Origin of the sequence: Kitasatospora sp. NBC_01287, from assembly GCF_026340565.1 — a bacterium.
Classification (GTDB): domain Bacteria; phylum Actinomycetota; class Actinomycetes; order Streptomycetales; family Streptomycetaceae; genus Kitasatospora.
This window is the reverse complement of sequence record NZ_JAPEPB010000001.1, coordinates 2,396,672-2,512,014: the sequence shown is the minus strand read 5'-3', so window position 1 is coordinate 2,512,014 and position 115,343 is coordinate 2,396,672. Positions and strand designations below refer to the sequence as shown.

Here is a 115,343-nt window from a genome sequence, read left to right as displayed (position 1 = left end):
CGGTGCGAGGGTCGGCTTCTTGATGGTGAGCCATTCGCGAAGGTAGCGGGCCACGGTCGTGCGGCGGTTCTCGTGGACGCCGCGCAGCTCGCCGTCCAGGACGGCGGCCATCTCGCGGGATGCTGCGGCGTGGCCGGCGTGGCCGGCGAAGCCGCTCCTGCGGCGGACGCGGCGCCGGCCGTCCTCGCGGGCGAGGTCGACGGCGTGTGTCCAGGTGCCGACAACCACGGCGAGGCGGGCACGCTGACGATCCACTGCCCGAAGCAGGGCCCGCGGAAGCCCCGAGAACTTGACCGGATCCGGAACAAACCGATCGCCCGTGCGGCGATGCGCCCGTAAGGTGCGCGGGTCGGCGTGGCGGAGAGGCGGTTGGGAACGTGGCACCCAGGGCAGTGACGCGGGAGCGGTTGGCGGGTGCGGCGCGGGCCGCGCTGGGCGGCGGGCGGCGGTTGGCGGCGGTCGAGCGGATCGCGGGCGGCAGCAAGAAGGGCGTGTACCGCCTGGTGATGGACGATGCGACGACGGCGATCGCCTACCTGTGGGACGACGCCGAGAACTACTGGCCGGCGGCCGAGGGCGACGACGACCTCACCGACCCGTTTTCGCCCGGCCTCGGGCTCGGTCTTTTCGAGGCCGCGCACGCGCGGTTGGACGCACTCGGCGTCCGCGTTCCGACGATCCGTCTCGTCGATCGCGACGGCGCCCACTGCCCGGCCGACCTCGCGATCGTCGAGGACCTCCCGGGCGAGAGCCTGGAGGAGTTGCTCGCGCGCGACCGGCGCGCGGCCGCTGCGGTCATGGCCCGGCTCGCGCAGTCGCTGGAGGCGATGCGGGGCCACCGGGCACCCGCGTACGGCAAGGTGGCCGTGGTCGACGGAGGAGGGGCGTCGCGCGGTACGTCGTGCGAGGGGGTGGTCCTCGACCGTGCGCTGCGGGACCTCGCCGAGGCGGCCTCGCGCGATCCGCGGATCGCGGGCGCCCGCGACCGGCTGGAGGAGCGGCTGCTGGTCCTGGCGGCGGCGGTGCGGCCGCGCGCGGAGTACGCGGTCGTGCACGGCGAACTGGGGCCCGACCACGTGCTGGTGGACGCGGACGGGAACCCCGTGGCGATCGACCTTGAGGGCTTGATGTACTTCGACGTCGAATGGGAGCACGTCTTTCTGCGGATCCGCCTGCACGACGCCTACCAGCCGCTGAGGGTGGCCGGGTTGGACGAGGACCGGCTCGCGCTCTACCTGCTGGCACAGCGACTCTCGCTGACGGCGGGGCCGCTGCGGCTGCTCGACGGGGACTTCCCCGACCGGGCCTTCATGGCGGGCATCGCCGAGTACAACCTGAAGCGGGCGCTGGAACTGGTCCGCGCCTGAATGCCCGGATGTCTCAAATGGTCTTGCGGATCGGGGTTTCGTTTGGCGTGTTCCTGGCGAAGTACTTCAACCATGGGCTTGTCGCCGGTTGCCGGTCATCCTGCTGTCGCTGTCTTCCGTGAACCCCGAGGCGGTCGGCCCGTCCCGGTGCTGGGCCCTCGGGTCGATGCCGAGGCGAAGCGGACCGCGCGGGTGCTGGCCGGGCTGGCGAGCCACGCCAGACCTGTCGAGCGGAGCGTCGCGCTGCGGCAGGCCGCCGCGGCGGCTGGTGAGTTGGTGGTCGCGCTGTCGGCTCTGGCGCCGGCCGTGGCGGGTGAGGAAGTGCCGGCGGAGTCGACCAGCCAGTCGTACTTCCGGGTCCGTGAGGTGGAGCTGTCGGATCAGCAGGCCGCCCTGCATGGTGCCCTGGTCATCCACCGCGGGCTGGACGATCTCGGTGATGCTCCGCTGTCAGGTGCCGATCTCGCGCTGGAGGTGGCCGGGATGCGCCAGTCGGTACTCGACCTCACCGGTGCGGCGCCCGGCGCCGACGCTGGCCCCGTGCCTGACCCGGTCCCCGTTCCTGACCCCGTGCCTGACCCGGTCCCGCTGGTGGCCGTCCCCGAGCCTGGCGCGGCGTTGTCGTTGGAGGCCGCGTGGAGCGCTCGGTGGCTGATCGGGCACCAGGTCCACGTCCTGTTCAACGTCTGCGCCGCGGTCGCCGTGGCCGACGCCACCCGCCTGCTGCGGGACGGCGACCGTGACGCCGCGCTGCTGCGGCTGGCGGACGCGACGGTCTACGTGCGTGGTTTCCCGGCGGCCATGACCCACGCCAGCACGATCCCGGCCGACTACTACATGGCGTCGATCCGCCAGACCATGGCGCCTCCGTCGGTGGACGTCCCGTTGAGCGGGCGCCAGCACCGCGGGTACAAGCTGTTCCGGGCGGCGATGAAGGACCTGCTGTCGGTGGTTCCCGACTCCTACGAGCACCTGGCGGCCCGCGCACCGGAGTTGGCCGAGGCACGGGGCGCGCTGCTGGAAGCCGACATCGTGGACGGCGAACGGCACGTCACCCTCGCGTACTCGATGGTGCACTTGCGTCGTTCAATCGCCCAGAAGCCCGAGGGCCCCGACAACGCCGTCGCCGAACTGCGGCTCATGCGCCATCGCCGCGCGGCCCAGTACGCCTCCCTGATCCGATTCGGGGACCACTACATCGCCGACGCCGTGGCCGGCCTGCGCCACGCATGAGTCCGCGCGTTGGTCCGCGCGTCCGCCGCCGCCCGCACCCCGGCAGGAGACCCTGATGCCCGAGACGACGCCCGCCACGACGTCAGCCACCACTCCGAGCACCGGTGCCGCCGCTGACTGGAGGCTGGCCCCGGCCGATGCCGACGCGTGCGCGCGGCTGGCCCGCATCCTGTGCGCCGGCGGGCACGACCAGGTCGACAGCCCCGACTGGGTGGCCCGCGCCCGGGACGCCTGGGAGGACCTTCCGCTACCGCTGCGCCGCGCGGTGCGCCGGTTCCGGAGGCACTCCGGAGCGCGGGGCACCCTGGTGATCGGCGGCCTGCCCGTCGATCAGGTGGCCCTGCCCGCGACACCGGCGGTCCCCGGCTCGGTGCAGCGCCGGGCCACCGTCCCGGCCGCGCTGCTCACCATGGTAGCGTGCGGGCTCGGCGAGCCGCTCGCCTACCTGGCCGAGAAATCCGGCGCCCTCGTGCAGGACGTCGTGCCCGTGCCCGGGCAGGAGACCTTCCACGGCAACGCCGGATCGGCGCCGCTCTCCTTCCACACCGAGAACGGCTTCCACCCCCACCCACCCGACTACGTGGTCTTCCTGTGCCTGCGCGCCGACCACGACCGGACCGCCGGCCTGCGCACCGCCGGCATCCGCCAGGCCCTGCCGCTCCTCACCCCGGCCGGCCGCCAGGCCCTGTTCGCACCGGAGTTCATCACCACACCACCACCCTCCTTCGGCCCCGACACCACCACGGACGGGCCCGGGGTCGAGCCCCGACCGGTGCTGTCGGGAGCGGCCGAGGATCCCGACATCCGGATGGCCCAACTCGTCACCACCCCGCTCACCCCGCGGGCCACCGCGGCGCTGGCCGAATTCGGCCGCGCCTGCGAGGCGACTGCCCGCACCCTGCGGCTGACTCCCGGCGACCTGGTCGTCATCGACAACCGCGTCACCGTCCACGGCCGCACCGCCTTCCACCCCCGCTACGACGGTGCGGACCGCTGGCTGCAACGCACCTACGTCACCACCGACCTGCGCCGCTCCCGCGACCACCGCCCCCACGACGGGCACGTACTCGCCCGCTGACCAGCCCGAAGAGCAGTCCGCTGCACACGACCGGCTTCCTCGCCGGCCGCGTCCCCACCGACAACGGACATTCGACGGGACCTTCGATGACTCGGCGGTGCGGGCGCGGTCAGACCTTGATGACCGTGAGCCGGCTGCCGCATCCGTCGGACATGGCTCGGACTGGTAAAGTTCGCCGCGTCCTCGGCCGGTGGCATGGCATGAAGCACCCGAGCCGGCCTGGCGGCCGACCTTGCGGTGCTTCGGTAATTTCCAGGTTCGGGGCAGCGGCGTGGGTGGCTTCTCGTAACCTCGGTGCCATGGACCGCGCTGTTCCTCACCGTGCGAACTACCCCGCAGACCCGCCGTCACCCACTGATGACGGCCCCTGGCGGCGCCTTGCCGTGTACTCCTATCTGAGTGCTCCCGAGCGCCTTGAGTATCTGGCCGTGATGCGGGTCTTCTGCTCGACCCTGCTCGCGGACCTGGCCGTGCCGGACGTGCTGGCCAAGATCGCTCGGGACGGGGCGTGGCGGGGGCAGCTCGACGCGGACGTCCTCATGGCGCGGCTGGAGCAGTTGGTGAAGTGGGGGAACCTGCTGCGCAGCAGTCACACCGTGAAAGCCGCGAGCATCGCCGAGTACCAGCGCTCGCGTGCCCGCTACCAGGTCTCGAAGCCCGGTGAGCAGGTGCAGCGCGACGCGGAGCAGGTGCTGGCGAGCGCGGACGCGGCGCGCGAGGTCAGCAGCGAGCTGCTGGCGCTGGTGGACCGTGGCCTGCGGGAGATCGTCGCGGCCCTCGGCGCCCCGGGCGGTGTCGATCCGCAGGAGGCGCTGGAGAAGACCAGCACGCTGTTCGTGCAGTTCGCCGAGTTCGCCGAGTCGGTGCGGGACTTCTACGCCTACCTCGGTCAGGTCCTGGCGCGGTACGACCTCGATGGTGCCGAGTACCAGGGCTTCAAGGAACTGCTGCTCGACTACGTGGAGGCGATCACCGAGGAGGTCGCGTTCCGGTCGCCGAGGATCGCGGCCACCTTGGCCCGGCTCTGGCCCGAGCTGCCGGAGTTCCTGGAACTGATCGGTGCTCATGCGACCGGGCTGGGCGCGCCGGCCGGCGGACTGCCCGAGACGCGGGTGCAGCGCAGCCGTGGGCGCGAGTTGGCGGACTGGGAGGGCCTGCGCGGCTGGTTCGTGGACACGGACGGGCGGGGAAGCCAGGTGGACCAGCTGCGGGACGCGACCCTTCGCGCCCTGCAGTCGCTGCTGGCCAACGCCAAGCGGATGCTGCGGTCCGCGGCGGGGGAGATGTCCCGCCGCCGCGATCTGCTGCGGCTGGCGGCGTGGTTCGACGCGGCCGGCCCCGAGGACGCGCACGATCTGGCGGTGGCCGCGTTCGGGCTCTACAGCGCGCGGCACCTGGGCGTCGCACCGGACCCCGACGGCACCGTGCCCGCGTACGTCAGCTGGTGGAGCGGTCCGGCCGTCGAGGTGCCAGTGGCGCTGCGCGAGCGCGGCAGCCGCGCACAGCGGGGCCGCACCGCCGCCGTCGAGGACCACTCCGAGCAGAAGGCCCGCCTGCTCGCGCAGGCCCGTGGGCAAGCCCTCGCCCGCCAGGCGGCCGCCGACGAACTCCGCAGCGCGTCAGGGCGGTTCGGCCAGTTGCGGTTGAGTTCCGCCGCCATGGGCCTGCTGCTGGAACTGCTCACCTCGGCGCTCGGCAACTCCAGGCTGCGGTGGGCGGGCCCGAGCGCGGCGCCCGCGTTCGGCCTGGAGGACGCGCAGGCCGTCGATGCCGAACTGGACCTGCGCCTGACGCTGAGCCGGGTGGTGGGCACGGCCACCGTGCTGCGCTCGGTGGATGGGGAACTGACGGTGGAAGACCTGGAGATCGCGATCGCCGCGTTCGGGAGCGCGGCCGACGAGGAGGTGAGCGCGTAGTGGCGCTGCTGCCCTCCGCCCACGACGTCGCGCTCGCAGCCGAGCGGCGCAGCGCCGCCCGGCTGCTGCTGCGCCACCCGCTGGTCACCGCCGACGGGCCGCACGCCGACGCCTTCCCGCTGGTGCGCCGTCACGCCGACTGGCTGGTGCAGCGGTTCCAGCAGGTGCTCGGGTACCGGCTCCTCGTTGAGGCCTCCTACGCGCGGCTCTTCAAGGCCGGCCTCGGGCCGGGGTCCGGTCACCGACTGGAGCGGTCGACCGGCACGCCGTTCACCCCGCGGACCTATGCCTACCTGGCGCTGGCCCTCTCCGTCCTGGTGACCGCGGCGGAGCAGGTGCTGCTGTCCCAACTGGTCGCCGATGTCCGTGCGGCCGCCGCCGATGCCGGCCTCGCCGTCGAGGATTCCGGTCGGCTGGTGGAGAAGCGGACCCTGGCGGCCGCGCTGCGGCAACTCGTCGAGTGGGGAGCGCTGACCGAGACCGAGGGCAGCGTCGGCGCTGTCGCCGCGGAGGCGGGCGGTGAGGCCCTGCTGACCGTCAACCGGGAGATCGCCCGCGCGATCGTGGCCGGGCCGCTGACGCAGAGCAGCGACGGCGCTGACCTCGTGCTCCGGTCGGCCGATCCCGGATTCGGCGGACCGCGCACCTACGTGCGTCGCCGGCTGGTCGAAACCCCCGTCGTCCATCTCGACGACCTCACCGAGGCGGAGCGCGACTGGCTGCGGACCCGGCAGCGGCGTGAGGCCGAGGCGTTCTTCGAACTGCTCGGGCTGGAAGCCGAGATCCGGGCCGAAGGGGTCGCCATGATCGACCCGGACGACGAGCTGACCGATCTCCGGCTCCCGGGCACGGGGACGGTCGCCCAGGCCGCACTGCTGCTCGCCGACCGGCTCGTGAGGCGGCTGCGGCCGCGGGAGGCGGGGCATCCGGCGGTCGGCGGTCGACTGACGATCGGCGTGCCGATACCGCCAGGGCTGGTCGGCGAGATCCTCGACGAACTGGTCGAGCAGTACGGGCAGCGTGCCAACTGGCAGCGCGGCTACCTGGAAAGCCCGGCCCTGCTGCGCGCCGACGTCCTCGAACTCCTCAGCCGGATGCGGCTGGTGGCACCGGCGGGGCCGCTGCGCGCCGACGGCCACGGCGTGCCACCGCACTACGGGACCGCTGCCACCGACGGACGGGCGGTCACCGACGTCTCCGCGGCCCGTGCGGCCGTGCCGGGTGAGTGGGTGCTGCTCGCCGCGGCCGGCCGCTACGCCACGACCGTTTCGCTCAAGCACGTCGACAAGCACGCCGACAAGCACCTCGACAAGCACGTCGACACGTATGCCGAACAGCGGGCACCGCAGCCCGACCGACAGGGAGAGCCTTCCTCGTGAACCGCCGTCCGGCCCAGCCCGTGCCGCAGCACTCCGCCCCGCACCGCTTCCGGCTGGGCCGTGCCGGGATCCTCAACGTCTGGCAGTACGACCAGCAGGAGTTCGAGTTCGGCGAGGGCCGCCTGCTGCTTCGCGGCAAGAACGGCGCCGGCAAGTCCAAGGCCCTGGAGATGCTGCTGCCCTACCTGCTCGACGGTGATGCCCGCGCCCTCGACGCGACGGGGACCGGCCGCACCACCCTGGCCTGGCTCATGCTCGACGGCTTCGAGCAGACCAACCGCCTGGGCTATCTGTGGGTCGAGTTCCGCCGGACCGACGAGGACGGGGCCGAGCGGTACCTGACGGTCGGCGCGGCCGTGCGCGCGTCGAAGTCCACGAACGTGGCCACACCCTTCTTCTTCACGACCACGATGCGGGTCGGCGAGGACCTCCAACTGGTCGAGTCGGGCCAGCCGCTGGCGCTCGACCGGCTGCGGGCCGCCGTCGGCGCGGGCAACGTGCTGGACAGCGCCCGCGACCACCGGACCAGGGTGGCGCGCGAGTTGTTCGGGCTGAGCGACGCCTCGCGGTACCGCAACCTGGTCCATCTCCTGCACCGGCTGCGCCGCCCGACGATCGGCGACCGCATCGAGTCCGGTGGACTGGTGACCGTGCTCGGCGAGACCCTCCCGGCGCTGGACGACGACGTGATCGACAGCGTCGCCCGGAACCTCGACGATCTCGACAGTGTCCGCAAGGACCTCGGGCGCCTGGAACGGACCGATGAGGCGCTCCGCCGGTTCCTGGGCAACTACCGCGGCTACCTCCACGGTGCCCTGCGCCGGCGCTCGGACGAGGTCGTCGCGGAACTCCACAAGCTCACCGAGCGGCGACTGGCGGCCGGCGAGATCGGCCGGCGAGCGGCCGAGTTGCGCGGTGAGGCGAGCGAAGCCAGGGGCCGCCACGAGCAGTTGGTGGAGGAGCAGGACGCGGCCGAGGCGGAGCTGGCCACCCTCCGGGCGAGCAGCGGCTACCGGAGCCTGTCCGAACTCGGCGAGCGGCGGCGCACGGTCGAGGCGGTCCATGCGACGGCCGGGGCCAGCTTCGCGGCACTGCGACTGGCGCACGACGCGCGGTCGGCGGTCGGCGCCGCGCTCACCGCGGGCGCGGGCCGCACGGCCGGTGAGCTCCGCGAGCTGGGCACGGCCCACCGTGAGCTCCGCGAGCTGGCCGAGCGCTCCGGGCTGGCACCCGCACACCTCGGCGATCCGGTCACGGGCTCCCTCTCGGTTCTCGCCGTCGCGGCCGAGGACGAGTGCACCGATCCGGACGGTGGCACCGAACTCCTGCGCGGCGAGCGCGTGGCGGCCTTCGACACCGCCGCGGTGGCCGCCGCCCTGCGCTCCTGGAACGCTCAACTCGCCGCCGCCGAGCCGGTGATCAAGAGCCGGCTCCGCGCGGTCGCGGAACTCGGCTCGCTGCTGGACGCGCTGCGCGGGGCGGAGCAGCGGGCCCGGGAGGCCGACACCGCGTACGAGCGGCTGGCGGAGCAGGCCCAGGCCGAGGCCGAGCGCGTGACGGAGCGTCAGAGCACGGTCGTCACGCGGGGGGAGGAGTACGCGGGCGCGGTCCACGAGTGGGCGGCCCTGCTGACGGCCCGGTCCGGTGTCCCGCTCGGCCCGGTGACCGAGGTGGTTCGCCGCGACCTTTCCGCGGAGACCCCTTTCGAGGAGCGGACGCTGCCCGCCTCGATCGGGGACGAGGTGGCCTCAGCCGCCTACGGAGCCCTTGAGGTCCATCGGCAAGCGCTGGCCGAGCAGCGCGACCAGGCGGCCCTGGTGGCCGGCGGCCTCGCCCGCACGCTCGATGCCCTGCGGGCGGAGAAGGCCGACTGGGGGCGGCACAGTGACCCGGTGCCCCCGAAGCCGCCGCTGCGGGACGCCCCGCGGCTGCCGGACAGCGGCGCCCCGCTGTACCGCCTGGTGGACTTCTCGCCGGACCTGACCGAGGCCCAGCAGGCCGGAGTCGAGGCGGCGCTGGAGGCGGCCGGGCTGCTCGACGCCTGGGTCTGCGCGGACGGTGTCCTGCTCGATCCGCACACCCGGGACACCGTGCTCACCCCCACCGCGCCGGTCGACGGCTGGTCGCTCGCCCACGCCCTGCGCCCGGTTCCCGCGGCCGGCCACGGCGTCACGGCCGCTCAGGTGGCCCGCCTCCTGTCGGCGGTCGCGCTCGCGCCGGGAGGTTCCCCGCTCAGGGCGGCGGCAGGCGGTGCGGTGAGCACCGACGGCCGGTGGCGGCTCGGCACCGCGGGCGGTGCCCACACCAAGCCGGTGGCCGAGTTCGTGGGCGCCGAGGTGCGAGCCGGGACCCGGCGCCGGCGCATCGCCGAACTCACCTCCCGCATCAGCGAAGTCGAGTCCGAGGCGGAGGTGGCCCGGTCCCACGCGCAGGAGTTGACGGAACGCCGGGACGCCCTCGACGACCTGCTGCGACGCGCGCCCACGAGTGCGCCCCTGGCCGGGGCCTGGGCGCGGCTGGAGGAGGCCGAGCGGATCGCCGCCGATCTGCGCCAGGCCGCCACGGTGGCGGGCCGCGCCGCCCAGGACGCCCGGGCCGGCTCCGTCGACGCCCGCCGTCACGCCGAGGCCGCCGCCACCGCGCACGCCCTGCCGGCCGACCAGGGCGCGCTGCTCATGGCACGCGCCGCGCTGGACGGCCTGGCCGACGGCACCAGGCGCCTGCGCCGCCGGGTGGCGGACACCGCCGAGGGCACGGCCGCCCACGAGCAGGAGCGCCGGCGCTACGACCGGGCTCGCAGCGCCCTGGAGGCGGCCGGACTCGAGTACGGCCGGAGGGCGGCGGAGCTGGCGGCGGCCCGCCGGGAGATCCGCACGCTGGAGGGCGCCGTCGGGGCCACCGAGCAGGAGATCCTCGACGAGGAGCAGACCGCCGTGCGGCGCCTCGACGCGATCGGCAAGGAACTGCCCACGGCACGGCGCAAGGCCGAGCAACTGCACGACGACCTGGTCCGCGCCGAGCAGGACGAGGGGACCAGGCGCGCCGAACTCGCCACCCAGGAGGAGGCGGTGATCCGTCGCGGGCGCGCTCTGCGCACGGCGCTGGCCACGCCGGACATCGCGCGTGGAGCGGAGCTGGGCGGCCACCTGGGCGAGTTGTCGATCCCCGATCCCGCGCACGAGGACGCCAGGGCCAGACTGAAAGCCCTGCAGCGGCTGGTCGAGGCGGTGGACCGCAGCCTCGACGCGCAGCGGCGCGACGTCTCCGACACCGCGCTGCTCAACCGGTTCAGCGAGCTGCGGGACCAACTCGCGGGCGGCTACGACGCCACCCTGGAGGAGCCCGACGGCATCAAGGTCTGCCGCCTCGTCGACGACAGCGGCCCGCACGACGTGGCGCTGGTCGGCGAACGCATCGCCACCCAGGCCGCCGACGCGCGAGCCCGGTTGACCGACCGCGAGCGGGAGGTCTTCCAGCGGTTCCTCACCGGCGAGTTGGGCGACCACCTCTCCTCGCAGATGCTGGCCGCCGGGGCGCTGGTCGACGCACTCAACGCCACCCTGCACTCCGTGCGCACCTCGCACGGGCTCGGCGTCGAGCTCGACTGGCGGCTGGCCGACACCGTCGACGCGGACGTTCGGGCCGCCGTCGACCTCCTGCGCAGCCCGTCCGGCCTGCGGACCCGCGAGCAGTCGGAGCAGCTGCGCGAGATCCTGCAGCGCCGCATCGAGGACGCGCGCCGCGCGGACCCGGCGGTCGGCTACGCCGCCCATCTGCGGACCGCGCTCGACTACCGGTCGTGGTTCACCTTCCAGCCGTGGGTGCTGGACGAGTCCTCCGCCGCCCGGCGCAGGAAGTTCACCGGGCGCACCGGGCTCAGCCAGGGCGAGCAGCGGGTCCTCTCCTACCTCGCGCTCTTCGCCGCGGCCGCCGCGCAGTTCACCACGCTGGCCGAGAGCGCCCCGCACGCACCTCGGCTGATCCTGCTGGACGACGCCTTCGCCAAGGTGGACGAGCCCACCCACGCCCGGCTCGGCCGCATCCTCGTCGATCTCGACCTCGACTTCGTCCTCACCAGCGAGCGCCTGATGGGCAATTGGCCCGATGTGCCCGCGCTCCAGATCTACGAGTGCCTGCGCGACCCGCAGGTCCGCGGCGTCGCGACCCTGCACTACGTCTGGAACGGACGCAACCGCCGGCTGGTGAGCGTGTGACCCTGCCCGCGCAGGCCATGGGCTTCCTGGCGCAACCGGCCCTCGGCCGGATCTGGACGAAGGTCCGCGACCGGCTGGAACGCAACGGACTCCAGCCGGCCGGCAGCGTGCGGCTGGAGAGCCTCACCGCGGCGGAGCGTGAGGCGCTGTCGCTGCTGCTCGGCCGCGGGATCACCGGTGCCACCGCCGTGATCCGGCTCGCGGACCTGGACGCCCGACTGCGGTCCACGGCCGCGGGCTGCGGTCTGGTCACGGCCGTGGAGGAACTCGGACCGCCACTGACCGACCGGCGCGCCGAGCGGGACACCGGTCGGCAGGCGCGCGCCTCGCTCCGGGCGGCGGCCGAGGCGGCCGTCGCCGGCTCACCGCTCGCCGGCCAGGAATGGGTGAGCGGTTGGCTGGACGACCTCCGCCGCGGCGGTGCCCTGGGCAGGCTGCTCCCGGAGGAGGCGGCGGGCCTGCTCCGTCAGGCGGTCCAGGTGCTCGGCCTCCTCCGCCCGGGCCGGGACGAGGAGGTGACGCCGTACGGCCGCGGGGAGCTCGCGACCCGGGTGACCGGCACCGCACACGGGTTGGACGACGACACGGCCCTGTCCCGGTTGGTCCTCCGGGGCCTCGCGCGGTCCGTGGGCGGCGAGCCGCCGGAGCACGCGCCCGGTCGCCGCGCCCTGTGGCGCTCCGCCTCCGTGATCCCTGACGAGGTGTCGAGCACCGTGCTGACCTACGGGCTGCGGCCGGCGGGCCAGGGGTGGCGCCGGCGGGCTCTTCGGGAACGGGCGGACCATCACGCCGAGACCCACCTGACGCTCCGGGAACTGCGTGCCCTGGAAATCGTCCTGCCCTCGGAGACCCCGGTGTACATCTGCGAGAACCCCCGGGTGGTCGAGGCCGCGGCCGAGGCCCGCTGCGCGGCCACCGTGGTCTGCACCTCGGGCAGCGCCTCCACCGTCGTCCTCGAACTGATCGACACCCTGGCGGCAGCGGGCCTGCCGCTGCTCTACCACGGAGACTTCGACTGGCCGGGCATCGCCCTCGCCAACCGCCTCATCCGGCGCTGCGCGGCCCGACCGTGGCGGATGGCGGCTCATGACTACGAGCGACTCGCCGCCCACGTCCGGTCGCAGGGGACCCCGCCGCTGCCACTTGCCGGCGCTCCCGTGGAGGCGAGCTGGGACGCGGATCTCGCCGCCGCCATGTCGGGGCTCGACGCGGCCCTGCACGAGGAGTCGGCGCTCGACTGGCTCGTGGCCGACCTGGCGCCGGAGGACTGACGGCAGCGAGGCCGGCCGTTGAGGACGAGGACGAGGACGAGGACGAGGACGAGGACGGGGGCGAGAGCGAGGGCGGGTTGAGGATCGGCCGCCGTGCCTGAAGGCGGCCGGCCGGGTGGGTCAGGTGTCGGCGGCTTCCTGGGAGGGCTGGGAGCGGCGGAGGTGTTCGTTGATGCGCAGCGCTTCTTCGAGTTGGTCTTCGAGGATGATGATGCGGCAGGCGGCGTCGATGGCGGTGCCCTGGTCGACGAGGTCGCGGGCGCGCATGGCGATGCGTAGCTGGTAGCGGGAGTAGCGGCGGTGGCCGCCCTCGGAGCGTAGGGGGGTGATGAGGCCCTGTTCGCCGAGGGAGCGCAGGAAGCCGGCGGTGGTGCCGGTCATCTCGGCGGCGCGGCCCATGGTGTAGGCGGGGTAGTCGTCGTCGTCGAGGGAGTCGGGGGTGTGCGGTCGAATGGTTGCCGTGGTCACTGCACCTCTTCTTGTTGTGTCGGGGACGCGTCGAGGGGCCCCGGGGCCATTGCGGCACCGGGGCCCCGAAGGGGTTAACACCATCTACCAGCCTGTGGCCGGCTTTCTTGTATCCGCACGGCCCCGGGGGAGGGGGCATGCGGGGATCGCGTATGCGTGACCGGAAACCACCGTCCTTGCCTTGGGGTCTTCGGAGTCCGCCCGGGTGAATTCCTCACGGGCCGGGCGATCCTGATGGCGCTCTGTCCCTCCGTTCATCCTCTGTACTGACCGGGTACTGCGATGTCGCCGGCACTGAGAACCAGCCGGTTACTGCTGTGGCGGTCCTGATGGTCCGCCCGGTCCGGCAGCCAGCCCCGTTGCCCGTCCTGCTCACCTGCTCGGCTTGGAACCCCACTGCCCGGACTCCCGGCACGCGCGCCCGCAGCCTTGGCGCCTTTACCGGGATACCTCGTCATGCGACTGCTGGTACTGCCCAACTCAACTTCACTTGCTGGTACTTCACCTGCTGAACTGCTGTTGAACTGCGCTTGCTGAACTGCGCCCATTCCGGGCGGCGGCCCCTGATGCCTGCGGGCCGCCCGGCCCGGCCGCCGATCCTGTCGCCTTGCTGCACCATCGCTGGCTTCAGGATCCCGCAACCGTGCCGACCTGCGCACTTCTGTACTGACGCCCGCCAGTTCGTGTCTGGCGGGTACCGCTTGACTGCGACTACGAGAGAAACACTAATCAAGCAGCCGGGCAATGTCTACTACAGCGAGCACAGATTTTGCGGTGTCCGCCAGGAAGGTAGTCTGCGCCCCGCGTGGGAGCGGGCGGGCGGTGGGCGGGGGCCGCGCTGGTGAGGCCAGGCGGGTCCGGCCCTGCGGCCGCGCCCCGGGGCTGAACGGATTCGTGGACCCCACTTTGACGCAATTGATTCGCGTTAGGATGGGTGACATGAGTCCCCGAGCCGGAGCGCGCCCCGGCGGGCGCAGTGCGCGCGTTCAGCAGTCCGTGCACCGGGCTGCGCGGGAGCTGGAGGCCGAGGTCGGCCGCGCCGCGCTCACGGTGCCGTTGATCGCCGCTCGGGCGGGGGTGACCCCCTCGACGGTGTACCGGCGCTGGGGGGATCTGCAGGAGCTGCTCTCCGATGTCGCGGTGGAGCGGCTGCGCCCGGACGCGCCGCCGGCCGATCTCGGCAGTCTGCGGGCCGATCTGGCGGCCTGGGCCGAGCGGTTCGTCGAGGAGATGGCCGCGCCGGCCGGGCGCACCTATGTCCGGGACGCGGTGGCCGGCGACCCGGCGGGCGGCGCCGCCGCCCGCTGCTCCGACTACGCCGCCGAGCAGTTGAAGACCATCGGCGCCCGTGCCGCCGGGCGCGGCGAGGCGGTGCCCGGTGTGGAGGCGCTGCTGGACGGCGTGGTGGCGCCGATCCTGTACCGGATCCTCTTCCGCCCCGAGGGCCTGACGGCTGCCTACGCCCGCAGGCTGGTGGAGGCGGCGCTCACCAGGGCCTGACGAAAAGCTAAGCGATTGCGTTAGTGGTTCGCCCCGTGCGAGCATGACTAAGGCCAAGTATGTGCCTTAAGCGCCTCGGAGGACCCATCATGACCGCCACCACCCCGCCGCAGGAGACCGCGACCTCGACCTCGACCGTGACCGCCACCTCCGAGGCCTGGGACCTCGGCGAGGTCGTGATCCACCGCATCGACGAGATGGCGCTGCCGCCGCAGACGGGCCCCTGGCTGCTCCCCGGCGCCACCGCGGAGGTCCTCGACGAAGCGCCCTGGCTGCGCCCCGACTTCGCCGACGCCGACGGACCGCGACTGGCCAGCCACACCTTCGCCGTGCTGATCGGCGGCCTGCGCGTCCTCGTGGACACCGGCATCGGCAACGGCAAGGTCCGGGCCAACCCGGCCTGGAACGACCTGCGCACCGACTACCTGGAGCGCCTCGCGGCGGCCGGGTTCCCGGCCGAGTCGGTGGACCTGGTGATCAACACCCACCTGCACACCGACCACGTCGGCTGGAACACCGAGCTCAGGGACGGCAGCTGGGTGCCGACCTTCCCGCGCGCCCGCTACCTGACCAGCCGGGCCGAATGGGACTACTGGGCCGCCGCCGAGATGGACGAGCACCGCGGCCAGATGTTCCGCGACTCCGTCCACCCCGTCCGCGACAGCGGGCAGTTCGACCTCGCCGACGTCCCCGAGCAGGGGCACGAGGTGGTCGACGGCCTGCGGCTGATCCCCGCTCCCGGCCACACCCCGGGCCAGGTCGCCGTGGAGCTGCGCGGCACCGGCCGGCCGGCGCTGATCACCGGCGACAGCATCCACCACCCCGTACAGCTCTCCCACCCCCACCTGACCAGCTGCGTCGACATCGACCCCGAGCAGGCGGTGCGGACCCGCGGCCGGCTGCTCGCGGGGCTGGCCGACAGCGACGCGCTGCTGCTCGGCACCCACTTCCCGCACCCCACCGCGGGCCTGGTCCGCAGCCACCACGGCCGCTACCGCCTGCTGCCCGCGCCGAGCACCCCCGGGCGGGCGTGACGAGCGCCACCAGCGCGTCGATGCCAAGCGGTGCGTCGAGGTCGAGCGGTGCGTCGAGGTCGAGCGGTGCGTTGACGTCAGGTGGTGCGGGCCGGGGAGCCGGGGGTGGCGGGCTCCGGCCGGGGCCCGTAGGTCGCGCGGAGCTGTTCGGCGAAGGCCGCGGCCGCGGCGGAGAGCTTCCGGGCGCGCGGTAGGACCAGCGAGACGGTGAAAGTGGCGTGCGGCAGCACCGGCACGAGCCGGTGCCGCTGGTCGGCCGGCGCGGACGAGGGAGCCAGCAGTGCCAGACCCAGGCCCGCCCGGACGAGTTCGCACACGGTGGCGACGTCCGCCACCTCGACCACGATCCTGCGCGTCAGGCCGTGCGCCGCGAAGAGCGAATCGACGCTCATCCGACTGCCCCAGCCGTCCGGGACGTCGAGGAAGGGCTGGTCCACCAGGTCGGCCAGCGGCACCGGTCGCCGGTCGGCCAGCGGGTGGCCGGGCGGGCAGGCGAGCAGGATCGGTTCGTGGTGAAGCGCGATGGCCTCGACCTCGGCCGGATGCGGACCGTGCAGTGCCGCCAGCGCGAGGTCGAGCCGGTTGTCGGCGACCGCCTGGACCAGCCCCCGGGATCCCTCGGGATGGGTCTGCGGCTCGATCCGGATCGAGGGCCGCTCCGCGTGGAAGCGGGCCAGCGGGGCCGCCACGTCGATTCCCGGCAGTGAGTGCATGATGCCCAGGCGGATCGTGCCGCGGGTGCCGTCGTTGACCGCGGCGACGGCCTCACGTGCCGCGCGGGCCGCCGCCAGGGTGCTGCGCGCCTCGCCCACCAGCACGGCCCCCGCCTCGGTCAACTCCACCCTGCGCGTGGACCGGTGGAAGAGCTGCGCCCCCAGATCCGCCTCCAGCGACCGCACCGAGACCGACAGGGCCGACTGCACCACGTGGACCCGCGCCGCGGCCCGGGTGAAGCTCCCCGTCTCGGCGACGGCCAGGAAGTGCTCCAGGTGCCGCAGTTCCATGCCCCACCCTCCGGCCCCGCCGCCGGATCGACGCCCAGCACCAATACCAAGCATCAATGCACAGCGGAGATCAATCCGATCGGAATTCTTCGTTGGCCAGCATAAGCGGGTCGGCCCCAGGCTGGATCCGCGGGCGTGACCGCCCGCGCCGCCAGGCCCCAACGTCCTTGAGAGGCTCCCCGCATGAGCACCGTTCAGATCGATCCTTCGGGCCGAGCGGTCCACTACGTCCGCAGCGGTCCGCGCGGGGGAGTCCCCGTCGTCCTGCTCCACGCGGCCGGTCTGGACCGGGGCTACTGGGACCGGCAGCTGGTGGCCCTGCACGACGCCTACGACGTGGTCGTACCCGATCTGCCGGGCCACGGCGCCACTCCGGGCGAGCCGCGGGACTGGACCCTGGAGCAGCTCACCGCGACCCTCTCCGGCTTCCTGCACGCCCTCGACATCCGGGTTGCCCACCTGGCCGGAGTCTCGCTGGGGGGCATGCTCGGGCAGTCCCTCGCCGCGACCGAGCCCGATCTGGTCCGCTCGCTCACCCTCATCGGCACCACGGCCTCGTTCTCGGCCGACGGGCGTGCGGCCATGCTGGAGCGCGCCCGCACGGCGCGCTCCGGGGGGATGGCGGCACTGCTCCCGGCGACGATCGCCCGCTGGTTCACCCCGGAGACGGTGGCCCGGCGGCCCGATCTGATCGACCGCGTCACCACCACCCTGCTGGCCGACGACCCGCTGGTGCACGCCGCCGTCTGGGAGATGATCGCCGGCCTGGACCTGGCACCCGGACTCGGGCGGATCGGCTGCCCCACCCTGGTCCTGGTCGGAACGGAGGACCGGAGCACCCCGGTGGCCGCCGCCCAGGAGCTGCGGGACGGCATCGCCGGCGCCCGGCTGGAGATCATCCCCGACACCTCGCACCTCGCTCCGCTGGAACACCCCGGGCTGACCAACACTCACCTGCGCTCGTTCCTCCAGGGGCAGCCCTGAGCGGTCCCGGGCAGCCGGAGCCGCGACCGGTACGCGAGGGCCGGGACCGAACCCGCGGAACCTGGGTGGAACCTGATGGGCGTTCGGTTCGTCCATGGACTGACCGCAGCATCGTCGGAAGGAGTTCACGTGGCCAGGTGGATACGCAAACGCGTGCTGTTCCAGGCGGCCGGGGCGTTCGTCGCCCTCGCTGCCGCGGCGGCACCGTCCGCGCCCCTGACCCTCGCCGCACCGGTGGCGTTCGGCGCGCCCGTGCCCGCCACGGGTGGGGCGGCGCCGAGCGGGCAGCCGCCGCTGGACGGCGGTGGCCCCCGGGCCCTGCCGCAGCCGCCGGGCACGGGGGCCGGCTCACCGTTCGCGGCAACGACCGTGCTGCCGGGCGGGACAACGGCCGACACCTCGACCGGCGCCTCGAACGGGGCGTCGGCCGGGACGTCGACCGCGCTGCCGGGCGGGACGCCGGGCACCGCGCCGGTGTCGTCCGCGGTGTCGCTCTCCGTGGGCGGAGCCCGGCTGCCGGCCACGGTGTTCGCCGCCTACCGCGGCGCCGAGGCATCCCTCGCCGGCAGTGACCCCGGCTGCCACTTGCCGTGGCAACTGCTGGCCGGCATCGGCCAGGTGGAGTCCGGTCAGGCCGACGGCGGCCGGGTCGACGCCGCCGGCACGACGTACACGCCGATCCTCGGTCCGGCACTGGACGGGACCAGCGGGTTCGCCGCGATCCCGAACACCGACGGCGGCGCCTACGACGGCAGCGGCTCCTGGGCCCGCGCGGTGGGTCCGATGCAGTTCCTCCCCTCCACCTGGGCCGAATGGGGCGCCGACGGCAACGGCGACGGCAAGGCCGACCCCGAGAACGTCTGGGACGCGGCCCTGGCGGCCGGCCGCTACCTCTGCGCGAACGGTCGCGACCTGTCGGTGCCGGCCCAGCTCGACCGGGCGGTCCTCGGCTACAACAACTCCACCGACTACCTCAACACGGTGAAGAGTTGGATGGCCTACTACCGGACGGGCGCCTCGGCCGTGCCGGACCTCTCGGCGGTGCCCGGCCCGGTGGCCGCCCTGTCGAGCGGCTCCGGGTCGTTCGGTACGTCCGGGTCGTCCCTGGTGTCCGTCCCGGTCGCGGTGCCCGCCGCCGCGTCGTCGCCCGCGGCCGCCGCCCCGGCCTCCCCGTCGCCGACCGCGCCCGCGTCGTCGGCCTCGCCGTCCGCATCGCCCACCGCATCGCCCACCGCGTCGCCGACGCCGACCGCCTCGCCCTCGCCGCAGCCGTCCGCGACGCCGACGCCCACCGCGTCGGCCACCCCCACGGCTTCGCCCTCGCCGAGCGCGAAGCCGTCGCCCACGGCCAGCGCGTCGCCCTCGCCGAGCGCCTCGCCCACCGCGAAGCCGTCGCCCACCCCCACGGCCTCGCCGACCGGCACCCCGAGCCCGAGCCCGACGCCGACCGCCTGCCCGTCCCCGACGGCCGGCGCGTCCGCCTCCCCGAGCCCGGCGGCCTCGGCCTCGCCGTCGCCGACCGCGACGCCCTCGGCGTCCGCCACCCCGGGCTCCCCGAGCCCGGCGCCCTCCGGCACTCCCGCGCCGAGCTGCGAGTCCCCGTCGCCCGCCCCCACCGCCGCGTCGACGGGCTCCCCGAGCCCGTCGCCCTCCGCGACCGCCAGGTGAGCGAAGCGCCGGGCGCCGCGAGCAACCGCTCGCGAACGCCCGGCGCCCGGCGTCCGCCGCGCCCCGCACGGCCGCCTGAGCCGGGGCGGCCGTCACCGGGTTCCGGCGTGCCTAGGCGTGCTCGGCCCGCCCGGCCCGCCCGGCCCGCCCGGCCCGCTCGGCGTGGTCGGCGGCGGCCGCGGCCAGGCCCGTGATCAGGGGGTGGGCCCGGGTGCCGTCGCCGTCCAGCTCGGGCTGGAAGAGGGTGGCCAGGAAGAAGGGGTGGTCGGGCAGTTCGGCGATCCGGATCTCGCCGGCCTCGTCGGTGCCCGTGAAGGCCAGGCCGTGTTCGCGCAGGACCTCCAGGTGGTGCGGGTTGGGCCCGTAGGCGCAGTGGTAGCGCGCCCGCAGGCGGTCCGTGCCGAGCAGCCGGGCGGCGCGGGAGCCGGGGTCGACCTTGACGGCGCCCTCGTGGCCGACCAGTGAGCAGGCGAGCGGGACGATCACCGCGTCCTGGTCGACGGTGGCCGGGTCGTTCTCGGCGTGGCCGGCCCGGTGCAGGCCGCAGACGTTGCGGGCGAACTCCAGCAGCGCGTGCTGGAAGCCGCCGCAGGTGCCCAGGAACGGAATGCCGCCCTCGCGCGCCGTGCGGATCGCCGCCAGGACCCCCTCCTCGCTGCGGTAGGGGCTGCCGGGCAGCACCCAGACCGCGTCGAAGCCGTCGAGGCCCTGCCCGGCCTCCTCGCTGGGGATCCAGTAGGCGTCCAGCTCCAGCCCGTCCCGGACGCGCAGTGCTTCGAGCAGACCGGGGACGCGGGCGTGGGAGCGGATGGCGTCGGAGCGGTCCCCGACCAGGGCGATACGTGCGGTGCGGTTCATGGCAGCCATCCTGCTGACCATCGCGCATCAGGTCCAATGATGATTCCTGCATCCGTCATCAGTGATACTGATGCGCGTGAATCCGCATCTGCTGCGCACCTTCGTCGCGGTCCTCGACCACCGCTCCTTCTCCGTCGCGGCCGAGGTGCTCGGCTTCACCCAGTCCGCCGTCTCCCAGCAGATCGCCGCGCTGGAGTCCGATCTGGGCACCCGGCTGATCGAACGCCGGCCGGTGGCTCCCACACCGGCCGGCACCCGGCTGATGGAGCACGCCCCCGCCCTGCTGCTGCTCCTGGACGCCGCCCGCGCCGACGTCGCGCGCCCGCACCACGCCCGCCCCACCCGGCTGGTGCTCGCCCACACGCCGGCCGCCCTGGGCCCCGCCGTCGCGCGGGCCCTGGCCCGGCTGCGCACCGCCACCCAGCCGCTGGACCTTGAGGTGCGGGTCCTGGGCCGAGACGCGGTGATCGAGAACGTGCTCACCGGGAGCGCCGACGTCGGCCTCGTCGACGGAGCCGCCGCGCCCAGCGATCCGCTCCCGCTGCCGAACCTCGGCCCCACCACCACGCTCGCCGCGGCCGAGGAGGCCCTGGCCGTGCTCTTCCCCCGCGGTCATCCGCTGGCCGGGCGCGGCTCGGTGCGGCTCACCGACCTCACCGAGGCCCACTGGATCGACGCCCCTGACACCGCGATCCCGCTCGACCGGCTGCGCGCCGTCTGCCGCGCCGACGGCTTCCACCCCCGGATCCGCCACCGCGGGACCGATCTGCACGGCCTGGCCGCCCTGGCCGCCGCCGGCCACGGCCTCGTCGCGCTCCCGCTGCCGCTGGCCGCCGCGTTGCCCGGCGTCGCGGCCGTCCCGGTCGCGGAGCCCCGGCTGGTGCACCGGACCGAGCTCCTCCACCCCGCCGAACCCACGGCCGCGGCACGGCGGTTGGCGGACCTGCTCACCGGCCGACCCTGACGGCGCGCGGCCGCCGCACCCGCGCCGATGAGCCGCCGGGGGAGCGTCACCCGGCGGCGAGCAGGCCGTCCACCAGGGCCCGCAGGCCGTCCGGGTAGGTGTTCTCGGCGGTCAGCGCGGCCCAGCGGTCCGCGACCTGCGCCAGGCGGGGGAGTTCGTCCGGGTCGAGCTCGGCGAACACCCGCTCCCGGTACGTGGCGCGGTCGTCGTCCGTCCGCCGTCGGGCCGCCGCCGCCCTGACCAACATCTCGCCGGCCGTGTAGTACCAGATCGCGCGGTACCCGCGCACGGCCCGCTCCGGCGTCAGCCCGCACTCGGTCAGCCCGTCGACGATCTGCTCGACGAACCAGAGTGCGGACGCGGACATCAGGTCGTCGGCGGTCAGCACCTCCACGATCCAGGGGCAGTCGGCCAGCGCCCGGTGGATCGCGGTGGTGCAGACGAGGACCCGTTCGCGCGGGTCGGCGGGCAGGTCGGGCCGGTGCAGCTCCCGCGCCACGTAGTCGTCCAGCAGCAGGACGAGCAACTCCTCCCTGCCGCGCACGTGGTGGTACAGCGCCATCGGCGTACTGCCGACCTCGGTGGCCAGTCGCCGCATGGTCAGCCGGTCCACGCCCTCCTCGGCCACGATCCGGCGGGCCGTCACGACGACCTGGTCGAGCGAGATGCGGGGCGGTCGGCCCGGGGTTCTGCGGGGTGCGGACGGCTGCGGCATACGCCCCATCATCCCTGAGGGGTCGACAGCGGCAGCGCGCCGGGCTAGTTTTCTTACATGTATATAAATATGAAGCGCAGGGATCCGGCGCGCCCTGGCACGGTGCTGGCGGCGGTGGCCGTCATCCAGTTCGTCCTGGCCCTGGACACCTCGGTCGTCAACGTCGCGCTGCCCGCCATCCGCGCCGGGCTGGGGTTCGCGTCGCTCGACCTGTCGTGGGTCGTGCACGTCTACGCGCTCACGTTCGGCGGCTTCCTGCTGCTGGGCGGCCGTGCCTGCGACCTGTTCGGCCGGCGCCGGCTGATCGTGCCGGGGCTGCTCCTCTTCGGGTTCTGCTCGCTGGCGGGCGGTCTCGCCCAGGCGCCCTGGCAGTTGGTGGCCGCCCGGGCCGGGCAGGGGCTGGGCGCCGCCGCGGCCGCCCCGGCCGCGCTGTCGCTGCTCACCACCACCTTCGGCGAGGGCCCTGGACGGGTGCGCGCGCTCGGGGTGTGGAGCACGGTGAACGCGGCGGGCGGAGCGCTGGGCGTGCTGGCCGGTGGAGTGCTGACCCAGTACGCGGGTTGGCGCTGGGTGATGCTGGTCAACCTGCCCGTCGTGGCGCTCGCGCTCGCGCTGGTGACCGCGAGCGTGCCCGCCGGTGAGCGGGTCGCCCGGCGCGAGCGGCTGGACGTGCCGGGCGCCGTGCTGGCGACCGGCGGCGTCGGGCTGCTGGTGTTCGGCGTGGTCCGCACCGACGCGCTCGGCTGGGGCTCCGCCACGACGCTGGGGACCCTGGCCGCGGCGGCCGCGCTGCTGGCCGCCTTCGTCCTCGTCGAGTCGAAGGCCACCGCACCGCTGCTCAGGCTCGGCCTGCTGCGCAGCCGCTGGGTGGCCGGGGCGAACGTCCTGGTCCTCCTGGCCGGCGCCGGGCAGTTCGCCGCGTTCTACTTCGTCTCCCTGTACCTGCAGCAGGTCCTGGGCATGGGCGCCGCGGCGACCGGCACCGCCTTCCTGCCCTTCTCCGCGGGCGTGGTGGCGGGCGCCGCGGTGGCCACCCGAATCACCACGAGCCGTGGCCCCCGTGCCTCGCTGGTCCCCGGCGCCCTGCTGGCCACCGCGGGGCTTCTCTGGTTCGCCTTCATCAGCCCCGACGGCGGCTTCCTCACCGATGTGCTCGGCCCGTCCGCCGTCACCAGTGTCGGGCTCGGCCTGCTGCTGGCCCCGGTCACCGCCGCCGCGACCACCGGAGTCGCCCCGGGGGAGGCCGGCATGGCCTCCGGTCTGCTCAACAGCTCCCGCCAACTGGGCGGCTGCGTCGGCCTGGCCACGCTGGCCACCATCGCCGCGGACCGCAGCGGCGCGGTCGTCGACGCCGCCTCCCTCGACAGCGGCTACGCACTGGGCCTGGCCGTCACGGCCGGCCTCTTCCTGCTCGCGGCCGTCGTGGCGGCCTGCGTGCTGCCGCGCGGCCGGGCCGCCGCCACGACCACGCGGGTATCGGCGCCCGCATCCGCCTCCGCCTCCGCCTCCGCATCCACCGCATCCGCCTCCGCCTCCGCCTCCGCATCCACCGCGACCGCGACCGCATCCGCCGCGTCCGCGACCTCCACCCCGACCCCGAACCGACTGGAAGGAACACCCTCATGACACCCACCACCACCGTCGACCTGTTCGCCTCGGCCCTGCACTTCCACGCCGACGGCGAGGTCCGGGCGGGCGAACGACAGATGACCGGCGGCCCGGCGGGCGCCTGGCAGATCGGGGCCTTCCACGTGGCGACCGACGCCGATGTGCACGCCGACCAGTGGGAGATGCATCCGCGGGCCGACGAGGCGGTGTGCTGCCTGACCGGCGGCGTACGCCTCTACCTGCGGGCCCCGGAGGCCGGCGGCGCCGAGGAACTGGTGCGGCTCCCGGCGGGCACCGCGGTCATCGTGCCGCGCGGCCGCTGGCACCGCCTGGAGCTGGACGGACCCAGCGACCTGATGTCGGTCACCCTGCGCCAGGGCACTCGGCTGGAGAGTCGCTGACCAGGCTCGCGCGGCGCTGACCAGGCTCGCGCGGAGAGTCGCTGACCGCGCCCCGCCCGGCCCCGGCCGCTGAATCCGGATACGCTGAGCGAGGGGTTCCGGGGCCGTCAGGGGCGGGGAGAGGTCAGCCACTCCGCTGCGGAGGTGCGAGGTGCCTGGAGAAACGAAGCCCTCTGGAGAAACGAAGCCCTGGTGGCGCGGCGGCGCCCGCTCTGCGGCGGCCGCGGCCGTTCGGCGCTTCCCCTTCACGCTCGCCACCTGCGCGGTGCTGCTGGTGGTGGGACTGGCCGTCGGCGGGTTGTGGCACGCGGTCTCCGACCGGTCCTGGTACCCGCAAGTCGCCTACGGCCTCCCGTCGTTCGAGGCGGGGCACTGGTGGACGCTGCTCACCGGCCCGCTGCTGTGCGCGACCCCGCTCGACTACCTCCCCATCCTCCTCGGGGTCCTGCTCCTGGTCGGCCTGGCCGAGGCGCGGATCGGGCTCCGCCGCACCGCCGTGGCGGTGGCCGCGGGCCAGTTCGGCGCCGTCCTGCTGGCGGCCCTGCTGCTCTACCTGCTGCGCGACACGGGCTGGTCCTGGGCCCGTGACCTGGCCCGCACGAGGGACGTCGGCATCTCGGCGGGCGTGCTGTGCGCGGGCGCCGTGGCCTCGGCGACACTGCCCTCACCCTGGCGGCAGCGGCTGCGCCTGGGCCTGGTCGCCTACATCGGCGTGTCGCTGCTCTACGTCGGCAAGCTGGACGACCTGGAGCACGCGCTCGCGGTCGCCGGCGGCCTGGCGGCGACCCACTGGTTGCGCGTGCCGGGCGCCGCCCAGAGTTCCGGCCGGCTCAGCCGCCGGGAGTGGCGGCTGCTGGCGGTGGCCGGACTGCTCCTGATCGCGGCGATCATGGTGGTGGTCCGGCTGGCGCCGAGCCGCGGCCCGCTCGGGGACACCAGCGGGCTGGGCGGCTCGGGTTGGGAGCTGTTGGTCTCCGTGCTGCTGATCGCGCTGCTGGTCAACGGGCTGCGCGGCGGGCGCCGCGCGGCCTGGCGGTGGACCGTGCTGCTCTGCCTGCTCAACGCGCTGCTGGGTCTGGTCGTCGCGGTGGTCTACGTGGTCGGCAAGGCACTCGACCAGGAGGTGACGGTCACCGGCGCCGCCGTCTTCGTGCCCACCGCCGTGCTGTGGACCGCCGAACTCGTCGTGCTGCTCGCCGGCCGGGAGGCGTTCCGAGCCAGGCGACCGCGGCACCGGGCGCCGCGCGGGACCCGGCGCGCGGCCTCGGCATCGGCATCGGCCTCGGCACCGGCACCGGCCCCGGCATCGGAGGCGGCCCCGCAGGAGCGGGCGGCGGAGCTGCTGGTGCGCCGCGGTGGCGGCAACCTCTCCTGGATGACCACCTGGCCGGAGAACTCCTACTTCTTCCCCGACGGCGACGGTGAGAGCTACCTCGCCTACCGGGCCCACGCCGGCGTCGCGGTGGCACTGGGCGACCCGGTCGGCGCGGCGGATCACCGGGCCGGCACGGTCACCCGCTTCGCGGAGATGTGCGACCGCTCGGGGCTCATCCCCTGCCTCTTCTCGGCCACCGCCGAGGCCGCCGGGACCACCGACCACCTGGGCTGGCGGTCGGTCCAGGTCGCCGAGGACACCGTGATCGACCTGCCGGACCTGGAGTTCCGCGGCAAGGCGTGGCAGGACGTGCGCACCGCGCTGAACCGGGCCAAGAAGGACGGTGTCGAGTACCGGCTGACCGCCCTGGCCGAGCAGCCCCGCCAGATCCAGTCCCAGGTCCGGGGCATCTCCGAGGAGTGGGTCGGCGACATGGGCCTGCCGGAGATGGGCTTCACGCTCGGTGGCGTGGAGGAGGCGCTCGACCCCCGGATGCGGGTCGGTCTGGCGATGGACGGCGAGGGCCGCGTGCACGGCGTGACGTCCTGGATGCCGGTGTACGGCGCGGGCGAATCGCCGGACGGCTGGACGCTGGACATGATGCGCCGGCGCCGGGACGGTTTCCGGCCGGTGGTCGAGTTCATGATCGCCTCCAGCTGCCTGGCCCTGCGCGAGGACGGCGCCCGCTTCCTCTCGCTCTCCGGCGCCCCGCTGGCGCGCGCCGACACGGCCGAGGCGCCCACCGTGCTGGACCGGATCCTCGACCAGTTGGGCGGCGCGATGGAGCCCTACTACGGGTTCCGCTCGCTGCACGCCTTCAAGACGAAGTTCCAGCCGCGCTACGAGCCGATGTACCTGCTCTACCGCGACGAGGCCGACCTGCCGCGGATCGGCCTCTCCCTGCTCCGCTGCTACATGCCCTCCGCCACGCTGGGCGACCTGCTCCGCGCACCCGCGCACCGGGCGGCCTGAACGCCCGGCCGGAGGGACGGAGGATGACCGTGCGCCAGGACGCCGTCGAGGTCAACGTGGTCGTCACCGCGCCGAACCACGGGATCGGGCTGTGGATGCTCGGCGCGTTCGTGGTCACCTTCGTGGTCACCCGGGTGGTCACCCGGCTGATCCGGGCGGGCCGCGGCCCGTTCCGCAACGTCGAGGTGGGCGGCACCCACGTGCACCACCAGGTGTACGGCATCATGGCGATGGTGGTGGCCGGCGCCGTCGAGTTCTCCTACCGGCCCGGCACCCCCGGGGCGCAGATCCTGGCCGTGCTGTTCGGCGCGGGTGCCGCGCTCACCCTGGACGAGTTCGCCCTGTGGCTGCACCTCAAGGACGTCTACTGGGCGAGCGAGGGCCGCAAGTCGGTCGACGCGGCGTTCCTGGCGGCCGCGGTCGGCCTGCTGCTGGTCGCCGGGTTCAACCCGTTCGCCGACACCGGCGGGGGTACCGCCGACCATCTCGCCTTCGCCATCGGGCTGCTGATCAACCTGGCGCTGTGCCTCGGGGCGATCCTCAAGGGCAAGACGGCCCTCGGGGTGATCGGGCTGCTGGTCCCCTTCGTCGCGCTGACCGCCTGCCTGCGGCTGGCCAAACCGGGCTCCCCGTGGGCCCGTTGGCGCTACCCGCCGGACGGTCGCAAGGCCGAGCGCGCGCTACGCCGCTTCCCGCCAGGCCGCCGGACCAGGCTCGACGCCCTCAAGGACCTCGTCGGCGGGACGCCCCAGCGCTGAAGCCGCCGGTGCGGCCCGGTGTGAAGTCGCCGGTCCCGGGCAGGCGCGGGTCCGGGTCCGGATCCGGCGAAGGAGTGATTTCCGGGGCGCGGCGGCCGCCGCGCCCCGGCGCCGGTTCGGGAACAGCCTTGGATCAGATGGACCGTCGCGACGACGTGCAGCAGGCGTCCGGCGCGGCGGTCCTCGCTGTCCGGTGTCTACCACGGAGGTTCGCTGATGACCGCCACCACTCCCGGGGACGACTCGCACGGGTCGCACAGCTCGCACCTCTCGGCTGCCGCGCGTGCCTCGCAGGCGTCGCAGGGGCGACCACGACCACGATCCCGGCCGAACGCCGCCGACCCGGCCACCCCGGAGGGCCAGGGCGGCCGGAACGCCGGGGTCCACGGGACGGACGTGCCGGCCAGACTGGACCGGCTGCCGTGGTCACGCTGGCACTGGCGGATCGTGATCGGCCTCGGCACGGTCTGGATCCTCGACGGCCTCGAAGTGACCATCGTCGGCAACATCGCCGGCCGGCTGGCCCAGTCCGGCAGCGGCATCGGCATCAGCACCGCCCAGGTGACCACGGTGGCGGCGGCCATCTACGTGGCCGGCGCGTGCACCGGCGCCCTGTTCTTCGGCTGGCTCACCGACCGGCTGGGCCGCAAGAAGCTCTTCATGCTCACCCTCGCGGTCTACCTGGCCGCCACCGCGCTCACCGCGTTCTCCTGGACCGCGTGGTTCTTCTTCCTCTGCCGCTTCTTCACCGGCTTCGGGATCGGCGGCGAGTACGCGGCGATCAACTCGGCCATCGACGAGCTGATCCCGGCCCGGGTCCGGGGCCGCGTCGACCTGATCATCAACGGCAGCTTCTGGGTCGGCGCCGCGGTGGGCGCGTTCGCCTCGATCGCGCTGCTCAACACCGCGCTGTTCGCCACCGACGTGGGCTGGCGGCTGGCGTTCGGCATCGGGGTGGTGCTCGGCCTGGTGATCCTGCTGGTCCGCCGCCACGTGCCGGAGAGCCCGCGCTGGCTCTTCACCCACGGCCGCGCGAGCGAAGCCGAGGCCGTGGTCGCCGAGGCGGAGCGGATCGTGACCGAGGAGACCGGCCGGCCGCTGCCGGCGGCCGAGGGCACCATCCTGATCAAGCAGCGCGACCCGCTCGGCTTCCTGACCATCGCACGTACGGTCGTGCGCAGTTACCCCAAGCGGACCGTCCTGGGCCTGGCCCTCTTCGTCGGGCAGGCGTTCCTCTACAACTCGGTCACCTTCGGCTACGCGGTCATCCTCACCACCTTCTTCCACGTCCCCGACGGCAACACGGGCTACTACTTCGCGGTGATCGCGGTCGGCAACTTCCTCGGTCCGCTGCTGCTCGGCCACCTCTTCGACTCGGTCGGCCGCAAGGCGATGATCTCCGGCACCTACCTCGGCTCCGGCCTGCTGCTCTTCGGCACCGCCTTCCTCTTCGACCAGGGCGTGCTCAACGCCGTCACCATGACGGCCTGCTGGACCGGCGTGCTCTTCCTGGCCTCGGCCGGCGCGAGCGCCGCCTACCTGACGGTCAGCGAGATCTTCCCGCTGGAGACCCGCGCCCTGTGCATCGCCTTCTTCTACGCGGTCGGCACCGCGCTCGGCGGCATCACCGGCCCGCTGCTCTTCAACGGCCTGGTCAGCAGCGGCAAGGTCGGGGACACCACCCTCGCCTTCTGCATCGGCGCGGCCCTGATGGCGATCGCCGGCCTGGTGGAAGCCGCCATCGGCGTACGGGCGGAGGGCCGCAGTCTGGAGGACCTGGCGGCGCCGCTCAGCGCGGTCACGGACGGGGAGGCGGCGACGGCTTCGGCCTCGCGATAGCTGATCCAGCGTCAGTTCAGTTCAGGTGCGGGCTGGTTGTGGAGAAGGTCGGCGCGAGCACGCGCGAGGCGCTGACCACGTCCGTGATGATCTGGACGCGGCCCACGGCCCGCGACAACTCGGGGACCGGCGGCGCGGCGGGCAGCGCCAGCTCCGCCCAGACCCGCTTGCCGCTGGTGGTCCGCTGGGCGCCCCACCGCTGGCTGAGGGCGGCGACCATCAGCAGGCCGCGGCCGCTCTCGGCGTGGGCGTTGGCGAAGGCGGCCGTGCCGATGGCGGGCACCCGGTGGTCGGGGTCGTGGACCTCGACCACCAGGCGGTGTCCGTCCGGCGACAGGCGCAGCGCGGCCTGGAGCCAGCCGGGCGGCGCGTGCCGCACGGCGTTGACCACCAGCTCGTGGACGACGGTCAGGATGTCGAGCCGGACCGCGCGCGGGGCGATGCCCCAGTCCTCCAGGACGGTGCCCAGCGCGCGCTTGACGGGCCCGACGCGCTCCAGGCGCTCCGCGAGGTCCGGCGAGGTGGCGTTGACGATGATCCGGTGGACCGGGCCGCGTTGGGCGTTCACGCGGTCACTCCGTTCTTCTGCTCGGTGCTCTTGTGCGCGGCCGGCACCGCCATCGTGGTCAGGGCGGTCCCGGCGTCCGCGAGTTGCTCGGCGAGGTCGGCCCACTCGCGCGGGTCGGCGGCGATCATCCGCCGGTTCACCGTGATCACCATGGCTGTCCCGCCGCAGGCAGCCAGGGCCATCACGCGGCCCCAACCGGGCCGTTCGGCCGGCGGGGTGAGCGAGTCCGGGTCGGTGATGACCTCGGTGACGATCAGGCCCTCGGCTTCGGCCCGCTGCGCGCACCAGGCGGTGAACAGGGGCGCGGACAGCTCGTCGCCGTCCATGACCACGTAGCTGATGGCGGATCGGGATTGAGTGGTCGGCGGCATGAGTGCACTCTCCTGGGGGGCGACACGACGGAGGCCTGTGCTCGGTCTCGACGGGGCGCGGCCGGGTGCCCGGCGTGCCTCCAGGGTTCCGAACGGGGTGTCGGAGTTCCTCGCGCCGGGCAGTCTGGGGATGCCGCCCCGAAAGCCCCGGGCCCCACACGTTTGGGGCCTTTCCATCGAAGCAGCGTGATCATTGACCCACTGTCAGCTACCGTCTTCCAGAGCAAAGTCGGAGCGTTTCCCAGGCGTTCTCCGTGCACTGACTGGCCTGACCTGGGGTTTCGCGTCTTCCAGGACCGGGGGCGGCATGGCTGCCAGACGTAATCGGCTGGCCGAGCGGCGCATCGCGCTTGGTTACAGTCAGGAAGGACTCGCCGAAGCAGTCGGCGTGGCCACATCCACGATCGTGCGCTGGGAGGCCGGCAGGGCGACTCCGCAGCCGTACATGCGTCCCAAGATCGCGCGACTTCTCAAGGCGACCCCGGAGGAGCTCGATTCGCTCCTTGTATCCTCGCCGGAGCCCATCGTCCAGCCCCCTGTCCTTCTCGCAGATGGTGACCCTGACGACATGCTCCGACGCGATGTCCTGGCCCTGATCGCCGCCACCGGCGCATTGATCGCCCTGCCGGGTACGGCGGCGGCCGCCGAGCCGGTGGGCGGGGCGCGTCCACGGTCGGCTGACGCGGCAACAGTTCTGTGGCAGGCATATCGACTGGCGGACCACAAGCGTGACGTGGAGCCGCTGGTGCGTCAGCAGATCGCCCGGCTGGCTGAGTCCCTTGCCCGCCCGCTCAGCGGCAGTGAGCGCCTCCGCCTGTGCTCCCAGGGCGCAGACCTGTACCAACTGGCCGGAGAGATCGCCTTCGACGCGAACAGGTATGAGGTTGCCGCGCAGTGCTACACGCTGGCAGCGTCGGCCGCAAAGGAAGCCGGCGCCATGGACATGTGGGCGTGCGCACTCACCCGGCACGCGTTCACCTACCTGTACGACCGGCGGCCGGCCGGAGCAGTGCCCCTGCTGGAGGCCGCTCTCCGTATCGCTGAGCAGGGGGACCCGCAGCTGTCCACCCGGTACTGGGTGGCCTCGGTGCAGGCCGAGGCGTACGCAGGAGTCGGAGACGCGGACGAATGCTTGCGGGCGCTCGACCAGGCGGACCAGGTCGGCAATCTCTCCGGTGAGTTCCAGAACGGCGGCTGGTTGCGTTTCGACGGCTCACGGCTGTACGAGCAGCGCGGCGTCTGCCACCTCGCGCTCGGCCACGCGGATGCCGCCGAGCGGTATCTGTCGGTGGCCGTCCATCAAGGGCTGTCCGCCAGGCGCCAGGGAGCAGTACTCGCGGGCCTCGCCGAACTCGGGGCCCGGCATCGCGATGTTGACCGGGTGGTGCACTACAGCGGGGCCGCGCTCGATCTCGCCGACCGTACCGGCTCGGGTTACATCGTCCGCAAGCTGGACAGCCTCCGCGGCCCCCTTGCGCCGCTCATGGCCGACCCGCGAGTCTCGAACCTGACGGACCAGATCACCTACCGAGGAGCGGCATCGTGACCGATACCACCGCGCTGGAGCCCGGCGAGTTCTTCCACGAGGTGTGGGTCGAGGGGGTGCGCAAGTACTTCCCCGGCGAGCCCAAAGCGTCCTACGTCGCGCCGTGGGACGAGTCGCCGCAGTGGGAGCGGCAGTCCGCGGCGGCCGTCCACGAGCAGGTGGAGCTGTTCGTGCGTCTGTCGGCCGGCGCCAGTGCGAAGCTGTCGCGGGAGCAGAAGGGCCGGTTCGTCGCCCTGTGCTGGATCGCCCAGATCCACCGGCACTTCGACAACCCGAAGCCCGGTCACGTCGCGGACTGGGACGATCTGCCGCAGTGGCACCGCGAGACGGACTGCGACATCTTCGAGCGCATCGAGCAGACCGTCCGACCCTGACCGGGGGTGGTGCGGAAGGGTCCCGTTCCGGTGGGACGGCTCCACCGGAACGAGCGTGTCCTTCGCGCCACGGCAACCCGGGCCGGGCCCGGCCGGTTGGCCGCGGTCGTTGTCACGGGCCCGACCTGGTCGCTGTGGTTGCTGAGCCGGGCCACGACAGGTGGAACCTGGCCAGGCGTGTTGGAACTGCTTGTTGGGACTGCGTGTTGGAACTACTGGAGACGTGTTGCAGTCCGGACAAAGTCGGCGACGGCTCTGGACCGGCTGTGCGGGGGCCAGGCGATGACAGTGGTGACTGCTGGCGCGTCCAGCACGGGCACGGCGGCGAGGTCACCGTGCAGTTGGGCTCGGCACGACTCCGGTGAGACCGCGCAGGCCCGCCCGAGCGCGACGAGCTGCAGCAACTGCGCGTGGTCGCGGACCTGCGGGCCGGGGCCGGGCGGGTAGGTGCCGTCGGGGTCGGGCCAGCGTGGCAGAGGCAGGCCCGGCAGGCCGGTGATGTCGGCCATGCGCACATGGGCGCGGTCGGTGAGCGGATGCCCGGCCGGCAGGACCACCACCTGGCTCTCCGTGCCGAGTTCTTCGGTGTGGAACCCGGCTGTCGAGTCGAACGGCCGGTGCAGCAGCGCCACGTCGGCCCGGCCTTCGCGCAGGAGTCGTGCCTGCTCGGCCGGGCCGCACAGGATGACCTCGACGGGGACCGCGCCGGGTTCGGCGGCGTACGCGTCGAGCAGTTTCGCCAGCAGCTCGCTGGACGCGCTGGCTTTGGTGACCAGGACCAGGCCGGGACGGCCGGTCGCGGGCAGGGCGGCGCGGCGGGTCCGCCGCTCGGCGGCGTCGACCGCGTCGAGGGCCGCCCGGCCCTCGGCCAACAGCACCGAGCCGGCCTCGGTCAGCGTGACGGTGCGGCTGGTCCGATCAAGCAGTGCCGCCCCGAGTCGGCGTTCGAGCTGCTGGATGGCCCGTGACAAGGGCGGCTGCGCGATCCCGAGTCGCTGCGCTGCGCGCCCGAAGTGCAGCTCTTCAGCGACGGCGACGAAATACCGCAGTTCCCGGGTCTCCACGCAGCCACGCTACCCCGGATCAATACCCGGACGGTATCGTTGACCACCCGATCGGTCTTGGACCCCCGGCGGGGCCCGAGGGCAGCATGGTCCCTATGAGCGAAGAGACGATTGCGCTGGTCACCGGCGCGAACAAGGGAATCGGCTACGAGATCGCCGCGGGCCTGGGCGCCCTCGGCTGGAGCGTCGGCGTCGGCGCCCGCGACGAACAGCGCCGCAACGCCGCGGTGGACAGACTGCGCGCGGCCGGCGTCGACGCGTTCGGCGTACCCCTGGACGTGACCGACGACGCGAGCGCGACCGCCGCCGCGCGGCTGATCGAGGAACGGGCCGGGCGCCTCGACGTGCTCGTCAACAACGCCGCCATCACCGGCGGCATGCCGCAGGAGCCCACCCGGGTCGATCCCGCCACCATCCGCGCGGTCGTGGAGACCAACGTGATCGGCGTCATCCGCGTCACCAACGCGATGCTGCCTCTGCTGCGCCGCTCCGCCTCGCCGCGGATCGTGAACATGTCCAGCAGCGTCGGCTCCCTCGCCCGGCAGTCGGGAGCCGCCGCTGAGCAGACGGCAGGTCCGGTGGCTGCGGCGTACGCGCCGTCGAAGACCTTCCTGAACGCCGTCACCCTCCAGTACGCCCGGGAGTTGAGCGGCTCGAACATCCTGATCAACGTCGGCTGCCCCGGCTACGTCGCGACCGACCTCAACGGCTTCCGTGGCGTGCGCACCCCCGAACAGGGCGCGGCGATCGCCATCAAACTCGCCACCCTGCCCGACGACGGCCCGACCGGTCAGTTCTTCGACGACGCCGGCGTAGTTCCCTGGTGATGTGCGGGACCGTCATCGCCCCGCGCGGCTCCGACGGTCCCATGGTGATCTTCGAGGGGAAGGTGACCGATTCCGGCCTCACCTGGCCGACCTCGGGTGGGACGCGCGGGCGATCGAGGAGGCCGAGTACCTGGCCCATGCCGCGCCGGACGCCTGCCGGCAGCTCGCCGGCAGCTCGCCGGCAGCTCGCCGGCAGCTCGCCGGCAGCTCGCCGGACGCGAGTTGGCGCTGCTGGACGTGGCGTGGAGCGGGCCTTCGAAGGTCGGGGTGGGGCGCCGGACGCCGTCGGCCGGGCCAGCTGACCGCGGCTCAGATCCCGGCGGCCCGGTGTGTCGGCCGTCCGTCCACCGCCGTGAGCAGCACGGGGAGTTCGGCCAGCTCGGTGTCCGCGACGGTGAGCGGGTTCTCGGCGAGCGCGGTGAGGTCGGCGCGGTAGCCGACGGCGAGGCGGCCGGCCACCGCCTCCTCGCCCGCCGCCCAGGCCGGGTTGACGGTGACGCCCCGCAGCGCCTGCAACGGGGTCAGCGCCTGCTCGATCCCGTGCGGGGGCTCGGCCAGGTCGCGGCTCGGGCGGCGGTGCCGGGCGCCGGCCATGACGGTGAGCGGCGGGTACGGGGCGATCGGCCAGTCGGAGCCGAGCACCACCCGGGCGCCCGCCTCCCACAGGTCGCGGCAGCGCCAGGCGCGGGCGGCCCGCTCCTCGCCGAGGCGGCGGGACCAGTTGTCGGTGTGGTCGGCCCTGGTGTAGTCGCAGCAGTGGGTGGGCTGCATGGAGGCGGTGACGCCGAGCGCGGCGAAGCGGTGCACGGTGTCGTCGGGGACGGTCTCGATGTGCTCGACCCGGTGGCGCACCGGTCCGGCCCCGCCCGCCCCGCCCGCCCTGCCGCCCTGCGCCCGCTCGATGGCGTCGAGCACGTGCCGCACGGCGGCGTCGCCGATGGCGTGGGTGGCGGTGGGCACGCCCGCGCGGTGGAGCTGCCCGATCACCCGGGTGTAGACCTGAGGGTCGGGCCAGAAGGCGTGGGTGGACTGGCCATGGCAGTCGGGCGCTTCGAGCCAGGCGGTGCCGTTGTCGATGGTGCCGTCCATGAAGAGCTTCACGCCGTCCACCCGCCAGCGCGCACCGCCGGTGCCCTGCAGGCGGATCAGCTCGGTGACCGCGTCGGCGTCGTTGGCGGTGCCGGGCTGGCACCAGGGCGCCACGCGCAGCCGCAGCGGGAGGGCGCCGTCCGCCTCCAGCGCGGCGTAGCCGGCCAGGCTGTCGCCGTTCGCGTCCATCGCGTGGCCGCCGGTCAGGCCCGAGGCGGCCATCGCGCGCAGCACGGCCGCCGCCCGCTCGTGCAACTCGGCGGCGGTGGGCTTGGGAGCGGCAGCCTCCAGCAGCTCGCAGGCGGCGTCCTCCAGGAGCAGGCCGGTGGGGCGTCCGTCGGCGTCGCAGACGATCTCGGCGGCCTGCTCGAAGTGGCGCGGCCCGTCGATGCCCGCCAGCTCCAGCGCGCGCGGGCTGGCCAGCATCGAGTGCGCGTCGAAGAGGTCGAGGGCCGCGGGGACGCCGTCGAGCACCGGCCCGAGGGCGGCGGTGGCCACGGGCCGGTCGCCGAAGACGTTGGGGTCGAGCCCCCAGCCGCGCAGCCAGGCACCGGGCGCCAGGGCGGCGGCCTCCCGGGCCAGCGCCGCGCGCACGGCGGGCAGGTCGGCGCAGCCGGAGAGGTCGACGCCCATGGTGCGCTCGACGCCGGAGAGCGGGTGCAGGTGTCCGTCGACCAGGCCCGGGGTGACCACCGCGCCCTTGAGGTCGACCACGGTGGTGGCCGGGCCGGCCAGGGCCCGCAGTTCGCGGTCGTCGCCGAGGTGGGTGATCCGGCCGTCGGCGGCGGCCAGTGCGGTGTGCGGCAGGAGCCGCCCCGTGGCCGGGTCGAGCAGCCGGGCGGAGAGCAGGACGAGGTCGGTGGGCACGAGCGGCTCCTTCAGGTGCTGGTGGGGCAGGTGCTGGTCGAGCAGCTGGTGCTCGGTCGGGCGCCGGTCGGGCGCCGGTCGGGCGGGCGCTGGTCAGTCGGTGGCCGGTGGCGCCGGCCGAAGGTTCTCGGGTCTGGTGCGCAGGGCGCCGGCCGGCAGGCGCAGTTCGCGCTCGGCCGTGCTGACGGCCAGGTTCGCCACCGCCGCGGACCGCTCGCTCGGGTCGCCCCGGTCGGTGTTGGCGTGGGCGCTGAGGCCGTCCAGCACGACGAGCAGGTGGATCGCGGTGAACGCGGGATCCTCGGTCCGGAACTCCCCGGCGGCCACTCCGGCGCTGATCACCCCGGTCAGGCGGTCGCGCCAGCGGGCCTCCTGGTGGCCGACCCGCTCGCGCAGCCCGTCCCGGAACCGGCTGAGGTGCCTGGCGTTGAGCCAGAGTCTGCTCATGCCGTCGTAGCGCTCCCCGGCCGTCAGCGAGAAGAACCGGGCCAGCCGCTCGACCGGGCGCCCCGCCGCCGGGTCGGCCGGGAGCAGCTCCTCCAACTCGGCGGTGGCCGCGCTGCCGAACGCCTCGGCGACCAACTCCTCCGCCACCGGGAAGTAGTGGCTGATCAGTCCGGGGCGCACGGCCAGCTCATCGGCCATCCGCCGCATGGTGATGCACTCCAGGCCCTCGGTGAGGGCGACGGCGGCCGCCGCGGCCACGATCTCGGCCCGGCGGGCCTCCGGGGTCTTGCGGACCCGTTTCGGCTGAACGCTTGACGACATGCCCCGCACGCTATTGGATGTGCGACCAATAGACAAGACGGGCTCTCAGGACCGCCCACCAGGTGCCGGCCGGTCCGAGTTCGACAGTTCGGAGGACTCCATGGAATCCACGATTCCAGACCCCCGCACGGAGGTCCCCCACCCCCTGCCGCCGCCCGACCGGGCCGGACGGGTGGAAGCGCACGGCATCGACTTCATCCCCGAGGACGAGCGGCACGGCAGCGCGCGGCAGCTCTTCGCCGTCTGGGCGGCGCCCAACGTCAGCTACCTCAACCTGGTGGTCGGCGGCGCGCTGATCCTGCTGGGCCTCGACCTGTGGCAGTCGCTGGCCGTGATCGCGGTCGGCAACCTCTGCTGGGCGCTGGTCGGGCTGCTCGCCGTCAGCGGGCCGGCCGCCGGGGCACCGAGCGAGGTGATCATGCGGGCGATGTTCGGCGTCCGGGGGAACCGCGCGAACATCGCCGTGACCGGCTGGTTCGTCTCGGTCTGCTACCTCGCGCTGAACTGGTCCGCCGGCTCACTGGCCGCCTTCAGCCTCGCGGCCGAGGTCGGCATCCGGCCCGGGACGGCCGTCAAGGTCGTGATCATCGTCCTCGTCGCCGCGGCCACGCTGGTCATCAGCGTCTACGGGCACGCCGCCATCGTGAAGCTCTACCTGCCGATCACCCTGGTGCTGACCGCGGTCTTCACCGTGCTCGGCGGCTACGTGCTGGGCCACGCGCGCTGGGACTACCGGCCCGAGCAGCCCCTGCACGGCAGCGCGCTCTGGGCGGCGCTGGCCGGCGGGGTGGCGCTGATCGCCTCCGGGCCGCTCTCCTACAACAACAGCGCCGACTTCTCCCGCTACCTGCCCCGCCGTACCTCACCGAGGGCGGTCGCCGGGTGGACGGCGCTCGGCGCCTTCCTGCCCAGCATGCTGTTCACCGCGCTCGGCTCGCTGGCCGGCACCGCGCTCGACATGTCCGACCCGCAGAGCGCGCTGCTGACGATCGTGCCGTCCTGGTTCAAGCCGGCCTTCCTGCTCGCGGTGGTCCTCGGCGTGATCGCCAACAACGCGATGACCGCCTACAGTTCGGGCCTGGCCCTGCAGGCGGTCGGGCTGCGGATCCGGCGCTCGCGCAGCGTCGCGCTGGACGGCAGCCTCGGTGTGGCGCTGACCCTGTACGCGCTGCTGGTCTCCAACTTCCTGGACACCGTCGACAGCGTGCTCCAGCTGATGGTCGCGCTGCTCGGCCCCAGCATGGCCGTCTACGCCACCGACATCCTGCTGCGCCGCAACCGCTACGACGGCCCGGGGCTGGTGGACGAGGCCCCGGGCAGCCCGTTCTGGTACTCCTCCGGGGTCAACTGGGCCGGCGTGACCGCCTTGGTCGCGGGCGCCGCCGTCGCCTTCCAGTGCGTCGACTCCCCGCTCTACACCGGCCCGATAGCCCGGGCGGCGGGCGGCACCGACCTCTCGCTGCCGACCGGCCTGCTGGTCTCCACGGCCGTCTACCTCGCGATGACCCGCACCCCGCGGGGAGCCGGGGTGCGCGCGGAGGGGTGACGGGCGGGGGTGACGGGTGGGGGTGACGGGTGGGGCGGCACGTCGGCCGGGGCGCCCCGAGTGCCGGCGGGCCGAACGCCGCTGCCCCGCTGGGCGGTGCTCGGCCGAGCAGTTCGCCGGCGCTCCCGGGGGTGCCGGCCGCCCGCTGTGCGACGGCGTCGTTCGTCGCTACGGGACGGTGACGACGACCTTGCCCCGGATGTGCTTGTTCGAGAAGTCGGACACCGCCTGCGGGGCGTCGGCGAACGGGTAGGTGGCGCCGATCTCCACCCGCAGCCGCCCGTCGGCCGCGCGGGCGGCCAGGTCCTCCAGGTCGCCGGGCTCGGCGGTGAAGCTGCCGATGTAGACGCCGGTGACTCCCCGGCCCAGGTCCTGCGGCCCGAAGAGGGGGGAGACCAGTCGGCCCCCGTCGCGGACCGCGCGGGCCGTGGTGGAGAGCGCGTCACCGCGATTGATCAGGTCGACCACCACGTCCACCCCGCCCGGGACCTGGCGCAGCGTCTGCTCCGCGACGTCACCCGCCTTGTAGTCGACGGTGCCCTGCGCGCCGAGCCCACGCACGTAGTCCGCGTCCTCGGAGGTCGCGGTGGCGATCACCTTGGCGCCGAGCGAGGCGGCCAGCTGGAGCGCGTACAGGCCGATACCTCCCGTCGCACCGACCACCAGCACGCTTTCCCCCGCTGCGAGGCCGACCGCGCGCAGCAGGCAGGTGGCCGTCATCCCCGACTCGGGGATGGCCGCGGCATGCGGTGCGGCGAGGCCGGCAGGCCGCTTGGCGAGGTGCGGGCCCACTGCGACCACGGTGTACTCCGCGACGGCCCCGGCCTGACCGGTGAAGGCGAGTACCGGGTCACCCGGTGCGTAGGCCGTCACCCCCTGACCAGCTTCGGCGACGGTGCCTGCGGCGTCCATGCCCACGACGAGGGGGTGCTCGACGGGGAACAGGTCCTTCATCGCGCCCGTGACCAGCGCGAGGTCCAGCGGATTGAGGGCTGCGGCTTCAACCTTGAGCAGCACCTCACCGGGACCTGCGACGGGTTTCGGGAGATCGGTGACAATGACCCCGTCGAGCGTCGTGTACTCGCGGGCTACGAGAGCCTTCATTCGGGAACTCCAGTCGGGATGTCGGGATGTCGGGTTGTCGGGGCGTCAGCGCGGAACAGGCCGCGTTCCCTTCTACACCCTGGCACCCCTGAACCCAGGTGAGCGGCGTCGGCGGCGCGGCGGCGTTACGTGACGGCTCGCCTGTCGAACCGTCACCGCGGCGTTGAACCTGTTCCGCAGGTCGAAGTCACAAGCCCGGGTCTCTGGAGAACCCGCGGCGGTTCATCCGGACGGCCCGGGCAGTCAGCTGCTGCCGGACGCGGCGGATATCGTGCGGCGCGCCGATGCGCTCGTGCGGTGTGCTGGGCAGGCAGCCCGCGGAGACGTCGGCCACCTGAACGGCGGATTCGGACTGTCCGGACGGGACGCGGGCCAAGGCCGTCCATCGAGGTCCCCGGCGGGGTGCGCCGGGGACGGCGTCGAAGGCGTGATCATGCGTGGCGGCGGGTCCGGTGGCCACGTGGGTGGGAATCTGGTGACGTGGCCGGTGTCGATTCCGGCAGGGGCCGTTCGTCTGGAGGGTGAGTCGGATCGTGGCAGAGCGGTCCGCGGACGCGAGGAACAGATCATGCGGTCGATCACGGCGACGATGTCGGTCACCCTCGATGGAGTCGTCCAGGGCCCTGGCCGCCCGGACGAGGACACCCGAGGCGGCTTCACCCACGGGGGCTGGGGCGGGCAGTACAACGACCAGGTCATGGGCCAGGAGATGGGCAGGAGCATGTCCAAGCCCGGCGACATGCTCTTCGGCCACCGGACCTGGCAGGACTTCATCGGCGCGTGGGCGGGCGCGACCGACGGCAACCCGTTCACCGAGCGGATGAACGCGGCCACGAAGTACGTCGTGTCCAGGACCCTCGATGACGCCGACGCCTGGCAGAACTCGATCCTGCTGAGCGGGGAGGCCGTCGAGACGGTGGCCGACCTCAAGGCCCGGCCCGGCAAGGACCTGTCGATCATCGGCAGTGCCTCGCTGGTCCGTGCCCTGCACGCCGCCGGCCTGGTCGACCACTACCAACTGCTGATCCACCCGCTGACCCTGGGCGGCGGTACGCGCCTGTTCGAGGGCCCCGCGCCGCTGACCGAGTTCGAGCTCACCGACTCCGTCCCCACCACCAAGGGCGTGATCATCGCCCGCTACACCCGCCGATGAGGGAGGAACCATGCCGCAGTACCTGCTCTCGATCTACCAGCCGGACGGCCCGCCGCCCGACGCCGAGACCATGGCCCGGATCACCGCCGACCTGCACCGGCTGAACGAGGAGTTGCGCGAGAGCGGCTCGTGGGTGTTCACCGGCGGCCTGCACGCGCCCGCCACCGCCACGGTGGTACGGGCCGACGGCATGATCACCGATGGTCCGTACGTCGAGGGCAAGGAGTGCGTCGGCGGCATCTGGGTGATCACCGCGCCCGATCTGGACGCGGCGCTCGCCTGGGGCCGCAAGGCGGCAGCCGCCACGACGCTGCCGATCGAGGTCCGCCCGTTCCAGGACGTCGAACCCTTTTGAGTCCCGTCCGGATGACACCGCAGGAGATCGCGGCCGTCTTCCGCGCCGAGTACGGCAGAGCCGTCTCCGTACTCGTGCGCGGGCTCGGCGACATCGACCTGGCCGAGGACGCGGTCGCCGACGCCTTCGCGACCGCGCTGGTCAAGTGGCCGGTCGACGGCGCCCCGCGCAGCCCGGCCGGCTGGATCATCACCACCGCCCGCAACCGGGCCGTCGACCACCTGCGCCGCGAAACCGTCCGCGCGCACAAGCACGCCGAGGCCGCACTCGTCAGCGCCCCGGCGGCCGAACCCGTCGAGGAGGGCGCCGTGCCGGACGACCGGTTGCGGCTCGTGTTCACCTGCTGCCACCCGGCCCTGGCCCGCCCCGCGCAGGTGGCGCTCACCCTGCGCCTGCTCGGCGGGCTCACCACGGCCGAAACCGCCCGCGCCTTCCTCGTGTCCGAGGCCACGATGGCGCAGCGGCTCGTGCGGGCGAAGGCGAAGATCCGCGACGCGCACATCCCCTACCGGGTGCCGTACGAGGCCGACCTGCCCGAACGCCTCGACGCGGTGCTCGCGGTGCTCTACCTGATCTTCAACGAGGGCTACGTCGCCACCTCCGGCGCCGAACTCGCCCGCGGCGAACTGTGCGTCGAAGCGATCCGACTCGCCCGTCTGCTGGTCGAGCTGATGCCGGACGAGCCGGAGGCGGCGGGACTGCTCGGGCTGATGCTGCTGACCGAGGCGCGCCGCCCCGCGCGCACCGACGCCGACGGCGCTCTGGTGCGGCTCGCCGACCAGGACCGCTCCCGGTGGGACGCCGAGTCGATCGCCCAGGGCAGGGCGATCGTCCGCGGCTGCCTGCGCCGGAACCAGCCCGGCCGCTACCAGTTGCTCGCCGCGATAAACGCGGTGCACACCGACCCGGTCACCGACTGGACGCAGATCCTCGCGCTCTACGACCAACTCGTACGACTCGACCCCGGTCCGCTGGTCGCGCTCAACCGCGCGGTCGCCGTCGCCGAGATCGAGGGCCCCGCGGCGGCACTTCGGCTGGTGGACGACCTGGACCTCGGCGCCTTCCACCTGTTCCACGCGATCCGCGGCGACCTCCTCGCCGGCCTCGGGCGGACCGACGAGGCCCGGCAGGCCTTCGACGCCGCGGCCCGGCTCACCGACAACCAGGCGGAACGCGCCTACCTGATCGCCCGGCGCGACCAGTTCGGCGAAGCACCCCGGTAGCCGCGCGGTAAGCGTTCAGCAGCCGTCCAGCCGTCCAGCCGTCCAGCCGTCCAGCCGTCCAGCCGTCGCCCGGAGCGGCGGCGACGCCCGGATCCCAGCACCGAGGTCTCAGGCGGCGAAGTCGTCGACCGCCTTGGCGATGTCGTCCCCGGTCAGGGGCTGCTGCAGGTCGCCGAGCAGTCGCGCCAGGGCGGGCAGCGCGGTCTCCTGGTTGGCGAGGGCCACGCTCACGTAGTCGTGGTCCGGGACCAGGACCATGGCGGCTCGGTAGCCGGGCAGCCGTCCGTTGAGGTACATCTGGCCCGACCGCCCCAGGGCCCACCCGAGCCCGTAGGCCATGGGGTCGTCGGACCGGGTGCGCGGACGACTGATCTCCTCCAGCAGAGCCCGGTCGGCGAGCAGGCCCTCGCCGACCGCCAGGAGCTCCGACACCGACGACCACAAGCCCCCGCTGGGCCGACGGGTGCGGGGATAGCCGAGCAGCGGGAGTTCGGCCGTCCCGTTCCACCCGGTGACGGATGCCCCCGGGGTCGCGAAACCCGTCCGTGCGAGACCCCAGGGGTCGAGGAGGTTGCCCTTCAACGCGCCCTCGAACGTCGTGCCGCTCAAGGCCGCGAGGACCGAGCCGGCCAGGAAGTAGTTGCCGTTGTAGTAGGACCAACGCTCGCCGGGCTCCCGCTCGTTGCCGGCGCGGACCACGAGCCGGGCTGCTTCCAGGAGCGCGCCGTCCCCATCGCCCAGAGCCGTCACGGTTGCTGCGTCCACCGACTCGCGCAGGCCGGAGACCTGACCCAGGATCTGCTCGATGGTGAGGCTCTCGTCGGCCCGCCAGTCCGGCGCGAGGCCGGGCAGCAGCTCGACGACGGGTGTGCTCAACGGGACGCCCTCGTCCCGCAGCGTGCGGACCAGCGCCGTGGAGGTGAAGACCTTCGTCAGCGACGCGATACGGAAACACGACTCCGCCGTCACCGCGAGTGGCCCGTGGGTGGCTGTCGTGCGTGCGCCCGCCAACGACAGGCCTGCCGCCACCGCCGGGACATCGCGAAGGCTCGTCTGTTCTTCCATCAGCTCCTGAAGATTCACGGTGGCCATGGTAGTTACGGCGTTCCGGGCCGGCGGGCGCGGTGGCACCGGCCGGGGGCAGCGCGCCGGTAGGACAGGTGCCGAGTGCCGGCTCCCAGGGGGCTCGCGGGAAGTTCTCATCTGGGCTCAGAAGGTCCGGCCGGGCAGTGGTCCGGCCGATCCTGGCGCGGGCGCGGTTGCGGATGGTGACCGCTGCGGGGTTCCGGATCACGGAGGTGAGCTGGGGGCCTTCGCCGGTCGGCCTCCGGCGGGCCCGGCCCGGCCACCAAGGGTGATCGGGGGTGCTCGCCGCCCGCTCCGGTCCGGGTGCCCGGGTGCCGCGCCGCGAGCGGTCGAGGCCGTGTCGGACACCTTGTCCGTTCGTGATCGGCTCCGCTACCTTCGGGCCTCCGGGGGCGGCGGACGACGGCGCCCCCGAAGCCAATGCACTGTCATGGCCATGGCTCCCCGAGGTCGCGCGGCCGTCACCACGCTCTGATGACGTCCCGTCATGCCGACTTCGTCATGGCCGTGTTCTGCACGTGCGCGAGATGTCCGTTCCCTGGCCGGCACACCTCGCCGGGCTGCGATCCATGCCATCCATGCCATCCATGCCATCCATGCGGTCCATGCGGTCCATGAGATCCAGCCGGGCCTGTGCTGCCGCCGTTCCCCACATCCCTTGGGAGGGCTTTCCGTTGCATACCCCTACTCGTAGCAGCGCGACGCTGCGGCGTGGCCTCGGCAGGGCCTCGGCAGCCGCCGTCTCGGTCACCGCCCTGATCGCGGCGGGCCTGAGCCTGGCAGCCGCGCCCGCGGGTGCCAGCGTCCCCGCGCTGTCCGCGCAGACCCCGACCCACCAGGTCTGCGCCACCCCGCACGCCGGTCAGATGGGCTGTCTGGCCCTCAAGCGCACCGACATCTCGCCGGAGCTCGCCACGCCGAACGCGACCGTCTCCGGCTACGGCCCCAGCCAGTTGCAGTCGGCCTACAACCTGGCCTCGGCCGCCGCCTCCAGTGGCACCGGCCAGACGGTGGCCGTCGTCGACGCCTTCGACGACCCGAACGCGGCCAGCGACCTCAACGCCTACCGCAGCCAGTTCGGCCTGCCGGCCTGCTCCAGCGGCTGCTTCACCAAGGTCAACCAGAGCGGCCAGACCAGCCCGCTGCCCTCGCCCGCCCCGGCCAGCGACGACTGGACCGGTGAGGAGGCGCTGGACGTCGACATGGTCTCGGCGATCTGCCCGAACTGCCACATCATCCTGGTCGAGGCCAGCTCGGAGAGCAACGACGACCTCGGCACGGCCGTCAACGCCGCCGTCAACCTGGGCGCCAAGTACGTCTCCAACAGCTACGGCGGCGGCGAGGCGTCCAACGACTCCACGTACGACAGCGAGTACTACGACCACCCGGGTGTGGCCGTCACCGCCTCCTCCGGTGACAGCGGCTACGGCGTCGAGTACCCGGCCGCCTCGCAGTACGTCACCGCGGTCGGCGGCACCGCGCTGTCCACCGCCTCCAACTCCCGCGGCTGGACCGAGTCGGTCTGGAACACCTCCAGCAGCGAGGGTGCCGGCTCCGGCTGCTCGGCCGATGACGCCAAGCCCAGCTGGCAGAAGGACACCGGCTGCGCCAAGCGCACCGTCGCCGACGTCTCCGCGGTGGCCGACCCGGCCACCGGTGTCGCGGTCTACGACACCTACAACAACAACGGCGGCTGGAACGTCTACGGTGGCACCTCGGTGGCCTCCCCGCTGATCGCCGCCGTCTACGCGCTGGCCGGGACCCCGGCGGCGGGCTCCACTCCCGCCTCCTACCCCTACGCGCACACCACCGCGCTCAACGACGTCACCTCCGGAAGCACCGCCAGCTGCTCCCCGGCCTACCTGTGCACCGCCGAGGTGGGCTACGACGGCCCGACCGGCCTGGGCACCCCCAACGGCACCACCGCCTTCGCCTCCGGCACCTCCACCGGCAACACGGTGACGGTGACCAACCCGGGTAGCCAGAGCGGCAAGGCCGGCACCGCGGTCAGCCTGCAGCTCTCCGGCACCGACTCCGCCTCGGGCCAGAGCCTGAGCTACACCGCGACCGGTCTGCCGGCCGGCCTGTCGATCAGCTCCTCGGGCCTGATCTCGGGCACCCCGACCACCGCGGGCACCTCCTCGGTCACGGTCACCGCCAAGGACTCCACCGGCGCCACCGGCTCGACCACCTTCTCCTGGACCGTCTCCTCGGCCACCGGCAACACCGTGACCGTGACCAGCCCCGGCAACCAGTCCGGCACCGTCGGCACCGCGGTCAGCCTGCAGGTCTCCGGCACCGACTCCGCCTCGGGCCAGAGCCTGAGCTACTCGGCCACCGGCCTGCCGGCCGGCCTGTCGATCAGCTCCTCGGGCCTGATCTCGGGCACCCCGACCACCGCAGGCACCTCCTCGGTGACCGTCACCGCCACGGACTCCACCGGCGCCACCGGCTCGGCGACCTTCTCCTGGACCGTCGCGGCCGGCACCGGCTGCACCGGCGGCGGCCAGCTGCTCGGCAACGCCGGCTTCGAGACCGGCACCGCCTCGCCCTGGACCGCCAGCGCCGGCGTGATCGACAACTCCTCCTCCGAGCCCGCCCACTCGGGCAGCTGGAAGGCCTGGCTGGACGGCTACGGCACCACCCACACCGACACCCTCTCGCAGACCGTCACCATCCCGGCCGGCTGCAAGGCGACCTTCAGCTTCTGGCTGCACATCGACACCGCCGAAACCGGCACCACGGCCTACGACAAGCTCGCCGTGACCGCCAACGGCACCAACCTCGCCACCTACTCCAACGTGAACAAGAACACCGGCTACGTGCAGAAGTCCTTCGACCTCTCCTCCTACGCCGGCAAGTCCGTCACCCTGAAGTTCACCGGCACCGAGGACTCCTCGCTGCAGACCAGCTTCGTGATCGACGACACCGCGCTCAACGCCAGCTGATACCAGTCTTTCTGACGATCAGTCACGGGCCGCTGATCGCTGATCGCTGATCACAGCGACGGGTTCAAGGATGACGGGACGCCGCACCGCGGCGTCCCGTCATCGGCGTTGCGGCGGCGAGAGGGGCGCGCCAGGACCGGGACCGGGACCGGGACTGGGACTGGGACCCTGCTCCTGGTCCCGGCACGCCCCCGTCCCCTGGTCCCGGTGGTGTTCTCGTCCTGTGCCCGGACGAGGACGGGCGTAGCGGGTGATGGTCTGGAGATGAGCCGGGAACCCCCGGCAACTGCCCCACTGCCGGGAGACATCGTGATCCGCGCCCTGACCGGGTTCTCCACCAGGAACCCGTGGAAGGTCATCGCCGCCTGGGTTGTTCTGGGAATAGCCCTGTCCATCCTGGGCCAGGCGCTGATGTTCCGGGTGACCCAGACCCAGACCGCCGACTTCCTGCCCAAGAGCTACGACTCGGCCGCCGCCATGCAGATCGCGCAGGACCGGTTCGGGGCGAAGGCCGACGCCAACCCGGTGAGCGTGCTGGTCGCCAGGGCGGACGGCCGGGCGCTGACCGCCGCCGACCAGCAGCGGATCGAGGCCGGGGCGCAGCGGCTGGGCCGGCAGCGGGTCGCCATGCCCAGGACCAAGGACGCGATGCCGCTGCAGCGGGACTACTCGCAGGTTCCCCAGGTCGTCCCGGCCATGGTGGCACCGGACCGGAGCTTCGAGCTGCTCTCGGCCGCGCTGACCGGGAACTCCGCCGATCCGGGCCTGCAGGACACCTTCCGGGCGTTCCGGGACAGCACCAGGGCCGAGTTCGCCGGCGAGGGCCTGCGCACCGGCTTCACCGGCGGCCTGGCCGACCAGATCGACTCCACCGACGCGAGCAAGAACCTCACGGCGATCGCCTCGGCCTGCATGGTCGGGCTGATCCTGCTGCTCCACGTGCTGGTGTTCCGCAGCGTCATGGCGGCCCTGATCCCGCTGCTCTCGGTGGTCCTGATCGGCGGGGCGGCGAGCGGCGCCGTGGTGGGCACCGCGCTGCTCACCGGCATCAAGCTCAGCACGTCGGTGCCGAGCCTGATCAGCGTGGTGCTGCTCGGGATCGGCGTCGACTACTTCCTCTTCCTGCTGTTCCGCTTCCGCGAGCAGCTGCGGGCCGACCCCGGGCAGCACCACCGTGTCACCGCCGCCGAGGTCAGCGCGCGGGTGGGCACCGCGGTCACGTCGGCCGCGCTGACCATCGTCGCCGCCTTCGCCACGCTCGGGCTCGCCAGCTTCGGACAGTTCCGGGTGCTGGGTCCGGCCGTCGCGGTCTCGGTCCTGGTCATGCTGCTGGCCAGCCTCACCTTCATGCCCGCCGTGCTGGCCGCCGCCGGGCGCAAGCTCTACTGGCCCTCGCGGGCCCTGCGGCGCGAGCCGCGCGAGGGCGCGGCCGCCCGCTTCGGCGCCCTGGTGGCCCGCCGCCCGCTGGCCCTGGTCCTGGCCTCGGTCGCCCTGCTGGGCGCGCTGGCCACCGGGCTGGCCGGCATCACCATGGACTACGGCCAGGGCGACGGCGGCCAGCGCACCGACTCCCAGCGCACCGCCGCCGAGATCTCCCGTGCTCTGCCCGCAGGCGTGTCGGACCCGACCAGCGTCTACCTGGAGGCCGTGGACGGCGGCCCGCTCACCGTCGCTGCCCTGGGTGGCCTGGCGCACGACCTGGCCCAGGTCGAGGGGGTCGGCCAGGTGGCCGATCCGGTGCTGGGCGAGCGCGGCCAGGCGGCCAGGATCGACCTGTTCCTGACCGCGGACCCGCAGTCCTCGCGGGCCCGCGAGCTGGTCTCCGGACCGCTGCGCGCGGCGGTCGCCAAGGACACGCCGCCCGGCCTGGTGGCGCACGTGGGCGGCACGCCGGCTGTCCTCGCCGACGTCTCCACCGCCGTCGACCACGATCTGCGCCTGGTCTTCCCGGTGGCGGCCGCGCTGATCGCGCTGATCCTGGTCATGCTGCTGCGCAGCCTGCTCGCGCCGATGATGCTGATGCTCTCCGTCGGCCTCGGCTTCGCGGCCACCCTCGGCGCCGCGGCCCTGCTCTTCCAGCACGCGCTGCACAAGCCCGGGGTCGACTTCACCCTGCCGCTGGTGCTCTTCCTCTTCGTCGTCGCGCTCGGCACCGACTACAACATCCTGATCAGCGACCGGATCCGGGAGGAGATGGAGCGGCCGGGACCGGCCCGCGCTGCGGTGGCCCGCGCCGTGCGGCACACCGCGCCGGCCATCGCGACGGCGGGCGTGGTGCTGGCCGGCTCCTTCGGGACCCTCGCCGTCACGCCGTCCTCGTCGACCCAGCAGGTCGGCTTCGCGATGGCGCTGGGCATCCTGCTCTCCGCCTTCCTGCTCTCGATCGTGCTGGTGCCCTCGCTGGCGGCGTTGCTGGGGCGGAGCATCTGGTGGCCGCTGCGGCCGGGCCGCGCGGACCGTCCTGGTCACGCGGGCCGCGCGGGTCAGGTGGGGCAGGCGGGTCACGCGGCGGTGCCGGCGGCACCATATGTGAGCCAGGGCCAGAGCCGATACCAGGGCCAGTTCGAGGACCCGTACCAGCACGCGGGCCACGGCCCGGGCTGGAGCGGTGAGTCAGCCGAGCTGCCGGCAGCCGGGCCCCACGGTCAGGACCGGGGTCAGTAGCCCGGGGAACGGCGAGGGCTGCCCCGGTCAGGCGCAGCCGGCTGAGAGTGGAGTCTCCCACCGGTCGGGTGGCGACTACGGGCTCTCGTGCGGTGTGCGGTCCCGACCGGGCTGTCGTAGTGCCTCCCCACGTGGGAACGGATATCTATGGCGTACACGGCTGAGGTTCACCGATAGCCGTGCAGACTCCGGCGGCCGGGCGGAAGGCACCCGCCGCCCCCGGCCCTGGACGACTTGAAAGGGCTCGGTCGAACTACGGGTGAGAGGTTGTGTTGTGCCGCAGCCCCTGGAGCTGTTGTTGGACAAGTTCGTTCGCCTGCTGCGGCTCTACCAGGGTGACGTCGGCCGGAGAACTTGTCAGCGACGAGTCGACTGCGGTGAACCGGACTGTGGGGTCTGCCTTGGCGAGTGCGGGGACAGCCTGTCCGAAGGCGGGTCCAACGGTGATGATCAGGTCGCAGTGCTGGGTGATCAGGCTTGCGAGGTAGGGCTGAGCTTGGGTCGCATTGGCGGCGGGCTCGATCAGTTGCTGGATGTTCTTCGTGCCCTGGGTTCCGGCTGTCTGCATGGCTGTCCAGACCTGGGCCACTTCGCTTGTTCGCGCGGCTGTCGCACTGTCGCTGGCGAGGCAGGCGGTGGCCCGGCCCGAGACATCCGCGACGATGACTCTCGGTTGATGCGGTGCGGCGCTGTGGTGTCCGGGCCACAGCAGGGCCGCCGCAGTGACTGTTGCCGCGATGGTGGCGGCCAGCGCGGTGAGGCCGCGTGCGGAGTGCCGGCGGTAGCGGAAGAGGCGGCGTACGGCCATCTGACTGGTCCTTGAAGGGTTGGTGGTGGTCAGTGTTGATCACTGGTCGAACGGGACCTGCCAGGGACCGCTTTGGCCGGCGTCCGGGCAGACCAATGGAGGTCGAGCCTTGGTCACTGCTCGCTACAACCGGGAGTTGGCGGCATCCGTGCCCCGGCTGTCCAGCATCGCGGCGGCAAATTATGGGCGGCAAATTATCTGGCGTGCAGTCAAAGCTGTTTCGTGTGAGCAGGCGAGGGCTGGGGCTGCGGAGGCATATGCTGCGGCGTAGCTGGCGCCGTCCGCGTTGACGTACTGGCCAAGGCTACCGACCCAACAGATAGTGCTGACGGGTGTGGCAAGGCTGACTCCCTATCCGAACTCGCTTTACTTCCAAGGCCTTCCGTCTTCATCAATTCCTGTGATGGAGAGTACGCCAGTGCACGGGGCGGGGTGCATCGGTGAGTTGGAGGAGCTCTATATACGGCAGGTGTCGATGGCCTGTCAAGGCAAATCTCAACCAAGCGTTGCCTAGGGGATCGTAAATCTTTCCGGTGCCTGGGCGGGAGAATCTGGACGTACGGGTACCGATGAGGCGGATTCGTCTGTCCAAGGTGTGGATTTGGTTTGCTGAACTGATTGTTCGTCAACTAGAACATCCCCTGGCATCCCCAACCTGGGGTCCTTTTTCCGTGCTTGGGGGTCGGCCTTGCGCCGCTCATTGCCGCGTCACGCCCTGCTGTCGACCATACGCATCGTCACCGCATCATTGGTGGGCCGAGGCTATCGAGGCGGCCGAAGGTGGTTGGTCCTCCTGGCCTGCATGTCGATCGTGGTCAGCATGTCCACGCAGGCGGCATGGGCCCTGTCGGCGAGCCAGGTTTCAGCTGCCGCTGCCCTCAAGCCTCCCCAGCAGCGCTCTGACGCCGCCGCGGGGCGTTCGCACACTGTCGGCAGCGCGGTCACCCAACGCGACCAAGGGCCGGATGACTCCGCGCACACGCCTGCTCCGGGAGAGCTGCCCCCAGCGGGACAGCCCAAGGGGAAGAGCGCTGGCCCGCAGACATCCGACCAGGCTCGCAGGGCGGCGCCTACCCAGAAGGTGGACCCTCCGGCGACATCGACGCGGGCTGACCAGGCCGCTCAGCAGAGGAGAGTCAGCGCGGCGTTCGGCTCGACGGCCGCCGACGTGCCGACGAGTTCCCCGCCGGCGACGACTGTGCAGACCCCGGCTCCGGCAGGGGTCGAGGTCATGGCCGCGCGTACGGCGACGACCTCGACGTACCAGAACGCTGACGGCACGAAGACTGTGCGGATGTACCCGCGGCCGGTGCATTATCAGAAGCCGGACGGAACCTGGGCAGACATCGACACGGGGCTGACACAGCGCGCTGACGGCCGGTGGACCGAGAAGGCCAACAGCCAGCAGTTGACCTTCGGGCCGATGGCGAACTCCTCGGCGCTCGTGGACTTCCCGATCGACGCGAGCCACGATGTCGCCTACGGCCTTCAGGGCGCGCTGCCGGTGACCGCGACCGCGAGTGGCGACACGCTGACCTATGCGGGCGCTCAGCCTTCTGCCGACGTCCAGTACGACGCGCTTGCGACCGGCGGCAAGGAGTCGCTGATTCTGCACGACGCCTCGGCGCCGACCGTCTGGACCTTCCCGCTGCAGCTGACCGGCGTCAGCGTCGCGCTCGACGCGACCGGGAACGCGGTCTTCACCGACAGCTCGGGCCAGGTCCGGCTGACGATTCCGCATGGTTTCATGGAGGACTCCGCCATTGATCCGAAGTCGGATCAGGGGGCCATGTCCGATGCCGTGACGTATCAGCTGACCGTGGTCAACGGCGTCCCCGCGCTCCAGATGACCTTGGACAGCGCTTGGCTGCACGACCCGCACCGTGTCTTCCCGGTGCAGGTCGACCCCAGCACTGTCTCAGGCGTCAACGTCGGGCAGTCCACTTATGTGATGTCGCCCTTCAAGGCGAACTACTCGACGCAAAGCGTGCTGAAGGCGGGCACGTACGATGGCGGCGGACATGTGGCGAACAGCTACCTGCTCTTCCCCGTGTCCTCCGCGGTGGGCAAGAACTACATCCAGAGCGTCGGCCTGAGCCTGTACGACGTGTGGTCCTACGACTGCGGGCAGCACGAGGTCGATGTCTCGGCCATCAGCTCCACCTGGAACCCCTCCTCGATCAACACCTATCCGGGCGTCAGCATCGGTGGGCGGATCGGCCAGGGAAGCTTCGGTGCCGGCACGAGCTGCGGCAGCGGCAGCCAGTGGGAGAAGATCGATCTCGGCGACAGTCACTCCGCGACCGGGTCGCAGCTGGTGAGTTCCTGGGCGTTCGGCGGTGACAACCTGGGCCTCGCCGTGACCTCCAGCAGCACAGACAGCAACGCTTGGAAGCAGTTCGCCAGCGTCAACTCCAGCTACCCGCCCTACCTGTACGTCACCTACGCCGACTGGGCCGCCAGCTCCACGGTGGCGGGCAGCTACACGCAGCCGACCTACAACAGCACCGGCTCGGTTCAGGTCACGATGACGAACCTGGCAGCGAACTGGTGGAACTCCTCCAGCATGCAGTTGAAGGCACGGGTCTTCGACAGCAACGGCAACGAGCAGTCGGTGAACGCGCCACTCGTGGGCGTGTCGGGCCTGGTCCAGACGGGTCAGTCGGTCACGGTCAACGCGGTCATCCCGGTGCTGCCGAAACTCGGGACGCAGTACTCGGTGTGCTTCGACGGCTATGTGAACGGCACGGTGTCGCTGCACGACTCCTACGGAATTCCCTGGCAGGGCTGCATCGGGGCAGTCGGTCAGAACACGCAACCGCAGATCGACTCGTACACGCCGTTGAGTGGCACGGTGTCGGGGTCGTTGACGCCGCAGTTGTCGGCGGTGGGGCACGATCCCGACAACTATCCGGGGTCGGGGGTGAATTACGACTTCCAGGTGTATTCGGCCGATGGCCGTACGAAGGTGGCCGATTCCGGTTGGCAGTGGGGGCAGAGTTGGTCGGTGCCGGCGGGTGTGTTGGCGTGGAACACCAGTTACTGGTGGACCGTCGCGGACGGTGACCAGCAGTTGATGAGTGCGTGGACGAGTTGGTCGGGGATCTCGACGCAGGTGCAGCAGCCGCCGATCACCTCGCATCTGGGTGGTGCGGCGGATGACGGTCAGGGGCATACGTTCGATCCGCAGGTGGGGAACTACACGACGACGGCGTCGGATGCGGACGTGAAGTCGGTGGGTCCGGCGTTGGCGGTGACGCGGTCGTACAACTCGTTGGATCCGCGGACGGGCACGTTGTTCGGTGCGGGTTGGACGTCGGTGTTCGACATGCGGGTGCAGCCGGACGGTGACGGGTCGGGTTCGGTGGTGTTGACCGATGCGTCGGGGCGGGCCGAGCGGTTGGGGCAGGATCCGAGGAACGCCTCGCAGTACGTGCCGGCGGCGGGTGAGTACGAGACGCTGACGAGTGTGTCGGGCGGGTTCGTGCTGCTGCTGAAGAGCGGTATGCGGTACACGTTCCAGACGCCGGTCGGTTCCTGGTACGCGCTCACCGCGATCCAGGACGCCGAGGGGCATGTGCAGAGCCTGCACTACACCGGTGGCCTGCTGGACACGGTGACGGACGCTGCCTCGGGCCGGGCGCTGCACCTGAGCTGGACCTCGGGTGGCCGGCATGTGGCGAAGGTGATCACCGATCCGGCGGCCGGGGGCGATGCGAGCACCGCGTTGGCCTGGACCTACACCTACAACGGTTCGAACGCGGATGAGTTGGACCAGGTGTGCGCGCCGGCGACGGGCGGCAACTCGGCGGCTTCGTGCACGACGTACTCGTACACGCCGGGTTCGCACGTGCGCTCGGCGACGCTGGACACGAACCCCTCCTCGTATTGGCGCCTGGGTGAGTCCTCGGGGACGAACGCGGCCAGCGAGGAGATCGCCAACCAGGGCAACGACGTCGCGCAGTACGTGGGTGGTGTGTCGCTGGGTGCGCCGGGTGCGGCGGTGGGCTCGGGGGCGACGGCGGCCTCCTTCGACGGGTCGTCCTCGGCGGTGGCGCTGCCGGGCGGCCTGCTGCGCAACAGCTACGTGTCGTTGGGGTTGTGGTTCAAGACGACGTCGCCGGGTGTGGTGGCGGCCTATCAGAACGGCCCGTTGTCGGCGTCGCCCTCGGAGGCGAGTCCGCTGCTGTACGTGGGCACGGACGGGCGTCTTCGTGGTGAGCTGTACGGTCCCTCGATCGGCCTGGCTCCGATCACCTCGGCGGGGGCGGTGACCGATGGTGCCTGGCACTACGCGCTGCTGACGGGATCGGGCGGCAGCCAGAGCCTGTATCTGGACGGTAACGCGATCGGGTCGGTGGCCGGGGTGATCAACCCGCTGGACCAGCAGAACACCTACATCGGGGCCGGTTTCACCCGGGGCAGCCCGTGGCCCTCGGTGCCGGCGGCGAGCGGGGACGGGAACTCGCACTTCCGGGGCCAGATCGCCGATGTCGCCGTGTACGACCACACGCTGGGCGCGCCGGCGGTGGCCGCGGTCTACCAGGCCGGCGCCAAGGCCTCGACCGAGTTGAGCGCCTTGAAGCTGCCCAGCGGCAAGACGAAGCTGGCGGTCTCCTACGACGGGGTGCGGGACCGGGCCACGCAGGTCACCGACGCCAACGGCGGCACATGGAAGATCAGCCAGCCGTCGGTCAGTGGTTCGGCGCAGGAGTACCGCGGGCAGGTGATGGGCTCGACCCCGCAGGACTACTGGCGGATGTCGGACCAGGCGGGCACGCAGGCCGCCAACGAGATCTACAGCCCGCGGCCGACGCCGAACAACGGCACGTACACGGGTGTGACGCTGGGGGCGGCCGGTCCGATGACCGGCTCGGGCGGGGCGGCGTCCTTCGACGGGAGCACCTCGTCGGTGCAACTGCCCTCGGCGATGATCCCCGCCCAGGGGCCGGCGGGTATCGCGCTGTGGTTCAAGACCACCGGTAGCGGCACGTTGGCGGGCTACCAGAGCACGCCGCTGGACGCCGCGCAGACTCCGGCCAACGCGTCGTGGAACCCGGCGCTGTACGTGGGCTCGGACGGAAAGCTGTACGGCGAGTTCTACTGCGGCGGCATACCCACCCCGATGGTCAGCGCCTCGGCGGTCAACGACGGCAAGTGGCACTTCGCGGTCCTGTCCGCGGACTCCGGCACCTCGCAGAGCCTCTACCTGGACGGTCAACTGAGCGCCGGCCCGCTGTCGGGCACGATCATCCCCAACGGTATCCACTACCTGTACCTGGGCGCGGGCAATGCCGACCAGTGGCCCAATGCGGCAGCCACACCGTTCGGGCACTTCACCGGGCAACTCGCCGACACCGCGATCTTCCCTCACGGTCTGTCGGCCGGCACCGTCTCCTCCCTCTACACCCAGGCCACCACCCAGAGCGCGGCCCAGGGCGTCACCCCCAACACGCCCTCCGCCTACGACACCGCGATCACCTCCAACCAGCCCTCGGGGTACTGGCGCCTGGACGACGCGAGCGGCAACCAGGCCACCGAACTCCTCTCCTCCGCCGCCCTCGCGCAGAACCGCGGCACCCAGGTGAACACCACCCAGGGCACGGCCGGACCGTGGGCCTCGGGCACCTCCACCGCCACCACCTTCAACGGCACCACCTCCTACCTGCAGCTACCGCCCAACGCCATGCCGCAAGCGGGCGCCAACTCCACCATCTCCCTGTGGTTCAAAACCACCGCCCCCGGCGTCCTCTACAGCTTCCAGAACTACCCGCTCGGCAACACCAGCGGCGGCCAGAGCGGCGCCGCCAACCGCTGGAACCCCGCCCTGTACGTCGGCTCCGACAACAAGCTCCACGGCGAACTGTGGAACGGCACCCCCGCCAACACCGTCTCCGACACCACCGTCACCGACGGCCAGTGGCACTACGCCGTCCTGACCGCCAACACCACCACCCAGCAGCTCTACCTCGACGGCCACACCACCGGCGCCCCCCTCACCGGCACCCTCACCTACAACGGCAACGGCTACGCCTACCTGGGCGCCGGCAACGTCCAGGGCGGCTGGCCCAACGCGCCCGCCGACACCAGCGGCCACCTCAACGGCTCCCTGGCCGACTTCGCCCTCTACGGCTACGCGCTCGACGCCGGCACGATCGCCACGCAGTACCAGAGCGCGACCACCGCGAGCGCGGGCAACGGGCTGGACGCGGCGAGCGCCTTCCGCACCCAGGTCGTCCAGGACAGCGCCTTCGGCTACTGGCGCCTGAACGACCCGACGGGATCCTGGTACGCGCAGGACGAACTCGGCACCGCCCTGCCCGACCTGACCTCGGGCACCTACACCAGCACCACGCTGGGCGCCCCAGGTCCCTCCGGCGACCCGCAGGAGCAGGCGGCCACCTTCAACGGCACCAACTCGCTCCTGCAACTGCCCTCCAACGCCGCACCCACCCAGGGCTCGGCGTCCGTGGAGCTGTGGTTCAAGACCACCACCAGCGGCGTGCTCTACAGCTACCAGGACACCCCGATGGGTGGCACCCCGCAGGCCAACGACCCCGCCTTGTACGTGGGCGCCGACGGCCGCCTGCACGGCATGTTCTGGTCCTCCCCGGTCACCGCGATGACCTCCGACCGCACCGTCACCGACGGCCAGTGGCACCAGGCGATCCTGACCGGCGACAGCACCGGCCAGAGCATCTACCTCGACGGCACCCAGAGCGCCTCGCTGACCAACGCCGGACCGATCATCTACAACGGCGCACCCTACGTGTACGTGGGCGGCGGCGACGTGCGGGGCTGGAACTGGCCCAGCACCAGCGCCCCGTACTTCAGCGGACAGATCGCCGAGGTCTCCTACTACCCCTCGCGCCTGACCGCCGCCCAGGCCCAGGGCCACTACACGGCCATGCGCGGCGCAGGCGGCACCATCCCGGTGACCACCACCACCGTCACCGACCCCACCGGCAACGCCCTCACCTACACCTACGACACCCACACCGCCAAGCTCGTCTCCTACGCGGACGCCTCCGGGAACACCACCCGCTACACCTACGACACCAACGGGTTCCTCTACAGCACCACCGACCCCGACGGACACACTGTCACCACCGGCCACGACGCCCGCGGTAACACCGTCTCCACCACCACCTGCCAGAACCCCTCCACCTGCCACACCAGCTACGCCACGTACTACCTGGACGGCGGCAACGCGCTGAACCCGATGAACGACGCGATGCTGACCTCCAGCGACGCGCGCTCCAACGGGCCCGGTGACACCACCTACACCACGACATACACGTACAACACGGCCGGGCAGCTGACCTCCACGACCCTTCCGGCCACCGCCGACTTCCCCAAGGGCCGTACCACCTACACCAGTTACACCACCGGCAGCGAAGCGGCGACCGGCGGCAGCGGCACCCAGCCGCCAGGCCTGCCCGCCACCGTCACCAACACCCTGGACACCTCCGCCTACGGGCAGGCCGCCGGCGTCCCGGCCGCCCAGGAGAGCCAGAACTCCTACGACGCGGCCGGCAACCTCACCAGGACCGTCAGCCCACTGGGCCTGACCACCACCTACACGTACGACAACCTCGGCCGCGCGCTGTCCAGTGCCCAGGCGTGCACGAACTGTGGCCAGGGCCAGACCCCCACCACGACCACCACCACCTACACCTGGGACGGGCAGGGCAACCCGCTCACCGAGACCGACCCCGCCACCACCGACGCCGTCACCGGGACCGTCCACACCCCCCGCACCACCTACACCTACGACGCGGACGGCGACAAGACCGCCCAGACCCTCGCCGACACCACCGGCGCAGACGCGCCGCGCACCAGCACCTGGGCGTACTACAGCACCACCGACCTCCTGTGGCAGAGCACCGACCCCGCAGGCGCCAAGAACACCTACACCTACGACCCGTACGGCAACACCGCCACCAAAACCGACCCGGCCGGCACCAACTACCAGTACTCCCACTCCCCGCAGGGCTGGCTGCAGCAGACCGCCATCGCCAACTACACCGGCAACCCCGACAACCCCCTCGCCGCGCACTGGCAGGTCATCGATTCCCGCGCCTACGACCCGGCCGGCCGCCTGGCCACCGACACCGACGCGATGGGCCGCACCACCCACACCTACTACAACGACGACAACACGGTCGCCGAGGTCGACCTCGACGCCTTCCACAACTTCAACCCCACCACCGCCCAGTTCGACGGCACCACCCGCAACGTGGTCCTGCAGACCAACACCTACGACGCGGCCGGACAACTGACCCGACGCATCACCGGCGGCGGCAGCACCACCGTCGCCAACACCTACGACCAAGCAGGACGCGCCACCAGCACCACCGTCGACCCCGGCGGCCTCAACCGAATCACCACCAGTACCTACGACGCCACCAACTCCGTCCTGAGCAGCAAACTCACCGACGGCACCACCACCCGCGAAACCGACAACACCTACGACACCGCCGGCGACCTGCTCACCGCCACCGTCAAGAACACCCCGCAGAACTCCACCACCACCCACACCTACGACCAGCGCGGTCTGCCCCTGACCACCACCAGCCCCAACGGCAACACCACCGGCGCCACCCCGGCCAACTACACCACCAGCTACTTCCACGACCCGGCCGGCCAACTCGCCATCACCGACGCCCCACCCACCCCCACCACCGTCTTCAACACCACCACCGGCCAACCCGTCACCCTGCCCGCCGCGGCCGCCGAAACCCGCACCGGCTACAACACCTTCGGCGAACCCGCCGCCGTCAAGGACCCCGACGGCAACATCACCACCACCACCCACACCTTCGACAGCACCGGCGAACACCTCGCCGTCGCCGCGAACAGCTACACCACCCCGGACAAGGCGACAACCTTCACGTCCGTCACCCAGGTCGACTACGACGCCATGGGCCGGCCCAAGACCGTCACCGTCGACCCATCCGGCCTCGACCGCGTGTCGACCACGACCTATGACCAGCTCGGCAACCCCGTCCAGGTCACCAAGCCGTCGATCGGTGGCACCACGCCCACCGCGCAGATCACCTACGACCTCGACGGCGAGCCACTGTCCCAGACCGACCCGACCGGGGCGACCACCCAGGCCACCTACGACGACCTGGGTCGTGAAGTCACCTCCACGCAGATCGTGCGTCAGCCGACGGCCGCGGCGTACACCACCACGAACACCTACGACGACGCGGGGGATCTGACCGCTACCCTCGATCCGAAGGGCCATCAGACCACCGCGCACTTCGACGCGGCGGGCGAGCGCACCTCGGTAACGGACGCCCTCAGCGACACCACCCGGTATGCCTACAACCTCGCCGGCCAGCTGACCCGCACGACCCTGCCCGACGGCACCGCCACCGCCTTCGCGTTCGACCAGGCCGGACGCACCACCGCGACCACTCACCTGGACAAGGACAGCTCCACGGTGCTGTCCACCAGCAGCGGCACCTATGACGCGGACGGCAACGCGATCACCGCCACGGACGCGGACGGGCACACCAGCACCTACACCTTCGACGCGGACGACCAGCTGACTCAGCAGGTCCAGCCGGTCACCGCCAGCAGCTCGATCACCACGTCGTTCGGCTACGACGCCGCGGGCAACCGCACCCAGTACACCCACACGCGGACAGCGGGCGGTGCCCCGGCGAGTGTCTACTACACGTTCAACTCGATGGGCCTGCCCGAGTCGACGGTCGAACCGCCCACGGCGGCCTACCCCAATCCGGCCGACGGCACCTATACCTTGTCCTACGACGCGGCCGGGGAGGTGGTCAGGGACACCCAGCCCGGTGGGGTCAGCGAGAGCTACGGCTACGACGCCGACGGCCGCAAGACCTCGCAGAGCGGGGCCGGCGCCGAGGCCACGACCGCGACGCGCACGTTCGGCTACGACCTCGACAGTCGCCTGACCTCGGCCACCGCCGGCAGCGACACCAACACGTACACCTATGACGACCGAGGCCTGGTGCTCGGCCAGGCCGGTGCTGCCGGGGTGTCGAGCTTCGGGTACGACGCCCTCGGCAACATGACCTCGCGCACCGACGGCGCCGGGGCCGCGACCTTCAACTATGACGCTGACGATCGCCTCGCCGGACTCACCGATCCACTGACCGGTACTCAGAAGACCTACCAGTACGACAGCGCCAGTGACCTTGTCTCGACCTCCGCCGGAGCGGGTTCCGCCACCCGTACCTTCGGCTACGACGGGCTGCACCGGATCGTCAGCGACACGCTCACCAACCCGGGGGGCGCAGTTGAGGCGTCCATCGCGTACGGGTACGACCCGGCCGGGCACACGACCTCGAAGACCACTGCCGGAACCGTCGGGAGCGGAGCCAACTCCTACAGCTACGACTGGGCGGGCCGCCTGACCTCGTGGACCGGCAACTCGGGGACAACGAGCTACAGCTACGACAACGACGGAAACCTGACCCAATCCGGCCCGACCACGAGCACCTATGACGACCGGGACCGCCGGGTCAGTTCCAGCGGAGCGACCTTCACCTACGACGCTCGCGGAGCCTTGACCGCGACGACCAGGTCGGCAGCAACAACCCAGGTCAGTTTCGACGCGTTCGACCAACAAGTCACCAACGGCACCAGCAGCTACAGCTATGACGCGCTCGGCCGTCTGGCCGCGACGGGAAGCGCCACCTTCAGCTACGACCGCACCAGCGACGATGCCACCTCTGACGGGACGTCGAGCTACGAGCGCGACCCCGGCGGCAACCTGATCGCGTTGACGACCGCTGCGGGACCGGTCCTGGCCTACAGCGATTCCCACGAGGACCTGGTCGGTACCTACACCGCCACCGGCTCGACCCTCGCCAGTTCCACCAGCTTCGACCCCTGGGGCGCCGTTCTCGCCGCCGCCGGATCCACCTCCTCGATCGGCTACCAGGACGACTGGACCGACCCCGGCACCAAACTGCTCAACACTGCCGCACGCTGGTACGACCCCTCGGCGGGCTCGTTCACCAGTCGCGACACCGCCACCCTGGCTCCCACTACCGCGGCGGAGGCCGACCGGTACGCCTACGGCGCCGGGCACCCCCTCGACGCGGTGGACCGCTCCGGGCACAACGACATCGAACCCCAGGGCGGCGGCTTTGCGGGCGGCCTGTCACCCGAGGGAGGAGACGGCCCGGGAGCCGAAGGCGAAGCAGGAGAAGGCCCCCACGGCAGCTTCGACGGCAAGGCGCCCAGCGTCGAGGCCGGCGACCACACGTACTCCAGCCCGGATGACGGGCAGTCGGAGCTGGAGGAGGCGAACGAGAGGGCGCTCGAGGCGGAGCGCGAAGTCGAAGCCGAGCGGAATCTGCACGAGAACGAGATCCAGGAAGACCAGCGGATCGAGGACGAGAACGAGCCGGAGGTCGAGCAGCAGGACACGAACGCGGACACGACGTCCGACGACACGGTCAGTACCACTGGGGATGGCACTGGTGACAGCGGGGGTGACGGACGCGGCGGCAGAGGCTCAACGTCCGGCAACACTTCCCGGGGCTCCACGACCACTACGGGGAGGGCCCAGCCCGCCAGGGGCACCACGCAATCCCGCTCCGGGCGCTTCGTCGACCCGGCTCAGGCCGCTCGCACGCCCTCCAACACCGTCCGACCGATGGACAACAGCACGCCCACCAAGGCGGCCAACAACACCATCACGCCCCAGCCGGGCAACACCACCTCCACCCCCGGCGACTCGCCGACCAACCCGCTACAGATCCAGGCCGACTCCAACCCCGCGGCGAGTGCCTCAAGCACGGTGCAGGGGACCGTGGATGCCGCCCAGACGGACTCTTGTGGACCCGATGGCGAACATGTTGTCCTTGGCGTAGGAGAGCATTCGGACGCATTGGCCGGGGCCCTGCGAGATGCGGGTGACGCAGGAGCGCATACGTTCAACGACAGTAACTTTGGAGATATCGGGGAGGGTGGGATTCCGGAGTGGATGCACGGTGTGATGCGAGCTGCTGGAAGTCCGGACACCAGGCTGAGTATCACGCTTGATGGGCTCCCTGGCGCAACGCCAGAAGAGGCGTTCCAAAATGCCTATATCCGAGGGGTAGGAGCTGGATTGAAGGGTGCCGCACAGGGCGGATATGGCACGGCGTGGGAGATGAGTGTCGTTGGCCGAAACGCCTACTTTAATAGTGTGGATAGTGACCTCGGTAGGTCGTGGTCGTCTATTCAGTTCTATTGGAGAGGCGCGCCAGCCGATGTTCAAGAGCCCAACTGGGCGGCCCTGAGAGGTTTGGCAGGTCAGTAGTGTCAACTTATGAGTCGGACAGGCTGTTTGAGATCTGGAGCTTCAGCCCCTCGCATCGCACGATGTTGCTCCGTAGCAACCCGAGTCCTGGTGATGATGGCGGTACCAGGATCGAGATCTACGTCGGCAATGTCGAAGTAATGTTCCTGAAGCCGAGGATGAAGGGGGTGAAGATTTGGCGACCTTCACCTAAGGAGGCGTCCGAGGCAGCTGAGAAGTTCAGCATCGGCGATAAGTTGCAGTCGCTCTATCTCGTTTCGAGTGAGGATTTCTGTGGCTTCGTCGTGGGTGGCCGTCCATCTTGGAGGGAAGCCGTGCGGGACTTCGACGATGAGACCTTGTTCGACTTTGGACAAGAGTGGCCACCAGGTCCGGAAATGAACTGGGGACAGATTGAGTGAGGCGTTAAGGATTCCCTGCATACCTGAGTAGGGTCGCTTCTGAGGCCCCATCGGAAACCGATTCCGATGGGGCCTCTTGGGTGTCTGACGGCAGTAGTTGACGGCAACGTCAGCGGACGGGTGCTGCACAAAGCGGCGGGTCGTCGCCGTCGTCGGGGCCGGTGGTGGCCTCGGAGGGCTTGCCGAGGCCGAGGGTACGGCCGAGGAGGTCGATGGCGTCGCGCTGGAGGCGGAGGCGGACGTGGGCGTACACCGTCGCGGTGACGCCGATGTGGGCGTGACCGAGGAGTTCCTTGATGACGACGAGTTCGACGCCCTGTTCCAGGAGGAGCGTCGCGGTCGAGTGCCGCAGGTCGTGGAATCGGATCGCCCGCAGGCGGGAGCAGCGGAGCAGGGCGTTGAAGCGCCGCGTGAGGGTGGAGGGTTCGATGGGGTGGCCGTCCAGGCGGGTGAAGACAAGGCCGTTGTCCACCCACTCGGCGCCGGCTTGCTGCTTCTCATGGACCTGTCGGTCACGGTGCTCGTGGAGCGAGGCGACGCACGCGGCCGGGAGGGCGATGCGGCGCTCCGAGCTGATCGTCTTGGTCGGCAGGGTAGTGAGGCCACCGGTACCGGTGCGCTGGAGGGTGCGGCGGATGCTGGCGGTGCCGTTGTCGAGATCGATGTCTTCCCAGCGCAGGCCGAGGAGTTCGCCCTTGCGGAGTCCGGTGCGCAGAGCGAGTTCGAACAGTGCGTGGAGGCGGTGGCTCTGTGCGGAGGCGAGGAAGGTGCGGGCCTCGTGGGCCGTGAGGGGGTTGAAGCGGCGGGGTCGGGGTGTGCCGGTGCGGACGTTGCGGGCGACGTTGCGGGGGATCTCCTCCTCGCGCACGGCGTGCTCCAGGGCGGACTTGAGCACGGAGTGGATGTAGGCGAGCGTGAGCGGGGAGAGGTACTTGTGGCAGCACTTCCCGATGGCGCAGCAGCGCGGGCGGCGGCCGGCCGGGGCGTCGGGCTTGCGTCGGGCGTCGATGCCGCGAGCGCAGCACTGGCAGACGATCCGCAGCCCGTTCAGCCAGGTGCGCACGTCCTTCGCGGTGAGTTTGGCGAGCTTCTTCTTGCCGAGGCCGGGGATGAGGTACTGGTTGACGCAGGCGGTGTAGCGGGTGTGGGTGGTCTCGCGGAGCTGGTGGATGGCGACGTTCTCCAGCCAGTACGTCAGGTAGGCGGCCAGGCTGCCCTGAGCAGTGACGACAGGGAAGCCGCGGTTGCTGGCGGCGGTCTTCTCGGTGAGCTTGGCGAGGGCTTCCTTGCGGGTGGTGCCGTAGACGCGGACGCGCTTGCGGGTGTCGCCGGGGGTGAGGACGTAGCCTGCGGCTTCCCAGCGGCCGTCCTTGCGCTTGTAGACGGTTCCGTCGCCGTTGGCGCGGGCGCGGCGCGAACCGGCGGGGCGGGGTTGGTGTCGGGGGCGGTGGTCATCAGGCTGCCTCTCCGAGTTGGTGGTGGACGAGGGCGGTCAGGGCGTGGGTGGGGATGCGGCGGGCGCGGCCGATGGTGATCGAGGCCAGTCGCCGGGTGCGAATGAGGGCGTAGACGGTGGAGCGGCTGATCTTCAGGCGTGCCATGACCTCGGGAACGGTGAGGAGTTCGGCCTCGGCGGTCACGCGCTCGCCTCCGTCTGGACGGCGGTGGTCAGCGGGTCGGTGGTGTGACCGGCCGGGTCACTGGCGCGCCGCGCCTGCCGGGGGCGGCTCGGTTGCTTGGGCCGAGGGCGCGGTGTGGTGGCCAGGAGGTCAGCGAGGTGGGCGAGTTCGGGCAGGAGGCCGGTTCCGGCGTACTGCCAGTGCGAGATCACCAGAGTCGTGTCCGCGCCGCCGGATCGCCCGTCCTTCGCGCGGCGACCGGCGTGGTGACCGGGGCCGGGGTCGGTGTGACCGGCGGTCAGGTCAGCGCGGTCGTCGCGGTCACTGTGCCGGTCAGTGACCGGCTGGCCCTCACCGGTCGGTTCCTGACCGTCGTGTCGGCCAACAGCTGCCGGGTCGAGCGGCGTCGAGGCAGAGGTGGTGTCATCTTGGCGGCCGCGCCAGGCGGTGCGTTCGGCTCGGAGGTGGGTGAGGGTGGTGGAGTAGTGGCGGGTGCGGGTGGAGAAGTGGCCTCGGAAGCCGAGCATGTGGGCCCACTGGCGCAGGCGGAGGTGGGTGTGCTGGGGCTGAGCGCCGAGGTGCCAGGCTGTGTGGATCATGCGGCGGGCGTGGTCGGTGAGGTCGTGCCGGGCGAGTTCGGCGAGGAAGCGCAGTCGGCGGTCGAGGGTGTCGATGGCAGTTTCGGCGCCCTTGGTGGCGTACTTGGCGATGTAGGCGGCGACGTGGCGGTCGGTGACGGGGGCGTCGCCGGTGAAGTCGCTGCTGCGGATCGCACGGACATCGATCTGCCGACCGAACCGGAACACCGTGGACTCCGACGGCTGCATCCCGTCGGTCTTCCCGGACGCGGAGCGGTGCTGGTGCCGGACGCGGGCCCGCTTCGCGGCGGCGCGGACGGCGTGGTCGAGGAGCGCGGTGGTGGCCCAGGCAGGCGGGGCGCTTGCGGGGCCGGTGGGTCCGTCGATGCGGATGACGGTGTGGAAGTGGATCTGGCCGCGCTTCTGGTACTCGGCGACCTTGGCGTAGGACAGGGTCGCGTGGTGGCGCAGGGTGCGCTGGGTGAGTCCGGCGGCGTGGGCGATCTCGCGCCGGAGGTGGGTGGTGAAGCGGGCCCACAGGGCGGGGGCGTGGGGCGTTCCACAGCACCGCTCCGGTGTAGTCGCCTCTGACGGCAGTAGCGACGGCAACAACCACGGACTTCAGCGCACATCCACGGACACCGACGGACCGTCAAACCACCGCTGACCTGCGAAAAAGCAGGTGGAGAGGGGTCGCGTAGCACACGTGCTATGTGCTGGCGGGCACCACGCCGGTCCTCGTGCATAATGTCTGCGGCCCCACCGAAGCAGACGCTGAGGTTGCTAGAGGTAGGGCTGAGGAACTTCAAGGTGCGCGTAACGACTATCCGAATGCAGATCAGCACGGGACCACTTCGGTGATGGGTGTCTTTAACACGGAGACCAGGACGTGGACCAATAGGATCGCGATCAACGGTGGTGGCCCTATGCCGTCCGGATGGACGTTGCGCCCCGGAGAAGAATTTGTCCAAGGACGAGGGAATGCAGAGGAAACTATCTTGGACAATTTGGGGCCGAATGAAATCTGCTGGGACATCTGCTACGGCCGCCTCGATTCGAAGGGGCTCGTGTTCGGGGGTGCCGGATATCGTGGCGGCAATGCAGATAAATCTCCGTTCTCGCTGTTCTGGTCTGAGGGTTGGTAACTGTGCGCAGGATTAGGCATGATCGGGCCGAAGGGTTCGCCATCGGTGATCGCCTCAGCATCTCGTGCGAGCCTGTTGACGTGCAGATCTCTTCGGGCTCTGCCACTCGGATCTTTATTGAGTGGCCGTGGCGCGAGGTCGATCCTGAGTCAAGGGCTCGCTGGGATGGAACATTCGGATTCCCCCGCGATCCTGATCATTGGGAGTGGCGAAACATGCCGTGGAGGCTGGAGCCCGATCCCTCTGAGCTGTCGGCTGGCGATTCGTGCATGATTGGCATTCCGCCCACTGAGGTGCAGGTGATGGCTATTGACGAATACGTTCCATCGGCTGATTTCGGATGGATACCTAGGCCGACTTGGGGCCTCGGAGTCTGCCCCATTGCCGACGTGTCGGACGAAGAGGCTGGATATATCCTCTACTTGGGTTCGGATGAGCCGATCACTATCGAGCGATCTCGGTCGTAGGACGCGGAGCTCAAGTCTGTTTTGGTGATACTAGGTGAGCTCATTGGATAATCCGCTGATTTGAGTGCGTCGGTGGACTCCGAAATGGGTTCGGAATATCGGTCTGGTTGTAATGTAGAAGCCCCGCCGGAGTGTGTCCGGCGGGGCTTCTGCGGGTCTTGACGGCAGTAGTTGACAGCAACGCCAGCGGACGGGTGCTGGACAAAGCGGCGGGTCGTCGCCGTCGTCTGGCCGGAGAAATTTCCATCCTGGTGCACAACGAATGCCCGACGTCGGCTGCTCTTCGCGCGGCACCACGTCCGGACGATGTCGAATTTCCTCCTTTTGAAGCAAAGAAGACGGCAGCCCAAGCCGGCTCGGTGCAGGTGCTGAGTGCGTACGCAGATGAAGTTCCTGCGGGATTTGATCGGGCCACACTCGAGCAGGTTCTTCAGATTCAGGATGAGATGGGGATCAATCGAACCCAGAACGGCTTCCTGGATAATGAGGCGGGTTCAGGTTCGTATTATCTTTCGCACGCTGAGAAGCAGGCATCGACACTGAACCCGGATGATCCGATCTCAGTCTCCAGGGAAATGTGCGACAATTGTATTGATTGGTTCGCAGAGAGATCCAGGATGCCAGGTCAGACGATTTATGTAACTGACCCTGACGCGATCAATGTCTTCCAGCCGGACGGAATGCCTGACCGTTCCCGCCCCTGGCGTCCGTACCCGGAAGGCCAGTCGGCTCAGTCGTTGGTGAACGCGGCTGAGGCGGCTCGTCGGCGAGGTGACTTCGTCGAGGAAGGGAATTGGCTTGTGCATGCGGCTCGCCTGGGGGGCGGCGGGGCACGTGCTCAGCTTTTGGCTCTGGCGCCGTTGATCGAGGAACTAGCTGAAAGCGGGAGATGCAGACGCCAAGGCGCTTCTGGCGGGAATTCTGCTGATCACTTACTCTGATCTTGTCCGGGCTCGATTGCTGTTCTCCGAGGCTGCTGCCCTCGGTGTGCCGGAAGCTATGCGCGGAATGGGTTTCATGCTGACCAGAGGGATCGGCGGGTCGAAAGATCTTGTCCAGGCCAATTCGTACCTCGGAAAAGCGGTCGAAGGCGGCGACTCCTATGCCGCCCATAATTTGGCAGTGAATTACAAGAAGGGCGATGGGGTCGAGCCGGATCGCCAGGAGTACCTGAGGCTGCTTCGCATCGCCGCGCGGGCGGGAGTGCCTGAGGCGTGTGCCCTGCTGGGTGATGAGTTGTCGGCCGTCGATCAGGATGCGGAGGCCTTTCAGTGGTACCTGAGGGCAGCTGCTTCAGGCCATGCTCCGGCCATGTTTGTGGCCGGTTGCTGGTACCGGGGAGGGGTCGGCACCTCGGTCGATGGCGTCCAGGCTATTCGCTGGTTTCTCTCGATGCTTGACCGTGGCAATGCGGACGGCATCCATCAGGCAATCGATCTTGCCCGTTACATGACTGCTGATCAGGTGCGGGAGGCCGGCCGTCTGGCTGGCCGCGAGGCGGACGCGGAGCTCCTCCTTCGCCGCCGCGGCTGACACTCCCGACTCTTCGGTGAGAAGGTGTCTCATGTGTGGCTCGACGATCTGCGGCACGATGGGGCTCACGGGGTTGATCTGTCTCAGTGGTTGGTGCCGGAGGGCCTGTGTGTGCGGGGGCGCTGATCCCGTCGTTCGCGGGCCGCCGCCATGGTGGTGGGACCGCGGGGGCTGGAGGACCGGGAGGTGTTCACCGCCGTGGTTTATGTTCTGACGTCCGGGTAGCAATTCAGCAGGCGGCGAGCGGGCAGCGCACGGTGTGAGTGGGCCCTGTGCAAGGGGCGTGCAACCAGCGTCAGCCGTGGTCAATGATCTGACGGTGGGAGCATCAACCCGACAGCTCTTGCCACTCTGCGGGCTCAGCGCAGCCGTGCCAACCGATACCGCGTCCCGCATCGCGTGTGGTGCTCTCGCCGCAGCGTGCCTGGCGGAGCGTCAGAAGGCGAGCGCCTGCTGCACGCCGGCGCCCGCAGGCAGCGCGTGTTCGTGTTCCAGCAGTCGCCGCTTGCGGTCCAGGCCGCCGCCGTAGCCGGTGAGGTTGCCGTCGGCGCCCACGACGCGGTGGCAGGGGACGATGATGCCGATCGGGTTCTTGCCGTTGGCCAGGCCGACGGCGCGGGAGGCGGTCGGGTGGCCGATGTGGGCGGCGAGGTCGGCGTAGGTCCAGGTGTGGCCGTGGGGGATCTCGCGCAGGCCGGCCCAGACGCGTCGCTGGAAGGGGGTTCCGTGCAGGCGCAGTGGTAGGTCGAAGGTGTCGCGGTGGCCGGCGAAGTACTCGGCCAACTGCCGGGCCGTCTCGGCGAACGGCGGGTCGGTCGGCTCGAAGTGGCGGACGCCGAAGGTGGATTGATCGGGGCGGTGGCGCTGGCCCGCCATGTAGAGGCCGACGAGGTGGCTGTCCTCGGCCACCAGGGTGAGCGGGCCGTAGGGACTGTCGACGACGGTGTGCGTGCGCCCCGCCGGTGTCACTGCGTGCATCCGTCCAGCATGCCGGAGCGCCGGGGTGCGGACCGGCGGATTCGCGACCTCATCCCTGGCCCGCCCAGTGGGTGGTGGTGGCGCGGATCTGGTCGCGGAACCAGCGGTGTGCGGGGTCGCTCGTGTTGCGCGGGTGCCAGGCCATGCCGACGTCGAGAGGCGGGACGTCGAGCGGGATCGGGAAGGTCCGCAGGCCGAGGGCGGCGATGGTGTCCGGCAGGCGGCCGGCGAGGGTGAGGGAGACCAGGTCGGTCGACCGGGTCAGCAGCAAGGCGCTTGTGTGGCCGGGGACGACCGCCGCCACCCGGCGCCGCAGGCCGAGTCGGGCGAGCGCGGTGTCGATCGGGCCGTGGCGTTTGCCGCGCCGGGAGATGCCGATGTGGTCGGCCTCGGCGAAGCGGCGCGGGTCCATGGGGTGGTCGAACAGGGGGTGCCCGCCGCGTGCGACGGCCACCAGGGAGACCCGGGCGAGGCTCTCGGTGCGGGTCTCCGGGTCGAGGTGGTCCAGCACGCCCCACTCCAGGTCGATGTCGCCCTGCCGCAGCGCGGGGCCGCCCTCCGCCGACTCGGGGACGAAGACCAGGTCCACCCCCGGCGCCAGGGCGCGCACCCGGTCGATCAGCGGTGCGGCCAAGCCGGCCAGCAGCAGGTCACCGGCCTGGATGGTGAACGTGCGCTCCAGCCGGGCCACTTCGAAGCCGGCGGCGGGGACGAACAACGCGTCGGACTGCTGGACGAGTTCGCGCACCCGCTCCCGCAGTTCGAGGGCGCGCGGCGTCGGGACCAGCCGCTGGCCCGCGCGGACCAGCAGCGGGTCGCCCGCGGCGCGGCGGAGCTTGCCGAGCATCCGGCTCGCGGCGGCGGGGGAGGTGCCGAGCCGTTCGGCGGCCCGGGTCACGCTGTTCTCCTGGAGCAGCACGTCGAGTGCCCTCAGCAGGTTCAGGTCCATGGATTCCCCCTGGTCGGGCGTGGCCGGGCGTGGTGCGTACAGCCGTGGTGCGTACAGCCGTATTGCGTGCGGCAGAGTTGCGCTCAGCGGAAAGATGCCGTGCCCATCTTTGCATTGCCCGGAGGTACCCGGTTCTCCGAGAGTGGGACCACCCCCGCAGCGGCGGGGGCCTCGAACAGTAGGAGCCCACAGTGCAGCAGTCCGCCCGTACCGGCCGCGAGGGCGACGTCCTCGCGGTGGTGAGCCAGAGCAGTGCGCAGGTGTCGTTCTTCGACGCGGCCACCGACGAGCGCCTGGACACCCTCTCCGTCCTCGCCGAGCCGCACGAGCTCTGCTTCGACCCCACCCAACGCCTGCTGTGGTGCGCCAGCACGTACCACTCCGGCTACTACCACGCGAACGGCGGCCGGCGCAGCGAACTGACCGTCATCGACCCGGACACCCGCCGGATCGTCGAGGTCGTCGACATCTCTCCGGAGCACGGTCCGCACGGCCTGGCGCTGGACAGCGCGCGGGGCCGCCTCTACGTCAGCGTGGAGGGCTCGGACACCCGTCCCGGCGGCGTCGTGGTCATCGACACCCGGACCCGGCGCCCGATCGGCCGGATCGACACCGGTGCGCCGGGCCCGCACTGGTTCGTCGTCGACCCGGCAGGGCGGGCCGGCTACGCCAGCAACAAGGAGGCGCCCTTCGTCTCCGTGGTCGACCTCGACCGGGGCACGCTCACCGACCGGATCGAGGTGCCCGGCAGCGAGGGCATCGCGGTCTCCGCCGACGGGTCGCAGGTCTTCGTCGCCGCGCCCTACGGGGTGTTCGGCCCCCGCGGCGGCCCGGCGCCGGCCACCGGGATCCGGGTCATCGACACCGCGAGCGCCTCGGTCGTCGAGCTCCTGCCCACCGAGAACGTGGTCTTCCCGGTGCACGCCACCGCGGCCGGGGCCGTGCTCGTCGGCGAGCTGCGGATGGAGCCCGACCCCGCCACCGGACTCGGCCGGCAGACCGCGGGGCGGCTCACGGTCTTCGACGCCGGCAGTCACGAGCGGTTGGGCGCCATCGACGTCGGGCACTTCCCGCTGACCATCACCTCCTCCCCCGACGGCCGGCTCGGGTACGTCGCCTGCGTGACGTCCTCCACGGTCGACGTCGTCGAGTTGGAGACCATGCGGCGGCTGGCGCGGCTGGACGTCGCCAAGACCGGGGAGGCGGGTGCGCACGGGCTGGCCTACATCCCGAAGGCCGACTGACGGCGCGTCATCGGGCTGACGGTGAATCACCCGGATCGTGTGCCTCACCCGGGTCGTGTGCCTCACTCGGGCCCGGCGCGGCCCCGGTGCGGCCCCGGCGCCGCGCGGCACGTCCGGGGGTGGGTCCGGTACCGCCCATCGGGGGGTTGACGCGGCATGTCCACGGCGCGAAGGTGATCAGCAGATCTGACATGTTACGTGTGCTATTGCACAAGGGGGCAGCGGCACCCGTCCACCCGTCCGACGCCACCGGAGGGTCGGGCGGGCCGCCGGGGGGAGGGGCCATGGAGTTGGAGCTTCGGCACCTGCGGGTGCTGTGCACGATCGCCGACAGCGGGAGCGTGGGCCGGGCCGCCGCGGTGCTCGGGGCCTCGCAGCCGGCGACCAGCACCCAGCTGCGCCGGATCGAGCGGAACTTCGGCGCGCCGCTGTTCGAACGCACGGCCTCGGGCGTCGCGCCGACCTGCTTCGGCGTCGAGGTGCTGGCCGCCGCGCGCGAGGTGCTGGCCCGGATCGACAGCCTCGGCCGGCTCTCCGGCCAGGGCGGCGGGCACGCCCCCCGGGAGGTGCGGCTGGTGTCGACCAGCACGCCGATCCTGCCCGGACTGCTCGGCCGGACCCGGCAGCAGCGGCCCGACCTGCGCTTCACGGTGGGTACGGTGCCGCGCTGCTCCGACCTCGTCGAGCTGCTGGAGCGGGCGGAGGCGGACGCGGCCGTCGCCGTGGTCCACCCCGGCGTGGAGCTGCGGCACTCGCAGACCGTGGCCCACCGGTGCATCGTCACCGAGCCGCTCTTCGTGGCGCTGCCGGCCGGTCACCACCTGGGCCACCGCGCCGAGATCGCGCTGTCGGACCTGGCCGAGGAGAGCTGGTTGCTGGCGCCCGACGACGGGGCGGGCTGGCCCGGGGTCTTCCACCGGGCCTGTGCCGCGGCCGGCTTCAGTGCGGTCTCGGCGCAGGAGTTCCGCGGCGGCCGGCTGGAGCTGCAGGACCTGATCGCGGCCGGGCTCGGGATCTCCCTCGTCCCGGCGAGCACCCGGCCGTTGGGCGCGGTGGTCGTCAGACCGCTGGCCGGCGCGCCGATCCGGGTCCGCCACCTGCTGCTCTGGCGGACCGCCGCGGTAGGGGAGGAGATCGTGGAGACGCTCTTCGTCGCCGCGACCACGGCCTACCGGGACCTGATCGCCGGCTCGCCGCAGGTGCAGCCCTGGACCGGCGGGACCCGCCGGATGGGCCGCCTGTAGTCGGTCCCCGCCGCACGGAGCCGGGATGCCGGGCCCCGGCCTGCCCGCGTGCGGTGTCGCGTGCGGTGCCGCACTGCGCTGTGTGCGGGGCTGTGTGCGGGGCCGTGGGCGGGGCCGTGGGCGGGGTCGGGCGCGGTGTTATGACCGAAGGTGTTCTGCCATATGACCTGTGACATTGTTCTGATGGTCATTCGGTGGCAGGCTGCACGCCACATCCCCCTCGCCTCGCCTGATGCTCAGTGAGCTCCCCCCACAGGAGAAGGACTCAGCAGTGCGCCTGCGCATACCGCTCCCCACCGTCATGGCCGTCGTCGCCACCGCCGCCACGGCCGCCACCTTCCTGCCGGCCCCGGCGTTCGCCGCCCCCGCCGTGCTTCCGGTCAAGGTGTCGCCCGCCTCCGCCCCGGCCGCCCCAGCCGCCTCGGCCGCCGTCCCGAAGCCGTTCGGCCCCGTGGTCGCCGCCGACTCCACGGACGAGACCTCCGCGGCCACGCCGCTGCCGCCGGCCCTGCTCAGCCAGGCCACGCTGGCCCAGCCGGCCGGCACGGTCGTGCAGACCAGGCCCCGCCCGGCCGACCAGAAGGCCCCGGCCAAGCCGGCGCAGGCGAACCAGAAGACAGCTCTGGCCGCCGGTGCCGCCACCCAGAGCTGTACCCCGGCCGACTTCGGCAGTCGCAGCGGTGCCGCCCTGGTCTCCTTCATCGAGAGCTCGACCACCGACTGCGTCAACACGCTCTTCAACGTCACCGGCACCGACGCGGGCAACATCTTCAAGCAGCAGCAGATGGTGACCGTCGCCCAGGCCTTCCAGCAGCTCGCCACCACCTACACCGGTGACGACTCGACCGGCATCTGGCAGCTGGTGCTCTTCCTGCGGGCCGGCTACTACGTCCAGTCCAACAACGCGAGCGCCGTCGGCACCTACGACGCCACCTTGACGGCCGCCACCCAGGCCGGCCTGGACGCCTTCTTCGCGAGCCGCCACTGGACCGACGTCACCGACGCCAACGGCAGCGTGCTCTACGACGTGCTGGTCCTGACCGACAGCGCCAACCTGCAGGGCAGGTACCTGAAGGTCTACAAGCAGGTGCTGACCAGCTACAACAACTCCTACAACGTCTCCGCGAACATGGTGAACGCGGTGAACGCGGTCCTGTCCGCGCCGCTGTGGCGGGGCAACTTCAACCCGGACTTCGTCTCCGCGGTCAGCGCCGACCCGAGCGTCATCACGACCCTGAGCACCTTCGCGCTCGGCCACGAGGACCTGCTCAGCGGCGCGAACGCCTTCCTGGACGCCAACGCGGGCAACGACCTGGCCCGGATGGCCGGCGACAACGCCACCATCGAGGCCGCGGCCAAGCCCCTGGTGAAGTCGGTGCTCGACTCCGCCCCGATCCTGGGCCCCACCGGTTCGCTCTACGTCCACACCGCCTACCAGGCGGACACGTACGACGCCGCCCAGTGCTCGTACTACAACACCTGCGACCTGCCGGCGAAGCTGAGCGCGGCGGTCCTCTCGCACACCCTGGTCTGCGACAACCGCACCATCGTGACCGAGTCCCTCTCGGCTGCCGACCTGGCCGCGGTCTGCACCAGCCTGCGGGGCGAGGACACCTTCTTCCACAACATGGTCAAGGACAACGGTCCCGTCCCAGGCCAGTACGACAAGAACATCACTCTGGCGATCTTCTCCAACAACGCCGACTACCTGACCTACTCCTGGGCGATCTACGGCAACGACACCGACAACGGTGGCGAGACGCTGATGAACGCGACGGACCCGACCAACCAGGCCGTGTCGGTGATGTACCAGAAGTCGTGGAACGACGGCTTCACCGCGAACGTGTGGAACCTCAACCACGAGTACACGCACTACATGGACGGCATCTACGACATGAAGGGTGACTTCTCCACCCAGACGTCCGTCCCGGACATCTGGTGGATCGAAGGGGTCGCCGAGTACGAGTCCTACGCCTACCGCGGCACCACCGACACCCAGGCGATGACGGAGGCGGCCAAGCACACGTACAAGCTCAGCACGATCTTCCAGAACACCTATGACAACTCGGACTCGACCCGCGTCTACCCGTGGGGCTACCTCGCCGTCCGGTACATGTTCGAGAAGCACCCGGCCGACGTCACCAACATGCTGAACCACTTCCGTGCCGGTGACTTCCAGGGCGCCTACAACGTCTACAACAGCATCGGCACCGCCTACGACGCCGACTTCGACAGCTGGCTGAACACCTGCGCCGCCGGCGCCTGCTACGCGGCCGGCCCGACGGCCCTGTTCAACCAGTCGGTGAACGGCGCCACGGTCAGCCTGACCGACACCTCCGTCGAGAACGCCAGCTCCGCCAAGATCACCTCGTGGAACTGGACCTTCGGCGACGGCAGTTCGTCCAACCAGCAGAACCCGACCCACACCTACGCGGCCGCCGGCACCTACACCGTCGCCCTGACCGTGACCGACAGCAGCGGCAAGAGCGCCAGCACGCCGACCTCGGTCACCGTGGCCACCGGAGGCGTGGTGACCCTGCCCACCTGCACCGACCAGCGCACCGACGCGATGGGCCAGAACTGCTCGCGGGCCAACCGCGCCGAGAGCGCCGGCAACACGGACTACATGTACATCTACCTGCCGGCCGGCACCAGCACGCTGAAGGTCTCCACCTCCGGCGGCACCGGCACCGAGTCCCTCTACTACAACCCGAGCACCTGGGCGTCGCCGAAGGCCTTCACCGCCTCGTCCACCAACCCCGGCACGGCCCAGAGCCTCACCGTCACCAACACCACGGCCGGCTACCGTTACATCAGCCTCTACGCCAACACCGACTTCAGCGGTGTCACGGTCAGCACCCAGTTCTGAGTGCCGACTTCCGAGCCTTGCCACTGAGCTCACTTGAGCTCACAGCATGATGCACCCGGGCAGTCACGGCCGGGGCGGTCCGCCGCCTCCCGTGACTGCCCGGCGGCCGTTCGCCCGGCTCGGCCCGTCGGAGCCGTACGTTCCGGCGCTGGTGGTCCAGGATGTCCCTCACGCGGCGGTGGTGCCGTGACGAGCACGGGACGAGCACGGGACGAGGAGCGGGCCGATGGGGAAGTACCAGGTCAGGGAGAAGATCTTCGCGATCGGGGACGACTACTGGATCGAGGACGAGCACGGCGAGAAGGCGTTCCTGGTCGACGCCAAGGTGCTGCGCATCCGCGACACCTTCGAACTGCGCGACCCGGAGGGCCGGGTGGTGGCGGTGATCAAGTCGAAAGCGCTGTCGATCCGGGACGCGATGAAGATCGAGGACGCCCACGGGGAGGTGGTCGCCACCGTGCGCAAGAAGCTCTTCACGCCGTTCCGCGACAAGTACCACGTGGAGCTGGGCGACGGCGGGGAGTTGGAGATCCACGGCGACCTGATCGACAAGGACTACCGGATCGAGGACGAGCACGGCGCGAAGGTCGCCGAGATCTCCCGCAAGTGGTTCCGGTTCCGCGACACCTACGGCGTGCGGATCGCCGACGGCGCGGACGCCGCCCTCCTGCTCGCGGTGGCGGTCTGCGTCGACCACCTGGTGCACCAGGAGAACGGCGGCTGACGATACGTCGGGCGGCCGGCTGATGGCCCGCCGGCCGCCGGCCGCCGGCCCCCGCCGGCCCCCGCCGGCCCGCCGGCCCGCCGGCCCGCTGGTCCGCTGGTCCGGGCCGGCGGGCCTAGCCGATCTCCACCACGTGCGCCCAGGCGGGCGGGGAGTCCGGCTCGTAGTCGGGATCGTCCTCGCGCCAGGTGTCCTTGTGCCGCCGGGCGAAGAGGCCCACCACCGTGCGGCACGACGGCCGGGTGGCCGGCCAGGGGGTCTGGCCGTCGGTCAGCACCACGATGACGTCCGGCGGGTGCTGGGACCGGAGTGCCTTGGCGAAGCCCGTGCGCAGGTCCGTACCGCCGCCGCCGACCAGCGGGATCTTCTCGGCCTGGCACAGCGGGTGCGCGATCCGGGCCGCCGCGTCGCACGACATGACGGAGACCAGGTCGCGGCGGCCGCCCACGGCGCGGGAGATCGCGGCGACCTCCAGCAGCGCGCTGCCCAGCTCGCCGTCGCTGACCGAGCCGGAGGTGTCGATGACCACGCAGACCCGGGGCGGCCTGCGCCGCAGGCTCGGCAGCACGGTGCCGGGCAGCGCGGACGAGCGCCGCGACGGCCGGCTGTAGCTGTAGTCCTCGCCCGCCCCGGCGCTGGAGGCCGCCGAGCGGACCGCCGCGCCCAGCAGCGCCCGCCAGGGCTGGGGCGGGTGGAACGCCTCCTCGGCCCACCGCTGCCACGCCCGGGGGGAGTTGCCGGGACGGGCGGAGATGCCCTGCGCCACCCGGAACCGGACCGCGTCCTGCTCCTGCGCGCTGAGGCCGTGCGCGTCGCCAGGCCCCAGGTCCCACTCCCGCTCCAGGCCGTCGGCCCCGCTGCCGCAGTCCAGCCAGGCCAGGTCCTGGGTGGTCAGGTCGAGCCGGATCCGGCTCAGGTAGTCCTCCATCAGCTCCCCGTCGGGGAGTCCCAGCGCCGCCGGCAGGACCGCGCCTTCGGGTTGGACCAGCCCGGAGCCGTACACGTCGTCGTTGATCTCGCAGTCCGCGGCGATGTTCATCCGCAGCCGCTCGCCGGGGCCGGTCAGCCCCTGCTCACGGGCGAGGCGGTCACCGCGCCCGTGGTGGTCGCGCAGCAGGTGCGACACCTCGTGCACCCAGACCCCGGCCAGCTCCTCGACCGGCGTGCGGGCCACGAACGCCGGCGAGGCGTAGCAGCGCCAGTGCCGGTCGACGGCCATGGTCGGCACCCGCCGTGACTCCACGATGTGCAGGGCGAAGAGCGCCGTGGCGAGGTAGGGCCGGACCCGGGCGGCGTGCAGCCGGGCGGCGAAGAGCTTGCCGAGGTCCAGCGGTGCGGGCGCCGCCTCCACCCGGCGGGTCATCGGCCCGCCTTCGCGGCGGCGGCCGCCTCGGCCTCGGCCCGGGCCGTCGCCCGCTCTCCCGCCTGGTCCGCCCGGCGGGAGAGGGTGACCACACCGGCGAGCCGCTCGATCGAGGCCGGCACGTCCCAGTCCTGCCGGCGCAGCGAGGCGAGGGTCATGGCGGGGACGACCACCAGGTCGGGGGCGCCGGTCTCCATCGCCCGGACCAGGAGCGTCCACGCCGCGTCCCAGCGGGACTTCTCCGGGCGCAGGCGGACGGCGGCCACCACCCCGTCCAGCACGGCCAGGCGCAGATCCCCGCGCTCGGGCAGCGCGGTCCCCAGCGGGTCGGCGAGCACCTGCTCGGGGTCCGGGAGGTCCAACCGGTCCAGGCTCGCCAGCAGTTCGAGGCCGGGGCCCTCACCCACGGTGCCCCGCACCAGCAGGGAGAGCACGTCCTTGGAGCAGCCGGCCGCGGTCGCGAAGGCGGTCAGGCACAGGGCCATCTCCCAGCTCCGCGGCGACGGCCAGGGACCGCCCCGGCGCGCCTCGTTGCTGGGCAGCAGGTGCACCAGCTTGGGGCGGGCGGCGAGCAGCCCGCACACCGCGCGGCGGGCGAAGGCCACGGCGGCGGGCAGCGCCTGCGGGTCGAGCCGGGGCAGGGTGGCCCGGGGCCAGGTCCCGCCGAGGCCGCGGACCACCACCTCGTGGTCGTGGGTCCACTGGAGGTGGACGAACCGGTTGGCCAGCGGCGGGCTCAGCTCCCAGCCGTCGGCCGCCGAGGAGCGCGGATTGGCGGCGGCCACGATCCGTACGCCGGGCGGCAGTCGCAGGGAGCCGATCCGCCGTTCGAGGACCAGCCGGAGCAGGGCGGCCTGCACCGCGGGCGGCGCGGTGGACAGCTCGTCCAGGAAGAGCAGGCCGCGGCCGGCCCGCACCAGGCGCACGGCCCAGTCCGGCGGGGCCAGCGGGACACCCTGCTCGGCCGGGTCGTCGCCGACGATGGGCAGCCCCGAGAAGTCGGACGGCTCGTGCACGCTGGCGATCACCGTGGTGAGCGGCAGGTCGAGGGCCGTGGCCAGCTGGGTCAGGGCCGCGGTCTTGCCGATCCCCGGCTCGCCCCAGAGCAGTACGGGCAGGTCGGCGGCCACGGCCAGGGTCAGCGCCTCCAGCTGGATGTCGGGGCGCGGCTCGGTGGTGGTGTCGCGCAGCAGGGCCAGCAGCTCGCCGGCGACGTCGAGTTGGGAGCCGGAGGAGGGAGTGGGAGCGGGTGCGGGGACGGGGGTGGGTGCTGGGGTGGGTGCGGGGGTGGGTGCGGGAGCGAGGGTGGGGCTGGGGGCGGGAAGCGTCTGAGCAGGCATGGGTGATCACCTTGGGTTCGTGACGGGCCCGGTGCGGGCGGCGGGCAGGGTGAAGTGAGCGGGCCGGGTGAAGTGAGCGGGTGCGGGCCGGTGCGAGCGGTCGCGGGAGGCGGACGGGGCGGGGCCCCGCGTCATCGGCCCATCGTGTGGCGCGGGTGGGAGCGGTGCTCGGGGGAGCGGCGGGGCTTCGGGCGGCTGCGGCCGGGGGCGGGCCCGACCAGGCCCGCTCTGAACAGGCCGTAGGTGACCCGCCGCCGCGCGGCCGCCTCCAGCTCGTCGCGCAACTCGCCGCTGCGCAGCAGCGCGTCGGGGCCCAGCAGGCCTTCGACGACGGCGAGCGCGCCGGCGGTGTCGCCGTGGTCCAGGCGCTCGCGCACGCCGGTGAGGCACTCCGGACGGCGGTGCGCCTCGTCGATCGCCTGCAGGCAGGGCAGCGGCGTACCGGTCAGGGCGGCCAGCAGCTCCTCCCGGCGGACCTCGGCCGGGTCGTGGTCCAGCGGCGCCAGGACCCCGTCGACCAGGCCGATCCGGTGCCGGGCGCCCCGGCACGGCACCAGGCGCGGTTGCCCCGCCCGGTCCGGCGCCGGATCCGGTGTCCGGTTCGACGCCCATTCGAGCTGATGGTCCGTCAGCAAGGCTGTGGCGACCAGCGGGTGAAGCCGGGCGGCCTCGATCGCACCGGTGCGGATCAGCTCCAGGTCGGGCAGCACCCAGGTCGCCGCGTCGGGCAGGACCGGCAGCACGCGGGTGCCGTCATCGACGGAGACCGCCGCGATCCGCACGCCCGGGGACCCTGAGGCGTCCCGATCCGAGCCCCGATCCGAGCCCCGATCCGAGCCCCGATCCGAGCCCGGGGCGGATCCCGAGCCGATTCGCGGGCCGATTCGCGGGCCGATTCGCGGGCCCAACTCCGTTGCGAGGGACAGCTCCAGGACCAGCCGGTGCCGGGCCCCGAGCCGCACGGCGACAGGGCCGGTGGCCCGTCCCGCCGCGCGGAGCAGGATCCCCGCCTCGGCCGCCCACCGGTCGACGGCGCAGCGGCGCCCCTGCGGCAGCAGCCCTGGTGCCGACAGGTCCGGTGCGGGGCCTGGCCCGGCGGGCGCCGGGGCGGCGCCGGAGCGGATTCGCAACTCCCCGGCCCGGTGGACGTCCCAGAGGTGGCGGTGCAGGTCGAGTCGGTAGCGCGGGTGGGGACGCGGTCGCGGGTGGCGGCAGGTGTCGCTCCCGCCCTCGGACCCGTCCCACAGCGCGAGGCTGATCCGCTGACCGCCGTCCGCCCAGGCGGGCGGCGTGCGGACCACCAGGTGCACCGGGCCGGCCCCGTCCCGTCCCGCGCCGTCGTAGCGGGCCAGCGCGATGGTCAGGCCGGGCCGCAGCAGTCCGTCGGGGGCGATCCGCGGCAGGTGCCAGCGCAGCAGGTCGGGCGCGAGCCGGCGCAGGTCGGCTCGGATCCTGGCCGCCAGTTCCTGGCCGTGGGTGCGCGCCAGATGGCGCAGGTTGAGATCGACGTCGACACCGGCGGCGGCACATGCCCCGGCCCAGTCCCCGGCGTGGCGGCGGGCGGTCGCGGTCTCGATCATGGAGGGCGGCACGGCGAACTCGCGCACGCGCGGCCAGAAGGAAAGTCGGGAATCCCCGTCAGCGGTCCGAGTGAGCATCAGCACTCACCTTGCGCGGACGGGACCCCCGATCTCTGAAGAGAATAGGTAGTCATCGCGGGGAGCATAGCGCCCGCCACCCGCGCTCTGCCACAGCCTTTCGGTGCCCGGCCGCGACCGTGCCCGAGGAGGCTGACACGCGATGACTGTCACGATAAGTGACTTCTCGATCACTGGAACGTAGCCTCGACCCGATCATGACCCGCCGGCTCACGCCGCCGCCCCGCGCGGTCGGGCGGAAGCCAGCCCACGTCCAGTGATGGGAACCCTGATGAGAGCCTGGCTACGGGCAGCCACTGCGGCTGCCCTCGTGCCCTTCCTCGCGCTGGCGGGGCTGAGCACCCAAGCCGCCGCGGCCGGTGGCGTTCGGGGCGGGGAGCACCCGGTGCCGTGCGCGCTCGGTGTGCCGGCCGGCCCCGGTGGGGCCGACTTCTACGAGCCGCCGTCACCGCTGCCCCGGGGGCGCCACGGTGACCTGATCCGGGCCCAGCGGATCGAGGCGCCCGGTCACGCCCGCGCCTGCAAGATCCTCTACCGCTCGACGCTGCACGACGGCACCCCCGTCGCCGTCTCCGGCCTGGTCGTCTGGCCGGACGGCGCGGCGCCGTCCGGCGGGCGCAACGTGGTGGCGTGGGCCCACGGCACCGTCGGCGGACCGCGCCAGTGCGCGCCGTCGGCCGCGCCGAACCCGGCCCGGGACCTCGACGACTACTTCAGCTACCAGAGCCCCTTCGGGATCGACGTCGGGGTGCCCGCGCTGACCCAGTTCCTCGCCGCCGGCGACGTCGTGGTGGCGACCGACTACCAGGGCCTGGGGACGCCCGGCGTCCACCAGTACGTGGTCGGCGCGACCGAGACGCACAACGTGCTGGACTCGGTCACCGCGGCGCGGCAGCTCCGGCCGGTGCGCGCGAACAACCGCACGGCCGTCCTGGGTTGGTCGCAGGGCGGCGGCGCGGGGCTGTTCATCGGTCAGGACGCGCCCGCCTACAGCCCGGACCTCGACCTGGTCGGGGTGGCCGCCCTCGCCCCGGCGGCCGACCTCGGGCCCCAGTTCGCGGGCCTCGTGCTCCCCGGACCGCGCAACGCGTCCTCGGAGGCCCACAACGCGGCCCTGCGGGTCAACGTCTACCGGGGCTTCCTCGCGGCCTACCCCGAACTGCGGGCGAGTGACGTGCTGCAGCCGGCCGGGCTCGACGCGTTGCAGGGTGACGGGGAAGCGTGCATCGAGCACTTCGCCGACGTGATCCAGAACAACGTCGCCGACCAGCACCAGCTGGACACCCTGTTCCAGCCGCTGCGCGACGTCCCCGAGACCTGGAGCCGGCGCTTCTACGAGAACACCCCGGGCTACGCCACCACCGTGGCGCCGGTGCTGGTCATGCAGGGGACGGCCGACACCGTCATCAACCCCCACTCCACCGAGCAGTACATCAAGCGGGCCTGCGGCTTCAGCCAGCCGGTCGAGTACTCGACCTACCAGGGCGCCACCCACAACACGATCCCGTTCGAGGCGCAGCAGGAGTACCTGGCCTGGATCGCCGACCGGTTCGCCGGCGGCACGGCCCCCTCGAACTGCTGACGCGCCACCGTTCCCGGCCGCCGGCGGGCCGCGCCGCGCCGGCCGGAGCGTGAGCCGGGACGTGAGCCGGAAGGTGGGATGACCACCAGGCCGCACCGGCCCATGGGTTCCAGTGGACCCGTGGGCCGGTGCGGCCTTCGGCGTGTCGCGGCCGGGGCGCGAGGTCTGACGGACCATCAGCAGCCGTGATGGGGAGGAGTCCTGACGTTGACTCGGCGGAAGGCGCGTCGGGTGCCGAGCCCGGCGGGCGCGGTGGGGCAGCATGCCGTCATGGACAACGGAGAGATCGAGGACATCGACACGCTGGTGCGCACCCGCCGCGCCCTGCACGCCGTCGCGGAGCTGGTCCTGGCCGGCCCGCAGTACCGGACCAGCGGCACGATCAGACTGCGCGCCGCCCTCGGCGGCTTCGCCACCCGGGCCGAGCCGAACCTGCAGGTGGTCGGCGCGGACCTGGTGGCGCCCGGGCAGCGGCTCTTCCTGGAGCGGACCACCTGCGCCGCGCTGGCGGACGCCGTCGGGGTCGAGGCCGGCCCGCCCGCGGGGCTCTACCAGGACGGGTGCGGGCTCGGCCCCGAGGACGTGATCGAGGCCGAGCCGGGGGCCGCACACCGGATCGCGCAGGGCTTCGTGGTCGGCGACGCCGCGCTGCGCCGGTTGCTGCCCGGGGCGGACCCGGTGATCTGGCCCGAGCACTTCGACCTCGGGGTGACCGAGGCCGCGGTCAACTACGGGGTCTCCCCGGGTGACGACTTCCTGGCGGAGCCCTACGCCTATGTCGGGCCGCACACCCGGCGGTCGGGGGAGTACTGGAACGCGCCGTTCGGCGCGGCGGTCGCCGTCCGCGAACTCGGCGGTGTGGACGGTGTGCTGGCCTTCTTCGAGCAGGGGCGGCGACTGGCCGGCTGACGCGTGCTGGGCGGTGCCGGTGCCGGTGCCGGTGCCGGTGCCGCTGCCGGTGGCCGGCGGGCCGGGGCCTCAGGCCGCGCCCGGCGTCCGGCCGAGCGGCAGCAGGTACTGCAGGGGCTGGTCGAGGTCGTCCAGACCGAGCAGTTCGTGCGCGAGGTCGTCCTGTAGGCCGCCGACGGTGGTGGTGACCAGGCCCAGCGCGGTGGCGGTCAGCACCACCGTCTGGGCCAGGTGGCCGCACTCCAGCAGTCCCAGCCGCAGCGCCCGCAGGCCGTAGCGTCCGCGCAGCCGACCGAGGTCCAGGTAGAGCGCGAGCACGGCCGGCACCCGCTCGATGCCGATCCGCTGGAGGTCGTCGTCGGGTCGGGCGAAGTAGCCGGAGAGCGCCTTGAGTTCGTCGACGGCGGGTGCCGGGCCGAGCAGCCGCAGGGCGCGGCGCTCGGGCAGGCAGTCGTAGGTCCCCGGGGCCAGCCCGGCCACGTCGAGCGCGAGCAGGCGCAGCCGCGCCGTGTAGAGGGCGCCGGCACTCGGGTAGGGCCGGTGCAATGAGCGGTGGACGGTGCCGTCCGTCGCGGTCCAGCTGCTCTCGTGACTGGGCGCGTGGGCGTTCCAGAGCAGCGTGCCCAGGGTGGTCGCGGTCAGTGGACCGGCGAGCGGACCGCGCGCCGAGACCCGCCGCCGCAGCACCTGGCGCAGCGGGAGGTCGGGCAGCGGGTCACCCGGGAGTTCGATCTCGGGCAGGTCGAAGGGCGCCGGCGGTGAGGCGGCGCCGCCGGCGGGCAGCGGGCCGAGCGTGGTGTCCTCGTCGCGGCCCACCTGGAACTTGCTGCGCTCCAGGTACTGGCGGTCGACCGCGGTGTGCCCGGTGGGGAAGAAGGACGGCGGCTCGCCGGTGTCCAGCAGTGTCCGGGCGGCGAGCCGGCAGACCGCGCGCTCCTCGTCCGGGGCCACGCCGAGCCGGTTGAGCAGCATGTGCAGCTGGGAGGCCCAGACCCAGGGCAGCCGCAGGTCGGCGGGGACCGGTGCCTCGGCGCCGGCCGGGGCTCCGCTGCCGCCCGCCTCCCCGGTGCGGATCGTGGCGGCTTCGCGCAACCGGGTGTCGGCCTCCCGCACCACGGCGGCCCAGTCGGTGAGCCAGGGGGCCGCGGTGCCGTCCCGCAGCCCGGCGCGCACGGCCTCGGAGCGGGCCAGCAGGGCCTGGTGCTGTCCGGCGTGGACCCGGTTGACCTTGCTGTGCACGGCCGCGGCGGGCAGCAGCGCGACCTCGGTGACCCAGCGCCAGCCCCCCGCGTGCCGGCGCAGCCACTGCGCCGCCGCCAGCCGGTCCAGGCCCAGTGCTTCGGCCGTGGTCTGGGCCAGGTCGGCCGCCAGGGTCAGCCGTTGGGCGGTGCCGGTGCCGGTGCCGGTGCCGGTGTTGGCGCCCGGTGGTTGGGGCACGAGCGCGGCCAGGGCGCTCAGCGCCACCCGGGAAGACGCGGCGAAGACCTCCTCGGCGATCGGCAGCGCCCGCGCCCCGCCGTACCGCTCGGTCTCCGGCCGGTAGGGCACCGGGCGCACCTCGGCGTGCCGGGAGGCCCAACCCGGTTCGGCCGGAACGGTGTTCGGCGGTGCTGGGTGGTGCGGCTCGGCCTGCTCGGCCAACTGGGCGAGCAAGCCCGGCAGTTCGGTGGCGGTGTCGGCGGCCAGGCCGCGGATCCGGATCCGCAGGTGCGGGCCGCCCTCCTGGTAGCGGATGAAGAACCACCGGTCGGCCCGGCCATCGCGGACCAAGCCGTCCAGCAGCGGTGCGAGTTGGCGGACCAGGAACGCGTCGGTCTCCTCGGTCCCGCAGTGCAGGAACAGGTGCAGGCTGTGCCAGCCGGCCAGGTCGGTGGTTGCGGGCGCGGTGGTGGTCACGGGCGGATCCTCCGGAGTCCGGGCGGACGGGCGGACGGGCGGACGGGCGTGTGGTGCGGGCGGTGCGGGTGCGGGCGGGCGTGGGGGGCGTACTCGGGGGATGCTCAAGGGAACGGGTGCGGGTGGGGGTTCAGCTCCTCGGGCCGCAGCGGTCGGCTGGTGCGGCCCAGCCGGTACGGCACCTCCAGCAGCCGCGGCAGCCCCCGGGTGCGGCGGTGGACGTGACCGAAGGTCATCGGCAGGCTGCCGGGCACGATCACCTTCGCGCAGTGCAGCCCGAGCCGGTCGCGCACCCCGGCCTCGTCCTGGTCGACCGTGATCACCTCCAGTCCCAGGCCCGCCAGCCGGCCGACGGTCGCCTCCAGCAGGACGGTCAGATCGGTGACCGGTGCCGCCGGCCGGGCCAGCAGCGTGGACCGGGGAGCATCGGCGAAGAGGAAGGCCAGCCGGGACTGCGCCTGGGCCAGCCCGTTGACGCCGGTGTGGTCGTCCAGCGAGCGCACCAGCTCCGGCTCCGCCAGCATCGGTCGCAGCCGCTCGGGGTCGAGCGGCCGGTCGCCGGTGTGCAGGCGCTGGACCGCCTCCTGCACGTTGGTCACCACCTCCGACACCGCCGAACGGACGGCGGCGCGCGGGTCGTGGTGCGCGCCGGCGGCCAGCAGCGTGTGCGGCAGTAGTGGGTGCGGCGGTAGTGGGTGGCCGGTGCGGAGCCGGCAGAGCGCCAGGACGGCCGGGACGCCGAGGTCGTTGGTGGCGTCCAGCAGGCTGAGCCGGTAGCCGGCCAGCTCCGCCCGATCGGCCAGGCGGCCGACCTCGGGGTCGTCCTCGGGCACCGCGAGCCGGGGCAGCGGCGCGCCCGCGTACCAGGCCATCAGGAAAGCGTCCCGCTCCGCGACCTCGAAGAGCCCGTAGAGCGCGGCCTCTTCGGGGCTGTTGCCGAGCCCGCAGCCGTTCGAGGACTCGTAGACCACCCGCGGCCGGTCCGGCTCCGGCGGGTCCCAGTAGGCGACGTGCTCGGGGACGGCGAGCGCGCGGCGCCGGGTGAGCGACCAGCCGTGCACCCAGTCGAGCTCCAGCTCCGGATGGTACGGGACGGTCGAGGAGGCCGGGTGCCCGTCGTACGCCGGGTCGGGCAGGCCGAGCCGCTCGGGATCCACCGCACGCCGCGGGCCCAGCGTGGCGAAGGCGGACCGCAGCACGGTCCGCCGGCCGTGCGGGCGCATGCCGAGCAGCCGCTCGACGCCTTCGAACAGGGCCACCCGCTCGCTGCTCTCGAAGTCGCTGCCGCGTCCGTGGCCGCCGCTCGCGCCCACCCGCCCGTCGGTGAGCAGTGCGGTGGTCAGCCCCGCCACCGAACTCTCCGCCTGGATCAGCTGCCGCACCGGCCCGAACCGCTCGTCGTGCAGTGCGGCGCGCAGCTGGGCATTGCTGGTGCGGAGGTTCGGTCCGCGCAGGACGCCCGGGACGGGCAGCGGGCGCGGTCGGGTGGACAGCCGGGCGGCGGCGGCCGTGTCCGCGGGCAGGGGGCGGCAGACCGGGCACCCGCCGATCGGGCGAACCTGGTGGGTGGACCAGGTGGCGCGGCCGGTGTGCAGCAGGTGCACGGTGGCGGTTGTGGCGGTTGCAGTGGCAGTGGCGGTCGGGGGGAGTGGCGATGACGGCGTGGAGAGTTGTGATGACAGATTTTGATTTCTGTCATCTGTCATCGGTTCGGCAGCTACCGGATCGGCCACTGGCAGATCTGTCGCCAGCAGATCGGCCACCAGAGAGGCCAGCGGCGCGAGCAGGGCCGGGGCACCCACCCCCGCGAGTGACAGGCCGGCGCTCTGGAACGGGACCCGGCCCCCGGTCGTGGCCAGCCGCTGGTACTCGCCGCAGCGCAGGCAGGCCGCCGCGCCGGGCCGGAGCACCGGGCCGACCACGGCCAGCGCCCCATCCAGCCGCAGTGGGATCAGGCGCAGGGCGTGGCCGGGTGCGGGTCGGCCCGGCGTGTTCGGGTCGGGCGTGCGCGGGCTCAGGGCGTGCCGGCTCAACTCGGCCGCGGTGTCGAGCGTCCAGTCCGTCAGCAGCACCGCGGCCGGGCCGGCCTCGGTGCGCAGCGCGGCGGCCGGGTCCAGCAGGGGCAGGCCGAACTCCGCGAGGTCGGCCGCGAGGTGGTCGGTGAGTGCGGTGGCCGCCTGGGCGGGGGCGGAGGTCATCGGGCTCCCCGGGTCGGTGCGGGTGTGGGTGCGGGCGTGCCCGTGGCCGTGGCCGTGGCTGTCGGGCCGGCCGGCCGGGGGCGGGGTGCTGCGGCGACGAGGCGCAGCACGGTGAAGCCGCACACGCTCAGTGCCGCCGCGACGGCTCCGGGTGCGACGGGTCCGGGCGAGTGGGCGGGCCAGGGCGTGCTCCGCAGGCCGGTGAGCTGCTCAAGTCCCGCCTGCAGCAAGGGCTCGCGGCTTGCGATGGCGGCCAGCCAGCTGATCGTCCAGCCCTCGTGCTGCGGTCCGTCGAGCCGCGCCCCGGCGGTTGCCAGTGCGGCCGGGGCGCCGCTCGGCCAGCATTCCTGATGATCCGTCAGTTCGGCTCCATCGGCGAGCAGGTGCACGGTGGCCGCCAGCGCGGCGAACGCGGCCGCGTCGGCCGCCGTCGCTTCTGCGGCGGCGCCCAGCATCGCGCCGGACGAGGCGTCGCGCACCACCGCGAGGTGGACCGCCGGGGCCAACCGGTGCACGGCGAGGCTCGCTTGAGCACCCAGCCGCGCGGTGAGCGTGGTCCACCAGTGCCGCGCCTGGGGGTGGTCCGCCCAGGCGGTCGGTGCGAGCGGGTCACCGGTGGGCCGCTCGTGCTCCGGTCGCGGGTCCGGGGTGTCGGTCAGGGCCACTTCGTGCAGCAGGGCGGCGCGCAGGGCCCGTCCCCGGGCGTGCGCGGGGTCCGCCCCCACGGCCAGGCGCGTGCAGGAGGCGCCGGGCTCCGCGGTCGACTCCGTTGCCGCGAGGCGCAGTTCGGCGGACCGGCAGGCAGCCTCCAGCCGGGCCAGGTCGGTCCGGGCCGCACCCGTGACCAGCATCGCCCCCGGCACGGGGCACGAGATCAGGGCGGCGGGCAGCTGCGGCAGCCGCCCGGTGCGCGCTTCCGCGATCACGCCGAGCCGCTCGTCGGCGAGCACCGCCACTCGCCCCAGTGCCTCGCCCATCGTCCGCGGGGCCGCCGCGGAGCGCCGCCGCCCGGTCGGGTCCGCGCCGAGCCAGCCGTGGTACTCGGCGCGCGGTGGCCGCGCGTCGGCCACCAGTACGGCGGGCAGTTCCGCGGGGAGCCGCTCGTCGTCACCCTCGCGGGCGGGGTCGGGCAGCCCTGCCACGGCGCAGAGCAGCCGGTGCGCGGCGGCACCCGCGACCAGCGCCGCCAAGGCGGCGGAGCCGGACGCGGTCGGGGCGCCGGGACCGGTCGGGGCGCCGGGACCGGCGGTGCTGGTGAGCCCCAGCCGGGCTGCCACGGCCGAGGCATCGGCCCGGGCCTGGGCTGGATCGCCGGGGGCGGTGACGAACCCGGTCACCTCCGCCGCCACCCCCTCGGCCGCCTGTTCGGGTGTCTGCTCGGCCGTCCGCTCGGCCGTCCGCTCAGGCCGGCGCGGGCCGGTTCCGGCGGCGACCGCGAGCGGACGTCCGTCCGGGCCGTCGGCGATGAGCAGCAGTTGGCCGTCCGGGGGAGCCGCCTGCTCGGCCCTGGGCGCCGCCCCGCCCCGGGCCAGGGCGCGGACGGCGGCCTTGGCCAGCGGGCCTGCCGGGTCGGCCGCGCGGACCACCGGACGGCTGGCCGCCAGCGCCGCCGCGGCAGCGGCGGGGTGCTCGGCCACGGCGTCCAGCCACTGGGCGGCGGCCTGCTCGCCGCTGCCGGCCGGTGCCCGCCGGGAGTCGGCCAGCAGCAGCCCGTGCGCCTCCAGTTGGCCGAGCACCCTGAGCACCGCGGCCCGGGCCGGCGAGCCGGGCGGCGCCTGCCGGGCCAGGGTCGTACGGTCGCCGGTGCGCAGGGCCGGTTCCAGCGCTCGCCAGAGCGTCGGGAGCGCCCGGCTGCCCTCGAAGGTGACCGCCGTGCGCCGCCCGCGCAGGTGCAGGCCGTCCCGCAGTGGCGTCGCGGCGACCCCGGGGCGCAGCCGCCGCCCGTCGAGCGGGTCGTCCGGCGTGTCCTGCGGTGTCTCGCCTGTCCCGCCTGTCCCGCCTGTCCCGTCCGGCGTGTCGTCCGGCGCGTCGTTCGGGGTCCTGTCCGGCGCGTCGTTCGCCGTCACGAGGCACGCTCCTGGAGGTCGATGACCTCCTGCACCTGCTGGCGCCAGTCCACCCCGGTGAGCGCCGGGACCGCGCGGACCAGCAGGTAGGCGGCCAGATAGCGTTCGAGCGGAAGGACGTCGCAGACCGCCAGTAGCCGGTAGAGGACGTTGGTGCAGGCCCGGTAGGTGAGGTAGTCGGGCTGGGTGAACATTCGCCCCTCGGGGTCGGAGCGGCGCAGTAGGCGGTGGAACTCGCTGTAGCGGGTCCGCAGGTCGCGGTCCCAGCGTTCCAGGACGGCCGCGTCCCCGGTGGCGGCGGCCCGCTCCCGGTACTCCAGGGGGAAGCCCCGCAGATCGGCGCCGGCCGCGAGCCGGTCCGCGGTGAGCTGCCAGGCGGTGGCCGACCAGTGCGCCCAGGGCTGCTCCCACCCGGTGCCGCCTGCGTCGCTGTTGCCGCCACGGCTGTTGCTGCTGTCGCCGGCGACGCGGCCGACCAGCTCGGTCACCGTGTCGCCCGCGCGCTCCCAGCGGGCCTCGAAGGCCGCGCGCAGCCGACCGTCGGGGTCCGAGTGGAGCAGGAAGTCCTCCAGGTGCGAGAGGAAGGACCAGTGGCCGCCGGCCAGTCCGGTCGGGAAGGCGCCGGCGTGCGCGGCCAGCGCGGTCACGGCCAGTTGGAGCCTGGCCTGCTGGCTGTCGCCGTGCGCGCCGAGGAAGTCGGCACCGGCCCGCAGGGCGGGGCGGCCCAGTCGGAGCAGGTCATCGCGCAGCGCCGTCCCGTCCGCGCCGATCAGCGACCGCAGCGGGCCGCGGTCGACGGGCTCGATCCGGACCGTGTTGTCGGGCACGATCGGTCCGTAGGGCGGCGCGATCAGCTCGGCTCGACCGGCCTCGACCGCCTGGTCGAGTAGTTGACGATCCGTCAGATCGGTCTGCGAGGGGTGTTCGGCGAGCCGGTCGCGCAGCTCCCGGGCGCCCTGTCCGGCGGCGGCGACGACCTGGTCGGGCGGTCCTTCCAGCCGCAGCCGCAGATGCGGGCCGTGCAGCCAGTGCCGCTCCACGTGGACGGCCAGGCCCTGGGCCGCCCACCGCTCGGCGAGCGGCAGTACGGCCGTGCGCAGCAGCGCGGCCTTCACGGGCTCGCGGTAGTAGACGACCACGTCGCGGGCGGCGGTGTCGTCGGCCACCGGGTGACGGGCATCGGCCGCCTCGTCCCGGGCCTCGACGGCGGAATCAGGCACGGTCGCCTCCTGGTCGTTTCGGGTCGGCCGCCACGCCGACGGGCCACGTGGTCCGGTGCGCGGTGGTCCGTGTTCGGAGTTGGGGTTGGGGCGGGGTCGGCGGTGTCGGTGGCCCAGGGCTCAGCACGCTGGTCCGGCGCGGTAGGTCTCCACCACCAACTCGACCGCCCGCCCGGCCCGATCGCACCCACCTGGGGCGGGCAGCGCCTCCTCCAGCACCACCCCGGTCGGGTGGCGGGCGAGCCACTTGGCCAGCGATCGCAGGTGCAGGGCGTTGCCGAGGTCGACCAGCTGCGGCTTGGGTTGGCGCAGCCGGTTCAGGTAGTCCTCGGTAGGCCGGCCGACCAGGGCGGCCGGGGCCGGGTGCAGGAAGAGCTGCTCCGGCAGGCCGAGTTGGGCGCGCCAGCGCGCGACGGTGGCCACCGGGACGCGGGCGCCGGATCCGCCGCCTGTTCCGGTGGCCTCGGCTGTGCCGCCAGCCTCGGCTGCTTCGGCTGCTTCGGCGGCGAGGTCGGCGCGCAGGGCCTGGACGCTCCCCGGCCCCAACTGCCAGCGGGCGCGCTGGAGTACCAGGTGGCGGTGGCGCAGTCGCGGGGTGCGGAGCACCGGGCCGCCGGGAGCGGCCAGCGGGGTGGGTGGGGCCAGTGCGCGGAAGTCGACCACGCCCTCGGGATGGTCGTTCAGGAACGGGCCGAGCCGGTGCGGCAGCATGATCGGGGCCAGGAACCCGCTGTAGAGCACGTCGAGCAGTTCGCCGGTGCTGCGCAATCGCACCCGGATCTGATCGCTCGCTTCGTCGTGCACCAGGTCCACCTCGGCCTCGTCGATGGTGGCCCGGCGCGGGTCGGTCCCCAGCTCGTCAGGAACCAGGAGCGGGTGGAGATTGGCGTTGAAGCCGCCGACCGGGCGGATCTGGACGGCGCGGGCGCCCTCGCCCAGGCCGCGCCGGATCTGCCGGGCCACCGCCTCGGCTGCCGCCGGATCCAGCGCGGTCAGGAAGCGACTGGTGAACCGGCCCCAGCCACCGTAGACATGGTTGACGCAGAGCAGCCCGCCGGCCGGCTCGCGCTGGACGAAGTAGGCGTAGCTGGAGGGGCGTTGCCGCATCCAGACTGGCAGCCGGTCGGCCAGCCCGGCCACCGCGTCGACGGGCAGCACCAGCTCGCCGCCGTGCTCGGCCGCGGCGGCGGCCGAGCGCAGTTCGGACCAGAAGTCCGCCAACTCGGCGAGTTGGTAGAGGGCATCGCCCCTGTCCTCACCCGAGGTGCCTGCCACTTCGGTGGCGCGGAAGCCGGTGGCCGCCAGCCGGCCGGCCTCCTCCCAGGCCTCGGCCAGTTGGGGGCCGAACTCCCAGGGATGCGGGCAGCTGCCGCCGACGCCGTAGCGCGCCACGAAGAGGTCGCGGGCGACCCGGCGCATCGGCTGTGACAGGTCGAACAGTTCGGTGAGTGCGGTCAGTTCACCCAGTGCCCGATGGTCGTCCCGCCCCAGGAAGGCGTCCAGCCGCAGCGGCTCGCCGGCCACCACGTCCTCGGTGAGCACGGTCAGTGGCGCCCCGGTCGGCACCGGGCGTCCGGCCTCGGCGAGCAGGGCGGTCCAGCCTGCCGTCAGGCCGGTCAGCAGAGCGGGCCGCCGGGAAGCCTCGGCGTCGGCGAACTCGGCCGTGGTCCTGGCAAGTTCGGTGATCCGGTCGGCCAGACCGGTGTCCTCGGGCCAGCCGCGCAACCACTGCGCCAGGGCGGTCAGCGGGTCCTGGTGCTGGGGGTCGACCGGTTCGGCGGGGACCAGTAGCCCGGCCTCGGCCAGCTGCGCGAGGTAGGCGTCGACCGCCGGTCCGCCGTCGGCCGAGCCGAGCGCGGTGGTCAGTCGCCGGGCCAACTCGGCCAGGGAGTCGGCATCCCGGGCGTGGTGGGCCACCAGGGTCAGCGCACGGGAGGCGGTCAGCGCGACCTCGTCCTCGGTCCCGGCCAGCATCCGGCCGCCGGTGAACACCGCCCGGTCGCGGATGTAGTTGGCCCGGCCGTCGTCGATCCGGGCGGTGCTGGTCATCCGGTGCGCCAGGGCGTCGCGCCGGCGCGGCAGGTCCAGCAGTGCGGCGGTCAACTCGCTGACCAGGGTGCGGTTGGCGCCGACCAGCGAGGCGGGGGCGGTTGCGGGAGTGGTCGCGGGCGCGGGCGCGGGCCGGTCCGCTGCCGCCGTGCCCTCGTTGCCCGTGCCCCCGTCGCCCCCGTCGCCCGCGTCCCCGTCGCCCGCGTCCCAGTCGCCCGCGCACCAGTCCGCCTCGGACCAGGCGCGTGAGCCGTGCTCGGGAGCGGCGGCCGGGTCGGGCAGCGCCCCCCAGCCGACGGCGGTGAACCAGGAGAGCGGGCTGGTCTTGGTGCTGGCCCGCAGCGCGTAGCGCAGCACGGTGGGCTCCTCCTTGCGCGCCTTGCGGTCCGTCGCCCCGGCGGCCGCGCGCTCGACCGCCCGCAGCAGGTCGGCGCTGGTCAGCGCGAGCGCGCGACCCAGGGCGGGCTCGCGGCAGAGCGCGGACAGCGCCGCGCGCTCGGCGGCCAGCGCGGGGGCGGCGGCGGCCGCGGCGCGCTGCGCCAGGGCGGTGCGCCGCTCGCGCAGGGCCAGCCAGGCGGCGAGCGGCGGCACCCGCTCGGGCAGGTCGCCGAGCCGGGCCAGCAGGGCCGGACGCACCTCGCGCCCGTTGTGCAGCGCGCGGCGCAGCGGCAGCACGACCTCCCGGTGGAAGGTCTCCGGATGGCTCCCGCGACTGGCGTAGAGGGCATCGCCCAACTCGGGCAGCAGAGTGGCGACCCGGTCCTCCACGGCCACCAGCTCGGCCAGCTCCGCCCGGAACCCGGCGGCCGGTGCGCACTGCCGCGGATACGCCAGCGCGGTGGCCCGGGCCAGCGCGTACGGCGCGGACCGCACGGTGCGGCCGGGGGCGGCGCTGGGCCCTGCGGGGTGCGGCATGACGGGTTCTCCCGGTTCTCCTGGTTCTGCTGGACCTGGCGAGTGGAGCGGGGGCGGTGGGCGTGCGGGGCCGGGGGCGGGCGCTGCTGCCGGCTGCCCCGCCCCGCCCCACCCCGCACCGGGACGGGCCCGGCCCGGTGCGGCGTCCGGTCGCCGATGGCGGCGGGTCGGACGGGGTCGGACGGGGCCGGGCGGGGTCGGGCGGGCCGTCGGTGCCGGGGTCGGCGGGCCTGGCTCAGAAGGACCGGTGCGGCGGGTACGGAGCCGGCGTCACGCAGGACGAGGAGCCGCAGGACGAGGAGCTGGGACCGGCCGAGGCGCCGGTCTCCGGCAGGGCGACGGAGTCGCGCAGCACGGTGACCGAGAGCTCGCCGAGGTCGAGGTCGGTGAGCACGAGGCCGGGAGCGGTCGGGGTGGTCGGCTGATCGGACATCATGGTCTCCTTCGAAGTGGCCCCGCCCGGGCCGGTCCGCCGGGTGGTAGTGCCTGACCCGGCACCAGAGCGCCGCGAGGCGGACCGGCGTGGGCGGGGATGGTTCACAGGGCCTGCGGCTGCGGGTCCCCCATGGTCGGCGGAATGCACGAGGACGAGGCCATGCAGGAGCAGTTCTGCGTGGTGGCACCGTTCTCGGGCAGTGCGACGGAGTCGCGCAGCGAGGTCACGGTCAGCTCGCTCATGTCCAGGTCCAGGTCCGCCAGTTCGAGTCGGTCACTCCAGGTGTGCTGTTGCGTCATGGAGTCCTCCCTTGCGGTGAGGTTCGATGAACGGTCAGGGGGTGTGCGCCGGGTGGGATCCGGGCACCAGGAACTGATCTATCGTCAGTTCGTGGTGATCGGGTGCGCCGACAGCTGCGCGCACGAGGACGAGGCCTGGCACGAGGAGGCGCCCGAGGAGGCCCCGTTCTCGGGCAGTGCGACGGAGTCGCGCAGCGAGGTCACGGTCAGCTCGCTCATGTCCAGGTCCAGGTCCGCCAGTTCGAGGCGGTCGCTCCAGGTGTGCTGCTGCGTCATGGAGTCCTCCCTTACGGTGAGGTTCGATGAACGATCAAGGGGCGTGAGCCGGGTGGGATCCGGGAATCGGGACTGATCGAGCGTCAGGCCGAGGTGACCGGGTACGGCGACGGCTGCGCGCACGAGGACGAGCCCTGACACGAGGACGCACCCCAGGAGGCGCCGTTCTCGGGCAGCGCCGCGGAGTCGCGCAGCACGGTGACCGTCAGGTCGCTGAGGTCGAGCTCCAGGTCGATGAGGTCGGGGCCCTGGTGCGAGGTGATGTCGGACATGGTGGTCTCCCTTGGTCGGGGACCGCGCCGGGGACGGCCCCGGTGCGGCCGAGCTGTCCGCGGAACAGCCTGTGTCGCATCTACGCCGGCTGCTGATCAGTTGATCCAGACTCACGCCAGCTGTCGACCAACCTAGCGACGGCCTCCCGACGGGCAAGGGGTGATCGCCCGGCGGCCCGCACTCTGCGAGGTTGCCCGCCAGGTGATGGCAGGCCGTCGGCGCCCACCGGCCACCGCGCTGTCACCACGCGGACGCGGCGCCGACACTGGCCGGTGGGTGCTGTTGCCGGTCGCCCCTGGCGGATCAGGCGCGCCAGTAGCCGAGCGCGTGCACCCGCTCCTTCGGTCGGCCGAGCTCCTTGCGGACGAGCTGGGTGAGTGCCCGGGTGGTGGCGGTGTCGCAGGCGATCCAGAAGTAGGCCCCGGCCGGCTCGGCCGCCATCCCCGCCAGGGCCCGCCGAACCTCGCCCACCAGGTGTGCCCCGTCCTCGCGCCGGGGGACGGGGTGCAGCCGGTGCAGGCCCTCGGTGAGCCGCAGCGGCAGCTCGTGGTCCGAGGCGTGCCGGGTCTCCAACCAGATCTCGGCCGGCACCTGCGGCATGGCGTCGAGCAGGGAGTTGATCGCGGGTACGGAGGCGGCGTCACCGACCACCACCAGCCGCTCGGGCAGCGGGTCGGGCACCGTGAAGGCGCTGCCCTGCACGGTCGCCACGACGGTGTCGCCCGGCCGCGCGGCGCGGGCCCAGTCGCTCGCCCGTCCCTCGTGCAGGGCGAACTCGATGCTGAAGGTCCCCGCCGCCGGATCGGGGTCGACCAGCGTGTAGGCGCGCTGGTGCGGCTTGTCCCCGTTGTCGAACCAGACCCGCACCCACATCGTCGGATGCGTGCCGGTCGCCGCCAGCATGCCGCCGTCGGTGAAGGCGACCCGGTGGAACCGCTCGGTGACCTGCTCGGCGCCGGTCACCGTGAACTCGAAGTCCTTGCCGCGCATCAGTCTGAGGACGACGCCCTCCCAGCCGTGCCCCATGACCGTCCGCTCCCGCCTGTCGTGCCGTTAGTTAGGTGAGCCTAACCTATCTTTACTGCGGCGCGGCGGGGCACGTCGAGGTGCGGCGGGGCGCGGCGGGGCACGGCGGGGCACGTCGGGGCATGGCGCGGCGGCGGCCTCCCACCCGATGCGCGAGTGGGAGGCCGCGGCCGTCGGAACGCCGACGTCAGCGAGGTGCGCCGGCGGGGACCGGGGCGTCCGCCTCCTCGGTCCGGGCGGCGGGCAGGGTGTGGGCCAGCTTCTCGCCCTCGATGTCCACGTTGGGCACGATCCGGTCGAGCCAGCGGGGCAGCCACCAGGCCTTGTGACCGAGCAGCGCGAGGACGGCGGGCACGATGGTCATCCGAACGACGAAGGCGTCGAAGGCGACGGCGATGGCCAGCCCGAAGCCGATCGACTTGATCATCGACTCGGAGGAGCCCATGAAGCCGGAGAAGACGGCGATCATGATGGTGGCGGCCGCGGTGACCACGGTGGCGCTGTGCCGGAAGCCGGTGCTGATGGCGGTGCGCGGGTCGGCTCCGCGGACGTAGGACTCGCGGATCCGGGTGACCAGGAAGACCTGGTAGTCCATGGCCAGGCCGAAGACGATGCCGACCATCAGGATGGGCATCAGGCTCATGATCGGTCCGGGCTGCTCGATCCCGAGGAGACCGGAGAGCCAGCCCCACTGGAAGACCGCCACCAGGGCGCCGAGCGAGGCGAGCACCGAGAGCAGGAAGCCCAGGGCGGCCTTGAGCGGCACGAGCACCGAGCGGAAGACGAGGATCAGCACCAGGAACGCCAGGCCGACGACCAGGGCCAGGTAGGGGACGATCGCGGAGCTGAACTTGTCGGAGACGTCGATGTTGACGGCGGTGGTGCCGGTGACCATGCCCTCGGCGCCGGTCCTGGCCCCGGTGTCGGCGGCCAGTACGCGGATGTCGTGGACGAGGCCCGTGGTCGCGTCGCTGCTGGGCGCGCTCTTGGGGATGACCGAGATGATGGCGGTGTCGCGGGCCTGGTTGAAGACCGGGGGCGTGGTGCCGGCGACATCGGGCATGGTGGCGATGCCGTCGTGCAGGGCGGTGGCCGCACCGGCGGTGGTGGCGGGGTCGGCCGCGGTCACGGCGACGGTGAGCGGGCCGTTGAAGCCGGGTCCGAAGGACTCGGCGAGCATGTCGTAGGCCTTGTGCTGGGTGGAGTCGGCGGGGCGCGAGCTGTCGTCGCCGAGTCCCAGTTCCAGCTTGGTGGCGGGCAGGGCGATCACGCCCAGGCCGATCACGGCGGTGAGCAGCACCAGCAGCGGCCTGCGCAGCACCAGGGCGGACCAGCGCTGCGCGATCGAGGTCCGGCCGCCGCGCCCGGTGGCCTGCCTGGTGGCCTGCTCGGCGGCCACCTGCGCGGTGCGACCGGTGCGCTCGCGGGCCCGGCCGCGGGCACGCTCGGGGGCGAAGCCCAGCAGTGCGGGCACCAGGGTCACCGCGACGAGTACGGAGACGACCACGGCACCGGCGGCGCCCAGACCCATCGCGGTCAGCATCGGGAGGTTGACCACGCAGAGGCCGACCAGCGCGATGACGACGGTCAGTCCGGCGAAGACCACGGCCGAGCCGGCCGTCCCGTTGGCGCGGGCGGCGGCCTCCTGGGCGGAGTGGCCGTCGGCGCGTTCGGCGCGGTAGCGGGAGATGATGAACAGCGCGTAGTCGATGCCGACCGCGATGCCGAGCATCGTGGCCAGGGTCGAGGTGTTGCTGTTCAGGTTGAACGCCGAGCTCAGCGCGGTGATCGCGGCCACGCTCACCCCGACGCCCATGATCGCGCTCAGTAGCGGGAGTCCGGCGGCGACCAGCGAGCCGAAGGTGATGGTCAGGATGACGCCGGCCAGCAGGAACCCGACCATCTCACCCGCGCCGGACTGCTCGCCGGGCGCCAGGGCGGTGCCGGTCGCCTCGACCGTCAGGCCGGTGTCCCGGCCCTCCTGGAGGGCGTGGTCGAGCCCCTCGTGGTCGGCGGCGGTGAGGGCGGTGTCCTTCGCGGTGTAGGTCACCTGGGTGTAGGCGGTCGTGCCGTCCTTGCTCACGGCCCCGGTGGTGAACGGGTCGGAGACGGAGGCTATCCCGGGTGAGGAGCCCTTGAGCGCCTTCAGGGCGGTGGCGACGTCGGTCTTGTTCTCCGCGCTGGTGATCTGCTCGCCGGACGGCGCGCGCAGGACCACCCGGGCGCTCGCGCCGTCCGCGTTGGCGGCCGGGAACTTCTCCGCGAGCAGGTCGAAGGCGCGCTGGGACTCGGTGCCGGGGAGCGAGACGGCCGTGTTGGTGCCGGCGCTGCTCGTGGCCGCGGCGATCCCCACCGTGCCGAGGATCAGGACCCAGAGGAGGAGGACGAGCCGGCGCCGCCGGAAGGCGAACTGCCCGATCCCGTGGAGGAAGGTGGCCATAAGGGGTGACTCCGTTGGTTGTGCGTGGATCAGGGCGTGCGCCGCCGTCCGGCCCACGACCAGGCTGGTCGGTCCGGGGCGGCGCGTGCCGGTGCACTGCTCGGGCGCGGAGCAGGGCGCGACGGTGCGCCCTGCGGGCCGGCAGGGTGGTGTTCGGGGGGATGGTCTGGGGCGCGGGCCCGGGGGCCGGGAGGCCCGAGGGGTCAGAGCGCGTCGCCGCGCCGGGTCAGGACCGGCAGCAGGATGTCGTCCACGAAGCCCGTCAGGAAGGCCCTGGTGGGCTGCCGGCCGTGCAGGATCGTCTCGACCAGCGCGGGGCCGTAGAGGAGGTGCTCGGCCATCCGCAGCGCGGGGCTGTCCGGTGCCGCCTCCCCGCGGGCCACGGCCCGCCGCAGGATCCGGTCCAGGTCCTCCAGGACGGGGCGGATCATGATCTCGCGCAGCAGCGGCATGAGCTCCTGGTCCCGTACGACGGCCTGGACGACCGAGATCAGGGACTCCTGCGCGGGGTCCTCGTCGGCCAGGTACTGCGCGACCTCCAGCAGGTCACCGCGCAGCGTGCCCGTGTCGACCTCGGCCAGCGTGCTGCGGCGCTCGTCGTCGTAGGCCTTCCACGCCGTGATCACCAGCCGTGGCTTGCTCTCCCACTGCCGGTAGAGCGTGGCGGTGCTGCACTTGGCCCGCTTGGCGACGGTGGCCATGGTCACGTGGTCGTAGCCGACCTCCGCCACCAGTTCGAGCGTGATCCGCAGCAGTTCCCGCTCCCGCTCCGGCGTCAGCTTGCCGCGGCCGGTGGGTGCGGTGGCCGCTGTCGTCGTCATGGCGGGACTCCCTCGGGCGGTTTGCTCGGACTGCTTGCCTGGACGGTTCGCCTGGGCGGTTTGCCCGGGCGGTTTGCTGGGGCAGCTTCGACGCTACGTCCGGGTTTATCGAAAATCAAGTTTCCGAAAAGTAGGTTTTCTGTAAGTGGGACGGTCGGTGGACCGGCAGCCGGCCGGATCGCCCCGGTCGAGCGCGCATGGAATTGGGGCTGTGTCGGAGATGCGGCCCGTGCAAGCATGGCGGTGTGATGATCACGAACAACGGCCGCCTGCGTGCCGCGACCGCAGGCGACGGCGTGGCACTGCTCCACCTCTGGGGGCTGTTGTTCGACGACGACGCAGGCACGCGGGAGCCGTGGAGAGGTCGCGCAGCCGAGTGGTTCGCCCGCTCCGTGGACGATCGGGACAATGCGCGCTTCCCGGTGGTCGAGGTTGACGGCGCGATCGTCGCCACGGCGATCGGCACCCTCGAACTCGGCGTGCCCAACCCCCAGTGCGCGAAGGGGCGCACCGTGCGCCTCGCGAACCTCATCACTCTGCCTGAACACCGCGGGCACGGCCATGGGGCGGCGCTCGTCCTCGACGTGCTCAGCTGGGCCAGGTCCGTTGACGCCGACCGCGTTGACCTGAGCGCCACCCCGGAAGGCAAGCGCCTCTACGACAAGCTCGGCTTCACGCTGACCTCGGCCCCGCGGATGAAATTCGTCTTGTAGCGCGCCGCGTCGTGCCGCGTCGCAACGTCCGGTCCTCGGCCGCAGCGCGCACGGCGCACCGCTGGTGGTCGGGATGGGACGGCCAACTACCGCGTGGGCACGGCGTCGCGCACGTGTTCGTGACGTGTCCGTGGCGGGCTCCCGCTCCGTACACTGCTGCGCGTGCCGCTCGGGTGGCCGAGTGGCGGGGTGTGCCGAGGGGAGCATGTCGTGAGCCTGGTCTTCGCGTTGATCACGGGGGTGGCCTGGACGGTCGCCTATGTGCTGGCGATCCGGGCGGGGGTGCGGCAGCGGACCTACGCGATGCCGGTCGTGGCGCTGGCGACCAACATCTCCTGGGAGTTCCAGTTCTCCTTCGTGCGACCTGACACCGGCGCGCAGTTGGTGATCAACATCCTCTGGTTCGCCTTCGACTGCGGCCTGGTGTACACCGCGTTGCGGTACGGGCCGGGGGAGTTCCCCCAGTTGCCGCCGTGGGCCTTCCGGTTGGGCTTCGTCGTACTGCTGGCGCTGGCCTACCCCGGCATGGACCTGGTCTCCACCGTGCTGGACGGCGGCAGCGGCGCGCTCACCGCGTTCGCCTCCAACGTGGCGATGTCCGGGATGTTCCTGGCGATGCTCCTCGCGCGCGGTGGCAGCAGGGGGCAGTCGCTCGGCATCGCCGGGGCCAAGTGGCTGGGCACGGCGGCCGCCTCGGTCTCCTTCGCGCTCGACCACGCGGCCCGGCCCGGCTACGAGGGCGGGCTGCTGCCCTACTGCTACGCGGCGTGCTTCCTGCTCGACCTGGCGTACTTCGTGGCGCTGGCGACGGTGCTGCGCCGCGAGCGGGCGGCGGGCGGGGTCGCCCTGGCGGGACGGCCGGCGGTCGCCGGCGAGGTGCCCGGGAAACTGCCCGGGGAGGTCGCCGCGGCCTGAGGTCGGCCATTGACATGCGGCTGCGCCGATCGGTGTAATTCGGAGGCACAGAATCGCCGGCCGTTGCGGGGCATTCCCGGGGGAAAGCAGGACGTCATGAGTACGGATATCGGGTCGGCAGCCGCGGGGGATTCCAGGATGGCCGCGCTCTATGCGCGCGACCTGACCTGTCAGTCGCTGGGCATCACCCTGGACGAGGTCTCCACCGGGCGGGCGCTGATGCGCATGCGGGTGAGCGGCACCATGGTGAACGGCCACGGCATCGCGCACGGCGGCTACCTGTTCCTGCTGGCCGACGCGGCTTTCTCCTACGCCTGCAACAGCTACGGGCCGGTCACCGTCGCGCAGGGCGCCCAGGTCACCTTCCTGGCGCCGGCGGAGGTCGATGACGAGCTGGTCGCCGAGGCGGTGGAGCGGGCGAGGTCCGGGCGCAACGGAATCTATGACGTGACGGTCCGTCAGTCCACGGGGAAGGTGGTCGCGGAATTCCGCGGACAGAGCGTCATGCTCGCCGGAAAGCCGCACAGCGACTGAGGCGCGACTGAGGCGCGACTGATGCGCGACTGAAGCGCGACTGACGCGCGACTGACGCGCACGACTGAACCCGGCGGGCCGGTCGGACCGTTTACCGTGGAAGCGCAATTCCTCGGAAGCGGCGCCCCCGCGTAAGGTACTGGTCACCTGTCCGTATGGTGTCGGTCATTTCCGGTATGCCGGAAACGCCGCGCACCTGGTGGCGGGTGCGGCGCGGAACTTCCTTGCCCATGACGCTGGTCCGGTCCAGACTGGGCAGCCGGATGAGCGGGGATGCCATGGCGGAGGCGGGTGGATCGGGCACGTTCGGGCCCAGGCTCCAGGCGCTCCGGCGGCAGGCGGGGTTGAGTCAGGAGGAGGCCGCGGCGCGGGCCGGGGTCAGCACCAGGGCGCTGCGCGACATCGAGCGCGGGCGGGTCCGGCGGCCCCAGGCGGCCACCCTGCGACGGCTGACCGAGGTGCTGGGCCTCACCGGGCCCGAGGTGCGGGAGTTGGCGGCCGTCGTGCGCACCGGGGTACCCGACGCGGTGGGCCGGCCGGGCCCGGGCCTGCTGATCCTCGGTCCGCTCGCGCTGCGGCGGGGCCGGCACCCGGTGCCCGTCACCGGTCCGCTGCCGCGGCGCCTGCTCGGGCTGCTGGCGCTCAGGCACCCCGAGCCCGCCACCCAGCAGGAGATCGCCGACACCCTCTGGCCCGCCGGGCCGCCCGCCTCCCAGCAGAGCCTGGTCCACACCTACGTCAGCCGGCTCCGGCGGCTGCTGGAGCCCGATGACCCGAGCGGCACCCTGACGGGAGGTCAGGGGCGGGGGTCGAGAATCGGGCGGACGCCGACCGGGTACCTGCTGGAGGCGTCCGGGAACCTCATCGACCTCGGCCACTTCGACACGCTGCTGACCCGCGCCGAGCGGGTGCACCGCGAGGACGACCCGGCGCTCGCGTACCAGGTGTACGAGGTGCTGACGCGCGCGCTGCGCTACTGGCGGGGGCCGGTGCTCGCGGACGCGGATCCGGTGCTGCGGCAGCATCCGGCCGCCGTGGCCGCCAACGGGCGGCGGGTCGGGGCGGGCCTGCTCCATGCCGACACGGCGCTGCGACTGCGCCGGTTCGAGGAGGCCGTCCCGCTGCTGCGCGACCTGGTGCACGACGAGCCGCTGCACGAGGGTCTGCACGCGAGGCTGATCCTCACCCTGGCCGGCAGCGGCGAGCAGGCCGCGGCGCTGGACGTGTTCGGCCGCCTCCGGGCCCGGCTGGACGAGGAGTTGGGCGTCGCACCCGGCGAGGAGGTTCGCGAGGCCCAGCTCCGGGTGCTCCGGCGGCAGTTGACGGGCCCTGCGTTGGTGAGCCCCGTGTCGGTGAGCCCACTCCCGCCGGACCGCGCGCGGCCCCCGGACCCCGCGCGGCACCCCGCCCGCCCCGCCCAACTGCCGGCCGGGCCCGGTGCCTACGTCGGCCGCCGGGGACAACTGCGTGAGCTGGACGCGCTCATCGCGGCCGACCCGGGCCGGCGCCCGCCGGTGCTGGCGCTGGTCGGCGCGCCCGGGGTGGGCAAGACCGCCCTCGTGACCCACTGGGCGCACACGCGCCGCGAGCACTTCACGGACGGGCAGCTCTTCGTGGACCTGCGCGGCCACTCCCCGCTCCCGGCGCTGCGCCCCGCCGACGTGCTGGCGCGGTTCCTGCGGGCCCTCGGAGCGCCGCCCGATCAGCTGCCCGCGGACCAGGACGAGGCCGCCGCCCGCTACCGCACGCTGCTCGCCGACCGGCGGATGCTGATCGTGCTGGACAACGCGCGCGACGCCGAGCAGGTCCGGCCGCTGCTCCCGGGTGTCCCGGGGTGCGCCGTGCTGATCACCAGCCGCCATCGGCTCGCCGGACTGGTCGCGAGCGACGGCGCCCGGCAGTTGGGCCTCGACGTGCTCGACCCGGACGAGGCCCGTCAGCTGCTGGGCCGCACCCTCGGCGAGGAGCGGGTCGCGGCCGAGGAGGCGGCGGCCCGCGAACTCGTGCGGCTCTGCGGCGGGTTGCCGCTGGCGCTGCGGATCGTCGCCGCCAACCTGCTCACCCGCGACGACGCGAGCATCGCCGAGCACTGCGCCGAGTTGGCGGGTGGCGAGTCGGCGGGTGACGAGTCGGCGGGTGACGAGCTGGTCAGTCGGCTGCGGGTCGAGGGGGACCAGCGCTCGACGGTCCGGGCCGCGTTCGACCTCTCCTACCGCGCGCTGCCCGGGGCGGCCCGGCGGATGTTCCGGCTGCTGGGCCTGCTGCCCGGCCCGGACCTCACCGGACCCGGCGCGGCGGCCCTGGCGGGTGTGACCCCGGCGGCGGCGACCCGACTGCTGCGGAGCCTGACGGACGCCCATCTGGTGCAGGAACGGGCCGGCGGCCGGTTCGCCCTGCACGACCTGCTGCGCTCCTACGCCCGGGAGTTGGTGGCGGCGGAGCCGGCGGCCGGCGTGGCCGGCGTGGATGGCGTGGACGGCGCGGATGGTGTGACGGCCCGGCAGCGGCTGCTCGACTGGTACCTCTGCCACACCGAAGCGGCGGCCCGCCTGCTCTCGCTGGCCGCGCCGGCCCTGGAGGTGCCGCCCTCGGTCCCGGCGGCTCCGGCCGCTCCGGCCGCTCCGGCCGCTCCTGCGGCGACGGCACCGGCTGCTCAGGCCGCGCACGCCGCGCACGCCGCGCACGCTGCCCACGCCGCGCCGTTCGCCGCGGACCAGGGCCGGGCCGCGCAGTGGCTGGAGAGCGAGCGGGAGAACTTGGTCAGCGCCGTTCAGCAGGCGACCGGGACCGGCTCGCCCACCGTCGCCCGGCGGCTGGCCGAGAGCCTGCACGGCTATCTCTCCTCGGGCCGCTACACGGCCGACTGCCTGCGGGTCGCGACCGCCGGTCTGGCGGCCGCCGTCGCCGAGGGCGAGCCACGCGCCCAGGCCGCCGCCCAGGCGCGCCGCGCCGCGTGCCACTGGGCGCTGGGGCACAACGCGCTGGCCCTGGAGCTCTACGCGAGCGCGCTGGACCTGGCGCGCCGGGCCGGCTGGCGCGACGGGCAGGCGCTGGCGCTGCGGGGCATCGGTGGCGTGCACCAGGAGAGCGGCGCGATGGGGCCGGCCCGCGACCACCTGGCCAGGGCCCGCGAACTCACCGCGGACTGCACCGGGGCGCAGGCAGCCGATGATCTGGCGAACCTGGGACTGAGTTGCTGGAAGCTCGGCCAACTGCACACGTCCGCCGACTACTTCGCGCAGGCCGCCCGGCTCCTCGGCGAGCCGGCCGAGGCCGGGGCGCGGGCGGTCGCGCTGACCAACCTGGCGATCGTCCAGCGCGCCCTGGGGCGTCCCGGGGAGGCGATCCGGGGGCTCGGCCCGGCGCTGTCGGTCCATCGCCGCAACGGCAACCAGGTCAGCGAGGCGGTGGCGCTGAGTTGCCTGGCCGGCGCGTACACCGACCTGGGCGACCACGACGCCGCGCGGCGGCTGGCCGGGACGGCGCTCACCGTCGCGCTGGCGCTGCCGAACCGGCGGCTGGCGGCCAACGCCTTCCTCACCCTCGGCGGCGTCCAGGAGTACGCGCAGGAACTCGCCGAGGCCGAGTCGAGCTACCGGCAGGGGCTGCGGCTCGCCGAACTGGTGGACGACCGCTTTCCCCTGGTGGCCGCGCTCGTCGGGCTCGCGACGGTCCAGGGGCGGGGCGAGGATCCGCGACGAGCCCTGCCCACCGCGGAGCGCGCCCTGATGCTGGCCCGCGAGGCGGAGTACCGGATGCTCGAAGCCGGAGCGCTCACCGTGCTCGCCCGCGTCCGGGTGCGGCTGGGCCGGCCGCGTACCGCCCTGGACCTGGCGCACCGGGCGCTCGCCCTGCAGCGCGAGACCGGCCATCGGCCGGGGGAGGCGCGCGGCCACCTCGCTCTCGGCCACGCGCACGCCGCCCTCGGCGAGCGGGGCGCGGCGTTCGGGCACTGGCGTGCGGTGCGGCGGATCTGCCGGGAGATGGGCACCGACTGGCTGCAGTGACGAACACCCGTGTCTGACACCTGTGTCTGATACCCGTGTCTGACACCGGGTGCGTTTCTCCGCCACCGCGGGCAGTGCGCCACAGCGGCCTTTGATCACGCAGTCGGTGGCGTCCCACGGAAGGCTGGCCACGCGGTCGTCCAGGGCAGGTTCCGGTAAGATCGTCTCCTCATGGATGCGAGTGCTGAGCACAAGATGGTCGCTGTCCCGCCGGGGCAGGTCATGCTGTCGGACCGGCGGACACAAAGCAGTTGGGTGGTTGAGCTCGCGCCCTACCAGCTCTCGGCGTACCCGATCACCCAAGCGCTCTACGCCCAGATCACCGACCGACGTCCAAGCGCCGCACAGGGGGACCGGTTGCCCGTCGACGGCGTTTCCTGGTGGGACGCGGTCCAGTTCTGCAACGCACTGTCCCAGCGCGACGGGCTCTCGCCCGCCTACCACTTCCAGGCCGACGGCGAAGGCATCGAATGGGACGCGTCCGCCGACGGATACCGGCTGCCGACCGAAGCTGAGTGGGAGCACGCCTGCCGTGCCGGTACGACTGGACCGCGTTATGGACCCCTCGACGAGATCGCCTGGTATCGAGGCAACTCGAACGAGCGGATCCGTGAGGTGGGCCGAAAGCAGCCCAACCCGTTGGGCCTTTACGACATGCTCGGCAACGTGTGGGAGTGGTGCTGGGACGTCTACGACGCCGAGGTCTACGGCAGCTACCGGGTGCTGCGTGGCGGTGGCTGGTTCGACGAGCACTGGAGCTGCCGGGCCTCCGTACGGCGCCGCAGTCACCCAACCTTCCGGGTCGACGACGTGGGATTCCGCATCGCGCGCTCCGTGGCGCGCTGATCGTCGTGTGATGCCGTTTCCGGCAGGCTGCGGACACTCTGATTCTGCGCGGTCGATCTTCCTCTCACGAGGCTGCCGCCTCAAACACGGTGGCGACCGCTCAGGACTCGTTGCCACTGGGGAACCAACTCCGAAGTCAATCCCTAAACCTTCCGGAGCCGACCACCGAGAGGGTTCGCCAGTAGGGCGCTGACGAACCCTCTCGGTGCGTGCGGTGGCCGGTGGAATGGATTTCCGCCGGCAGCGGTTCCGCTATGCTCCGGCCGGCCGCAGTGAGGTGAGGCGTGCCATCTCGTCTTCCGAAAGCCGCAGCGCGCCGGACGCCACGTTCTGCGCGAGGTGGTCCGGATCACCGGTCCCCGGGATCGCCAGCACATGCGGCCCCTGCTGCAAGGTCCAGGCCAGCCGGACCTGCGCGACGGACACACCGTGCGCGCGGGCGACGGCGCGCACCGCCTCGCGGTCGCCGGCAGCCGGACCCCCCTCGCGCCCGGGACCGGCGATCGCGAAGAACGGGACGTAGGCGAGGCCGAGTTCACCGCAGAGCGCCAGGAGTGCCTGGTCCTCGCTCGACGCACCGATCCCGTAGGGGTTCTGCACGCAGACGACCGGGGCGATGGCTCGGGCCTCGGCCAGTTGCTCGGACGTGACGTTGGAGATGCCGAGGTGGCGGATGAGCCCGGCATCGCGCAGTTCGGCCAACGCGCCGAAGTGCTCGCCGATCGAGCCGGTCCGCCGGCTCGGTGGCACGCGCAGGTTCACCACGTCCAGGTGATCGCGACCGAGTTGGCGCAGGTTCTCCTCGACCTGGCCGCGCAACTGAGTCGGCGCGGCCCACCACCAAGCGCCCGAGGGATCGCGGCCCGGCCAGACCTTGGTGGTGATGACCAGATCCTCCGGGTATGGCGCCAGCGCTCGGTTGATCAGCTCGTTGGCGGAGCGAGTCGCCGAGAAGTAGAACGCGGCGGTATCGATGTGGTTCACGCCGAGCTCGATCGCCCGCCGAAGCACGCTGATCGACCGATCGCGGTCACGCGGCACGCCGCGGTCGAAGGGCGCGGTGCCCGTCAAGCGCATCGCGCCGAAGCCGACGCGGTTGACGGTCTGGTCACCAAGTTGCCAAGTACCCGTGGCAGGCGCGGTGTTCGTCCGTGGGCTCATGACATGGATCTCCTCTTGCGGCTGGGAACAAAGAACCGATGGGTGGAGCGCGGCGTGTTCAGGACGCTCGGCAGGGCGAGGACCTCGAAGTGGGTCCACCAGTGCCGAGGCAGGCGGACCCCGGGCATGAAAAAAGCCTCCCTGGTGGATCGGAATCCGCACCGAGAAGGCTCACGTGATGACCAACATTCTAGCAGGGCGGGGTGTCCACCAGCAGGTCATCGGATGCGGGGGCTTCGAGGGCGGGTATCCCAGCGGTAGATGGAAGTCTTCGCGCCGCGCCTGGCGATCTGCCCGGTGATCCCTCTCGCTGGCAGGTCCTGGTGGACCATGCCGTAGTCGTATCCGGCGTCCAGGCTCAGCCGCGGGCTAGCGGGTAGCGGCCCCAGGGATGCTTGAGGGTCGGCGAAGCGGTCGAGGGTGGCGGGCAGCAGAGTGTGGTCGCGGGTGTTGGCCGGTGCGGGATAGGTGACCAGAGGGATTCCCTGGCCATCAGCCAACTGTGAACGCTTGATACTTCGTTTGGCCCGGTCGACGGGGCTCTTGCCCGCGCACTCGCCGCCGGAGGGCGCCTTGGCGATGCAGCCGTCGGCGGACAGCTGGTCGAGTTCGAGGCCGATCATGCGGTCGCAGGCTGCGAGAACGAGCAGCCTCAGCGTCTCCGTCACCCCTGCGGCGATCCACTCGTCACGGCGGCGCCGCAGCGTGGTGGCGGAGCAGTCCTTGTCAGCCGCGCGCTCGTATCCGCAGCCGAGGACCAGGACCTGCACCAACCGGTCGAAGACCACGGCGTCGCTGATACGCGGGTTGTGGCAGCCCCACGGATGACGGTCCTCACGGACGGGCGGCAGGGCGAGGAACCGGTCGCGGATCGGGTCGAGAATGCATGATAGGACGGCAGGCGCGGATCCCCTGGTGATCATGAAGCGTAGAGAACTCCATGATCGGGCGAACCGTGCCCGCACCGCTATGGCCTCCCCAGCACAGCGCCTACTGGCGGGCGCCCTAAGACGCGGGATCCGCGTGCTGGGCAACGGCACCCACCATGGAGTCGAACGCTCTCAGGGCCACACCACCCCGTTGTCGGTCCACGTGACCCCTTTGTGGCGGCACAGGCAGAAGGGATGCCCGACCGGGTCGGTGTAGACCTGCCAGCCGTAGTCCTCGGGTCCGATGAAGTCATTCTGCAGTGTCGCGCCGAGCTGGACGACGCGGCGCTGTTCGGGCTCGATTTCGTCCACTTCGAAGTCGAGGTGGTACTGCTTGGGGTGTTCGTCGTCGGGCCAGCTGGGAGGGCGGTAGTCCTCCACCCGCTGGAAGGCCAGGTCGACCTCGCCGAAGGTGATGCCGGCCCAGTTGTCGTGACTGCCCTCCATGATGGCGCGGCCCGTTACTTCGGAGTAGAAGGCTGCCAGCTTCATCGGGTCGGGGCAGTCGATGATGAAACCCAAGAGCTTTAGAGCGTTGTGGTGAACCGTGCGGCGTTCGAGGTTTGCAGGTGGGGAGGGTGAGCGTTCGCACGCAGGTGCCCGTGACCGCTTGGGCGTGAAGCAACGGGCCCCTTGGTAGAGAGCTGGTTGTCGAGACCGCTTTCGCCCGAGGAGGCCCGTTGCCCAACCAGTTCAGCACTCCCGGTGCCGGCGAGTCCACTGCGCTCACTCCGGGGTGTGACTGCTACGTGCACCTGTACGGGGCGATCGGGGAGGGGCACCGCGCGCCGCGCTACGACAGCGACATGACGGACGCCGAATGGGCGGTGATCCGCGGCGCGATGCCGATGCCCGCCTGGCTGGAGGGGAAGGGCGGACGCCCTGAGGCGCACTGCCACCGGGGGGTGATCGACGCGGTGCGCTATCTGGTCGACAATGGCGTCAAGTGGCGCAATCTGCCTGCGGACTACCCCTTCTGGCGGGCGGTGTACGACTTCTTCCGCCGCTGGCGCCGCCACGGCTACATCCGCGAGCTCTACCAGCGCTTGCGCCGCACCGAGCGCAAGAAGCAGGGCAAGGCGACGGAGCCGAGCGCGGGCATCATCGACTCTCAGTCCGTGGACGGCTCGGAGACCTGTCCGGCCACCTCACGCGGCTTCGACGGCGGCAAGCTGCGCGACGGGCGCAAGCGCCACGTCCTGACCGACACCGGCGGACTGCTGCTGGAGGTCACCGTCACCGCGGCCAACGTGCACGACTCCAAGGCCGCCCCGGAGTTGCTCGAGGCATTCATGGCCGAGCCCGGACGGCTGCTCGAACTCGTGTGGACGGACTCCGCCTACCAGGGCCAGGAACTGGCCGACGCCTTCGCCGCGCACGGGGTGAGAGTGGAGGTGGTCAAGCGCACCGACGGAACCAAGGGGTTCAGGGTACTGGCGCGCAGGTGGGTGGTGGAGCGCACGCTCGGCTGGCTCTCGCGCTCGCGGCGCCTGAACCGCGACCACGAGCGCCGCGACGACCACCACGTGCAGATGGTGTGGTGGGCCGCCTCGATCACCCTCGGCCGGCGGATGGCCCGCCAGCGCCTGCACTGGCCCGAGTTCCGCCCGCACCGGCTCCCCGCGCCGGGCCCGGCGCGGGGATGAACAACCCGCCCGGCACCCGCCCCAGCCAGCCCCTGGCCTGCAGCGCATAGGCCCGGTGACGGACCTTCTCGATCTCCTTCAGCCGCTCTGCGTCCCGCCCCAGCGCGACAGTCAACGCCTTGACCGCCACCGGGGCACCCGCACCCGCGACCACATCGAAGACCTGCCGATAGGCCCCGGCCAGCACCTCCACGCCCAGGCCCGGCTGCCACGCAGGCGGCCGCGGATCGTAACCCGTCCGCAGGACCGAAGGCACCGCGGGCACTGCCGGCTCCGGCACGCCGTCCCCCGCCTCGTGCGGCGGCTGCGGCGGCACTTGCGGTGCCGTCACCGGCGCCAGCGCGCGAGCGGTGGGCGTCACCGCAGTCAGCGGCTGCACCATCACGGCCTCGGCCTCCTCCGCCAGCGCACGCAGCACCTCCTCCCGGCCGATCCGCGCACACTCCAACCGCTCCTGATGGACAGCCACCTGCTCCTGGGCCTCGCGCAGCAGCTCCTGCCAGGCATCCAACTCTTCCCGGGCCCGCGCCTCACGACGCTCCAGCAACGCAATCACCGACGGCACGAACGACACCTCCACCACCGACCCAACCAACCGTCAGCTGGCTGCCCTGAAGAAGCCATCCACACACCACCGTGCTGAGGAAACCGCAGCTCATCGAGCTACAGAGCGGTTCACCACAACGCTCTTAGCATCAGGCGATCTTTCCACAGGGCGGGGCGTAGCCGATAGGGCGTGTTTCTCCTTGGGCGAGAAGATCCCGAATGGTCATGCGGCGATGTCGAGTTGTTCCTGATTCAGGGTGGCTGGAGCCCGCGTCCGGACCGGGTGAGGCAGTCCCCGAACCGCTCCTGGGTGCATGCGGCCATGTCCGCATCGTTCAAGCGGCGGATCATTAGGCTGAGTTGGGCGTGTGAGGCCGTGCAGTCGTCCGCAACGGGGGTCGGCTGGGGGCAGGTTGCCACCGGGGGCACGCGCGCCAGGGTGAACGGGTCCCCGGGCGTCCGTACCGCCACCCCCGCGGCGGCGAGCAATTGTCAAAACCTGTGGGTCGAGTCGTTGGCGTTGTGGCTGAGCGTGGTGGTGACGGCGAGGGCCATCGGGCTTGGAAACCGGTAGCGCTGTTGCAAGTGACCGGTTGAAGATGATGGCATGGATGCGCAGCAGGTGACCTTGCGGAAGATGACGCCGGCGGAGTATCACGCGGCGACTGAGCATCGTGAAGCCGAGGCGGCTCGTGTGCTCAGCAAGTTCATGCCGGAAGAGCTGGCGCGAGAACGGGTCAGGCACGGCACGGCCAAGTTCCTCCCTGACGGCCCCGACACAGCCGGTCATCAGCTCGTGATGGCGGAGAACGGATCAGGCGAGGTGGTGGGGAACGCGTGGATCGGTCCGGATCCGGGCCAAGCGTCGGGCACCGCTAGCTCCGCGTGGCTGTACGACATCAACGTTTTCGAGCCGTTCCGACGCTGTGGATACGGATCCGCCATCCTCGCAGCCGCCGAGGAGCTCGTCGCTCGCGAGGGCAAGACAGCGCTTGCCTTGAATGTCGTCGGAGGCAACGAGGCGGCCATCGCAATGTATCGCCGCAGCGGCTACGAAGTGTCGTCGATGTCCATGCGTAAGAACCTGTAAGGGCAAGAAACGGGTGGGCCGCATCCATCAGGCGACCAATAATCTTGCTGATTAGCGGTAGGCCCAGGTGCCGGGACAGGGTGCGGGCCCAGGTTCCGCACGTCGGGCAGCCCGTTAGCCAGAACAGCAAGGGCTCCGGTTATGCCGCCACCGCCTCGGGGCGCTCTATGAGCTGGCCGCGTTCGAAGCGGGCCCCGGCGCGGACGAGCGGGACGAGGTGGGCTCCGTTGACGGCCCGCCAGCGGGCCTGGGCGGACTCGACGAGCTTGAACACCATCGCCAGGCCAGCGGCGCGGGAGCCAGCGCCCTTGGTTACTTTGGTGCGGAGCCGGACGGTGGCGAAGGTCGACTCGATCGGGTTGGTGGTCCGCAGGTGGATCCAGTGCTCGGCCGGGTAGTCGAAGAACTCCAGCAAGGCGTCCTGATCGTCGGTGATCTTCTTGACGGCCTTGGGAAACTTCGCGCTGTAGAGCTTGGCGAAGGTCTGAATGGCCCGCTCGGCGTGCTCGCGGTCCTCGGCGTTGTAGATGTCCTGGATCGCCTTCTTCGCCGCGGGCTGGGCCGACTTCGGCATGGCGTCCAGGACGTTGGCCGTTTTGTGAACCCAGCACCTTTGTTCGCGGGCGGTGGGGAAGACCTCACGCAGGGCCTTCCAGAACCCGAGTGCGCCATCGCCGACCGCGAGGACCGGGGCGCGCATGCCCCGTCTCGCGCAGTCCCGCAGCAGCCCAGCCCACGACTCGGACGATTCCCGGTAGCCGTCGGCCATGGCTACCAGTTCTTTGGTGCCGTCCGCACGCACGCCAATGACGACCAGGACGGCGGCCTTGGCTTCGTCCAGGCGTATGCGCAGGTGGATGCCGTCGACCCAGACGTAGACGTAGTCAGTGGTGGACAGGTCGCGCTCCTGGAAGGCGGCGTGGTCGGCCTGCCACTGGGTTGTCAGGCGGGTGACGGTGGCCGACGAGAGCCCGGCGGAAGAGCCGAGGAACTGCTCCAGCGCGGGCACGAAGTCCCCGGAGGACAGGCCGTGCAGGTAGAGCAGCGGCAGCACCTCGGCGATCTTCGGGGACTTGCGGCACCAGGGCGGCAGGATCGCCGAGGAGAACCGCTTACGTTCGCCGGTGGTCTCGTCGACACGCTTGTCGTTCACCCGCGGAGCCTTCACCTCGATCGCGCCGGCGGCGGTGGTGACCTTCCTGGGCTGGTGGTAGCCATTGCGGACCACCAGGCGCCGCCCCACCTCGTCCCGCTCGTGTGCCAACTCGGCTATATAGGTGTTGACTTCTGCTTCCAGAGCGGCGGCCAGCATCCGCCTTGCGCCCTCCCGGACGATCTCGTCCAGCAGGGAGCCTTCTCGCGCAGTGCCGTCATCGTTGACTACGGTGAGCACAGTGCGTGCCTTCCCGACCGACGCTGTAACGTCGGCCTTGCTCAGTGACCTATCGATCAATCACCCGGGAAGGTACGCCCTCCCGAGCCGATCCACAGGATCTGAGCATTCCTCGCGGCGCGGCCTTCTTGTGACTGTGCGCCGTAGATGGCCAGAGTTTTCGCGCTACTTGGCCAGCCGGCGGCTTCGCCGAGGGGCACCGCAGCGGCCCCGGCAGCAGCGAATGACCGGGGTTCCTGCGGCGATCCACTGACACCAGAGCCGGTTGGGTGCCGTATGTGGGGGGCGGGGACATGGCCCATTCCAGTCCCGAGCGGGATGCCGGGGACCTTCCACACCCGCCCCCCATGGCCGCGAGTCCCTCGCGATCTCCGTCCGGCCTAACGCGAGGGATCGTACGGCGTGGTACCGACAAGGCAGCTGTTGGGCGCGGCAGCCGACTGGGCGGCCGCGTCCGCTTCACTTCCCGGGCCAACATGCTTGTCCCTGCTCCGACCAGCGTGCCCAGGCTCAGCAAGTGAGCCGTGACACGGTAGTTGGAACCGGAGAGACGTGGTGACCAGGCTGTCCTGGGCATACGTGACACGCTTGTTGGAACTGGTTTGCCAGGCTTCCTGGAACCAACGGTCAGTTGTCATTCTTGTTGGAGCCGGACCTGCCAACCCGTCTCGGCGGCCCACCGTTCGGCCCCAGCCATCAGAACCTGGGTAGCGGGGGCCTTGATCTGCCCATTTTCCAAGAGGTCCGGAACGCTCAGCGCCAGCCTTCGCTTGAACGCGCCCCAGCCCTCGCGAGCGGTCTCGTCTGCGCGTAGATAGTCCCGGAACAGCAGGGCAAAGCGGGCGTTGGGGCCAACGCTTTCCCGGAGGTGGACATTGCTGCGGCGCGCGCCGATGGGGGGTGCGAAAACGAGCTTGCGGCACCGTTGTCCTGCCGAGACCTCGTGGTGATTCCACGGTTCAGGTCGACAGCGGAAGCCAATCGCGGCGAGCAGTTTGACGTCCCGGGTCTCGGCGATCGACGTCATCCGGACCTGCACGTCGATGCAGTCTTTGGCCGGTAGGCCCGGCACCGAGGTGGAGCCCACATGGTCGACAGCGACTGCGACGTCACCGAGGGCAGCTCTCAACTGTCCGGCCAACCGCTCGAACTCCGCCGGCCACTCCGGTCGATACTCGACCACTGCTACCTGATTGGGCTCATCGGGAAACGGCACGGCTCCGTACTCTACCGCCCGAGATGGGACAGCACGGCGACGGCGAGGCTTGTCGATCGCCCGCCTCCTCATCGCTCGGCTGCCGGACGAGACACCTCAGCGATCGATGCCGGGAGAGTTCCGGTTCCAGCCCCTATGGCCAGGTTCCAACTATCGTGTCCCGGCTCAGCAAGGGTGGCCAAGTAGCGCGAAAACTGTGGCCATCAACCCTGCAAAGTGGCCATCTACGGTGCTCAGTCACACTTCTTCAGCCGATGGCGTATCCGCACCTGTGTCTGACACTCAGGTCTGACACCGAGGTCTGACACCGAGGTCTGACACCGAGGTCTGACACCGAGGTCTGACACTGACGTCTGAGACCCGCGTCTGACACCCGCGCTCGGGCCCCGCGTCTGAGCCCGAGCTGCCCCGGAAGTTGTGACGGTTTCTGCCGGTCGCCCTCCGGCCGGTCCGGTCCGACGGGTGTCGTCGCAGGTCAGCGTGGGTGTGACCGACGGCTTCCGGGCCGCCGAGGGTCCCTGGAGCCTCTGGCCCGGCCACCGCCGCGCGAGCAGCGCGCCTTCGTACGGTGAGCGGGTCGAACGGCCGGTGCCCGCACCGGTCCCCACGCCGATCCACGAGGTGACACCCCTTGCCGCAGCTCACGGTGCCCAGGGCAGCAGCCGCCGCCCCCGCGGCGGCCCTGTGGTCCGCCAACTTCCGCCGCTACTTCGGTGCCCGCACGGCCTCCCTGCTCGGCGACGCGATGCTGCCGGTCGCCCTGTCGGTGGGGGTGCTCCGCAGCGGCTACGGCACGGCGGGCGTCGGCTACGCGCTCGGTGCCTGGACGGCCGCGGTCGCCCTGGGCGTGCTCTTCGGCGGGGTGCTCGCCGACCGGTTCACACCCCGGCGGATGATGGTCCTGGCCGACCTGGTGCGCCTGGCCATCCAGGCCGCCCTGGCCGCCGCCTTCGCCCTGGGCACGCCCGCGTTGGGCGAGATCGTCGCGCTCCAGTTCGCCACCGGGCTCGCCACCGCCCTCTTCCAGCCGGGGGTGGCCGGCCTGATGCCGCAGGTCGCCGGGGACGTGCAGCGGGCCAACGGCGTGCTGCGGATCGCCGAGTCGCTGGCCGGGGTGCTCGGTCCGGCGCTGGCCGGGGTCCTGGTCAGCGTCTCGGGGCCGGCCGTCGTCTTCGCCCTGTACGCCGCGACCTACGGGTTCAGCGCGGCCTGCCTGCTCGCACTGCGGCTGCCGGCAGCGGGGAGCGAACCGGGCGGCGAGTCCTTCCTGCGCCAACTGGTCGACGGCTGGCAGGAGTTCCGCACCCGTGCCTGGCTCTGGGGCGTCATCTCGATCTTCCTGGTGTACGGCTGCCTCGTGGTGGGGCTCTCGGTGCCGGTCGGCAACGACCTGGTCCTCACCACTCACGGCTCCACCGCGCTGGGCGTCGGTCTGGCCGCCATGGGTGTCGGCGGCCTGGTCGGTGGCGGGCTGGCGATGCGGCTGCGGTTGAGCCGCCCGCTCGCGTTCGGCGCCATCGGCTGGGTGCTGTTCGCCGGCTACCCGCTCACCGCCGCGCTGCGCCCGGACCTCCCGCTGCTCTGCCTCGGCTGGGGCATCGCCGGGGCGGGTCTCGCCTTCTGGTCCGTCATCTGGGCGACCACCGTGCAGACCCAGGTGCCCGGCGGGCTGCTCAACCGGATCTCCGCGTACGACCTGGCCGGTTCGCTGCTCCCGATGGCCCTGGGCCGTTCACTGGCCGGCCCGCTGGCCCGGCTGACCGGGGAGCGGCCGCTGATGCTCCTCGCCACCGGGGCCGGGCTGCTCTGCGGTGCGGCGCTGGTCGGCACGCCGGCCATCAGGCGGCTGCGCGCGGTGCGGTAGGGGGCAGGTGGGCGGTGGCGGCCGCCCACCTGCCCGGCTCTGGACCGGGCTCTGGACCGGGCTCTGGACCGGCTCTCAGGCCGGCGGACGCTCGTCCAGCACCTGGCGGAGCTTGCCGGTCAGCGGATTGGTGACCAGCTCGGAGCGCGGCACCCACTCGATGACGAGGTCGTGCACGGCGCCCGCCGCCACCTCGTCCGGGTAGAGCGGCCGGGCCTTGTAGACCGCCTCGACCAACTGGGCGGCCAGCTCCGCGGGCGGTTCGTCGATGTAGCCCAGGCGCAGGATCAGCCCGTCCCGGCCGTCCCAGCGGCGCTGCACCTGCTGGATGCCGGAGATGAACTGGTCCGGGTCGTGGGCAAGCAGCACCGCGCGGATCTCCTCGGTGGGCATCGCGACCGTGCCGACCCGGGCGCCCTCGTCGGCGCGGCCCACCAGCCGGAACCGTCCGCGCTCCACGTCCACCCACTCGGCGCGGTCGCCGGCGGGGTAGCGGATGACCGGCATCAGGGTGCGGAACAGGTTGGTGACCAGCAGTCGGCCCGGCACACCTTCGGCGGTGATCGGCTCGCCGGTCACGTCGTCGACGATCTCCACCAGCACGCGGTTCGCGAAGGCCTCGTGCACCCGCACGTCATCGCCGGGCACCGGCGCGCCGACCAGGCCGGCGTCGTTGGAGGCGTAGCCGAGCGAGGAGATG

Annotated in this window: 83 protein-coding genes and 2 pseudogenes (1 of these 85 cut by a window edge); 45 read left to right on the top strand and 40 right to left on the bottom strand. The window is 72.3% G+C overall.

Features of this window, described 5'->3' with window-relative positions; translation table 11 throughout:
- Nucleotides 1-72: 72 nt before the first annotated feature.
- The 8 genes from OG455_RS10410 (at nucleotide 73) to OG455_RS10375 (ending at nucleotide 12,458) form a co-directional block, all read left to right on the top strand.
- Nucleotides 73-339 (top strand): hypothetical protein, encoded by a 267-nt coding sequence (locus tag OG455_RS10410; protein ID WP_266292386.1) that lies wholly within the window; start codon nucleotides 73-75, stop codon nucleotides 337-339.
- A 53-nt stretch (nucleotides 340-392) separates the two neighbouring features.
- Nucleotides 393-1,367 (top strand): phosphotransferase family protein, encoded by a 975-nt coding sequence (locus tag OG455_RS10405; RefSeq protein WP_266300718.1) that lies wholly within the window; start codon nucleotides 393-395, stop codon nucleotides 1,365-1,367.
- A gap of 147 nt (nucleotides 1,368-1,514) precedes the next feature.
- Complete coding sequence (locus OG455_RS10400; protein WP_266292384.1) at nucleotides 1,515-2,600, top strand: hypothetical protein; 1,086 nt, start codon at nucleotides 1,515-1,517, stop codon at nucleotides 2,598-2,600.
- Nucleotides 2,601-2,655: 55 nt separating this feature from the next.
- The gene (locus OG455_RS10395) at nucleotides 2,656-3,678 is read left to right on the top strand and encodes a clavaminate synthase family protein (RefSeq protein WP_266292382.1); all 1,023 of its coding nucleotides are present in this window, start codon (nucleotides 2,656-2,658) and stop codon (nucleotides 3,676-3,678) included.
- A 383-nt stretch (nucleotides 3,679-4,061) separates the two neighbouring features.
- Entirely contained in the window at nucleotides 4,062-5,594 is a 1,533-nt protein-coding gene (locus OG455_RS10390; RefSeq protein ID WP_266292380.1) for a TIGR02677 family protein, read from the top strand.
- Nucleotides 5,594-6,973: a TIGR02678 family protein gene (locus tag OG455_RS10385; protein ID WP_266292378.1), complete on the top strand. Its 1,380-nt coding sequence runs from the start codon at nucleotides 5,594-5,596 to the stop codon at nucleotides 6,971-6,973. Before OG455_RS10390 ends, OG455_RS10385 begins: the two co-directional genes overlap by 1 nt.
- Nucleotides 6,970-11,187, top strand: a complete 4,218-nt coding sequence (locus OG455_RS10380) for a TIGR02680 family protein (RefSeq protein WP_266292376.1) — start codon at nucleotides 6,970-6,972, stop codon at nucleotides 11,185-11,187. Before OG455_RS10385 ends, OG455_RS10380 begins: the two co-directional genes overlap by 4 nt.
- Entirely contained in the window at nucleotides 11,184-12,458 is a 1,275-nt protein-coding gene (locus tag OG455_RS10375; RefSeq protein ID WP_266292374.1) for a TIGR02679 family protein, read from the top strand. Before OG455_RS10380 ends, OG455_RS10375 begins: the two co-directional genes overlap by 4 nt.
- Nucleotides 12,459-12,578: 120 nt before the next feature.
- Here OG455_RS10375 and OG455_RS10370 read toward each other — a convergent pair whose 3' ends face one another.
- Nucleotides 12,579-12,857, bottom strand: a complete 279-nt coding sequence (locus OG455_RS10370) for a MerR family transcriptional regulator (RefSeq protein ID WP_266300717.1) — start codon at nucleotides 12,855-12,857, stop codon at nucleotides 12,579-12,581.
- Nucleotides 12,858-13,865: 1,008 nt separating this feature from the next.
- Here OG455_RS10370 and OG455_RS10365 point away from each other — a divergent pair.
- Together OG455_RS10365 and OG455_RS10360 are read left to right on the top strand one after the other, a co-directional pair.
- Entirely contained in the window at nucleotides 13,866-14,426 is a 561-nt protein-coding gene (locus tag OG455_RS10365; protein WP_266292372.1) for a TetR/AcrR family transcriptional regulator, read from the top strand.
- 89 nt (nucleotides 14,427-14,515) lie between these two features.
- Entirely contained in the window at nucleotides 14,516-15,460 is a 945-nt protein-coding gene (locus tag OG455_RS10360; RefSeq protein ID WP_266292370.1) for an MBL fold metallo-hydrolase, read from the top strand.
- Between the two features lie 77 nt (nucleotides 15,461-15,537).
- Here OG455_RS10360 and OG455_RS10355 read toward each other — a convergent pair whose 3' ends face one another.
- The gene (locus OG455_RS10355; protein WP_266292368.1) at nucleotides 15,538-16,464 is read right to left on the bottom strand and encodes a LysR family transcriptional regulator; all 927 of its coding nucleotides are present in this window, start codon (nucleotides 16,462-16,464) and stop codon (nucleotides 15,538-15,540) included.
- A gap of 183 nt (nucleotides 16,465-16,647) precedes the next feature.
- On the opposite strand from OG455_RS10355, the gene OG455_RS10350 reads away from it, so the two are divergent.
- Together OG455_RS10350 and OG455_RS10345 are read left to right on the top strand one after the other, a co-directional pair.
- A complete protein-coding gene (locus OG455_RS10350) occupies nucleotides 16,648-17,448 on the top strand; it encodes an alpha/beta fold hydrolase (RefSeq protein WP_266292366.1) in 801 nt (266 codons plus the stop codon).
- A 129-nt stretch (nucleotides 17,449-17,577) separates the two neighbouring features.
- A complete protein-coding gene (locus OG455_RS10345; protein WP_266292364.1) occupies nucleotides 17,578-19,116 on the top strand; it encodes a lytic transglycosylase domain-containing protein in 1,539 nt (512 codons plus the stop codon).
- Nucleotides 19,117-19,227: 111 nt separating this feature from the next.
- Here OG455_RS10345 and OG455_RS10340 read toward each other — a convergent pair whose 3' ends face one another.
- Complete coding sequence (locus OG455_RS10340) at nucleotides 19,228-19,974, bottom strand: hypothetical protein (protein WP_266292362.1); 747 nt, start codon at nucleotides 19,972-19,974, stop codon at nucleotides 19,228-19,230.
- 70 nt (nucleotides 19,975-20,044) lie between these two features.
- On the opposite strand from OG455_RS10340, the gene OG455_RS10335 reads away from it, so the two are divergent.
- Nucleotides 20,045-20,938 carry a LysR family transcriptional regulator gene (locus OG455_RS10335; protein WP_323185453.1) on the top strand — a complete coding sequence of 298 codons (894 nt, stop codon included), beginning with the start codon at nucleotides 20,045-20,047 and terminating at the stop codon, nucleotides 20,936-20,938.
- 46 nt (nucleotides 20,939-20,984) lie between these two features.
- On the opposite strand, the gene OG455_RS10330 is transcribed toward OG455_RS10335, so the two are convergent.
- Nucleotides 20,985-21,653 carry a TetR/AcrR family transcriptional regulator gene (locus OG455_RS10330; RefSeq protein WP_266292358.1) on the bottom strand — a complete coding sequence of 223 codons (669 nt, stop codon included), beginning with the start codon at nucleotides 21,651-21,653 and terminating at the stop codon, nucleotides 20,985-20,987.
- 69 nt (nucleotides 21,654-21,722) lie between these two features.
- Between OG455_RS10330 and OG455_RS10325 the strand changes: the two genes are divergently transcribed.
- The 5 genes from OG455_RS10325 (at nucleotide 21,723) to OG455_RS10305 (ending at nucleotide 28,606) form a co-directional block, all read left to right on the top strand.
- A complete protein-coding gene (locus OG455_RS10325; RefSeq protein WP_266292356.1) occupies nucleotides 21,723-23,279 on the top strand; it encodes an MFS transporter in 1,557 nt (518 codons plus the stop codon).
- Nucleotides 23,276-23,662 carry a cupin domain-containing protein gene (locus OG455_RS10320; RefSeq protein WP_266292354.1) on the top strand — a complete coding sequence of 129 codons (387 nt, stop codon included), beginning with the start codon at nucleotides 23,276-23,278 and terminating at the stop codon, nucleotides 23,660-23,662. Before OG455_RS10325 ends, OG455_RS10320 begins: the two co-directional genes overlap by 4 nt.
- A 151-nt stretch (nucleotides 23,663-23,813) precedes the next feature.
- Nucleotides 23,814-26,009: a bifunctional lysylphosphatidylglycerol flippase/synthetase MprF gene (locus tag OG455_RS10315; protein ID WP_266292352.1), complete on the top strand. Its 2,196-nt coding sequence runs from the start codon at nucleotides 23,814-23,816 to the stop codon at nucleotides 26,007-26,009.
- Between the two features lie 23 nt (nucleotides 26,010-26,032).
- A complete protein-coding gene (locus OG455_RS10310; protein WP_266292350.1) occupies nucleotides 26,033-26,767 on the top strand; it encodes a hypothetical protein in 735 nt (244 codons plus the stop codon).
- Nucleotides 26,768-26,983: 216 nt separating this feature from the next.
- On the top strand, nucleotides 26,984-28,606 hold the full coding sequence (locus OG455_RS10305) for an MFS transporter (protein ID WP_266292348.1): 1,623 nt from the start codon (nucleotides 26,984-26,986) through the stop codon (nucleotides 28,604-28,606).
- 16 nt (nucleotides 28,607-28,622) lie between these two features.
- Here the strand turns inward: OG455_RS10305 and OG455_RS10300 are convergent, their stop codons facing one another.
- Both OG455_RS10300 and OG455_RS10295 read right to left on the bottom strand, forming a co-directional pair.
- Nucleotides 28,623-29,174 (bottom strand): ATP-binding protein, encoded by a 552-nt coding sequence (locus OG455_RS10300; protein WP_266292346.1) that lies wholly within the window; start codon nucleotides 29,172-29,174, stop codon nucleotides 28,623-28,625.
- Entirely contained in the window at nucleotides 29,171-29,545 is a 375-nt protein-coding gene (locus tag OG455_RS10295; RefSeq protein ID WP_266292344.1) for a hypothetical protein, read from the bottom strand. Before OG455_RS10295 ends, OG455_RS10300 begins: the two co-directional genes overlap by 4 nt.
- Before the next feature lie 307 nt (nucleotides 29,546-29,852).
- On the opposite strand from OG455_RS10295, the gene OG455_RS10290 reads away from it, so the two are divergent.
- Together OG455_RS10290 and OG455_RS10285 are read left to right on the top strand one after the other, a co-directional pair.
- Nucleotides 29,853-31,091 carry a helix-turn-helix transcriptional regulator gene (locus tag OG455_RS10290; protein ID WP_266292342.1) on the top strand — a complete coding sequence of 413 codons (1,239 nt, stop codon included), beginning with the start codon at nucleotides 29,853-29,855 and terminating at the stop codon, nucleotides 31,089-31,091.
- The gene (locus OG455_RS10285) at nucleotides 31,088-31,465 is read left to right on the top strand and encodes a hypothetical protein (protein WP_266292341.1); all 378 of its coding nucleotides are present in this window, start codon (nucleotides 31,088-31,090) and stop codon (nucleotides 31,463-31,465) included. The genes OG455_RS10290 and OG455_RS10285 overlap by 4 nt, the downstream gene beginning before the upstream one ends.
- 212 nt (nucleotides 31,466-31,677) lie before the next feature.
- On the opposite strand, the gene OG455_RS10280 is transcribed toward OG455_RS10285, so the two are convergent.
- On the bottom strand, nucleotides 31,678-32,529 hold the full coding sequence (locus tag OG455_RS10280; RefSeq protein WP_266292340.1) for a LysR family transcriptional regulator: 852 nt from the start codon (nucleotides 32,527-32,529) through the stop codon (nucleotides 31,678-31,680).
- Nucleotides 32,530-32,624: 95 nt separating this feature from the next.
- Here OG455_RS10280 and OG455_RS10275 point away from each other — a divergent pair, with 95 nt between their 5' ends.
- Nucleotides 32,625-33,356 carry an SDR family NAD(P)-dependent oxidoreductase gene (locus OG455_RS10275; protein ID WP_266292339.1) on the top strand — a complete coding sequence of 244 codons (732 nt, stop codon included), beginning with the start codon at nucleotides 32,625-32,627 and terminating at the stop codon, nucleotides 33,354-33,356.
- Between the two features lie 309 nt (nucleotides 33,357-33,665).
- Here OG455_RS10275 and OG455_RS10270 read toward each other — a convergent pair whose 3' ends face one another.
- Both OG455_RS10270 and OG455_RS10265 read right to left on the bottom strand, forming a co-directional pair.
- Entirely contained in the window at nucleotides 33,666-35,312 is a 1,647-nt protein-coding gene (locus tag OG455_RS10270; RefSeq protein WP_266292337.1) for an amidohydrolase, read from the bottom strand.
- 93 nt (nucleotides 35,313-35,405) lie between these two features.
- Complete coding sequence (locus OG455_RS10265) at nucleotides 35,406-36,080, bottom strand: TetR family transcriptional regulator C-terminal domain-containing protein (RefSeq protein ID WP_266292335.1); 675 nt, start codon at nucleotides 36,078-36,080, stop codon at nucleotides 35,406-35,408.
- A gap of 100 nt (nucleotides 36,081-36,180) precedes the next feature.
- On the opposite strand from OG455_RS10265, the gene OG455_RS10260 reads away from it, so the two are divergent.
- Nucleotides 36,181-37,626, top strand: a complete 1,446-nt coding sequence (locus OG455_RS10260) for a cytosine permease (RefSeq protein ID WP_266292333.1) — start codon at nucleotides 36,181-36,183, stop codon at nucleotides 37,624-37,626.
- A gap of 168 nt (nucleotides 37,627-37,794) precedes the next feature.
- On the opposite strand, the gene OG455_RS10255 is transcribed toward OG455_RS10260, so the two are convergent.
- Complete coding sequence (locus OG455_RS10255; RefSeq protein ID WP_266292331.1) at nucleotides 37,795-38,730, bottom strand: NADP-dependent oxidoreductase; 936 nt, start codon at nucleotides 38,728-38,730, stop codon at nucleotides 37,795-37,797.
- Nucleotides 38,731-39,298: 568 nt separating this feature from the next.
- Between OG455_RS10255 and OG455_RS10250 the strand changes: the two genes are divergently transcribed.
- Genes OG455_RS10250 through OG455_RS10240 form a run of 3 tightly spaced genes read left to right on the top strand, consistent with a single transcriptional unit; the run spans nucleotide 39,299 to nucleotide 41,461 of the window.
- The gene (locus OG455_RS10250; RefSeq protein WP_266292329.1) at nucleotides 39,299-39,883 is read left to right on the top strand and encodes a dihydrofolate reductase family protein; all 585 of its coding nucleotides are present in this window, start codon (nucleotides 39,299-39,301) and stop codon (nucleotides 39,881-39,883) included.
- Nucleotides 39,884-39,893: 10 nt separating this feature from the next.
- Nucleotides 39,894-40,238 carry a YciI family protein gene (locus OG455_RS10245; protein ID WP_266292327.1) on the top strand — a complete coding sequence of 115 codons (345 nt, stop codon included), beginning with the start codon at nucleotides 39,894-39,896 and terminating at the stop codon, nucleotides 40,236-40,238.
- 11 nt (nucleotides 40,239-40,249) lie between these two features.
- Nucleotides 40,250-41,461, top strand: coding sequence for an RNA polymerase sigma factor (locus tag OG455_RS10240; RefSeq protein WP_266292325.1), 1,212 nt, complete (start codon nucleotides 40,250-40,252; stop codon nucleotides 41,459-41,461).
- 108 nt (nucleotides 41,462-41,569) lie between these two features.
- Here the strand turns inward: OG455_RS10240 and OG455_RS10235 are convergent, their stop codons facing one another.
- Nucleotides 41,570-42,544 carry a serine hydrolase gene (locus OG455_RS10235; RefSeq protein WP_266292323.1) on the bottom strand — a complete coding sequence of 325 codons (975 nt, stop codon included), beginning with the start codon at nucleotides 42,542-42,544 and terminating at the stop codon, nucleotides 41,570-41,572.
- Between the two features lie 677 nt (nucleotides 42,545-43,221).
- Between OG455_RS10235 and OG455_RS10230 the strand changes: the two genes are divergently transcribed.
- Together OG455_RS10230 and OG455_RS10225 are read left to right on the top strand one after the other, a co-directional pair.
- Nucleotides 43,222-45,495: a putative Ig domain-containing protein gene (locus tag OG455_RS10230; RefSeq protein WP_266292321.1), complete on the top strand. Its 2,274-nt coding sequence runs from the start codon at nucleotides 43,222-43,224 to the stop codon at nucleotides 45,493-45,495.
- Nucleotides 45,496-45,759: 264 nt separating this feature from the next.
- Nucleotides 45,760-48,159: an MMPL family transporter gene (locus tag OG455_RS10225; RefSeq protein ID WP_266292319.1), complete on the top strand. Its 2,400-nt coding sequence runs from the start codon at nucleotides 45,760-45,762 to the stop codon at nucleotides 48,157-48,159.
- A gap of 253 nt (nucleotides 48,160-48,412) precedes the next feature.
- On the opposite strand, the gene OG455_RS10220 is transcribed toward OG455_RS10225, so the two are convergent.
- Nucleotides 48,413-48,967, bottom strand: coding sequence for a hypothetical protein (locus OG455_RS10220; RefSeq protein WP_266292317.1), 555 nt, complete (start codon nucleotides 48,965-48,967; stop codon nucleotides 48,413-48,415).
- A 1,122-nt stretch (nucleotides 48,968-50,089) separates the two neighbouring features.
- Nucleotides 50,090-50,248, bottom strand: coding sequence for a hypothetical protein (locus OG455_RS10215; protein WP_266292315.1), 159 nt, complete (start codon nucleotides 50,246-50,248; stop codon nucleotides 50,090-50,092).
- 142 nt (nucleotides 50,249-50,390) lie between these two features.
- Between OG455_RS10215 and OG455_RS10210 the strand changes: the two genes are divergently transcribed.
- Together OG455_RS10210 and OG455_RS10205 are read left to right on the top strand one after the other, a co-directional pair.
- Nucleotides 50,391-61,265: a LamG-like jellyroll fold domain-containing protein gene (locus tag OG455_RS10210; RefSeq protein WP_266292313.1), complete on the top strand. Its 10,875-nt coding sequence runs from the start codon at nucleotides 50,391-50,393 to the stop codon at nucleotides 61,263-61,265.
- 62 nt (nucleotides 61,266-61,327) lie between these two features.
- Nucleotides 61,328-61,666, top strand: coding sequence for a hypothetical protein (locus OG455_RS10205; protein WP_266292311.1), 339 nt, complete (start codon nucleotides 61,328-61,330; stop codon nucleotides 61,664-61,666).
- A gap of 109 nt (nucleotides 61,667-61,775) precedes the next feature.
- Here the strand turns inward: OG455_RS10205 and OG455_RS10200 are convergent.
- The 3 genes and pseudogenes from OG455_RS10200 to OG455_RS42035 form a co-directional block, all read right to left on the bottom strand.
- Nucleotides 61,776-63,083, bottom strand: a pseudogene (locus OG455_RS10200) (tyrosine-type recombinase/integrase); the annotation flags it as partial.
- 37 nt (nucleotides 63,084-63,120) lie between these two features.
- Nucleotides 63,121-63,306, bottom strand: a complete 186-nt coding sequence (locus OG455_RS10195; RefSeq protein WP_266292309.1) for a helix-turn-helix domain-containing protein — start codon at nucleotides 63,304-63,306, stop codon at nucleotides 63,121-63,123.
- Nucleotides 63,303-64,446 (bottom strand): annotated as a pseudogene (locus OG455_RS42035) (replication initiator); the annotation flags it as partial. The pseudogene OG455_RS42035 and the gene OG455_RS10195, both read right to left, overlap by 4 nt.
- A gap of 1,187 nt (nucleotides 64,447-65,633) precedes the next feature.
- On the opposite strand from OG455_RS42035, the gene OG455_RS10185 reads away from it, so the two are divergent.
- Together OG455_RS10185 and OG455_RS10180 are read left to right on the top strand one after the other, a co-directional pair.
- The gene (locus tag OG455_RS10185) at nucleotides 65,634-66,416 is read left to right on the top strand and encodes a hypothetical protein (RefSeq protein ID WP_266292307.1); all 783 of its coding nucleotides are present in this window, start codon (nucleotides 65,634-65,636) and stop codon (nucleotides 66,414-66,416) included.
- Nucleotides 66,417-66,432: 16 nt separating this feature from the next.
- Nucleotides 66,433-67,008: a tetratricopeptide repeat protein gene (locus OG455_RS10180; RefSeq protein WP_266292305.1), complete on the top strand. Its 576-nt coding sequence runs from the start codon at nucleotides 66,433-66,435 to the stop codon at nucleotides 67,006-67,008.
- A 435-nt stretch (nucleotides 67,009-67,443) separates the two neighbouring features.
- Here OG455_RS10180 and OG455_RS10175 read toward each other — a convergent pair whose 3' ends face one another.
- Together OG455_RS10175 and OG455_RS10170 are read right to left on the bottom strand one after the other, a co-directional pair.
- Nucleotides 67,444-67,986: a methylated-DNA--[protein]-cysteine S-methyltransferase gene (locus tag OG455_RS10175; protein ID WP_266292303.1), complete on the bottom strand. Its 543-nt coding sequence runs from the start codon at nucleotides 67,984-67,986 to the stop codon at nucleotides 67,444-67,446.
- Nucleotides 67,987-68,035: 49 nt separating this feature from the next.
- On the bottom strand, nucleotides 68,036-68,935 hold the full coding sequence (locus tag OG455_RS10170; RefSeq protein ID WP_266292301.1) for a LysR family transcriptional regulator: 900 nt from the start codon (nucleotides 68,933-68,935) through the stop codon (nucleotides 68,036-68,038).
- A 191-nt stretch (nucleotides 68,936-69,126) separates the two neighbouring features.
- Here OG455_RS10170 and OG455_RS10165 point away from each other — a divergent pair, with 191 nt between their 5' ends.
- The 4 genes from OG455_RS10165 to OG455_RS10150 all read left to right on the top strand — a co-directional run bounded on the left by OG455_RS10165 (nucleotide 69,127) and on the right by OG455_RS10150 (nucleotide 75,016).
- Nucleotides 69,127-70,179: a YncE family protein gene (locus tag OG455_RS10165; RefSeq protein ID WP_266292299.1), complete on the top strand. Its 1,053-nt coding sequence runs from the start codon at nucleotides 69,127-69,129 to the stop codon at nucleotides 70,177-70,179.
- Between the two features lie 284 nt (nucleotides 70,180-70,463).
- Entirely contained in the window at nucleotides 70,464-71,423 is a 960-nt protein-coding gene (locus OG455_RS10160; protein WP_266292297.1) for a LysR family transcriptional regulator, read from the top strand.
- 271 nt (nucleotides 71,424-71,694) lie between these two features.
- Entirely contained in the window at nucleotides 71,695-74,292 is a 2,598-nt protein-coding gene (locus OG455_RS10155) for a collagenase (protein WP_266292295.1), read from the top strand.
- Between the two features lie 226 nt (nucleotides 74,293-74,518).
- Nucleotides 74,519-75,016, top strand: a complete 498-nt coding sequence (locus tag OG455_RS10150; protein ID WP_266292293.1) for an LURP-one-related/scramblase family protein — start codon at nucleotides 74,519-74,521, stop codon at nucleotides 75,014-75,016.
- 115 nt (nucleotides 75,017-75,131) lie between these two features.
- On the opposite strand, the gene OG455_RS10145 is transcribed toward OG455_RS10150, so the two are convergent.
- From OG455_RS10145 to OG455_RS10135, 3 genes are all read right to left on the bottom strand, one after another.
- Nucleotides 75,132-76,379 carry a VWA-like domain-containing protein gene (locus tag OG455_RS10145; protein WP_266292291.1) on the bottom strand — a complete coding sequence of 416 codons (1,248 nt, stop codon included), beginning with the start codon at nucleotides 76,377-76,379 and terminating at the stop codon, nucleotides 75,132-75,134.
- A complete protein-coding gene (locus OG455_RS10140; protein ID WP_266292289.1) occupies nucleotides 76,376-77,719 on the bottom strand; it encodes a MoxR family ATPase in 1,344 nt (447 codons plus the stop codon). The genes OG455_RS10145 and OG455_RS10140 overlap by 4 nt, the downstream gene beginning before the upstream one ends.
- A gap of 131 nt (nucleotides 77,720-77,850) precedes the next feature.
- Entirely contained in the window at nucleotides 77,851-79,377 is a 1,527-nt protein-coding gene (locus tag OG455_RS10135; protein WP_266292287.1) for a hypothetical protein, read from the bottom strand.
- Nucleotides 79,378-79,687: 310 nt separating this feature from the next.
- Between OG455_RS10135 and OG455_RS10130 the strand changes: the two genes are divergently transcribed.
- Both OG455_RS10130 and OG455_RS10125 read left to right on the top strand, forming a co-directional pair.
- Complete coding sequence (locus OG455_RS10130; protein WP_266292285.1) at nucleotides 79,688-80,959, top strand: lipase family protein; 1,272 nt, start codon at nucleotides 79,688-79,690, stop codon at nucleotides 80,957-80,959.
- Between the two features lie 270 nt (nucleotides 80,960-81,229).
- Nucleotides 81,230-81,868, top strand: coding sequence for a hypothetical protein (locus tag OG455_RS10125; protein WP_266292283.1), 639 nt, complete (start codon nucleotides 81,230-81,232; stop codon nucleotides 81,866-81,868).
- A 69-nt stretch (nucleotides 81,869-81,937) separates the two neighbouring features.
- Here the strand turns inward: OG455_RS10125 and OG455_RS10120 are convergent, their stop codons facing one another.
- From OG455_RS10120 to OG455_RS10065, 12 genes are all read right to left on the bottom strand, one after another.
- Nucleotides 81,938-83,764 (bottom strand): thiopeptide-type bacteriocin biosynthesis protein, encoded by a 1,827-nt coding sequence (locus tag OG455_RS10120; protein WP_266292281.1) that lies wholly within the window; start codon nucleotides 83,762-83,764, stop codon nucleotides 81,938-81,940.
- 104 nt (nucleotides 83,765-83,868) lie between these two features.
- Nucleotides 83,869-85,962 carry a TOMM precursor leader peptide-binding protein gene (locus OG455_RS10115; protein WP_266292279.1) on the bottom strand — a complete coding sequence of 698 codons (2,094 nt, stop codon included), beginning with the start codon at nucleotides 85,960-85,962 and terminating at the stop codon, nucleotides 83,869-83,871.
- Nucleotides 85,959-88,028 carry a hypothetical protein gene (locus OG455_RS10110; protein ID WP_266292277.1) on the bottom strand — a complete coding sequence of 690 codons (2,070 nt, stop codon included), beginning with the start codon at nucleotides 88,026-88,028 and terminating at the stop codon, nucleotides 85,959-85,961. The genes OG455_RS10115 and OG455_RS10110 overlap by 4 nt, the downstream gene beginning before the upstream one ends.
- Nucleotides 88,025-89,248 carry a lantibiotic dehydratase C-terminal domain-containing protein gene (locus OG455_RS10105; RefSeq protein ID WP_266292275.1) on the bottom strand — a complete coding sequence of 408 codons (1,224 nt, stop codon included), beginning with the start codon at nucleotides 89,246-89,248 and terminating at the stop codon, nucleotides 88,025-88,027. The genes OG455_RS10110 and OG455_RS10105 overlap by 4 nt, the downstream gene beginning before the upstream one ends.
- Nucleotides 89,249-89,368: 120 nt before the next feature.
- Complete coding sequence (locus OG455_RS10100) at nucleotides 89,369-92,212, bottom strand: lantibiotic dehydratase (RefSeq protein WP_266292273.1); 2,844 nt, start codon at nucleotides 92,210-92,212, stop codon at nucleotides 89,369-89,371.
- 235 nt (nucleotides 92,213-92,447) lie between these two features.
- Entirely contained in the window at nucleotides 92,448-92,645 is a 198-nt protein-coding gene (locus tag OG455_RS10095) for a thiazolylpeptide-type bacteriocin (protein ID WP_266292271.1), read from the bottom strand.
- A gap of 104 nt (nucleotides 92,646-92,749) precedes the next feature.
- Nucleotides 92,750-92,947 carry a thiazolylpeptide-type bacteriocin gene (locus tag OG455_RS10090; RefSeq protein WP_266292269.1) on the bottom strand — a complete coding sequence of 66 codons (198 nt, stop codon included), beginning with the start codon at nucleotides 92,945-92,947 and terminating at the stop codon, nucleotides 92,750-92,752.
- An 84-nt stretch (nucleotides 92,948-93,031) separates the two neighbouring features.
- Nucleotides 93,032-93,223: a thiazolylpeptide-type bacteriocin gene (locus OG455_RS10085; protein WP_266292267.1), complete on the bottom strand. Its 192-nt coding sequence runs from the start codon at nucleotides 93,221-93,223 to the stop codon at nucleotides 93,032-93,034.
- Nucleotides 93,224-93,306: 83 nt separating this feature from the next.
- Nucleotides 93,307-93,495 (bottom strand): thiazolylpeptide-type bacteriocin, encoded by a 189-nt coding sequence (locus OG455_RS10080; protein ID WP_266292265.1) that lies wholly within the window; start codon nucleotides 93,493-93,495, stop codon nucleotides 93,307-93,309.
- Between the two features lie 304 nt (nucleotides 93,496-93,799).
- Nucleotides 93,800-94,522 (bottom strand): siderophore-interacting protein, encoded by a 723-nt coding sequence (locus OG455_RS10075; RefSeq protein ID WP_266292263.1) that lies wholly within the window; start codon nucleotides 94,520-94,522, stop codon nucleotides 93,800-93,802.
- Nucleotides 94,523-94,709: 187 nt separating this feature from the next.
- The gene (locus OG455_RS10070; protein WP_266292261.1) at nucleotides 94,710-96,962 is read right to left on the bottom strand and encodes an MMPL family transporter; all 2,253 of its coding nucleotides are present in this window, start codon (nucleotides 96,960-96,962) and stop codon (nucleotides 94,710-94,712) included.
- 203 nt (nucleotides 96,963-97,165) lie between these two features.
- A complete protein-coding gene (locus OG455_RS10065) occupies nucleotides 97,166-97,783 on the bottom strand; it encodes a TetR/AcrR family transcriptional regulator (protein WP_266292259.1) in 618 nt (205 codons plus the stop codon).
- A 248-nt stretch (nucleotides 97,784-98,031) separates the two neighbouring features.
- Here OG455_RS10065 and OG455_RS10060 point away from each other — a divergent pair, with 248 nt between their 5' ends.
- The 5 genes from OG455_RS10060 to OG455_RS10040 all read left to right on the top strand — a co-directional run bounded on the left by OG455_RS10060 (nucleotide 98,032) and on the right by OG455_RS10040 (nucleotide 104,798).
- A complete protein-coding gene (locus OG455_RS10060; RefSeq protein ID WP_266300716.1) occupies nucleotides 98,032-98,496 on the top strand; it encodes a GNAT family N-acetyltransferase in 465 nt (154 codons plus the stop codon).
- A 210-nt stretch (nucleotides 98,497-98,706) separates the two neighbouring features.
- Nucleotides 98,707-99,411 (top strand): hypothetical protein, encoded by a 705-nt coding sequence (locus OG455_RS10055; RefSeq protein WP_266292257.1) that lies wholly within the window; start codon nucleotides 98,707-98,709, stop codon nucleotides 99,409-99,411.
- A gap of 138 nt (nucleotides 99,412-99,549) precedes the next feature.
- Nucleotides 99,550-99,945: a hydroxyphenylacetyl-CoA thioesterase PaaI gene (gene paaI, locus OG455_RS10050; protein ID WP_266292256.1), complete on the top strand. Its 396-nt coding sequence runs from the start codon at nucleotides 99,550-99,552 to the stop codon at nucleotides 99,943-99,945.
- A 263-nt stretch (nucleotides 99,946-100,208) separates the two neighbouring features.
- On the top strand, nucleotides 100,209-103,952 hold the full coding sequence (locus OG455_RS10045) for a BTAD domain-containing putative transcriptional regulator (RefSeq protein WP_266292255.1): 3,744 nt from the start codon (nucleotides 100,209-100,211) through the stop codon (nucleotides 103,950-103,952).
- 171 nt (nucleotides 103,953-104,123) lie between these two features.
- The gene (locus OG455_RS10040) at nucleotides 104,124-104,798 is read left to right on the top strand and encodes an SUMF1/EgtB/PvdO family nonheme iron enzyme (protein ID WP_266292254.1); all 675 of its coding nucleotides are present in this window, start codon (nucleotides 104,124-104,126) and stop codon (nucleotides 104,796-104,798) included.
- 252 nt (nucleotides 104,799-105,050) lie between these two features.
- Here OG455_RS10040 and OG455_RS10035 read toward each other — a convergent pair whose 3' ends face one another.
- The 3 genes from OG455_RS10035 to OG455_RS10025 form a co-directional block, all read right to left on the bottom strand.
- Nucleotides 105,051-105,959 (bottom strand): aldo/keto reductase, encoded by a 909-nt coding sequence (locus OG455_RS10035; RefSeq protein ID WP_266300715.1) that lies wholly within the window; start codon nucleotides 105,957-105,959, stop codon nucleotides 105,051-105,053.
- A 218-nt stretch (nucleotides 105,960-106,177) separates the two neighbouring features.
- Nucleotides 106,178-106,882 (bottom strand): IS5/IS1182 family transposase, encoded by a 705-nt coding sequence (locus OG455_RS10030; protein WP_266292252.1) that lies wholly within the window; start codon nucleotides 106,880-106,882, stop codon nucleotides 106,178-106,180.
- 138 nt (nucleotides 106,883-107,020) lie between these two features.
- Entirely contained in the window at nucleotides 107,021-107,410 is a 390-nt protein-coding gene (locus OG455_RS10025) for a VOC family protein (protein ID WP_266292250.1), read from the bottom strand.
- A 158-nt stretch (nucleotides 107,411-107,568) separates the two neighbouring features.
- On the opposite strand from OG455_RS10025, the gene OG455_RS10020 reads away from it, so the two are divergent.
- Nucleotides 107,569-108,534, top strand: coding sequence for an IS5 family transposase (locus OG455_RS10020; protein ID WP_266290267.1), 966 nt, complete (start codon nucleotides 107,569-107,571; stop codon nucleotides 108,532-108,534).
- Here OG455_RS10020 and OG455_RS10015 read toward each other — a convergent pair.
- Complete coding sequence (locus tag OG455_RS10015; protein ID WP_266290265.1) at nucleotides 108,443-109,099, bottom strand: hypothetical protein; 657 nt, start codon at nucleotides 109,097-109,099, stop codon at nucleotides 108,443-108,445. The two genes, OG455_RS10020 and OG455_RS10015, sit on opposite strands and share 92 nt — an antisense overlap.
- A gap of 588 nt (nucleotides 109,100-109,687) precedes the next feature.
- Between OG455_RS10015 and OG455_RS10010 the strand changes: the two genes are divergently transcribed.
- Entirely contained in the window at nucleotides 109,688-110,170 is a 483-nt protein-coding gene (locus tag OG455_RS10010) for a GNAT family N-acetyltransferase (RefSeq protein WP_266292248.1), read from the top strand.
- Between the two features lie 139 nt (nucleotides 110,171-110,309).
- Here OG455_RS10010 and OG455_RS10005 read toward each other — a convergent pair whose 3' ends face one another.
- Nucleotides 110,310-111,563, bottom strand: coding sequence for an IS256 family transposase (locus OG455_RS10005; protein WP_266292246.1), 1,254 nt, complete (start codon nucleotides 111,561-111,563; stop codon nucleotides 110,310-110,312).
- A 634-nt stretch (nucleotides 111,564-112,197) separates the two neighbouring features.
- On the bottom strand, nucleotides 112,198-112,779 hold the full coding sequence (locus OG455_RS10000) for a GrpB family protein (RefSeq protein ID WP_266292244.1): 582 nt from the start codon (nucleotides 112,777-112,779) through the stop codon (nucleotides 112,198-112,200).
- A gap of 631 nt (nucleotides 112,780-113,410) precedes the next feature.
- On the opposite strand from OG455_RS10000, the gene OG455_RS09995 reads away from it, so the two are divergent.
- The gene (locus OG455_RS09995; protein WP_266292242.1) at nucleotides 113,411-114,643 is read left to right on the top strand and encodes an MFS transporter; all 1,233 of its coding nucleotides are present in this window, start codon (nucleotides 113,411-113,413) and stop codon (nucleotides 114,641-114,643) included.
- 75 nt (nucleotides 114,644-114,718) lie between these two features.
- Here the strand turns inward: OG455_RS09995 and OG455_RS09990 are convergent, their stop codons facing one another.
- Nucleotides 114,719-115,343: the end of a phenylacetate--CoA ligase family protein gene (locus OG455_RS09990; protein WP_266292240.1), read on the bottom strand. Its footprint extends 632 nt past the window's final position; 625 of the gene's 1,257 nt are visible here — the last part of the coding sequence; the start codon falls outside the window, past its right edge — the gene reads right to left on this strand; it ends in the stop codon at nucleotides 114,719-114,721.

Bases quoted from the DNA above. Each gene is read 5' to 3' on its own strand.
- OG455_RS10290 (WP_266292342.1), top strand. From the start codon at position 29,853: ATGGCTGCCAGACGTAATCGGCTGGCCGAGCGGCGCATCGCGCTTGGT.
- OG455_RS10205 (WP_266292311.1), top strand. From the start codon at position 61,328: ATGTTGCTCCGTAGCAACCCGAGTCCTGGTGATGATGGCGGTACCAGG.
- OG455_RS10340 (WP_266292362.1), bottom strand. From the start codon at position 19,974: ATGAACCGCACCGCACGTATCGCCCTGGTCGGGGACCGCTCCGACGCC.
- OG455_RS10170 (WP_266292301.1), bottom strand. From the start codon at position 68,935: ATGGACCTGAACCTGCTGAGGGCACTCGACGTGCTGCTCCAGGAGAAC.
- OG455_RS10115 (WP_266292279.1), bottom strand. From the start codon at position 85,962: ATGACCTCCGCCCCCGCCCAGGCGGCCACCGCACTCACCGACCACCTC.
- OG455_RS10320 (WP_266292354.1), top strand. From the start codon at position 23,276: ATGACACCCACCACCACCGTCGACCTGTTCGCCTCGGCCCTGCACTTC.
- OG455_RS10365 (WP_266292372.1), top strand. From the start codon at position 13,866: ATGAGTCCCCGAGCCGGAGCGCGCCCCGGCGGGCGCAGTGCGCGCGTT.
- OG455_RS10150 (WP_266292293.1), top strand. From the start codon at position 74,519: ATGGGGAAGTACCAGGTCAGGGAGAAGATCTTCGCGATCGGGGACGAC.
- OG455_RS10085 (WP_266292267.1), bottom strand. From the start codon at position 93,223: ATGACGCAGCAGCACACCTGGAGCGACCGCCTCGAACTGGCGGACCTG.
- OG455_RS10295 (WP_266292344.1), bottom strand. From the start codon at position 29,545: ATGCCGCCGACCACTCAATCCCGATCCGCCATCAGCTACGTGGTCATG.
- OG455_RS10260 (WP_266292333.1), top strand. From the start codon at position 36,181: ATGGAATCCACGATTCCAGACCCCCGCACGGAGGTCCCCCACCCCCTG.
- OG455_RS10175 (WP_266292303.1), bottom strand. From the start codon at position 67,986: ATGCACGCAGTGACACCGGCGGGGCGCACGCACACCGTCGTCGACAGT.
- OG455_RS10225 (WP_266292319.1), top strand. From the start codon at position 45,760: ATGAGCCGGGAACCCCCGGCAACTGCCCCACTGCCGGGAGACATCGTG.
- OG455_RS10360 (WP_266292370.1), top strand. From the start codon at position 14,516: ATGACCGCCACCACCCCGCCGCAGGAGACCGCGACCTCGACCTCGACC.
- OG455_RS10370 (WP_266300717.1), bottom strand. From the start codon at position 12,857: ATGGGCCGCGCCGCCGAGATGACCGGCACCACCGCCGGCTTCCTGCGC.
- OG455_RS10075 (WP_266292263.1), bottom strand. From the start codon at position 94,522: ATGGGGCACGGCTGGGAGGGCGTCGTCCTCAGACTGATGCGCGGCAAG.
- OG455_RS10035 (WP_266300715.1), bottom strand. From the start codon at position 105,959: ATGAGCCCACGGACGAACACCGCGCCTGCCACGGGTACTTGGCAACTT.
- OG455_RS10395 (WP_266292382.1), top strand. From the start codon at position 2,656: ATGCCCGAGACGACGCCCGCCACGACGTCAGCCACCACTCCGAGCACC.
- OG455_RS10065 (WP_266292259.1), bottom strand. From the start codon at position 97,783: ATGACGACGACAGCGGCCACCGCACCCACCGGCCGCGGCAAGCTGACG.
- OG455_RS10245 (WP_266292327.1), top strand. From the start codon at position 39,894: ATGCCGCAGTACCTGCTCTCGATCTACCAGCCGGACGGCCCGCCGCCC.
- OG455_RS10210 (WP_266292313.1), top strand. From the start codon at position 50,391: ATGGCGAACTCCTCGGCGCTCGTGGACTTCCCGATCGACGCGAGCCAC.
- OG455_RS10010 (WP_266292248.1), top strand. From the start codon at position 109,688: ATGGATGCGCAGCAGGTGACCTTGCGGAAGATGACGCCGGCGGAGTAT.
- OG455_RS10335 (WP_323185453.1), top strand. From the start codon at position 20,045: ATGCGCGTGAATCCGCATCTGCTGCGCACCTTCGTCGCGGTCCTCGAC.
- OG455_RS10220 (WP_266292317.1), bottom strand. From the start codon at position 48,967: ATGGCCGTACGCCGCCTCTTCCGCTACCGCCGGCACTCCGCACGCGGC.
- OG455_RS10125 (WP_266292283.1), top strand. From the start codon at position 81,230: ATGGACAACGGAGAGATCGAGGACATCGACACGCTGGTGCGCACCCGC.
- OG455_RS10355 (WP_266292368.1), bottom strand. From the start codon at position 16,464: ATGGAACTGCGGCACCTGGAGCACTTCCTGGCCGTCGCCGAGACGGGG.
- OG455_RS10135 (WP_266292287.1), bottom strand. From the start codon at position 79,377: ATGCTCACTCGGACCGCTGACGGGGATTCCCGACTTTCCTTCTGGCCG.
- OG455_RS10265 (WP_266292335.1), bottom strand. From the start codon at position 36,080: ATGTCGTCAAGCGTTCAGCCGAAACGGGTCCGCAAGACCCCGGAGGCC.
- OG455_RS10030 (WP_266292252.1), bottom strand. From the start codon at position 106,882: ATGATCACCAGGGGATCCGCGCCTGCCGTCCTATCATGCATTCTCGAC.
- OG455_RS10255 (WP_266292331.1), bottom strand. From the start codon at position 38,730: ATGAAGGCTCTCGTAGCCCGCGAGTACACGACGCTCGACGGGGTCATT.
- OG455_RS10090 (WP_266292269.1), bottom strand. From the start codon at position 92,947: ATGACGCAACAGCACACCTGGAGTGACCGACTCGAACTGGCGGACCTG.
- OG455_RS10240 (WP_266292325.1), top strand. From the start codon at position 40,250: ATGACACCGCAGGAGATCGCGGCCGTCTTCCGCGCCGAGTACGGCAGA.
- OG455_RS10275 (WP_266292339.1), top strand. From the start codon at position 32,625: ATGAGCGAAGAGACGATTGCGCTGGTCACCGGCGCGAACAAGGGAATC.
- OG455_RS10325 (WP_266292356.1), top strand. From the start codon at position 21,723: ATGAAGCGCAGGGATCCGGCGCGCCCTGGCACGGTGCTGGCGGCGGTG.
- OG455_RS10350 (WP_266292366.1), top strand. From the start codon at position 16,648: ATGAGCACCGTTCAGATCGATCCTTCGGGCCGAGCGGTCCACTACGTC.
- OG455_RS10080 (WP_266292265.1), bottom strand. From the start codon at position 93,495: ATGTCCGACATCACCTCGCACCAGGGCCCCGACCTCATCGACCTGGAG.
- OG455_RS10305 (WP_266292348.1), top strand. From the start codon at position 26,984: ATGACCGCCACCACTCCCGGGGACGACTCGCACGGGTCGCACAGCTCG.
- OG455_RS10045 (WP_266292255.1), top strand. From the start codon at position 100,209: ATGAGCGGGGATGCCATGGCGGAGGCGGGTGGATCGGGCACGTTCGGG.
- OG455_RS10095 (WP_266292271.1), bottom strand. From the start codon at position 92,645: ATGTCCGATCAGCCGACCACCCCGACCGCTCCCGGCCTCGTGCTCACC.
- OG455_RS10100 (WP_266292273.1), bottom strand. From the start codon at position 92,212: ATGCCGCACCCCGCAGGGCCCAGCGCCGCCCCCGGCCGCACCGTGCGG.
- OG455_RS10140 (WP_266292289.1), bottom strand. From the start codon at position 77,719: ATGCCTGCTCAGACGCTTCCCGCCCCCAGCCCCACCCTCGCTCCCGCA.
- OG455_RS10250 (WP_266292329.1), top strand. From the start codon at position 39,299: ATGCGGTCGATCACGGCGACGATGTCGGTCACCCTCGATGGAGTCGTC.
- OG455_RS10070 (WP_266292261.1), bottom strand. From the start codon at position 96,962: ATGGCCACCTTCCTCCACGGGATCGGGCAGTTCGCCTTCCGGCGGCGC.
- OG455_RS10330 (WP_266292358.1), bottom strand. From the start codon at position 21,653: ATGCCGCAGCCGTCCGCACCCCGCAGAACCCCGGGCCGACCGCCCCGC.
- OG455_RS10040 (WP_266292254.1), top strand. From the start codon at position 104,124: ATGGATGCGAGTGCTGAGCACAAGATGGTCGCTGTCCCGCCGGGGCAG.
- OG455_RS10310 (WP_266292350.1), top strand. From the start codon at position 26,033: ATGACCGTGCGCCAGGACGCCGTCGAGGTCAACGTGGTCGTCACCGCG.
- paaI (WP_266292256.1), top strand. From the start codon at position 99,550: ATGGCCGCGCTCTATGCGCGCGACCTGACCTGTCAGTCGCTGGGCATC.
- OG455_RS10145 (WP_266292291.1), bottom strand. From the start codon at position 76,379: ATGACCCGCCGGGTGGAGGCGGCGCCCGCACCGCTGGACCTCGGCAAG.
- OG455_RS10060 (WP_266300716.1), top strand. From the start codon at position 98,032: ATGATCACGAACAACGGCCGCCTGCGTGCCGCGACCGCAGGCGACGGC.
- OG455_RS10160 (WP_266292297.1), top strand. From the start codon at position 70,464: ATGGAGTTGGAGCTTCGGCACCTGCGGGTGCTGTGCACGATCGCCGAC.